The following is a 115,343-nucleotide window of genomic DNA, read 5'->3' as shown; positions in this document are numbered from 1 at the left end:
TTATTTTGTCGGCTATCTCATGGGTAAAGAATTAGGTTCTGCCTTTGCCAGCGCTGATGCTTTTATTTTTCCTTCCCGCACAGAAACATTAGGATTAGTCCTGCTAGAAGCCATGGCCTCCGGTTGTCCAGTCGTAGCAGCCCGTTCTGGAGGTATACCTGATATCGTCACAGACGGTGTAAATGGATATCTTTTTGATCCCCACGCTGATATTCAAGAGGCTATTCATGCTACTATGGGTCTGTTAAAAGAAAAACAGGAAATAAATATTATCCGTAAAAATGCCCGTGCAGAAGCGGAGAAATGGGGGTGGACATCTGCTACACAGCAACTCGAGGATTATTATCAAAAAATAATCCTCAGGCCAAATGGCAAGCTGTGAATATCTAGGCATTGATCAGTGATAGCTCTACTCATTCAGAACAAGCCTATACTAGCCAATATCACTACCAAATCCGGGTCTAAGGTTGGGAAAATGACGAAAAAACAGGCAAGAGGGCTGAATAATATAATTAATGGCTAATTTTCGCCTAATATTAATTAGCCTTCTTCAGAACCGTTACTTAGAAAAGGTTGTTCATCGATTTTCAGTTCTTTTTTTGAGTGTTTTAACTGCTTCCAGAGTGACTTAATTTCTTTGTAGGCCTCACCAGGTGGGATTTTTCCACCTGTTTCGAGGTTGCAGATATAGCTAACCTTTTGGGCAAATTCCTGTAAATTCGCATTAAATAACAAGTTTTCTGGTTTTACATGACCATAGTAGCGACCACGGGGATAGAGAAAATCTTCTTTACTCGTCATTTTCTTCTCCATTTACTCAACTTCTCTACAGAACTTAGAAAAATGCTGCCTAAACACCAGTTATGACATATTTTTGTGTAATATTCCATTCTATATATTCGATCTATTGTAACATACTTACTTATTTTATTAATAATTGATTTGGAGAAATGTTCTTTCAATAATAACAAATTACAGCGCTTTCCGATCTGATGAGGTACAAAGTTGAATGATAAAACTCTTGTGGTGCGGGCATCTTGCCCGCTAGATATGTACCTTATAACACCGGGAATGGACGTAAGTGGATTGGCGTTAAATATTGTCATTACAACATACAAAACCTGAATAGTTTCTCAATTCCCGACTTCTCTAAGAAATCGGGAATATGAAGTATTAATTATACTATGCTAATTAAACAGATGTACGAGTTGCTTCTAGTAACCTGGAAAAGTAGAAGTTTGTCCGTGTCATAGCTGTTCTTTCTATAGAAAAGCCGTTTTTTTGGAGAATTTTGATGATATCGGCTTCAGAATGTAAGTAAGCGCGAGTGGTTTTACTTGGACCTGGAAAGAAAGTACCGATTTTTTTGAGAATTGTCAGAAAAAAGGTTTTAGGTGCAAAACTGAGAATAATTCTGGATTGTGCTAAAGAACACAGGTGAGAAATCATTTCATCGGCTTTTTTTTGGGGGTAATGAATGAGAACATCTAAACAGATAACTGTGTGATAATTACCACCTAAAGATTCTAAATCCTGCACTGCAAAAGAGGGGTTTGCGGTATTTGACAAAGCCATTACAGCCCTATCCTGGGCTTCTGATACCATTTTAGCCGCAATATCACTGGCGTAGACCTTAGCACCAGCCGTAGCCAGGGGAATACTCAGACTACCCACACCACAGCCAGCATCACAAATTGATAATGATGGTAAATTGTTGTCAGCTTCTAACCAGCCAATGACATGATCTACAGTTTGCTGATGTCCAGTGCGAATATCTAGCTGGACTTTGTTGACTTCAGCATCACCATAGATGCGTCGCCACCGATCAAAACCTGTGGAGTTAAAGTATTCGCGGACTATTGTTTTATCCTCGGCTGTCTTCATTTGTGATATCAATTATATGTGAGACTGTACAGAATCATGAAATTCATGAATTTTTCTGGGCTGCGGTGATCCGGGCTCAATTATTCTGGAAATCTGATTCTATGCAGCCTCATTTTAATTTGCTAACGGTGGATTTTGGGCTACAAAAATTCTAGCTAGGATTAAATTCCTAAAAACCGAGTAGCTAAGTTAATCACGCCAGAAAGCTCCGTATCGATATTAACATTAGCATCTAAAACTTTACTGAGTAATGGATTACCACTGGATTGTAAGAAACTCAGGACTACAGGTATTAAAGTTGGTAATAATTGTTGAACGGTACTGGCATCCACATTAGCAGCTTGGGCGACATTCTCCGCTACTTTTGCTTGGATATCAGCAGAAAATAAATTATCTACGGCTTGGGAATTGGCTGAAGTTCCAGCAAATTGATTGATTAGGTCTTGTACTGCTTCGCTTCCTTCGGTAGCTTCTTTTGCTTGTAAAGATGATTGTATTTGTTTACCAACTACTGATAAAATTGATTGCATGGTGGAAGAGTCCACACCAAGGCCACTACCTAATTGTTGAACAGTGGTGGCAATATTTAGCAAGTTATCCAAGCCGGCTGGTTGATTGGAATTACCAACCGCGCCAAGAATTTGATCAAATAGTCCCATTAATTTTCTCCCTGTCTTTTAATGTCTCCTACTATTACAACATATGTTAATTCAAGGGAAGAATAAATGGGGAATTTAATAAACAGTAATTAAGGGAACATAGAACAGAAATAGGACTTACGCAGGAATTACGGAATAAAGAACACAGAGAAATGAGGGTTGAAGGAATTTTTGTCCATAATATTTAAATATCAGGTTTATTTCTGATACACAGTAAGCTTTATGAGATTTTTTTGTTCAGATTTTGCATATTATGTATTCAAGAGCTAAAAATACTATATAGGTACTAAATTTATTATTCATGCCTTTGTCTCGCATAGTCACGTTAATTGTTGGTCTAATCGTCATTTTGGCGTTAACTCTATGGCTAATTGATTCTCTTTCCCGGTTGTATTGGCAGTTGTCTTATTCGCCGTTGTTGGGTAACTTATTATTATTGCTGCTGATTTTGCTAATTGGTGGTTTGATTGCTGCGTTTATTTATTATGTATTGGTATTGCGGAAGGGAGAGGAAAAATCCCGTCGTCAGCGTCAAAGGGTGACTTTATCACAAATTCCCGCAGTTAAATCTGATGCAGCTTCTTCTACTTTGGAGGCGGTGCGTCAACAAGTGTCCCAAATTCAAGATGAAGTTACACGTCAAGCTTTGCTAAGTCGCACTCAGGAAATTGAGGCGAATTTAGCTAGAGGTGAAATTCAAGTTGTTGTCTTTGGTACAGGTAGTGCAGGTAAAACTTCTTTAGTTAATGCAATTATGGGGCGGATAGTCGGTGAAGTCAACGCGCCCATGGGGACAACCCAGGTAGGAGAAACCTATTGTTTACGTTTAAAAGGTTTAGAGCGGAAGATATTAATTACTGATACTCCGGGGATTTTAGAACCGGGGGTAGCGGGTACAGAACGGGAACAACTGGCTAGGGCTTTGGCCACGGAGGCGGATTTGTTGTTATTTGTGGTAGATAATGATTTACGACGTTCTGAATATGAACCACTACGGGGGTTAGCAGAAATTGGCAAGCGATCGCTTTTAGTATTAAATAAAACGGATTTATACACAGAAAATGATACAGAGGTGATTTTGTCCAGATTGCGGGAACGGGTACGGGGATTTATTGCTACTAATGATGTAGTAGCGATCGCTGCTAATCCGCAAATAGCCCAATTAGAAACGGGGGAAACCTTCCAACCAGAATCAGAGATTATCCCCTTATTACGGCGTATGGCTGCCATTTTACGGGCTGAGGGTGAAGATCTTGTAGCAGACAACATTCTCTTACAATCTTTGCGTTTGGGAGAAGAAGCTCGCAAACTCATAGATTCTCAGCGTCGTCGTCAAGCTGATAAAATTGTAGAACGTTATCAATGGATTGGGGCAGGTGTAGTTTCTGTCACTCCATTACCGATGGTAGACTTACTGGCAACTGCTGCTGTTAATGCCCAAATGGTAGTAGAAATTGGTAGACTTTACGGTTGTGATTTAAATATGGAACGGGGTAAAGAGTTGGCGCTATCTTTAGGAAAAACTATTGCTGGTTTAGGTATTGTTAAAGGTGCGATTGAATTATTATCAACGGCTTTGCAACTCAATGTTGCTACTTTTATTGTCGGGAGGGCAATTCAAGGAGTAACAGCCGCATATTTAACTCGGATTGCGGGGAAAAGTTTTATTGAATATTTTCGTCATGATCAAGATTGGGGTGACGGGGGAATGACAGAAGTTGTACAACAACAATTTCAAATTAATCGTCGAGATGAGTTTATGAAAATTTTTGTGCAGGAAGCGATCGCTAAAGTCGTCAAACCATTAACCGATACCTTTGGGGACAGGGAAGATCATCAGTAGTAATACTGGAAACATTATTGAATATTTCATCTACTGAATTATTCTCCAGACTTCCGGAAAATAGCAGTCATTGTCAGAAAAGATATATATCTGAGTAACTAGATCATGAGTAAGCAAATGATCGGCAAATTATTACAAGAGCGTTACCAAATTGTTCAACTACTTAGTACAGGAGTATTTAGACAAACATTTATCGCAGTGGATATGTACCACCCAGATAAACCCAGGTATGTTGTGAAACAACTAAAGGTCAACAACTATCAATCTACCTCCTATTTTGATTACCTGAAATTGCGGTTTTTAGCGGAAACTGAAACCCTAAAAGATTTAGGTCTTCATCCCCAAATTCCTGAACTAATTACCTGTTTTGAAGAAGATGAACATTTTTATTTAGTACAACAATTTATTCCTGGAGAGTCTTTAGCAATTGAATTACCTCAAAACCCTAAAAGTCGAGATAAATGGAGTCAAATTGATATTATTAAGTTTTTAGAAGATGCCTTATCTATTCTTGAATTTGTTCACTCTCAAGGGTTTATTCATTGTGATATCACTCCAGAAACCTTAATTAGAAGGGCTATAGATGGCAAATTAGTATTAATTGATTTTGGTTCAATTCAACCAATAGACTTTAGTATTGAAACGGCATTATTTATAGATCAAATTCCTGTCACGTCTTTAGGTTATATTCCTCCAGAACAATTTATTGGTCAAGCTCAACCCAGTAGTGATATTTATTCCTTGGGCATAATTGCCATTCAAGCTATAACGGGATTTTCACCTCGACAATTAAAAATTAATGCAGAAACTAATGAAATAATTTGGTGTAATGATTGTACCTCCATTAATGATTATTTAGTGGCTTTTATTAACCAAATGATCTGTTATCAACATCAAGAACGATTTCAATCTGCCAATGAAGCACTATGGGTACTCAAGCATATAGAATGGGACAAAAAACCAGGAAAAATATCAATAACAAAGTCTCAATTATCTTATCGAAATATTGAAAAAACAGATCAAAAATCACAAACACTATTAGCTGGATTGCGATTAGGTTTATTGATTAATTCTGTTATGCTTGGATTGGGAATATATTCTTTATTTAATAATTATCAAGCTTATTCAGCTACGGAAACTTTATATAAAGCTATAGCAAAATATCAATCTGGAGATTTACAAAAAGCCATTAATTTAGCTCAGTCAATACCCCTGAATAGTAATGTTTATCCAGAAGCACAAGCTGCAATTGAAAAATGGCAAAGTCAATGGGAAAAAGATTCAGAATATTATGTTTCAGCGAACAAAGCTTTCCAAGAAAGTCGGTGGACAGATGTATTAGCTTATGCTTGTAAAGTTCCAGTTAGTTCCTATTGGGAATCAAAAATTCAGCCTTTAGTTGAACAAGCAAAGATAAATATTGAAGCACAAACACAAGTTTTATTAGCTAAAGCTTATGCAAAAGCTGAAGAAAAAGATTTTTCAACAGCTTTATATTATTTACAGCAAATACCTGAAGAAAACGCTGTTGGTGCTATAGTTAAAAGGAAGTTGTCTGAATACAATCAAAAACGTCAAATTAGATCAGGATACTATTTATATCAAGCTCACAATCAAGCGTCTGTAGGTAATTTTTTTGGAGCAATTAAACTCCTAGAAAAGATTCCTAAAAATGTTGATGTTTATGACCAAGCAAGAACGAAAATACAAGAATATTCTCAAAAACTACATTTACGTAATCAACAACAAGAATTAGCTATCCAGAAGCGGGAACTGTTTTCTGCAACAAAAAAATCTACTGAGTATAAAGTATCTATTCAACCAGAAGATTATTTACAGGAGGTAAATATTCGTAATTAGGGGTTGCTGAATATAGAAATTTGGAATTTGCAGGTCTAAAACATAACAGGAGTCAAAAATCAGGGGTCAAATGCTGTTCTAGGGGGAGTTTTAGCTTTTTGGCATTTTGGCATTTTTTCGGCTTGTTCTATTGCTATTTTGAGTGTGCGAATGTCTTTGTGCGATAATTCCGACTTGCAGAATCCCTCGGTCTACTTCCGGGGGTCTTTTTTTATAGCGGTTATTCGTAGATGATATTGGCAAAATTTTAAGTAGTGTAGCTATAATCAAATATTCGTCCTATGTATTTATTATCTCTATTCAATTAGACGGAAATTAATTAAATTTGAACTTTCCTACAGATAGAGATAATTATATAAAAATAAGGTTAACTTTGAATTTCAACTAGTCCACATTCCAATGTCTTTAATCATAGCCTCCAGTTATTTTTAAACTGGGGGTGATTTTTTATCAATGTTTTTTTGTAAAGGTTTGAAAAATAAATCTCTATCTAATTATTGAAATACTCTTTCTAGATTATCTTGTTCTCTTTGCAATAAAGTAGTTATTTCCAGAAATGTTGAATGTCGTTACAAAACTTTACATATTTAAGTATAAATGTAATAATTGTTGAATTAATTGGACATATTGCATATTTATCATGTAACTTTTTGTGGACTTTATTCTGTACTAATTGATTTAGCTGAGGAAAAATAATCTTTTTTGGAGACAAAGCTAGTATCAGAATCTGGCAAGATTAGCTCTATACTACACCAAGTTTGACAGCTTGTCTTTTGACATGGACATCATAGTAAGAGATGAAAAAGGTATACTTTCCTAATGGCCGATTCCCAATTCCCATTCAGTTTCCATGGTTAATATGCTAGATTTATCACTGATCACACTTTTAGGGTTTTTGGGTAGTTTTGGACATTGCTTTGGAATGTGTGGACCCTTAACAGTAGCTTTTTCTCTTTCTAAGCAGCAAAAAAACCCAACTTGGCCACAGCAATTAAAATTTCATACTTTACTTAACTTAGGGCGAATATTGAGTTATGCTTTAGTTGGTGCTGGCATTGGCTCACTAGGTTCAGTATTAGTACAGGGTGGACAACTAGCGGGAATTGGTAGCAATTTACGACATTGGATAGCGATAATTACGGGTATAATGCTGATTTGGTTTGGTTTAGGACAAATTAAACCGGATTTTTTACCGCATATTCCCCTGTTACACCCCATACTCAAAGGTAACTTACACAACCGTCTCAGTACGGTAATGATGAAGTTATCCGCACAAACTCAATGGTGGACACCGGCACTATTAGGCATGACTTGGGGATTAATGCCCTGTGGTTTTTTATACGCGGCTCAAATTAAGGCTGCAGCTACGGGGAATTTGTGGCAAGGTGTAGCGACAATGTTAGCTTTTGGAGCCGGTACACTACCAATTATGTTGGGTATAGGTGTTTCTACGGCGTTAATTAGTAAAGATCGTCGCAGTCAATTATTGCGCTTGGGTGGTTGGGTAACTTTGATTATTGGTGCTATTACTTTGTTACGAACAGGGGACACCATGACAGACTATAGCGGCCACGCTGCTCTAATTTGTTTAATTCTCTCATTAATTGCCCGGCCTGTGAATAGTTTTTGGCGTGCACCTCTGCGTTACCGTCGAGCTTTGGGAGTTGGGGCTTTTGTGTTGTCTGGGGTACACACCATTCATCATTTTGAACACTCTCTAAACTGGAATTTCACCGCTGTTTGGTTTTTACCCCTAGAATTTCAATGGGGAATGAGTGCAGGGGCTGTAGCACTGGTATTAATGACTCCTGCGGCTTGTACAAGTTTTGATTTTTTGCAAAAGTTATTAGGTAAGCATTGGCGACAAATTCATCTTTTAAGTGTACCAGCTTTGTTATTGAGCGCTATTCATACGGTTTTGATTGGTTCTCATTACCTGGGTACTTTAAGATTAAGTTGGACAAACCAATTAGCAGTCATTTTGCTAGGGATAATTATCTTTGGTGTATTCTTAGTACGTTCGCGGCATTTTTGGTTATATTTAGGTCTAGAAAAGTTTTATGTTCCTCCCAATAAATAACGATAAATTGACCATTTCTTCTCTAAGCAAAAGCAAAGTAAAGTATATATTATTATTAGTTTTATCTAGTTTAATAGTCACTGCAAATACTCAAACTTTAGCCCATACAGTACAAATATCTGAAAATGTGGGTGCTACTATCCATTTAGAACCTAATGATAATCCCCGCGCTGGGGAAGTTACTCAAATTTGGTTTGCTCTGACTCGAAAAGGTGGTAAGGTAATTCCTTTAAAAAATTGTAATTGTCAATTGGCTATTTATTCTGAACCTCATGTAACAGGAGAACTGGCATTAATTGAACCTCGATTAAAATCTATTCAGGCTGAACGCTATCAAGATATACCAGGAGCAGAAGTAACTTTTCCCAAACCAGGGGCTTATCAGTTGCTATTAAGTGGTAAGACTGCTATTGAGGGAAAAATTAAACCTTTTGAGTTGCAGTTTGTTGTCACTGTGGCCACAGGAAAGGCTGTAGATATTCCCCAATCTGGGCAAAATATCGGCAGGGAAGAGACAATAAATAGGTTAGCACAACCTTTGATTTTGTTGGGGTTTTTGTTAACTTCAGGTTGTATTGTAGTTTTTTTAAAACCAATTAAGTAGGTTAGCGTTAAAAATTGTCATTGGGCTAAAATAGAGAGCAGAGTAAAAAGGGTTTTAGCCTTAATTAAGGATTAGGTAATTTTAAATTTAATTCTTGTAAATTAGGAGAATCTGAATTAATTATAATCTTATTTGGTTCAACAGATTTGTTATTAACTTTTAACTCATAAGTTCCTTGTCGCAACTGTTCCAAATAGAAAATACCTGAATTATTTGTAATAGATACAACTGATGATTTACTATTATCAATAGCTTCGACTCTAGCACCAGCAACAGGTTTTCCTTCAGTATCTTTCACAGTTCCCGCTAAAGTATAAGAAGCAACAAAAGGAATTGAAGTAGTTGTATAACTACCTGCAACTATTTCCACAGCATAACCAGGTTGAACAGGTTTCCAGTCTAAAGGATATCCAGCAGGATCTAAATCAAGACGGTAAATACCCGGAGGAACTTTAAATAAAACACCTTGTTTTGTAATAGTTCCCAAACTAGGATTAAATTTTTTATTATTTAGGATTAATAGTAGTTCCATATCTTGAGTATAAATCTCTTCATTATTATCTCTAATACCGTTATTATTTTTATCTAAAAAAGGTTGAATAAATATACCACCCTCACTGCGTAAACGTTCAAATTCAGAGTCTCCAAATCTTAAATTAGGACTGAAATTAACTACTGAACCAATTTCAAGCCGATAAGAGGCTGTATCTGATGTTATGGAAATTCCATCATAACGCAAACGCAGAGACAAACCGGGAATAAAAAAAGTAGAAACAGAAGCTAAAAAACCACTACCTTGAGAACTGATACCATAACCAAGATCAAAATCCCAGAGACGACGTTGATTAATATAAGGTGATTGATATTTCCATTTTAATGTTAATAAACTATTATGTTTATTACTGGAATTACTGGTTTCATAACTTAAAATTAAATTTTCCTTTTCAGGGAGTTTAAAAATACTGAAAATAGAACCTTCATAATTTAATTCTAATCCAATACCAGTAGGACTAACTCTAGCGGCTAAATTACGCCAACGCAGGTTAGAATTCCATTCTAATTGTCCTTTATTATCAATTTTCAGACTTGAATAAGTAGATATTTTACCAAAATTCTGATTTACATTTAATCCTAAATTCATAATACCATTGAGATTACTACCACTACTAGTAAAACTTAAAAATTTAGCCGGATTCCAATTAAAATTAAAACTTTGAAACTGCTCATTACTGGATAAATTCAGATTTAATTGAGAAGATGGTCTAAATTCTAGATTAGCATTATATTTGAATTTAGCTGGGACTTTTAAAGCGGATAAAGCCAATTTGAAAGGAAAATTATTAGGTTGATAAAATACCTCCCCTAATCCTAATAAACTTTGATCATAAATGATTCCTCCTCCCAATGTTAAAGAATCTGTAACTCCATGACGATAAGCAATACCTCCACGAACATTATTTAAGTCTCCAAAAAAATCATTATTTCTCGTTTCTCTATTCATACCACTGGATATAATTAGACTTGATGTTCCTTGGGTTAATTGTCCAGGTAAATTCAGAAATATCGGTTTTTTCTCTATGGGTTTACTTGCTAATTGTCCATTAGCATAAAGTAAAACTCGATAATTTTCACTATTAATGGGAACATTATCAAAGCGATAAATTTCTGAAGAATCAACTAATATTTCTCCAAAAATAAAATTATCATTTCCAGAAACTAATTGCACTAAAGTTCCCGGTTTTGCTGCTCCTTCAATAATGCGATTAATTGTAGAAATTTGTAAACCTTGAGAGGGCGTAAATGAGCTATTATTGAGATTATCGGCTTTGAATCCAAATCTTTTAATTGTCGTCAAACCCCAATAATCACCCCTAGTTTGACCCGTCCAGAAAGTAGGTTGAGAACCAATTACATAATCATGAAAATCACTGCGGTTTAGATATTGTCCTTCTTGTAGTTGCCATTTTTTACTATCTAATAAATCAGCTTGATTAATTCGAGAAAACCAACTTCCTTTTAATACTGTACCTACAATATTTAAACTACCTTGAGTAGTTAATTCTTGACTATTTTCTCTACTACTAATATTAACTTGTTCTCCCACAGTTGAGAAAGTAAAATTAGGACTTTTAACAATAGGTAAACCTTCTACAATTACCGGAGGTTCTGGTTGGTAGTTTTTTTTCCTTTAAAATTTAACCAGGGTGGTTCTAGTATAATTGAATAAGCCACAATATCAAATTTAGATCTAACTTGCAATAACTCCTCAATTTGTGCGATAGATATAGTTAAACCTAATTCTGGATCTGAGGTTAATTCACTGATTTTAATACGTTTAATTAAACCCACTCCTTTTATTTCTAATTCTCCATTCGGTAACGTACTAACAGTCAGGTTTAATGCTGTAGTTATATCTTGAAAAGGAATTAACCAATTAGGAAAATCAATAGCTTTTTCTCCGTCTTCATAACCTTTAACGGAGGCAGATTGTAAAACATTGAGTTTACCAATATTAATTCCTATTGGTAAAACAACAAATTGCGGCGATTTTGCTTCTGCTTTAGGGTCAATAGAAACATCATTAACTTGACTAATGAGAGCAGGTAAATTGTAATTTGATGCTAAATGGTAATAATTAATTGATTCCCCTCCAAACATAAGAAAATTATAATTTTCAAATTTTGCCAGTAGGGAAGAAACCGAATAGTTTGACTACTCCACTAATTAAAGCAATAATCACTGCTACTAGAACTCCACGATTAATAAACTCTTGGTTATCTAGCCTTTTGTCAATACCACTAACTTTTTCCTCTAGGGTTTTAATTTCCCCAGATAGTTCTGCTTGTCCAATTTCCAGTTTATTTAATCTACCATCAATAGTTTCTAGTTTTTTGTTGACTTCAGTAAATTTTTGATTGACTTCAGTAAACTGTCGATCCATTTTTTGGTTAACTTCAGCAAATTGCCGATCGATTTTTTGGTTAACTTCAGCAAATTGCCGATCCATTTTTTGATTAACTTCAGCAAATTGCCGATCCATTTTTTGATTAACTTCAGCAAATTGCTTTTCTATCTTTTGATCAAGACGAGATAATATTTCTTCCAGAGTATAAGTGAGAATTGGTGGGTTAGTAGTCATATTATTGTGGAGGTTTTTTCTGTGGGTTGATATCTGCTGGAGACACAGTGAAATTGAGATTAAAGGGTAAATTTTCTGCCTTTTTAGCATTCCAAGATAGTTTTCCTGACAATTGGTAATTACCAGGTGTTAGGGTTTTTCCTTGGGGGGGATAGGATATTTCAACATACCGATTACCTTTAGCAATAATAGTAGTTTCTTCTACTTTACCAGAATCAACTGTTTTGCCATCTTGACTTAAATTCCACTCATTTTTAACGCGGGCTGTGGCTTCACCTGTATTATTAACTAATAATCTAATTTGCTTTTTCTGCCCATCATAAAATACCTTTTCTACTCCTACTTTGGGAACAAAATCACCATTAATTACATATATCGTTGCTGCTATATTGACAACAACAGAAACCTGATTTGTTTCAGTAGAACTGTTATCCTGAAGTTCTTCTACAGAGAACATAGCTCTATATTCTCCCTGGGGTAAACTAGGAAGTAACCTAGCATTAAAACGAATTGAACGTTGTTGTCCTGATTCAATTACTAATTCACGGGGAGAAAATGTTAAATAGGGTGTTAAGTCATTGGGACTAGATTGTAAAACTTGCAGTCCTTCCTGATTATAAGTGAAAGGTGATAAAGAAACTCTAGCTCGATAAGGTTTATTAGAATTATTAGAAATGTTAATCACTCCCCTAGCTTGTCCTGATTCTGCTTGACGTTGAATTGTTAAAGGAGAAACAGATAATTGACCGTAGGCTATCATAGGAGTAAAACCAAGAGGAAACCAACAGAATAAAGGCAGAATTTTCGCAATTTTTCTTTTCATATTTTCAATAACTAAAACTGAGTTTTATAATAATACAGCAGTTACCGCTATTATGGAGTACAGATATTAATGATTAAACTCTTGTGGAGTCCCGATTATGTACCTGACTCAAGCTAAAAATGCTGTAATTTTCAAATTTTACCAGTGCTGGGAAACAAACCAAATAGTTTGACCACTCCACTAATTAAGGCAATAATCACTGCTACTAGAACTCCACGATTAATAAATTCTTGGTTATCTAGTCTTTTATCAATACCAATAACTTTTTCATCTAGGGTTTTAATTTCTCCAGATAGTTTTTCATCTAAGATTTTAATTTCCCCTGATAATTCCGCTTGGCCAATTTCCAGTTTATTTAGTCTACCATCAATAGTTTCTAGTTTTTTGTTAACTTCAGTAAATTGCTTCTCTATTTTTTGATTGACTTCAGTAAACTTTTGATTGACTTCAGTAAACTTTTGATTGACTTCAGTAAACTTTTGATTGACTTCAGAAAATTGCCGATCTATTTTTTGGTTGACTTCAGCAAATTGCCGATCTATTTTTTGGTTAACTTCAGTAAATTGCTTCTCTATCTTTTGATCCAAACGAGATAATATTTCTTCCAGGGTATAAGTGAGAGTTGGTGGGTTAGTTGTCATATATTTTCGTAATAATTATTTTACCGACAATAATAATAATAGCAGAGTTTGTCATTCTACTATTTTACCCAATTTTGTGGGATGGGCTTCCTGCCCGTCCTTGATGATTAGTAGGCAAGATACCCGCACCACAAGAAATTTTTGGGTATTTTTTTAATTAGAAGTCCCTTAGAGAAATCAAGTATCTAATTATTGCAATTTTACCGCTACCTAGCTTAAGCAGTCACAAAACTACCAGCAGATAAAGTACCCTTGTATCCCGTAATATCCACAATGGCATCACTAAGAGCATTAAAACCAGCAATGCTATCATTAATAGCTACATAGCTCTTTGAGCCTATGGTAAATAATGCAGCAGCATTAGCTCCAAAGTTACTAGTAGTTAATTTACTACCAATGGCAGTGGCATTGAGTCCGCTAACTACACCGACATTATTAAACACAGAGCGAGCAGCACTAACTACAAAACGGTCAGTATCCGTACTATTGTTAAAATCCTTGATGATATCAATTCCACCTAACAAGGAATCGGTTAAATTGGTATAAACAAACCTATCATTACCTAAACCTCCCGTTAAAGTATCCGCACCTATCCCACCAATTAAGGTATCATTCCCTCCAGAGGCTCTGATAATATCATTACCAGCACCACCATCGAGAATGTTATCTTTGCTATTATCTGTAATGGTATTATTCAGGATATTACCCGTACCATTAATATTGGCGGCTATTTCCTGTAAAGCCAGGTCTTCTACATTGGCTGTAAGTGTGTAACTGATACTCGTGAAAACCTTATCTGTACCTTCATTGGCATATTCTATCACACTGTCTCCAGCATCATCTACCCAGTACCAATCATTACCAATTCCCCCGGTCATGGTATCAGCACCAAGACCACCTATCAAAGTATCATCACCGGCATTACCAAAAAGGCTATCAGCACCAGCGCGGCCATCGAGAACATTATTACCACTGTTACCGAAGATGGCATTATTGAGACTGTTTCCAGTTCCGTCAATGTTTGCGGTTCCTATTAAAGCTAAATCCGTTTCGCTGGAGTTTAATGTGTAGCTGACGGAGGATTGAACAATATCATTAACGTCTGTAACGGTAATGACTACTGCTTGTGTAGCGGTTAATGAACCATCACTAGCGATAACGTTGATATCATAAACATTATTTGCACCATTATCACCAGGCACTTCAAAGTTAGGCGCGGTTTTGAAGGTGACAACGCCATTATTGATGTTAAAGAGATTAACATCCGTACCAGATAAACTGTAGGTGAGGTTTGTACTGGTAGATGTAGCGGTGACAGTATAAACTGTTCCTGTACCGTTTTCGGCAAAGGTGGCGGTAGCAGCACTGGTAATAACTGGGGCTTCGTTAACGTTTAACTTAACGACAAAGCCATCATAACTACCACTATGCACCTGTCCATTCAGGTTGGTAGCAGTATACCCAGCAACATAGATAGCACCATCGCTACCTGTGGTTAGGGAATAGGCATAATCATTAACACTGCTTCCCAGTAGTTTAGTCCAGACTTTTGTCCCATCCGTATTATACTTGGTAACAAAGGCATCAACACCACCGCTATTCACCTGTCCATCCAGGTTGCCACTAGTATACCCAGCGACATAGATAGCACCATCGCTACCTGTGGTTAGGGAATAGGCAATATCATTACCACTACCTCCCAGCAGTTTAGTCCAGGCTTTTGTCCCATCGGTATTGTATTTAGTGACAAAAGTATCGTAACTACCGCTATTCACCTGTCCATCCAGGTTGCCATAAGTATACCCAGCGACATAGATAGCACCATCGCTACCTGTGGTTAGGGAATAAGCATAATCAGCACCACTGGTTCCCAGCAGTTTAGTCCAGGCTTTTGTCCCATCGGTATTGTATTTAGTGACAAAGGAATCAACACCACCGCTATTCGTCTGTCCATCCAGGTTGCCATTAGTAGACCCAGCGACATAGATAGCACCATCGCTACCTGTGGTTAGGGAATTGGCATAATCAGCACCACTGCCTCCCAGCAGTTTAGTCCAGGCTTTTGTACCATCAGTATTGTATTTAGTGACAAAGGCATCATTATTACCGCTATTCACCTGTCCATCCAGGTTGCCATCAGTATACCCAGCGACATAGATAGCACCATCGCTACCTGTGGTTAGGGACATGGCAATATCATAACTACTGCCTCCCAGCAGTTTAGTCCAGGCTTTTGTCCCATCGGTATTGTATTTGGTGACAAAGGCATCTTCATTACCGCTATTCACCTGTCCATCCAGGTTGCCACCAGTATACCCAGCGACATAGATAGCACCATCGCTACCTGTGGTTAGGGAATTGGCATAATCATAACTACTGCCTCCCAGCAGTTTAGTCCAGGCTTTTGTCCCATCGGTATTGTATTTAGTGACAAAGCCATCATAACTACCGCTATTCACCTGTCCATCCAGGTTCCCACCAGTAACTCCAGCGACATAGATAGCACCATCGCTACCTGTGGTTAGGGAAGAAACCCAATCATAACTACTAGTTCCCAGCAGTTTAGTCCAAATAACTGAAGGTTCGGTAACGTTGGTAACGGTAATGGCTACGGCTTGTGTAGCGGTTAATGTACCATCACTAGCAATAACGTTGATATCATAAACATTATTTGCACCATTATCACCAGGCACTTCAAAGTTAGGCGCGGTTTTGAAGGTGACAACGCCATTATTGATGTTAAAGAGGTTAGCATCCGTACCAGATAAACTGTAGGTGAGAGTTGTACCCGCATCTACATCCGTAGCAGTGACGGTGTAAACTGTTCCTGTGCCATTTTCGGCAAAGGTGGCGGTAGCAGCACTGGTAATAACTGGAGCTTCGTTAACGTTGGTAACGGTAATGGCTACCGCTTTTGTTGCGGTTAATGAACCATCACTAGCGATAACGTTGATATCATAAACATTATTTGCACCATTATCACCAGGCACTTCAAAGTTAGGCGCGGTTTTGAAGGTGACAACGCCATTATTGATGTTAAAGAGATTAACATCCGTACCAGATAAACTGTAGGTGAGGTTTGTACTGGTAGATGTAGCGGTGACAGTATAAACTGTTCCTGTACCGTTTTCGGCAAAGGTGGCGGTAGCAGGACTGGTAATAACTGGGGCTTCGTTAACGTTTAACTTAATAACAAAAGCATCGTAACTACCACTATTCACCTGTCCATTCAGGTTGCCACTAGTATACCCAGCGACATAGATAGCACCATCGCTACCTGTGGTTAGGGAATAGGCATAATCATTAACACTGCTTCCCAGTAGTTTAGTCCAGACTTTTGTCCCATCCGTATTATACTTGGTAACAAAGGCATCAACACCACCGCTATTCACCTGTCCATCCAGGTTGCTATAAGTAAACCCAGCGACATAGATAGCACCATCGCTACCTGTGGTTAGGGACATGGCAATATCATCAACACTGCTTCCCAGCAGTTTAGTCCAGGCTTTTGTCCCATCGGTATTGTATTTAGTGACAAAGGTATCAGCACCACCACTATTCACCTGTCCATCCAGGTTGCCATAAGTATACCCAGCGACATAGATAGCACCATCGCTACCTGTGGTTAGGGAGTTGGCTTGATCATAACTACTACCTCCCAGCAGTTTAGTCCAGGCTTTTGTCCCATCGGTATTGTATTTAGTGACAAAGGAATCAACACCACCACTATTCACCTGTCCATCCAGGTTGCCACCAGTATACCCAGCGACATAGATAGCACCATCGCTACCTGTGGTTAGGGAAGAAGCCCAATCATAATCACTGCTTCCCAGCAGTTTAGTCCAGGCTTTTGTCCCATCGGTATTGTATTTAGTGACAAAGGCATCACTACTACCGCTATTCACCTGTCCATCCAGGTTGCCATAAGTATACCCAGCGACATAGATAGCACCATCGCTACCTGTGGTTAGGGAAGAAGCCCAATCATTACCACTAACTCCCAGCAGTTTAGTCCAGGCTTTTGTCCCATCGGTATTGTATTTAGTGACAAAAGTATCGTATCTACCGCTATTCACCTGTCCATCCAGGTTGCCATAAGTATACCCAGCAACATAGATAGCACCATCGCTACCTGTGGTTAGGGAATTGGCATAATCATTACCACTGGTTCCCAGCAGTTTAGTCCAGGCTTTTGTACCATCGGTATTGTATTTAGTGACAAAGGCATCTCTAATACCGCTATTCACCTGTCCATCCAGGTTCCCAACAGTATACCCAGCGACATAGATAGCACCATCGCTACCTGTGGTTAGGGAATAAGCTTCATCCAAACTACTAGTTCCCAGCAGTTTAGTCCAGGCTTTTGTCCCATCGGTATTGTATTTAGTGACAAAGGCATCACCATCACCGCTATTCACCTGTCCATCCAGGTTGCCATCAGTATACCCAGCGACATAGATAGCACCATCGCTACCTGTGGTTATGGACTCGGCCGAATCAGCACTACTAGTTCCCAGCAGTTTAGTCCAAATAACTTGCGGCATATTGTTTATTTCCTTTGAGTGTGATGAAAATGTAACGAGGTTGCTTGCAAAAATTTCAGCTATGCAACGGTATATAAAAAGCCCTCAATGGGAGATTCTGCTTGAGGCTGAAAAAGTAGGAAAACACAGAGGAGGCTTACTGAGGTGTGAGAGAAACTTTGACTCTAATTCTGTAAGTTCCTACGGGCAGGGTGTTGTCACCATTACCTTCTAAGGACAACTTAACTCCATAGTCGTCACCAGTGATAGGACCTGTTTGTAATACTCCAGGTGTATTTAATGATGTAGTACCAGCGCTGGGGGAAATATTACCAGTAGCGACCTGAGTATTGCTGGAGTCTTCTACTTGGGCGGTGATGACATCAATATCACCGAAGGTTTTGCTTGTGAATGTACTGCCATTATTTTCAATACCAGTAACGGCAAATTTTACCCCACTATTGCAGCTAACATTGATGTTACCCACGGTGTTAGTTTCTAATTTGAGGGGGTTTACAGTTCCATTAATGATGTTTGTTAAGGTTCCGCCTGTGATGCTGTTGACTGCACAACTTGGGGGGACAACACCGAAAAAATCAACATTAGCAGTTTGAGCTCGGACTTGAGAATTGAGGGCTATACTGCTTAAAGCGGCGATACCAGTTAATAGGGTACTACGACTTAGATTAATCATTGTTCTATGACTAAGAGTTTAAGTAATTATAACTTAACAGTAGTAAGATAACCAAGTTGTGATTTATTTTTTTTACTGAATTATTATTAAGTAATCAAGGCTACTCTAATCTCACTTTCTCTTAGTGAAGGAGGCAATTACTGGGGTGTGATCAGAATATTGACATAGATTTTATAAGTTCTTTGTGGTAATAAGCCAGAAATATTGGTAATCTTAAGGTAAATTAGATAATCTTTACCACTGCTGACTGCGGCTTGAACTGCACTTGCTACATTCAAAGGATGAACTGGGGTAGACTTACCACTAGGTGAAATTTCACTTTCAATCACGAGATTATCACCATCTTTGACTTTAGCGTTGATTAGATCAAGATCGTTATATGTTTTACTGCCAGATAAAACCGTACCCTGATTAGCAATATTGGTAATGCTCAAGACTATGCCAGTAGTGTTAGTGATATTTAGTACCACTGGTGTGGAATTATCTTGATTAGGGGTGTTCTGAATAGAACCAGGACTGGTGCTGTTAATCTTTACGACAGATGGTATCGTACCTATAAAATCTATATCAGCATTTTGGGCGGAGGCTTTCAGTGGGAAAGCAGTAGCAATGATAACAGCTAAAATTGTACTTACTGTGGTCGGGTAAATCATCATTAAGAATTGACAGGGGAAAGGAGAGCGAGAGGGAATAACCTTGGCTGCTTGTTGGGTCATACTATTAATGTATGCTTTTTGGGAAGTTGGAGTTTTAATTGTTGTGCGATAGCGAACACTTGTTTGTGATAAGAGGATACTGAGAAAGTCAAAAAAGTTACAGAAAAACTTCTCTCTTTGAAGGCTTACAGTATGCACGGAAGTTGAATTACCCTTTTTTACCCTTCGCAAAGAGGATTCTCTCGTCTTGACCAGGAGAGGGTTAGGGTAGGGTAGAATACTGGATAGTCTGATGACGCTTTCTATAGACATCAAGACAGAGATTATAAGCTAGTTGTGTTACCCAATATCTAAAGTTTTTGACTGTGTGAATACGCATTTTTTCCTCAGCTTTAAGCATGGCTTGACTCATAATATCCTTAGCATCAGGAATATTACTCATCCATATCAGACAAGCACTGTATAAATAATCTTGATGGTCAATCCACAGTGACCAAAAGTCCGGTAGTGTTGAATTTAATATATTATTCATAGGTTGAGTTCGATTTATTACTGATTACCTCTGTGATACTGTAACTCGACCAAATTTTGGCAATGTCTATATTATTAAGTCATGACTTCTGTATCGTATGTGCATATTTAACGAAGTTAAGTAAAGTTCGTCAATGAAAATTCTGGAAATCATGGTACAATTGCTTTCTAAATACTAGTTAGTAGAGAAAAATAACTTCACACTAGTGTTGTTAACTTCGTTAAATTCGTAATTTTTGGTAGACGTAATGAAGAATACTAGAAATCGGCTTACTTACATACTGACTAGTGTGGGTGAGAAGAAAATAATTGATACCCTCACGAAGAAATGTATTAATCCTCGTAATAGGATTAAGTGGATACAGATACAACTAGAAAATCATGGTATAATAATAAGTAAAGATACCATTCGCAAGATTTTAACAAAGGAGCGTGTTGAAGAGTATGCAATTCAATCCGTATTTGAGGCATTAAAACTATTTTATGAAAGTAATATAGACAGTATTCTAAGTTCAAAAGCTATAATTAATACAGATATTTGTCATCAAGACTTATTTTCTGTTGAGAATAAAGGTGTTAATTTTTTCGGTAGAGATGATGACTTAAAAAAGCTTAATACTCTCTTCAATCAACATCAAAAAATGATTGTTATTCAGGCTCCAGGAGGAATAGGTAAAACAACTTTAGCCAAGCAATATTTAGATAATCACGGCTTTGATTTAGTTTTATCCTTAGAAATGGTTCGGGAAACAGAGAATATCACTAGCATTGAAAGCATAGTTGACGAATGGTTAAAACAATATTTTCAAGAAGAACCAGGAAGGGAATTTGGGATTACACTGATCAGATTAAAAAAACACTTGCAAAATCGTCGGGTCGGAATATTAATTGATAATTTAGAACCTGTACTAGATAAACACGGTAAGTTTATTCAAAATCATAGTCGTTATTTAGAATTATTGAAGATATTAGCTGATACAACTGTGCAGTCATTTACAATAATTACGAGTAGAGAATGTTTATTTGATGACCGGATTGATGTAGTTTATCATTATTATTTAAGTAACTTGAGTAGTTCAGCATGGCAAAAATTTTTCGCATTTCACGAAGTTGAGATTGATGTTTCTTTACTAGAAGAAATGCACATAAAATATGGTGGTAATGCTAAAGCCATGCATATTCTAGTTGGGTCAATAGAAACAAATTATGAAGGAGATGCAACTGCTTATTGGCAAGAAAATTGTACTTGGGTGGAAAGAGGATTAAAAAATTTAGTTGTCAATCAATTTGAGAGATTACAAAGTTTAAATCCCAATGCTTATAAGTTACTGTGTAGGTTAGGATGTTATCGCTATCAAGATATACCGCAAGTGACTGAAGATGCTTTAATAGCTTTGTTGTGGGATATTCCTGACCAGCATATCTATATAATTAGAACTTTAAGAAGTTTGCGTTTGTTTGAATTTGCTAAGGGGAAGTATTGGCTGCATCCAGTAATTAAAGAAGAGAGCATAAAAAGGTTAAAATCAAGTCAAGAATGGGAGGAAGTTAACCGAAAAGCAGCCGAATTTTGGAGAGGTAGTGTGAAAAATATTCGCACAAGCGAGGACGCGAAGAAAGCCTTTGAAGCTTATTATCATTATGAATGTATTCATGACTTTGAAAATACTGGATATGTATTGATAGAACGAAGAAATAATTCCTTCACACCTGATGAAACTCTTGCTTTTTCTTACCATCGAGCGGTAGGATTAGTAAAAACAATATCTATATTGGATTTGATCATAAAAAACATAAAATCTCAATATATAATAGCAAGTATTGATTCTATTAAAGGTGAAATCAATATGCTCTTAGGAAATATAAACATAGCAATTAACTACCATAATAAATCACTAGCATTGGCAAATTCTCTTTTAGATGGGTTTGAAAATAATAAGATAGACACAAAATATGATGATATTATATTGTTGATATTAAAAAATAAAATATATTTATCTATCTGCTATATAAATAGCTGGGAACTGGAAGCAGGTCTAAATATTTTAGACCTAACCAAATCATGGTTAGCAACCATAATGCGAAAAGTAAGTCCAAGTTTAAAGTTAAAAATAAAAAGATATCAAATAAATATATCTCTGCAATTAGCTATTATATACTCGTACTTGAATCTAGAAAAAACATCAGTTGTTGATAAATTTTTTACAAAAAGATTATCTTATGGGTTTCTTGCTCAAGTTTTGGCTAAAAGACTATGTTATATTGTAGCTAATATCGAAACTTTGCTTATTAAGTCGGGTTTAGAAACTGAATTAGATTTTCTTGTATGGCGTAAAATCTATGTGTTAAACAGGTTAGGTATAATTTACAAAAATTTAGGGAATATTCAAAAATCTTTGATAATGTATCATGAAGTAATAAAATTGTCTCAAGAAAAAACTCGATTTTACGGGAACACGAACCCATTTATCCTTTCCTTGGAATCTTCTGAAGCAGTTAAATATAATCCTGAACATAATCTATTTGTAGCTCAGGCTTTAACTGGTTTAGCAGAACTTGCTCGCATCCAAAATAATTTTCAAGAAGCACTTTCTAAACATTCAGAATCAATAGAAATATTCAATAAAATCAATGCTAATAGATATGATTTAGCAGCAGCTTATTTCCAATTAGGTTTAACATATCAGAAAATGGGTGAATTTCAAAATAGTCAGATCAATTTTGAGCAAGCCATAATATTATTTACGGAGGCGGAAGTTCCTCTACAAGTTGAGAGAGTTCAAAAAGCAATTCAAAAACAATAACTCCCCAAGCGGAAGTCTTGTATGGGTAGAGTTTAATTTATTATCCACCCGGCGACTAGAAGTCGCGGCTACACAGACGAAACACACCTTCATGGGTTCAAAAGCGTGGACTTTGTTTGTGTGGTAGCAGTTTCTAATCGCCATAAACTTTTAAAACATCTTCTAAGGCTTTTATTTATGCCTTTGTTGATGCCATTGCCAAGCGTGAGAGACGATATCTTTAATACCTGGATATTGGGGTTGCCAATTCAAGATTTGCCGGGCTTTTTCGCTTGTACCAATTAAGGCTGGAGGATCTCCAGGACGGCGATCGCATTCCTTAACTGATATTAACATACCTGTGACATCTTCTGCCGCTGCAATTACTTCTCTGACTGAAAACCCGTTACCATTTCCTAAGTTAAAAACCTCGCTTTCACCACCATTTAATAAATATTCTAGTCCCAAAATATGGGCATCAGCTAAATCATTAACATGAATATAATCGCGGATACAAGTACCATCAGGAGTGGGATAATCAGTCCCAAAAATACTAATAGCTTCCCGTTGACCTAATGCTGTTTGTAATATTAAAGGGATTAAATGGGTTTCGGGATGATGATCTTCTCCTAATAATCCTTGGGGGTTAGCGCCAGCAGCATTAAAGTAACGGAAACGTACTGATTTAAAATTGTATGCTACATCAAAATCAGTTAATATCCTTTCTACCATTAATTTAGTTGCACCATAGGGATTAATGGGATTTTGGGGATGATCTTCTGTAATCGGAATAAAATTCGGTACACCATAGGTAGCACAGGTGGAAGAAAAGACAAATTTATGAATAGAAGCTGCTAACATTGATTCTAATAATGTTAATGTCCCTAAAACATTATTACGGTAATATTTAGCTGGATCAGTGACAGATTCACCTACATAAGCATAGGCGGAAAAGTGCATCACTGCGGCAAAATTGCGACTCTGAAAAAGATTATCTAGTAAAGTGCGATCGCTTGTATCTCCTACTATCAATTCTACTTGTAAAACCTGTTCTACTAAATCCCGATGTCCATAGACCAAATTATCAAGTATGACGACATCATAACCGGCTTGCTTGAGTGCTAAAACTGTATGAGAGCCAATATATCCTGCTCCTCCTGTTACCAAAATACTAGGTCTTTCCGCTGACATAGTTTCTCCTTGATGGTTATTTTGTTAAACTGATTTAGTGTAAGTCTAATGATTATAGAAAATAGTCAACGGATAATTATATAGTTTATATTAAGTTTAAACAAAATTGATTTGAGGGAATAACTATGACAGTATCCGTAGAATACATCCCTATTACTCCTATGGAATACCCGAAAGAGTCAACCAATAGCTGAAGGTGATCTACAATATACCCCTCTTCTGTCACTCTCCGAATTAAGCAAGTAGTAACTGAACTAAATTATCCAGAAGAATAAAAGGGTTTAAATCCATTCATCGCGCTAATGAGATGATTGAATCCAATCAATAAATCGGAATTGGGAAAAATATAGAGCCATAGATAAATTAACCAAAATAGTAAGAGTGGTTGGACAATTAAGCGGAGATTATTGAGAGCATTCTTCCATCCACTTTCATGATTCCATTGTTGATTTTTAGAAAAATCAACATAATTACTTTGTTCTACATTTGGTTCAGTTTGACCAGATTGATTTAAGGATAACAAAGCTGGAGAATTTAAACTAATCATTGTGTAAACACAAAAAATAATTTCCCACCACCTCTCAATATCCTTGAAATTAGTCAACCGATAATTTGTCCACCCTAGTTCCTGTTTGCACTGGCGAAAACCATATTCTACATAAGTTCTTAATTCATAGAGGTCACCTAAAGTTTTTTTTAGCTTTCCTTGAAGATTTGTCATAACAAAGGATGTAGAATTCTCAGGCATTTTTTCTGGATCAGTAGTGATTACCCAGTAAGTTATTGCTCTTTTTTTACCATAAATTATTTCCCTAACCCAACCTACATATCTTAATTAATGACTACTTAAAAGTGTTGGGTTTTCTTACGTCAACCCAACCTACATATCTTAATTAAGAACTAATTAAAAGTATTACGAAGCTCCTCTTTCATTTTATTTGCTGGGTTACGAGATTCGCTTTTTATATCATTAGTTTTGCCACGAGGTAGATAATTAGGGTTGACAATACTATTATCTATAGCTTTTTCAGTTTTAATTTCCATCTTTTTTATTACTGCTTTTGATTTTTGTTTCAAACTCGCATCTTTTATGTCTTCAACTGCATTGCGAATCTTGCTTTCAGCTTGCTTGGCTTTACCCATGAATTGATCTTTTTTATTTCCTGTCACATTACCCACAGCTTCTTGAACTTTACCTTCAATATTCTTATTTGTTGCGTCGACTCGATTCATACTAGCGATTTGAGTTTCAGCTAAACAATTTTCCGCAGTAAAAGCCGTAAAAGTTCCCATTAAAAAAACTAAACTCATGATCATAAAAAACTTGCGAATCTGTTGAAATAAAATCATTAGATTTTGCTCCTTTATAGATGAATAATTAATTTATAAAGCCAATATTTATTGTTTAGGACTTGATGTAGCAGTGGCAATCTTGACCAAAACCTGAACACTCTTAACACCCTTAATTTCCTTGGTAAGAGAATTAATTTTATTCAGTTGTTCTTGGGTTTGTACAGTTCCAGAAACTATAATTGCCCCATCTTTAGCAGTCACTGTTAATTGACTAGAGGGAATATTAGCCTCCAATTTAGAGCGAACTTCACTAGCTAAATCACTACTAGCGCGATTGGTGTCTCCTCCAGTGATATTATTACGTTGTTCACGAGCACGAATATCTGCATTAAGTTGATCTCTGCGGATTTGGCTAGTGGCATCCTTTTTGTTAGCTAGAATTGTTTGATCCGTGGGAACATCCCCGACTTTCTCTGTAGAATCCGGCGCGCTGCTGCTAGTTTTAGCATTATTGCCACAAGCAACCATTCCCAAAAGTAAAATGCTGCTCAAGAACAAAAGCGTAATTTTTTTCATAGTTCAACTCCTCAAAAATAGACCTTGTAGGGTCTAATTCATAACCTAATTTACACCAGTTTCCGGTATGATAAATTGCAGATATTAATGATAAAACTCTCCTGGTATCTTACCCGCAAAAAGTGTAACATACTCAATCTGAATATATATTTATACACGAGAAACAACAGAATCAGTATGACGAGTTACAATTGGGCTTTCATAAACTTCCCATTCACGGATTCCTCCCTGCTTAAAAATTGTTTCCGCCCTCGTAATTTCCGACTCTGTTCCATCTACAATTACTAAATAATCCCCATCAACCACACAATCGTGATAAACTCGGGCCCGATGTTCGGGAATTCCTAAACCTACTAACGTGCCAATTAAACCCCCAACCGCAGCCCCAATCGCCCCACCGACAAGAGTTGTAGCGATCGCCGTAGCAGCCGCCCCGGCCAACATAATCGGACCAATCCCCGGAATTGCTAGAGTCCCTAACCCAATTAGTAGCCCTGTTAGCCCGCCAACCGCCACGCCCGCCTCAATTCCAGTTTTTGCCCCATCCTCAGTACGAGTGGGTTCATGCTTGACTTCCTGGCTGATTTCATGGGCTTCTATCGGTTCTTCCACTTTTGTCTGACCAATTCGGTATCGCTGATTTAAGTCTTCATCATGTTTAGCAATCACAGATACCTGATTCATATCAAATCCATAATCTCGAAGTTGATTTAGAGCATTCTCTACCTCTTGGTGATTGGAAAACACTCCTACGGCTCGTTTATTATTAATTAAGATCATTTTTCTACCCTCTAGGGATTTTATTTTACATTTCAGATTTTAGATTTTAGATTAACTCAATTTCTGTTTACTTATAGGTAGTAAAGGCTTAAATCAAGAATTTAAAATCCAAAATTGGGTGGCAGGTGACAACAGGTAATTATGAATTAATAAGGAAGATCATAAAGTCCTAATTTACCCTTCCACCTGCCAGTTTAATCTATTCCATTACTTCCTTAACTTCCTTAACTTGATCTTTCACATCCTCAACAGCATGACGGATTTTAGCCTCTGCTTGTTTTTCCCTGCCTTCTACCTGATTTTTTGTATCTCCAGTTAAATCACCCATAGTTTCTTGAACCTTACCTTCAATATTTTTGGCGGTTGCCTTAACTCTATTTTTTGCACTCATAATCTGCTCCTAATGAAAAATTTACTACTGCGAAATATCGGTTTTATTTTCTTTCCACATTTGGACGTTCTTGGGTATTAATGTCCAATTCTTCCCGACGCAGAGTTTCTTCTGCTTCAATCGTTTCATGATCTACAACTTTATTAACTCTAACCTCTTCACGTAAGAAAGCTTCTTTATGAATGTCAGCAGTTTCCTCGTAGATATCTATATGAGTCACTTCACTAGCACCAAAACTATCCGCACCCAAAGTTACAGACTCCCCTGCTCCTGTAGGAGTTACCCGTTCAATCACAATGCGTTCTTTGTCTATGGGAACAGAAACCCGTGCCTTCTCTGTTTCTGTATGCTTCCCAACAATGACCTCTCCTGTTTTAGCGCGAATTTTGTTAGCAATTAATCGTTCTTGATATAGTTTGAAGGTTTGATGATCTTGATCATTGAGCCCGTATAGAGCAGGTTCTTGTTTATAGTCATAACCATTGCCATTACCAGACTTTATCGGCGGCGCTATCGGCGCTACCATTGTAGCTCCAGCAGTTCCAGAACCAAGCATACCCACAGGAGCAGGACCTTCTAAAAATGCTTCTGAACGATATACCCCCCTTACCTGCTCTTCATAGTTGTAATCAATTTCCTTGTGTTCGCTAAACTCAGGTAAATTCTCTGCTTGTTGTTTGGTCATTCCCACGGTATAAACCCGTTCTAAGGTATTATCAATCCGCGAACGACCAACCGGCAACAAAACCTTTTTACCAAAAATCCATAAGCCTAAATCAACAACAAAATACCGAAAATGCCCTTGATCATCTACTAAAATATCGCTAACTGTACCAATCTTCTCATCTACGCTTGCATAGACACCCATACCTTTGATATCTTTACCTGCAAAACTTTCACGATAGTTTGGATCAAATTCTTTGATTTTTAAAAGAGACATACTACTTCCATCTCCATTTTTTACAGTCTGGTAGGTAACAGGTCGACAAATTTCTTCCCGTCTCAGCCTTATCACCAGTTGACCCCATCAACTGTCGATAGATTATTTTCAACATTAGAACCTGGTAAAATTGAGTTATTATTTTTTAATGTTCTTGTTCTAATATGTATACATTAGATATTTTTATGGTTAAAACCGTCCATCAAAGGGTTGATTATGCTTGTACACCAATAGACAGAGATTTTTAATCAAGTAAATGCGTAAAAATAAATACAACATTTCCAATCACCCTTCTAGAAGTCAGGGAGCTATGTCCGTACTGATTGTTGACGAGACAGTATTAAAGGAATATAAATTTGTTTATACATGAATAACTAAAAAATACTCCTGGGAAAAATCCCGAATAATACACTAAGTGCCAAAAAATTGCACTAAAATCACTACGATAGTAATCTTTGGGTGTCAGGTATGAGATATTTTAAGTCACCTTGACGATAAAATTAATCGACCTCCAGTTGCGTCCAGGCTTACTGTGCTAAAAAATTAGAGAGTTAATTTATGTTTCAGTTGTTAAGCCGGGTTTTACTATGGCTCCTAATTGGTGTCGTAGCCTACTCCTTGTTCCGAAGATTTTACCCATCAGTAAATTTTGTCGGTAAATTTATTTCAGGTTTGGTAATCGCTGTTTTAGCTTTAGCATTTCTCAACCCCGGTGAACCAGCCATTGCTTCCCTGTGGCGATTTATATCCTTTCCGCTCAAGCCTTTAGGAGCATCGGTTTTAATGTTGTTCCTGGCTGCTCAGAAAATCAAAGCAGGTGGTATAGAGAAACCCGGAGGGTTCTTGTTAGGATGGGCACTGGCGGTTTTACTCCTATCCAGTACACCCGCTATCGCCTACTTCCTAGTTAGATCACCAATTGCGACAATTGAGGGTGTCACCATCAGTCAAGCAGCCCCCTTGTCTACCCTAGTAGCCTTGAGTCCAGCAAATCCTAACTCCACAATCTCAGATATTCAGCAGAACATCATCCCGCATCCGATAGAGATAAATTCTCCAACCTTAGCTTTTAATAGTCTAAATATGAATATCCCTTCCTATCTACTACAGGGACCTCAAGAAATCAGGACCAGAGGGCTACGGGTAGAAGACTTTGTTCCTAATGCGGAAACGCTGCAACTAATTACCCAAGTATGGGAAAGTTATCTTAACCAGATTTATGTTTTTCTCCGTGGGCGCGTGTAATCATTGGTTGTTAGTTACTGGTGAGTATTTTTAAATTTCCTTCTTTCCTCTTGCTCCTGACTCCTTTATCCTGAACTAAAAGTTACATAATTGTTGGCATGGCAAAATTTCACAGACTTGCTAAAATCGCCGATTATTTGCGCCCCCATTGGCGAGAAACTATATTAGGCATTATTGCCTTATTTATTGTCAATGGCTTGGGTGTCTATATTCCTTTGTTAATTCGCTCCAGCGTAGATAATCTTTCCCAGAGTTTTGGTTTTAATCAAGTCATTCATTATGTAATTATCATCACTCTGCTTAGTTCAGCTATGTGGATGATGCGTATGGCTTCTCGGATTTGGATATTTGGTGTGGGAAGACAGGTAGAATTTGACCTAAAACAGCGGATTTTTCAACATCTACTGCAATTAGAACCTGCCTATTTTACGGTTAATACTCCAGGGGATTTAATTAGTCGCGCTACCAATGATGTAGATAATATTAGACGGCTGTTAGGTTTTGCTGTTTTGAGTTTGGCAAATACTATATTTGCCTATATTCTTACATTACCAGTGATGTTGTCTCTAAATGTGGAACTGACATTGGCATCATTAGCAGTTTACCCATTTATGTTCCTCATGGTGCATTTGTTTAGCGATCGCTTGCGTAACGAACAATCCGCTGTCCAAGAGCAACTTTCAGAAATCAGCGAACTAGTACGAGAAGATGTTAGCGGTATGGCGCTGATTAAAATCTACGCCCAAGAAGACAATGAGCGTCAAGCCTTTAATCAGAAAAATGAACAGCTATTAACCGCTAACCTCAAATTAGCTAAAACTCGTAATATCCTCTTCCCCCTGATTGGTGGGTTAGCAAGCCTCAGTTCTTTAATCATTATTTGGTTAGGTACAGTCAGAATATCCTCTGGTTCCCTAGCAATTGGGGATTTTCTGGCCTTGCTAATTTATGTAGAACGGTTAGTTTTTCCTACAGCCTTGTTAGGATTTACTATCACTGCTTATCAACGAGGTGAAGTGAGTATTGACCGTTTAGAAACTATTCTCAGTGTGACTCCCAAAATTCAAGACGCACCAGATGCTATCCATCTGGAGGTAAACAAACTGAAAGGGGAACTAACAGCAGTAAACTTTAGTTACAGTTACTCCGGTGTAAATACCCCAGTTTTAGAACATCTTAATTTTACTATTGCCCCTGGGGAAATGGTAGCCATTGTCGGTCCAATTGGTTCAGGAAAATCAACCCTAGCTAATTCTATACCCAGATTACTGGATATTCAACCAGGACAGTTGTTTTTAGATGGCTTCGATATTACTAAAATAGCCGTGAGTGATTTACGGAGAGCGATCGCTTACGTCCCCCAAGATAGCTTTTTATTCAGTACCACAGTCAAAAATAATATCCGTTACAGTGATCCGATTACCGCAGAAGCAGATATAATTTATGCCGCAAAAATGGCGCAAATTGACGCAGAAATTCAGAATTTTCCCCAAAAATATGAAACTCTCGTCGGTGAGCGGGGAATTACCCTTTCTGGTGGCCAGCGACAACGGACAGCTTTAGCTAGAGCTATGTTAATTGATGCCCCCATTTTACTGTTAGATGATACCCTTTCCAGTGTAGATAATCAAACAGCTACACAAATCCTCGCTAATCTTTCTACAGGGGCAAAGAAAAAAACTGTAATTTTTATTACCCATCAACTTACCGCTGCTGCCATATCCGACCGAATTTTGGTAATGGATCACGGGAAAATTGTGCAAATTGGTAATCACTTAGAACTATTAGAACAGCCTGGACTTTACAAAACTTTGTGGAATCAGCATCAAGTAGAAGAACTATTACATTAAAACAAAATGGATTATTTTTTGTAATAATTAATAGTAATATTAATCACCGATGAGCATAATCTCAAGATGTTTAAAAATTCACGGTTAGCAGTTAACAAGTCCGTTAATTCCCTCCCCTCTAAACAGCAAGATCTTTTGGGAGCGATGAGTATTTTAGTTGTGATTACTTTACTGACTTCAGCAGGTGGATCACCAATTGAACACAATGTTTCCACTATCTGGGAAGGGTTTATTTGGGGTATAGCAGATCCAGTTATTAGTTTAGACCGTTTTACAGGAATTGTCGCATTAGGTTTATTATCCGCTAGATTTGCCCGTGGTAATTGGTTAAATATTACCTTTGTCCTTGCTGCTGTCTGTGGACAACTAATTAACTTGTCTCCAGTCATGTTGCCCGCACCATCAATAGTCATTGCTACTGCTACTATTGTTTTAGGTATAATGTTGGTTACACTCATTCCTATTCATTGGTTAGCAATAGCCATTTTAAGTGTCATTTTTGGTATGTTTCAAGGTTACTCCGATGCTACATCTATTATTGGTGCAGCAATACCCACTGCAATTACTTTTGTAATTAGTGTTGCTTTTAGTCAAACAGTAATTGTTATGAGTGCCAGAAAAATAGGCGTAATTTTCGGCATGAATGAAATTAACCAAATTTTACCTAAAATCATCCGCTTTGTTGGTTTAGTATTCTGTGCAATTGGTATCGTATTTTTGAGCTACTCAATAATTTAACTTAGGGGTTGGGGAATAGGTGTTGGGAGTAACATAATGATGAATCAAAAAGTCAACAGTAAAATGATTAAAAATTAAGTTATTTATTGATTAACAGTGCTGATTATGAAACTATGGGATGAATATTTAGGAATATCACTGTGATGATTTTCTCTCAAGATTGGAGCAGGCCAGAAATGATTGCAACTGGAATAGAAACAAAAATCAGTCGCTTAGAGTCTATTGTTGAACAGATTGGGGACGCTGTACTCTCGACGACTGAGACAATTGAACGTTTAGCTCAACGGATAGATGTCCTGAGTTTACAAGTAGAAGCTCAAGGTAAACAAGTACAGCAGCAAGGATATCAGATTTTTGCTTTATGTGATGCGGTTCAAAGCTTGGCTGAGTCTCAAAAAGATTCTATGGAACAAATTATCCAATTATCACAAACCCTAGATGGGCTTGTATCTTTGTTACAAAATGAGTAATTGACAAAATTTATACTCTTAGCTTTGTCACAGCAATTTGTCCAGAAAAACATATATCAACATCACTATCAGGAGTTCGTTCTCGTTTAGCATATTCTCCTATGTAGTAAAAATCATCACCTTCTATTCGATAATTAACAGGTAAAGGTTTGGTACAAGGTTGACAAAATACTACTTTTGGATCTGATTGTTGCGGTAATAGGTGCGGTAAATTGACATTCCAAAAACATCCAGGTTCGAGGGGAAGTTTCATTAAATCCTTTAATAATACAGATGTCCATCTAACAGCCGCATCCCAATCATAATCACGGTTACGTTGACGATACTGAGAAACAGCAATTCCTGGAATCCCGTGGATTGCTGCTTCTCTAACAGCCGCGACAGTTCCGGAAATATACGCATCCACGCCCAAGTTTCCACCAGCATTAATACCTGAAATTACATACTTGATATCTTGGACAATATGTGATAAGGCCACTCGAATACAATCAGCGGGAGTGCCACCAACAGCATATTCAAAATCAGAACGACGTTGTAGATGAATTGGTTGATGGGTAGTAACTTGATGTCCACAACCTGATTGATGAGATTGGGGTGCAGCAATAATTACTGACTTACTATTTACGGCTTTGAATAAAGCTGCAATCCCTGGTGCATCAATACCGTCGTCATTAGTGATAATTATGGTCATAGATATAACTCATATTTGATTTTGCAACTATCCGTCAGCGTGTTTCTGCGGTCAATTCTACCATACTGTTAAATAACTGTAACCTAATTTCAGTAATTTTCATATATTTTTTATTTCTAAGTGTGATAGGATCAAAGTGGTTGAGTGGCTTAGTGTATAAATGGTTATCATACAAAATCAATTTATAATGGTAATTTCTCCAAAATTACCACTGTTTTTGAACCAAAAATAGAAGAAGTTAGAGTCAAAAATATAAAAATTTTGGTTTTTCGGTACTTGTTATGCTAAACCGAGAAGTTAAGAGTTCCCCCCAATTTAGCATACTAACTCCGGTAGAGCCATTCAAATTGCGTTTTCCTCATGTCAACTTATTGATACGATACTCATGGCATTAAACCCAAACAGTCTAAAAACTGGTAATCAACAAACTCATGAACAACAACGAACTACCTTTATCCGTAAACAGTCTCAGAGTGGGTTTAGTAGGAACAGGCTATGCAGCTAAACTCAGATCCGAAGCATTGCAACAAGATCCCCGAACTGATTTAATAGCAATAACTGGTAATCCCGAAAGAACAGCGATTCTAGCCCAAGAATATACCATTGAAGCTATCAATTCTTGGCAAGAGTTAGTAGCACGAGAGGATTTAGATCTGGTGATCATCTGCACTATTAATCAAGATCATGGTAAAATTGCTCATGCTGCCCTATCTAGTGGCAAACACGTCATCGTTGAATATCCTCTATCTATAGACGTAAAAGAAGCCGAAGAACTAATTACTTTAGCTAAAACAGTCAACAAGCTACTTCACGTCGAACACATTGAACTTTTAGGTGGTTGGCATCAAACTTTAAAACAACACTTAGACCAAATAGGTGATTTGTTTTATGTTCGCTATAGCACCATGAATCCCCAACATCCAGCCCCCCGCAAATGGACTTACAATCATCAGATGTTTGGTTTTCCTCTCATGGGAGCTTTATCTCGCTTACATCGTCTAATTGATTTGTTTGGTAAGGTTTTTACCGTCAACTGTCATCAACGATATTGGCAAACCGAACCAGATTATTACCAAACTTGTTTATGTTCAGCCCAGTTGTGCTTTGACAATGGATTATTAGCCCAGGTAATTTATGGCAAAGGTGAAACCTTATGGCAATCAGAACGTAAATTAGAAGTTCAAGGTGAAAAAGGAGAGATTATTCTCAATGGTGATACAGGTATGTTAATCTTAGGCGAAGAAACAAAATTAATCGAAGTAGGTACGCGTCGGGGTTTATTTACCAAAGATACAACTATTGTATTAGACCATCTATTTAACGGCAGTCCCTTATATACTACCCCAGAACAAAGCTTATATAGCTTAAAAGTAGCAGAGGCTGCATATAGTTCAGCAACAACAGGATTAACTGTATTTTTAAAAGATTAGATACAAAATTGATGAAAACCCAAACCATAGTTATTTTATCCCAGCGAGAAATCGAAAAAATGCGCCGTGCTGGACGTTTGGCCGCTGAATTGTTACAATATTTAGAACCTTTGGTTCAACCAGGAGTCAGTACCCTACAATTAAATGATGAAGCAGAAAGATGGACTCTACAGCACGGAGCAAAAAGCGCCCCTTTAGGTTATAAAGGTTATCCTAAATCTATTTGTACCAGCGTGAATGAGGTGATTTGTCACGGTATTCCCAATTCTAAACAAATTCTCAAAGATGGAGATATCATTAACATAGATGTTACACCAATTCTCGAAGGTTATCATGGTGATACATCAAAAACATTTCTAGTTGGCAATCCTGCTCCTCAAGCCCAAAAACTAGTAGAAGTAACAGAAGAGTGTCTACGATTGGGAATTGCAGAGGTCAAACCAGGGGCAAAAATTGGCGATATTGGTGCAGCTATTCAAGAATATGCAGAATCTTTCGGCTTTTCTGTCGTGCGGGATTTTGTGGGACATGGAATTAGTAATATTTTCCATACCGCACCAGATATTCCTCATTATGGCATTAGGGGCAGAGGCAAGAAACTCAGAGCCGGTATGGTATTTACCATTGAACCGATGATTAATCAAGGAACTCATCAAGCAGAAATGCTTAGTGATGGTTGGACTGCGGTAACTGGCGATCGCTTACTCTCCGCTCAATTTGAGCATACCATAGCAGTGACAGAAGATGGTGTAGAAATTCTCACCCTACCCCAGAATTAATATTTTCTGTCTTTATCCCCTGCAAAATCAGGACTAGCTCATGCTCCTGGGGGCTTCCGTTGCCCCCAACTAGCTGTTAAGATAATACACACCGCCATAATATCATTTATTTAAAATTAGCACAGCGATCGCCATAAAATAACTTAACTGAAGACGCTAACTTTTAACCGTTTTAACATTGCTTGCCGTCCTTCCATTGCCAAAGTATCATCCAAAGGTGAAAGTTTAACCTCCTGTTGATATTTTAACCTGAGTGCAGTTTGAATTAACCAATCAGCAACAACAGGGTTTTTTGGCAATAATGGACCATGAGAATAGGTAGCAATCGCATTTTGATAAAAAGCTCCTTCTGTCCCATCTTCTCCATTATTCCCCAATCCATATACCACACGCCCTAAAGCCTCTACTTTCCCTAATTTTGTTCTTCCACCGTGATTTTCAAACCCCACCAAATAGGGTTTTGTTCCTGTCATGGCTTCTAGTTCCTGAGCTAACCGTGAAGCTGTAACTTCTATGACCAAATTACCAATACATCTTTTAGTATTTTCACCAGGATGAACAGAAACTAGATCTAAAATTCCTAAACCTTCAATTCTTTGTCCAAAAGCAGGTTCATAATAATTTCCCAGCAATTGGGGAGAACCACAGGTAAAAACGCCCGGAGTACCATGTTCGATTTTATCACGCATAGCCTCAGCCTTTGCACCTTGTAAATCGCGCATGACGATTTCCTGCTGACGGTCCTGTGCACCACCACCAACGATTATATCTACTGATTTTATATCTTCTGCGGTCGAGTCCTGATCCAAGGGTAACACTTTAACAGTATATCCCCGCCATTGAGCACGGCGTTCTATGGTGATCACATTTCCCCGATCTCCATAGGTACTCATTAATTTAGGATATAACCAACCAATAATAATTTCCATCGGTGCACAACTCACAAAACCCCCACTATAACATCATAACAGTAGTCATCCTCAATGCCAAACTCTCCAAGGGTTTACCGACTATCAATTGTACCCCAAAAGATTTTTTTATTGTTACAATACATTAACAAATTTCAAGTTTAGTAACCGAGCAACACAAAGGGAAAAACTCATGCTAGACTGGGATAGGTGGCACAAAAGGGTTAAAAGTAAAACCTTAAATCCCAAAATTCTTATTATTTGTGCCTCCTGCTCTAATTTCCCGGCAATCAATTTTAGATTTTAGCTTCCTGTAAAAGTGTTTTCGCCTGAATCTGACCGAAAAGACGGGACACAAGCCACGTCCTTCTAGGACGGCTTTATGTTAAAATTTGGTCATAGTCGCCTTATGGCATTGGGAGACTTTAAACGGACATGGAGGGACGATAAGACCACTTGTGGCGTGTTTCATTGAAGTGTCAAGAATCACCGCACCTTCAGGTCGGTGAGTATGTCAACAAGTTGTTATTGGAGGTGTTGAACTACCGTCCAGATGTTTGTAAGTATTAGAAACAAGGAAAGCGTAATTTAAATCAGATTTAATTGATTGCTGATCAAGTCCACCTTAGTTTAGATACCCTATTTTTTTATTGAGTTACAACCTAATCGAAAAACCGCTGTAAGCTACTGATAGTTCTTTGTAGTCTGTAGCGGTTTTTGCTATGGATGCTAAAAATAAAAAACAGGTTTTAATGAATCAAAAAAATATATTCTCCGTCAATAGCTGTATTAGCCATTTATCTGTTTTCCATAGAGGTTATATTTGTGTTATTACAATCACTTCGAGTTTTATTATTGAGTAGTCTTGGCTGTCCCTTGTTTTTTGGTAGTGGTATGGCTTTTGCTGAAGTTGTTGTTCCTACAATTCCATCAGATTCATCTATTACAGTTCCATCAGGAGGTTCATCAACCACTGTACCAAATTCCACCACAGTTGACAATAACGCCAGGTTTAGTTGTCAATCTAATAATGGACAGTTTACAGTTATGTATCAGCCCCAAAGTCAACCAGGACAATACTTTGCTTGGGCTGCACCTCAAAGTTTAGGTGGGGGTTGGGATGCTCGGAAACGTTGTCAGTCAATTGCTACCCGTTTAGAATCATATCGTCCTGATGGTTTACAAGAACTACAAATAGCTGTAGAAAATAATGAAAATATTATCTGTGTTACTACTGAAGCTAAACCTAATTGTCGAATTGTTTTGACAGTACCTCGTGGTAAAGATCCTTATACTATTCGTAATAGTGTATTTCAAAATCTAACTACTGCTGATAGTGGACAACAAACTATTGCTGTTAATACCTATACTAATCGTAACAGCGGTAATAGAGATGGCTTATATACGCTAGGACAAACTCTTTTAGGTAGTAGCAAGAATCAAGTTACTGCTAGTAAAAGTGGGGTTAACTTGAAACCATACCTTGATCCTCAAGATGGTGGTACTGGTGAAAAACTCAGAAATAAGGTAAAAATGAAAGTTAATACCAGACCTGAAAGGCCTAGTCGCCTAAATCCTGGCAAATTTCGTTAATTGAGATAATTTATGAGTTAGGAGACTGAATCAGAAGATCAATAGATCAATTTATTGTTCCTTCAATAACTCAATGACTCCTAACTCTGCTGCTGTATTTTAGTGACTATATTTACCTTTTTCGAGAAATTAAATTTACCCCTATATAATTTTTCGTCCTGTATTTGGCTATTGGGTGTTGTAATTATTTTTCAGGTTCGATTAATTTGTGAAGATTAATTAATAAATGATGCGTAGACGATAACTGAGATCAAGGCTTATCCAGTCTAGTCCGATAACTGAATAATTATGCCCTATTCCCTAGGGTGTAACTTAGCTGATAGAGAAATATTAAGAGTTCAGATTTGTAAGGCTTTACATGGGAAAAGGAAGTTTGATATAACAAATATATGAATTTATGGTATTTTGGTACAATAATATCTAAATATCAACACTCTGACCACTCAAATTCCAAAAATCAACTTTTGGCGATTGGTAAGTAACTAGTATTTAGCTACTACGCTGAAGCCAATGGAGGGTAAAGTTGTAATAAATTGTATAATTTAACCAGAATATAACTTGGTGACAATCTAGTTCTATTATCTTTTCAATGGAAGTTAACAATGATGACAAACCTGATTACAAGCAGTATGAACCGAGTCTTACAATTGGGTGATCGTATCTTCCCATCCACAGAAATTCTATCGTTATTGTCGGAATACCAGCTATTACCGCTGTTAATTAAGGAAATATTCATTGATGAAGCGATCGCAGAAATTGTCTGTACTCCAGAGGAAGAACAACTGGTCAGCGAACAATTAGCACAACAACACCAGGGATTAGAACCCCAGGGAGAAAGTTTCCAAAAATTGAAAACCATGGCGGTACGACAATTAAAACTGGAAAAGTTCAAAGAGAAAACCTGGGGAGGAGACTTAAATTCCTACTTTTTCCAACGCAAAAGCCAGTTAGATCGGGTGATTTATTCCTTAATTACCACCTCAGAAATTGGTATTGCTCAGGAAATTTACTTCCGTATTCAGGAGGGGGAAGAATCCTTTACTGAATTAGCGCGGAAATACGCCCAAGGACCTGAAGCTCAAACTGATGGCTTAATTGGTCCAATAGATTTACAATCCCTGCATCCAACATTGGTAAATATTCTTTTAAAAAGCCAACCACAACAGTTGTCACAACCAACTCAAATTGGTAATGTGATCTTAATTGTCCGATTAGAAAAAATACTACCAGCCCAACTAGATCGTTCCATGCGACAACGGTTGCTCAATGAGAGATTTAATCAGTGGTTACAAACACAAATGACAGAACAAAATTGTCAGATTAAGAGCCTATAAATTGCCAAATATGCCTCTTTTAGCCAATACAAAGTGAAATAACTAACTCGATCAATATGACTTATATTCAGAGTACCTTTGAAGATTTTATTGCCAGTATTGAAGGATTTGATCAATTATCGAAAGAGGAAATTAATAAATTCCTATCATCAGAAATTTTACAGCCGTTACGTTATCGCATAGGACAAAAGATTATTGGCAAAGAACAACTACCAGAAAGGATAGCAATTCTTTATCAAGGTAATGTCAGACTGTTAGGATATGATCCCCAAACTCATTTACCAATTACCTTAAAAAAACTACAACCAGGGGCAATAATTGGCGAGATTGCTTGGTTACGTGAGCTTCCTTGCGAAACAGCGATCGCTTCTACAGAGGTGGTCTGTTTATCTTGGAAAGCGGCGGATTATTTACAATTTCTCACGCGGAATCCAGCTTTTGGGAAAGCGCGTCAAAATCAGAGTCATTTAATTGAAATATTTGATGTTTTGAGTTCACAGGTAGCACAAAAAGCTTTAGTGAATCACAACTTAAAAGACATTAGCGAACAAGCTCAATTAGAGTCAAAAGTTCATTATTTATCACCGGGAAAAACATCATTAAAGGAATTAGATAGTAGTCGGATTTGGTTTGTGAGTGGTCGCAGTTCTCTGAATAATTTTCTACCTGGTTCTCGTTTAGAAGACGAAGTAATTGAAGTTAAAGGAAAAGCTCCTGTTCGCTTATTGGGGATTAATGCTCATGATTTATTATTGCTGGATGGTGTTCCCACAGAGTCAGAAATATTAGAAACTATATCAGATAGCAAGGTTAATTTAGAAATTCCCTACGCTCCAGATCAGGAATTTGTTCCTCCAACGACATCAAACAAGTCATTAAAAAATAAAAACTATCCATTTGTCAGGGGACAAGGAGAATTAGAAGCCCCTTTGGCTTGTTTTCAAATGTTATCCAAACATTTAGAAATACCCTTTCGGAAAGAAGTAGTTCGGCGGATTTTAAATGACCAAATTCACCGTCAAGGTAGTATATCTTTTCAAGTTTGTGCTTATTTATCTGAACTAATTGGACTGAAATCTCAGTTAGTTGATGTTCCTGCGGTTTCTATTAACCGGATTCCCACACCAGCATTAATTCGCTATCGTGATAGTTTTGCTGTTCTCTATGCAATAGATGGGAAAACAGTAGTTTTGGGTTTACCATCCCAAGGTATTATTAACTGCCAAATAAATCAATTAGTAGAGGAATTAGAAACTGATGACGCTAATCTTCAACCACAAGTTAGAGTTTTATTACTGAGCGCGACAAAGGAAACACCTAAAGAACGCTTTGGTTTAGGGTGGTTTGTTCCCTATTTATCGCGTTACCGCTGGGTGCTAATAGAAGTATTTATTGCTTCCTTCTTTGTCCAATTAGCTGCCCTTGCTAACCCTCTAGTTATTCAGCTAATTATTGATAAAGTCATCGTTCAAAACAGTATTAGTACCCTGAATATTTTGGGAGTATTACTATTAGCGGTAGGTGTGTTTGAAGCAGTGTTAACCACATTACGGACCTACTTATTTGTAGATACCACGAACCGTATTGATATGAGTTTGGGGTCACAAATTATTGACCACTTGCTGCGTCTACCACTGCGGTATTTTGATAAGCGTCCAGTGGGTGAATTATCCACCAGAATTAATGAATTAGAAAATATTCGTCAGTTTCTCACGGGTACGGCTTTAACAGTGGTGTTAGATGCTCTATTTTCCCTTGTTTATATAGTTGTTATGCTGTTTTACAGTTGGCAGCTAACCCTCGTTGGTTTGGGGACAATTCCTCTGTTTGTAGTAGTGACATTAATTGCTGCTCCTACAGTTAGTAGACAATTAAGAACCAAAGCTGAACGTAATGCCGAAACTCAGTCTTATTTGGTTGAGGTTATGTCAGGTATTCAAACAGTTAAAGCCCAAAATATTGAATTACGCTCCCGGTTTTCTTGGCAAAAGAAATATGCTAAGTTTGTCGCGGCAGGTTTTAAAACTGTTCTTACTTCTACATTAGCCAACTCAACCAGTCAATTTCTGAGTAAACTTAGTAGCTTATTAGTTCTGTGGGTGGGATCTTATTTAGTTTTAAAAGGAGAATTAACATTAGGAGAATTAATCGCTTTTCGGATTATTTCTAGTTACGTTACCACCCCCATATTGCGGCTGGCACAAATCTGGCAAAACTTCCAAGAAACTGGTTTATCTTTAGAACGATTAAGTGATATTGTTGATACACCACAAGAAGCAGAAGTAGACCGGAATAATATTCCCCTTCCTGCCGTTAGCGGTGCTGTCAAATATGAAAATGTTTCCTTCCGATTTGCTGCCAGTGGACCACTACAACTCAGCAATGTTAACGTCGAATTTACTGCGGGTAAATTTGTGGGCATTGTCGGACAAAGTGGTTCAGGGAAAAGTACAATGATGAAATTACTGCTCAGACTTTATGATACGGAATCTGGCAGAATTTTAGTGGATGGTTACGATATTGCTAAGGTTGAACTTTATTCACTGCGACGACAAATTGGTGTAGTCCCCCAAGATACACTTTTATTTGATGGTACAGTGCAAGAAAATATTGCTTTAACAAATCCTGAGGCCACAACAGAGGAGATTATTGAAGCTGCTCAAATTGCTGTAGCCCATGAATTTATTATGACCTTACCAAATGGTTATAACACACGAGTTGGGGAAAGAGGATCAGCCCTTTCTGGTGGACAAAGACAGAGAATTGCGATCGCTCGTTCTGTGTTACAAAGACCTAAAATATTAGTTCTAGATGAGGCCACCAGCGCCTTAGATTATCCTACAGAAAGGCAAATTTGTCTCAACTTAGCTCGTGCTTTTAAAGGTAATACCGTCTTCTTCATTACCCACCGTTTGAATACTGTTAGTAGTGCCGACACTATCGTCGTCATGGATAACGGCAGAATGATAGAACAAGGTAGTCATCAAGAACTTATGGCAGCTAAAGGTCATTATTTCTACCTTTATCAACAACAGGAAGTAAATTTGTAGTCAATTATTCCTAGAGGTTTAGCATTGCTAAACCCTGTCAGTTATTTAACTCAAATGCAACTGATAAGTGAATTAAAGATGAAATTACGCACCACTAAATATTCAATCTAAACTCCCAAATTCCAAATTATTATGACTCAAATTAATGGTAATCGTACCAACGGAAATGGTAATGGCAATGGTAATGGTAATGGCTCTCATAGAGACACAAAAGTATTAAAATCTCCTAAAACCATTGCTAAACAGCCTAAGAATGATTTCAAGTTCGATAAGTTCGAGCATTCTGTAGTTCTCCGTCAATCCCCAGTTTGGTCTCGAACTATTATGATTACCCTCATGGGATTAGCGTGTTTTGGGATTATTTGGGCTTGTTTAGCGAAAATTGAACAAGTAATTCCGGCAACAGGTCAATTAAAACCAGAAGGAACAGTCAAAGAGGTACAAGCTCCTGTTAATGGAGTAGTTAAATCAATTTATATAAAAGATGGAGACGAAGTAAAACCAGGACAATTGTTATTAACATTTGAGTCTATTGCGACCTTAGCAGAATTAAATTCTTTGAATAAAATTCGCATAGCTTTAATTCAAGAAAACAATATCTATCGGCGCTTAATGGGAGCAAGTATAGGTACAGATTCTGAAATAGAATTTTTACGCAGTAAACTACCAGGAGAATCAGCTTTTCTGCTCAAAAGTCGCGCTTCCTTAGTAGCAGCAAATGAATTATTACGTTCTCAATTGAGAAATTCATCGGGAACAGCAAGAATAGGAATTGACGAAGAACAACTACTAGCAGTTGCAAAAATAGAATTAGCATCTCGTTCCAAAGCTGCAGATTTAGAAGTTGAAAAAACTAGAAAACAACTTTCTCAAACTCAATTTAAACTGCAAGATACTCGCAATAGTCTAGCCATTCAAAGCGGTATTTTAGCTAAAATCAAAGTCTTAGCTGAAGAAGGGGGTATTTCCCAACTTCAATATCTGAATCAGAAACAACAGGTACAAACTCTCGCAGCAGAAATCTCACAATTGCAGGAAGAAATAAAACGTCTAGAATTTGATATTGATAAAGGAAAAGAGCAATTAACTAATACAGTGGCTAGTTCCGGTAAAGATATTTTGGAAAAAATAGGCAATAATAAACAACGCATTGCTGAAATTGATAGTCAATTCATGAAGGTAATTTTAGACAATGAACAGCGTTTAGCAGATATTAATAGCAAAATATCCCAAACAAAATTAAATGTTAAATATCAAGAACTTCGCGCTCCAGTAGGGGGAATAGTTTTTGATCTCCAAGCTAAAAATGTTGGTTTTGTTGCTAATTCCACACAAAAACTACTACAAATTGTCCCCAAAGAAAACCTAACAGCGGAAGTTTTTATTACCAATAAAGATATTGGTTTTGTCAAGAAAGATATGAACGTAGATGTAAGAATTGACTCCTTTCCCTTTAGTGAATTTGGTGATATTAAAGGTAAGGTCACTAAGATTGCTTCAGATGCTTTACCTCCAGACCAAAACCATCAATTCTATAGATTTCCGGCCACAGTTAAGTTAGATAAACAACATTTAAATCTTGCTAATCAAGATAGAAAGATATCTTTACAATCAGGGATGTCTATTACTGCTAATATTAAAGTTCGTGAAGAACGGACGGTAATGAGTTTATTTACAGAGATGTTTACCAAGCAAATTGAAAGTTTAAATGAGGTGCGTTAGGAATAAAAATAGGATTTCTGACTTCTTTTTTATCTTATCAATAAATGATAAATTAATCTAAGAGGTCGGGAATCTAAAATTTTTTGGTGTTTATCCTTCTATGATTTTTATCTCTTCTGGTGTTAAGTTGTAAAGTTGATAAACTAGTTGATCTATTTTTGTTTCTAATGCGGTTGTATCTGCTTTTGGATTTGATTTTTTAGCGGAGAGAATTTGAGCAACTAATTCACATAACAGGTTTTGTATATCCAAATTCATATCTTTAGGAATAGGTATTTTAGAAGTTGTTGTATTATCAAAGTGCATGGTTCTATTAGCTTTAGCAAAAATAAATCTATAAATATACCAATTAATTAAAGTAGAATGTAAAATACTCCAAATCAACTCAGGAGTTAAATTTTGATTTTGATTTAAAGTAATTTGATTAATAGTATCCACTAAAATATAATCATTGTTATCAGGAATAATTCCAGTTATTTTAATATGATTGTAGGGATTTTCAATATGAGCAATTATATTTTGTACTAACAATGAATTTGGATTAATAAATGCTTTTTGGTCATGAATATCTTGTAAATAAACCCTACCTTTAATCCCTGTAATCCCATATTTTTGTATTTCCGCACCACCAATAACATTTCTATCTCCTTGTTCAGAAAGCAATTCCTGGACCATAGCACCTCTTTGATTTGTAGATATATCATTTAATGTTAAACCAGTTGATAAAATTTTTATACCTATTAAGATTTCTTCCATACTTAATCCATTAGGTAAGAAATTAAATATTTTCGCTAATTTTTTATCTAAATAACCTTGAAATATCACTTGATAATCAACTAATTTAACTTTATATGAACTATAATTTTTTGTTTTAGATATTTTTGTTAAAATAAAAATACATACTTCCAGTTTTACATCTGGCCATACTTTACCGCAGTCTACTAAACTAATTAAATTATCAACCGTTAATTCTCTAATTCTCTGATAATTAGAAGCGAAAGTATATGATTTAGGAATTATATATGATTGGTATCCATGGTTGTGTAATAAATCTACTCCTTTTTTAATAAATAAAATTGCGGTTTCAGTCGTGTTAAATTCATATATTTCATTTAAAATATCTTTTTCATTTTGATTCAATTTTACTCCATAAGGAGGATTTCCAATAACTACATCAAAACCAATAAAAACACCATTATTATTTAATACTTCAGGAAATTCAAAGCGCCATTCTAAAGCATTTTCATACATTGTACCATTTTCTATATCCTCAATCTCAAGTTTTAATTTATCAATTTCATTCTGTAATTTAGCAATTTTTTTCTCCCGTTTTGTTTTCTCAGCTTTAGTTTCTGGAATCAAGAAAGTTTGACCCTCTAAATTCTCAACCTCACCCTCTAATTTTCTTAATTTAGTCTTATTTGGATCACTTCCTTGTAATGTTATTTTAAAATTACCCTTAATATCAGCAATTAATTTTTTCATTTCCCGTTTTTGCTCTTTATTTTCAGCATTGCGATAGCTTTTAACAGCATTTCTATAAGTTTCTATACTGTATTTACTTTTATTTAAAGCTTGTCGCAAATCACTATCTAAAGAAAAACGACTAATTAAAGAATTACCACATTTAATATTAATATCAATATTAGGTAAAGTCTCCAACTCTCTCATATTCCCCTCTCCTTGTAGGAGAGGGGTTAGGGGTGAGGTTTCTCCTTGTAGGAGAGGGGTTAGGGGTGAGGTTTCTCCTTGTAGGAGAGGGGTTAGGGGTGAGGTTTCTCCTTGTAGGAGAGGGGTTTTATAATAAGCATTTTTCAAAAGTTCAACCCATAACCGCAACTGACATATTTTTACAGAATTAGAGTTAATATCCACCCCAAATAAACAACCTTCAATAATCGTTTGTTTTTCATGAAATAAAGTTTCTTGAACCCGTTGACTTTCCTTGCTTTTAGGGTTATACTCGAATAATAAACCATCTTCATCTGTAATTATTAATTCATCATTAACAACTTCAATCTGATATTCCTTTAATCTTTTACCTTCCCTATCCAATAAAATCTTTAATTCGCTTTTAATTGCGATAATTTCATTCAAAGCCGAAACTAAAAAATGTCCTGAACCTACCGCAGGATCACATATTTTTAAACTATTAATAATCATATTAGCATCTTTTTTATCCTCTATTTGATCATATAAATTATCAATATTTTCACAATTCCAACCTTTAATTTCATTAAACTTTTGAACAACCGCTCTTCTAATTGTTTCCCGACACATATACATAGTAATAAAACCGGGAGTAAAGAAAGAACCGTCTTGATAACCGTTAATTTTCTCGAAAATTAAACCCAGTACAGACGCATTAATTAATCTTTTATTCTGCTCTTGAATTTCTTCCCCAGTTTCACTACTAAAATCATAAGCGTCGAGAAATTTAAATAAATATTCTAAAGCGTTAATTTCACCAAATCGTTTTTTCCCGTTATTATCTTTTAAGACAGTAGCAGAGAAAATTTGTAATTTCTCATTTCTCAAATTACTAATAAAAATCGTTGCTTGTTCCATTTCCGTAGGTTCAAATAAAGAACTATTTAAATAAGGAACATGAGCAAATTTGTTTTTAAAACCTTCGTTTCTGTCTTCTGATTTTCGTGCTAATACACTAAAAAATAGACTATTAAGATCATCATAATTTTGGATTTTATTTAAATTCAAAAATCCCCAAGCTAGATCATTTTGATGATATTTAATTAATTGTGCTTCTAATAGTTTGAGAAACAAAATTCTATTTACCCAAGTAATTGCTAATTCTAAACCAACATTAAAAAGTTGTACTTGGTAATCTTTGGCTTGAGAAATTTTGTCTAAACTATCAAGTTGGATAATAGCATTTTCAATAAGTGAACCTGTATTTCTCTCATTTGATTTTTTGCGTTGAATGAGTTTTTTACCACCTTCTTTAACTTCCGTTAAACCGATAATATGTAATAACTCATTATAAAATCCTTTATCAAGAGTATTACTGTCATTTGCGAAAGGTAACTTTAATAAATGTTCTGGAGAAAGTAATTTAAACAGCGCGATTAATTTATGATCATCAGGATTTTCTCCAGGTTGTAAATATTCTTGATATTCTCGAATATCAAAATGAGTAAAAGTGATTTTATCTCCAATTTCCATAATAGCAGGTTGAGCAATTTCTTGATAAAAGAAATCAGTTTTTTTACTTATTAATCTTCCTGCTGTAAAATCGGTAAATTGCTGAACTAGGGTTTTATTTTCGTGAAATAATTTATCAAAATCTTGAGCATCAAAAATGAACCATTCATAAATATTAGTCGCTATTAAATATTTAATTTCTAGATTTTTTTCGGTTAAACGTTCTCTGAGAAAATATAAAACTAATTCCTGAAATGCTTTAGTATTTAAATTATTAACTTTGAGCATTTCGCTTTTATTCGTTGGCTTTTTAAATTCTAAAATTACACCAACACTGGTTTTAGGGTCTTTTCCATTATGAATAACTAGATCATTTCGTCCTTTAGTATTAATAAAGTGATTAGAACTGTAATATGTATTCTTGAGAAAATCAGCAATCAAATTCTTATGAAATTCTTCTGATTCAGATTCATTGATTTTTGCAATTAGGTTTTTTAGATGTTTTTTAAAGGTTTCAATATCCTTTCTAAAAGGATTGATTTTCAGAAAGGCTTTATTTAATGATTCCCTGGGTTGTAGTTTCTGTGAGTTCATTTGTTTTAAATCTTTAATCCAGTGATATTGTAGGTTGGGTTGACTCAAAGAAACCCAACAAAATATATAATACAGCGCGTTAAGCTTGAGTGAGGTAAATATGAGGCGAAAAAGATGCCCGCACTACAAGAGTTTTATCACTAATATTTGTACCTCATCACAGCGGGAAGTGCTGTAATATGTGTTTATTCACTAGTGCAAATAAAAAACCCCCAAGGGGGGGGACTGTAGGTTATTCGAGTGGAGTGAACAACCAAGTAATAAATACCTAGAGTAAATAGAGTAACCCGAATAAAACAATCCAAATTACATCTACAAAATGCCAGTAAATTTCCGCCGCTTCAATGCCAAAATGATTTTTATTACTGTAATGTCCTGGAGTAAGCGATCGCCACAAAACTGCTACAATTGCCAAAACACCAATAGTAACGTGCAAACCGTGAAAACCAGTTAACACATAAAACGCACTAGCGAATAAATTGGTAGTCAGACCGAACTCTAAATGACTATATTCATAAACCTGACCCGCCAAAAACACAGCACCCATAAGCGCGGTAATCGCTAACCACAGCCGCATTCCCTTAGTATCATTCTTCTTAATAGCAGTATCAGCATTGTGCATAACAAAACTACTAGCTATCAAAATAGAAGTATTCACAGTGGGTAACAACAATTCCAACTCTGGAGTTCCCGCTGGTGGCCAGACAGGAATAGTAGAACGATAAGTCAGGTATGCACCAAACAAACCCATAAAAATCATCCCCTCAGCCACTAAAAACATAAACAGACCAAACAAACGATGATCTGGATGTGCTTCGTGATGAGAAACAGCCGCGTCATGATGACTTGATTCAGTATTAGTCGCGTCAATAGTTTGACCTTGCATAAATTATTAAATTGGTAATGGGTAATTGGTTAAAAGTTTTTAGCGTTGCTGAACTCAGGTAAATCAAAAGACCCTATATCCTCCGAGCCTTCGCGCCTCCGCGAGAAAATTCTTTATTCAGCAACGCCAAATTTTCTCTTTAAAGCACTGATTCAGTTTGGGGAGTTAATACAGATTCAGTCTCAACTCGTTCCTTACTCACCCCATAATCATAAGGTCCCGTAGTCAAAACCGGCAGAGTTTCAAAATTCTCGATACTAGGAGGAGAACTAGTCATCCATTCTAAAGTTAATGCTTGCCAGGGATTATTACCAGCTTTTTCCCCATAGAACCAACACCAAACAGCATTAATGATAAATGGTAAGGTGGAGACGGCCAATATATAAGATCCGTAGGTGCAGATTTCATTCAAAGCGGTGAATTTAGGATCATATTCAGCAATACGACGATTCATACCCATTAATCCCAGTTTGTGCATGGGTAAGAAAGTCATATTCAGACCAACCATGGTTAAAGCGAAATGCACTTGACCCCAAAATTCGTTTAGTTTCCGTCCCGTCATTTTTGGAAACCAGTGGTAAATAGCCGCAAAAATGCCTAACACACTACCACCAAATAAGACATAGTGGAGATGTGCCACTACGAAATAAGTATCGTGAACGTGAATATCAAAAGGAACTGCGGCCAACATCACACCGCTAATACCACCAATGACAAAGGTTGCTAAAAAGCCAATTGCAAATAACATGGCGCTAGTAAAGCGGATTTTACCACCCCAGATAGTTGCTAACCAACCGAAAATTTTAATTCCAGTAGGGACAGCGATGATCATGGTAGTGATCATAAAAAACATCCGTAGCCAACCAGGGACACCACTGGTAAACATATGGTGCGCCCAGACGATTAAACCTAAGAAACTGATAGCTAGGGACGAAAAAGCGATCGCTTTATAGCCAAAAATCGGTTTACGGGCGTGAATTGGCAGAATTTCCGAAATTGCCCCAAAGAAAGGCAAAATCATGATGTAAACTGCTGGGTGGGAATAGAACCAGAACATATGTTGATAAACAACAGGATCACCTCCACCACTGGGGTTAAAAAACGTTGTTCCGGCCAACAAATCAAAACCCAGTAAAATCAAAGCTGCCGCTAATACGGGCGTAGATATTAATACTAGTGCAGAAGTTGCCACCATTGCCCAACAAAACAAGGGCATTTGATAGATACCCATACTAGGAACTCGCATTTTCACAAGAGTGACGAGAAAATTAATCGCCCCCAAAATGGAAGAAGTTCCCAAAAGCAACACACTCATAATCCAAATACCCTCACCTACTTGGCCTGTTACCAAACTTAAAGGGGGGTAAGAAGTCCAACCGGCATCAGGGGCATCACCTACGGCTAAACTAGCAATCAGTAGGATACCTGCGGGGGGAACCATCCAAAAAGCCACAGCATTGAGGCGAGGAAATGCCATATCTCTAGCCCCAATCATCAGCGGGATTAAATAGTTAGCAAATCCCGCTCCCGTTGGCACAATCCACAGGAAAATCATGATTGTGGCATGGAGTGTAAACAGGCTGTTGTAGATTTCTGGTGTGACAAAATCTACCTCTGGCGTGCGTAATTCTGTACGCACTAAATTAGCCATTGCACCGCCAATGCAGTAAAAAATAAACGAAGTGACTAAGTATTGAATCCCAATCACCTTATGATCTGTACTAAAGCCAAAAAAATCTCGCCAATGCCTTTCTTTATGTTCTTCAGTATGATTCTGTCTGTAATCGGTTTCTTGTAATTGTGCTTGTGTCATGTTTTAAAAAAGTTGGTAGGGGCGCAAGGCCTGCGCCCATGATTTTTTAATTAGCCTTCCCAATCTCTTTTGTAACTCTTGCAACTGTTGAAATTCCGAAACTACTTAATTTGATGCAGAATTTCCGAGTGAATCCCCATATCATGAGTGTAAGGAGAGAGAAATTCATCAGCAGTCATGGCCATAGAATTCATAGCCACCGCTTGATTAGGAATATTGTTAACAGCAACTAGCTGTTCTTGCATCCAACTATCAAAAGCCTCCTGTGTCTCCACTACTACTTGGCTTTTCATTACCCCGTGGTAAGGTCCACACAGTTCAGCACAAATTAGTTGATAGTCACCCGCTTTTCTGGGCGTAAAACGGAGATTGGTTTGTCTACCAGGAATGGCATCCTGTTTCACCCGAAATTCGGGAATCCAAAAGGCGTGGATGACATCGTTAGCCGTGATATTGACTTCCACCGTTTTACCAATGGGTAAATGCAGTTCACCAGTGGTTACATCCGTCTCTGGATAGTTGAACAACCAAGCATATTGTAGCCCAGTCACATTAATGGTTAATTCTGCTGGTTTGTTGACTACTTCCGCATCGGTATCTAACTGTGATACCTGTACAGGTGCATCCTTGAAAGTAGCAGCAATTGCCGTCCCTGGCATATTCATGGACTCCTCCATCATTGGTGCACCATGAGCCGAATGGGGATCAAAGCCACCCATGTTGTTATATACATCAAAACTGTAGACAGAAATACCGACAACGATAATGGCGGGGATCGCTGTCCAGAGGATCTCTAGTGGTACATTACCCTCAATTGCCGGACCATCCTCATTATCACCAGCCCGACGACGATATCTAATAACAGCGTAAATTAAAACACATTCAACAATCAAAAATATGCCTGTAGAAACAGTCATCATCGTGTTGAATAGACCATCCACCAAAGGGGCTTCGTCAGAGGCCGCTACAGGTAACAGACCGTGATTTTGTCCGTACCAGAGACTTGCCAGGGTGAGGACAATGCCAATGAGTAATGTCCAGATTGCATTGGGAATTTTCACGGCTGATTTCTTAATGAATTAACTACTTTATCTACAGATTACTTCACTTATGAAAGTAACTCTACTTACTAAGGTAGTGCAGGCTATGGGGTTTAGTATCCGCTGGTCTGAAATCTTTATTAATTTTTTGGATCAAGATCACAATTTTGAGTACAAGAGAGATGAGTCGTATTCCCCAGGTTAGATGATAATTAGTCCAAAAATTCCCATTAATTCTCATTTAGCAATTATTCCTATCTGCAAAATAGCACGAGATATTACAGCGAAAACTAGCTAAAGTGATCCAAAGTATAAGGGAAAGCTGATTTCTATATTCTGACCTATACGTTAGGGTGAATATCAGTTGGCACTAAATCAAAATAGAAAATTTTCAATTTCCAGCACAAGTGGTCTGAAGGTATTGTTAATGAACGAATTTGTCCTAGAACAACAAAATAAAGCGGCAACAGTAGCACAACAGCCTCAGGAGATGATTCGTCGCTTGGTGTGGAAAATATGCGTAGCCACCTTAATTTTGATGGCTATAGGCAGTGCTACCCGGGTCATGAATGCTGGACTTGCTTGCCCTGACTGGCCTTTGTGCTATGGGGAATTAATTCCAGCCAAACAAATGAATCTCCAAGTGTTTTTGGAGTGGTTTCATCGCCTTGATGCGGCTTTAATTGGCTTTAGTGCGATCGCTCTCTGCGGGTTATCTTGGTGGCATCGTCTGTCTTTACCCAAGTGGCTGCCTTGGTCCTCTACATTTGCCCTGTTTTTAATTGTCTTCCAAGGGATTTTGGGAGGACTCACTGTAACTGAATTGTTGCGGTTTGATATCGTTACCGCCCATTTGGGGACAGCGTTGCTATTTTTCACTACGTTGTTAATTATCGGTACGAGTTTGACCCCCTATCAAGGCACAGGAACAGTAGGTAAGTTACCTTGGGTAGGTCTAACTGCTGCTATTTGCGTCTATTTACAAAGTTTACTGGGCGCTTTAGTGGGTTCTCGCTGGGCTTTACACCAGTGTTTGGCAGATGAACAACTTTGTGGTGTTATGTACAGCCATATTTTTGGCTTAGTACCACCAACTATAGCTACTTTGGCAGTGGTCTTGATTTCTTGGCGGACACCAGCATTACATCCGGCTTTGCGGAAACTAGCTAATATGGCGGGTGGTTTGTTGATTTTACAACTTCTATTGGGTGTAGCTACCTTCCGCTTACGTTTACAAGTTGAACCTCTTACTGTTTCTCACCAAGCTATCGGTGCAACTTTACTCGGTACTTTGGTAGTATTTACAGTTTTATCACTGCGGGATTCATTCACTCCTACTCACAGCCCAAATCTATAAAACCTCAGCTTCCTATTCCTGCCAAAAAGCGTTTTGCTGACCAGTTCTTGAAAAATAAGGAAAAAGCCCAACATGATTGAGACTAATGTCTCTCGTCGTCAGCACGACACATTTCTCCAAGTCGTTCACAGTTACTACCAGTTAACCAAACCCCGAATTATCCCCCTGCTATTAATCACTACTGCTGGAAGTATGTGGATAGCTGCTCAGGGAGAGGTAGATCCTTGGTTGTTAATTATTACCATGATTGGTGGGACTTTAGCTGCAGCCAGTGCCCAAACTATTAACTGCATCTATGACCGAGATATAGATTATGATATGGAGCGCACGCGCCACCGTCCTATGCCTTCTGGTAAGGTACAACCCCGTGATGCTTTAATTTTTGCTATCGTTCTAGCTGTACTTTCTTTTACTCTTCTTACTGTCTTTGCTAATCTCCTGTCCGCATTTTTAGCCTTCTCTGGCATCATCTTCTACATTTTAGTCTATACTCATTGGCTTAAACGCCATAGCACTCAAAATATTGTCATTGGTGGTGCAGCCGGGGCAATTCCCGCTTTAGTTGGTTGGGCTGCAGTTACGGACACTTTAAGTTGGGCAGCTTGGTTAATTTTTGCCATTGTCTTTTTGTGGACACCCCCCCATTTTTGGGCTTTGGCTTTAATGATTCGTGATGATTACGCTAAGGTTGGGATACCAATGTTACCCGTTGTAGCTGGTGATAAAGCAACTGTAAAGCAAATTTGGTTTTATACGGTAATTACTGTCACTGCAACAATTTTGTTGTTTTATCCCTTACACGCCAGTGGTATTGTCTATGCTGTTATTGCCTTAACTTTAGGCGGTGTATTTGTCCATAAGTCTTGGCGCTTGTTGCAAAATCCCGAAGATAAAACTATTGCCAGAGAGTTATTTTTATACTCTATTTCCTACATGATGCTACTGTGTTTAGGAATGGTGGTAGATAGCTTACCTGTGACTCATCATTTGCTGAGTACAGTCCTTCGTCAATTCCATTTGTAGCAGTATAGATACCCGATTTCTTTAAGAGGTCGGGTATCTTTTGATTACGGTTGCTGACTATTATTTATTTCTTGATGGTAGCCAAATCATAGGGTGGTAGTTTTTGTCTATATTTTGTCATCAAAGTTTATATTTAGGTAAATTCCCATAATTTAATCTTTTTTTTAGAACAGGTTGCTATTTGTTTATGTATCATCTTAATCAGATTGTATTTATTTCTAGTTAAGGAGGTTGAGAATATAAACCATGAAGCGCCTAGTTGTTTGCTGCGATGGAACTTGGCAAAATTTAACTAATCTTTGCCCTACCAATATAGTTAAACTAAGTCAATCTGTAAAACGAACTGCCGACAATGGAATCCCACAAATCGTTTTTATGGTGCAGGAATTGGTTCTGAGAATAAAAAGATTCTGGGTGGTACTATTGGACTGGGTATTGATCAAAGCATACAAGATGCCTATCAATTCCTCAGCCTTAATTACGTTGATGGTGATGAAATCTACCTGTTTGGCTTTAGTCGTGGTGCATACACAGTCAGAAGTTTAGCAGGAATGATCTATTGTTCAGGTCTTCTCAGCCGCCAATATATTACTGAAGTGCCTAAAGCCTAGGGGCTTTATCGCAACAGAAATGTAAAACCCAGTAGTGAGACAGCCGCTAATTACCGTAAAGACTACGGAAAAAATCAAGGAAAACCAGTTGATATTACATTACTTGGTTGTTTCGATACCGTGGGTGCATTAGGAATTCCTTTGCTACCTATATTCAAAATATTTGCTCCACTACTTCATAGACGTTACAAATTCTATGACCCTACTTTAAATAAGTATGTCCAAAATGCACTGCACGCTATGGCAATAGACGAAGTTCGGGAAATTTTTGATGTAACTCGTATGATCAAAAACCCCGATGCTCCCAACCAAAGGCTAATTGAAAAGTGGTTTCCAGGTGAGCATGGTTGCGTTGGTGGTGGTACAGAAGAACACACCCCCTTATCAGATGGTGCTTTACAGTGGATGATCGATTCCATCAAAGACTTAGGCTTGGGACTAGAATTCGATCTCAAATCAATCAGCATTGCTCCAGATCCTACCATTGATTTTAAGAACGATCCAGGCATATATAAATTAGTAGGAACTAAACTTCGTGATGTTGAAAATCGAGTTGATGATCTTCATGAAAGCACAGTTGAGCGATTGAAAAAGCGTAGAGATTACCGATCCAAAAATTTAGTACCAATTATTTCTGAACTGGAACTAGATTAATTGACCAATAAAATCAAAGCTTTTTCAGAAATATTAAATTGGGCTTGTTTTCTCCTTCAGTCCTTAAATTGAAAGGTTTAAACTACAAATCTTCCCACTAAATCCATTCACAAGGAGTTATCATTATGTCAGATAAAATCAATAAAATTGTCAGTGAAGTCAAACAAGTTTTAGGCATTAAAGTAGCCGATAGTGCTTTAGGTAAAAAGAAAGCCGAGAAAGCAGCTAAAAAAAGTATTGTTCAACTCAAAGAACAGAAGTTTGACAAACCTCTTGAGCAATTATCCAAAGTCAAAGGTAAGTTAGTTTTTAGTGATAGCAACAAGCCATTGCACAATATTCAATTAGAATTGTGGGACAGAGATATTGGTACTCCTGGAGCTTATTTAGGCACAGGAATTACCGATTACAATGGTCAGTTTACTATCTACTATGATCCAGCCAAAGCAGGATTTTTAGATGTTCCAGATTTAGAATTAAGATTGTTAGATAGTCGGATTCATTTTGATCAAGATGAGCAACCAGTTTCTACTTATCGCATTGCCTATATTATCAAAGGTTCAGATAATGTAAAGGACAAAGAATTTGACTTTGGTACTTGCACTGTTCCTTACTGGTTGTATAAACCTGATAGCCATTTTGCCCGTCTATTTTTCAGTGAATTAGAAGGAACACCCGATGATTATTCAGTTGGTCGGACTCTTCAAGGTTATGATGCTGCTAGTGGTTTAGTTCCTATTAAAGCCAAGCACGTTATTACTAATACTCTTAATCCTAATCAGCCAACTTTACCAGAAATTCAAGCGGCTTATCCTCCCAATTTAACCATTAAATTAGATCAGAAAAATCCTGGTTATACCAGAAGTGATGAATATTTTGTGTTACGGATTCTCAATGGGATGAATCCCTGTTTGCTGAAACGGAATAAGCAGAACCCAAATCTGTTTAAAACAGGATTCAATTGGGACAATTATGAAAAGGATAATGACCACGACCTCAATAATGTAGAAGCCTTTTTGGAACTCAAAGATAATAAGTTGGTGGTAACTGCAATTACTGTACAAAGTCGTTATCCTGATTCTTTAGCTCCCCATTCTCCTTTGAAAGATCCTGTTACCTATACTCCTCAAGATGGGGAAAAATGGTTACAAGCGAAACGAATTTTCCGTACTAATAGTTTCTTTGCGGCAGAAATGATTGAGCATTATATTAAGGCTCATTTACAAATGGAGCAATATACAATTGCTGCTTTCCGCAATTTACGCAAAAATCCTGTGCGCTTGATGTTATTGCCTCATGTGAAAAGTTTGGTTAATATTAATCAACGGGCTGATGAAGTATTAGTATCTCCAACTGTAGGTTTAGTTACTACTAATGGACCCTTAACTCCTGGTTCTGTGGTGCAAATCTGTAAGGAAAGAATGGCCAGTTATGATTGGAAAGGTTGGAAACCTCGTCAGCCAATTTTTGATGGTCATACTTTTGCGAAAATTGCTAATCTTTACTGGCAAGTTTTAACTGAATATATTGATAGTTTCTTCCAAAATTATCAAGAGGAAATTGTGAAGGATTGGGCAGAAATTCACCGTTTATCTGATGATATAGTGGAGCATAGTGTGGCTTATCAACCTTTGGTGGTAAGCAATGATAGTGACTACGATTTGTATGATCACAATGAGCTTGATCATCCTGAGATACCCAGAACAACGATTAATGGTACAGTCAAGGCAACTCGCCCAATTACTACTTCTGACCAACCCAGTGCTACAGATATTCAGAACTTGAAAGAGTTGTGTCGTTATGTGATTTTCCACATTACTTTTTGGCATTCTTGGGTAAATGATGCTCAAGCTGATGAAGGTGGGGAAATTTTCTATAATTCACTGGCATTACGGGGTGGTAGTTTTGGTAGTGAAAATGATCCAGCGATCGCTCCTAATATCTTAGAATCTACTAATCTGATCTATATGGTCAATGTTCTCACTGCAATTAAATACGGCTATATTCTCAAGAATGAAGATGATGATATTCCTGAAGAATTAAGAACGACATTGGCGCGTTATAAGAAAGAATTTGCTGATCTTGATTATGAAATTAGTAACATTAGAGCGTTGATTAACGTTTAAACAAAGTTCAGTAGTTCCAGCATATTTTGAGATAGGGAGTGAAAATCTTGCTCCTGATCAATAGCTAGAAATTGCTGCTCAGGACTTACATTCAGACGCTATTTATAGCTGCACGACAGTGGTTTCCGCTCTTATGGGGTACAAAGTTGAATTATCAAACTATTGTGGTGGAGGCATATTGCTCGCTAAATATGTACCTCATAACACCGGAAAGTGCTGTAGATAGAATAGACCCCCGACTTCTTCAATTGGGAATCTAATTACGTATATTTGCGGTTTGTTTTTGTTTTCATAATTTAAGTAATATATCAAGAACATTGAGAAAATTAAGGATATTTTAGCTATGGAATCAATACCACCTAATATTTTTGATGTAAAACCTGAATTTGAGTTATTTGATATTTTTCTTCAATTTGACATATAAAACAAAATTATCGAATAATACCCCAATAATACACCCTATCCACCACAATTTAACACACTGAGAAAATATGCCCCTCAACCCATTCATAAAATTTGAGGCTATGATCAAAACAGCAGCAATCCAATTTTAGCCCCTGTTTATAGTTACCAGCCTCAACACTGGATTAATTATCACATTAAGATGTATTAGTATGAAAAACCAAACGTGTCCGACTTGTCAAGGTAAGTTACAAACTAAGCAAATTGAAAAAATGTTAAAAGGAGGGAATCATACGGCTATTATCCAGGTAGAAGCAGAAGTTTGTGCAAAATGCGGCGGAAAGCTATATAAATCAGACATTCTTCACCAATTTACTCAAATCCGTGATAAACTGAAAAATCAACAAACAGAAGATTTTCAAGTTATTGGTCAATCTTTCCGTATTTCTGTTTAATTAACTTTCTCCAGTTTTAGATGATTCCAGTTGCGTCCTATTTCCGACTTCTGTTATAAGTTAATTTCTCGATACCGTTCCTGAAGATTCTGAATCGTAAATAAAGCCTCAAATTGCAACCCAGCGGACTCATATAACGCCCTACCCCCTTGTAATCTATCTATTAGGGAAATTACCCGGTCTACCGTATAACCTGCCGCTTGTAAGCGTTCCACAGCCTTGAGTGCGGATTGTCCAGTTGTCACGACATCTTCTAAAACCACAACTTTTGCACCTGGGGATAAACTAGGACCTTCAATATAAGCCATTGTCCCATGTCCCTTTGTTTCTTTACGAATAATCAAAGCTGGTATCGGTCTATTTTCATACACAGAAACTACACTTAAGGCTGATACAATCGGATCAGCACCCAAGGTTAAACCCGCTACCGCCTGAGTATCATCGGGTAGCATTGGCAGCACCAGCCTACCTATAGCTAAAGCACCTTGGGGATGAAGTGTAACTTGTTTACCATTAATATAATAAGAACTACGTTGTCCAGAGGAAAGAACAAAATCGCCTTCTTGATACGCAAGCTGGCAAAATAAATCAAGTAACTTTTGACGCAGAGTAGTTAAATCAGTGGTAGCAGCCCAAATGTCTTGGTTGCTAGGGGTTTGAGTGGAATCAGACATTACAAACAATTAAAAGTTGTGTTACACCAAAGTTGAAACTCAACAAAGTTCAACCACTTAAGCATAAATTAAGATGCACCCAAAAATTGAGGAGTTAACCATAATGGGTATAAAATTTCCAGCATTGAGTTGTTTACTGGTACTTGTTACTACTAGTTTTGTCCTTTCTTCAGTCGCTAAAGCTGAAACACCTGACTATCAAACAACAGATGATGCTTTTGAAAGAGCTTATTTTAGCTATGATTCTACTTTTTACGGAAATACCAGTTTAGAGCGTCAAGTAGGCTCGTTAATTGGCATTGGGCGTAAATTTGGTGCTGCTTTTCCTGACAATGAAATCGCTAAAGATGGAGAATCAGTAAATAAGCTTTATCATGACGCGCTTTCTCAACAAGCAACAAATGATCCGTATATTCGCACACCTGACTTACCCAATCCCTATAATTCTTCTCTGTTAATGACTCCTCGCTATAATGCTAATCAGCTAAAAGTTGGGACTGAATACCGCTTTAAAAATTTACCACCTCGGTAAAAATAATGAGTTCTGGGGTGAATTAAAACCCAAAACTCAAAACTATCAGATTCCCAAATTCTGAAAAAATTTAGGAATCTGAGTTGCTAAAAATTCTACAATTTGACATCAGGAGGAAGTAGCACTTTATCAATTAAATGAATCACGCCGTTACTGGCTTTAATATCTGTTTTGGTAACTTTAGCTTTATCTATAGTGACTCGACCTTTCTTAACTTGAATATTCACTGAAGCACCTTCAACTGTTTTGACACCACCAGCTTTGATGGTCTTAGAAGTAACTGACCCAGGAACTACATGATAAGTCAAAATTTTGACTAAGGTGGCTTTATTTTCTGGTTTGAGGAGTTTTTCTAAAGTTCCCTTTGGTAAGGCTTTAAATGCTGTGTTTGTAGGTGCAAATACAGTGAATGGTCCTGGACCAGAAAGGGTTTCGACTAAGCCGGCGGCTTTGATAGCTGTGACTAGGGTTTTCAAAGAACTGTTGGCGCTGGCAATTTCGACAATTGTACTGGCTGTCTTTGCAGTAGGGATTGTATGAGGTTTAGGCGCGTTTGCGGTTTGGGCAAAAGTAGGAACGCTGACCAGAAGGGTAGTTGCGGCTATGGCAATACCAACTGTTTTATTAATTAGGTAATTCATGGTTTCTTAGTAAAAAAGTGTTTAGGACCTGAGCATCTTTGTGAGTTTATCTTCACAATAGGAAATGTAACATAATTTAATAATTTATGTGAGTTTATAACTATTCTGCCAGCATTGCCAATAACTGCGCCTCTGTCAATTGACTAATGCCTAAATTCTGGGCTTTGTCTAATTTAGAACCGGCATCTGCTCCTACAACCAAAAAGTCTGTTTTTTTGCTAACTGATTCCGTGATTTTACCGCCGGATTTTTGAATTAAGGCCTTTGCTTCTTCTCTTTTCAAAGTTGGTAATGTGCCAGTTACTACAAAGGTTTTACCAGCAAATTTTTGATTAATTTCGCCCACTACTTGAGCTTCGGCGCTATTTGCTAATTGTAACCCTATTCCTTGGAGACGGGATATTAAGCTTTGATTGGCTGGAGTCCGCAACCATTGGTAGACTGATTGGGCGATTTCTGCACCAATACCATAAACACCCGCAATATCTGATTGTCTGGCCGCTGTTAATTCTTCAACAGTGGTAAACTTCTCTGTTAATAATTGGGCGTTGACGCTACCAACGTGACGGATGCCTAAACCATATAATACTCTAGACCAAGGTTGATTTTTTGATTGGGCGATCGCTTTAATCAATTTTTCCGCTGATTTTTCTCCCATGCGTTCTAATACACATAGTTGTTCTTTTGTCAATTCGTATAAATCAGCAACGGAATGTATTAATTTTTTATCTACTAATTGATACACTAGTTTTTCTCCAACTCCTTTAATATCCAAAGCGTCACGACTTACCCAGTGTTCAATTTCACCTTTAAGAATGGCGGGACAGGAAGCATTTACACATCTAGTAACTGCTTCTCCAGTTTCTCTAACCACTAGTTGTCCACAGACGGGACAATGGGAAGGCATGATAAAGGGGTGGGTATCAGTAGGACGCAGTTCTTTAATTACCCGGACTACTTCGGGAATGATTTCCCCTGCTTTGCGTACAATTACTGTGTCACCAATACGGATATCTAATAGTTCGATGCGATCGCTGTTATGTAAAGTAGCACGGGAAACAGTTGTTCCCGCTAATTGTACGGGCAACATTTCCGCTAAAGGTGTTAATGCGCCGGTTCTGCCGACATTGACTGTAATTTTTTCTACACGGGTTGGGGCTTCTTCGGCGGGATATTTTAAAGCTATAGCCCACCGTGGAAACTTCTGTGTAAACCCCAGTTGTTCCTGTAGTCTAAAAGTATTTAATTTAACTACAACTCCATCCGTCATATAGGGAGAGTTGAGCCGTTCTGTATCCCAATATTGGTAATATTCGGAAATTTCAGCAATAGAATGGCAGAGTTTATGATTGGTATCAACTCGAAAACCCATTTTTTGCAATAGTTCCAAAGCTTGCCATTGGGTATTGGCAATACTAGAATCATCTAAGCCAGTAATATGTAAAGTATAGGCGAAAAAATCTAACTGTCGTTGTGCAACAATACGGGAATCTAATTGTCTGAGCGTACCAGCTACGGCATTACGCGGGTTAGCAAATACCTGTTCACCTGCTTTTTGTCTTTTCTCGTTAATTTCCTTGAATACTTGTAAAGGTAAAAACACTTCTCCCCGTACTTCCACTTTAGCAATATTTTCTAAGTCGTTAAAATTCAAACGGAGGGGGATTGAGCGAATAGTTCTCACATTCTGGGTAATATCCTCACCTGTTACTCCATCTCCTCTGGTTGCACCCCTTGTTAGAACGCCATTTTCATAAGTTAATGCTAAAGCAGCACCATCAATTTTTAACTCAGATACATATTCTATTTCTCCGCTATTATACTGAGTTAATGAGTGTCGTCGCCAACGTTGATCCCAATTTTGCAATTCTTCAATATTAAAGGCATTTTCCAGACTATACAGGGGAATATTATGACGGATTGAGGTAAAGTGAGTTGCAGGACGCTCACCAATACGCTGAGTTGGACTATCATGGGTAATTAATTCTGGATTTTTCGTTTCTAGTTCTTGCAATTCCCGATACAGCCGATCATAAACTGTATCTTCCATTGTTGGCGCGTCTAGTACATAATAGGCATAACTAGCTTGTTGTAATAAGCGCCGTAATTCTTCTATGCGTTTTACTTGAGGTTGAGTTGACATCATCAGTTTTATAACAAAAAATAATAACGGTGGGATTTTAATTATAAGAAAAGTAACAAGTATCCATGATTCAAACCTTTACAAGTCAGTCTCCTATTATTATCGCTCATCGTGGTGCAAGTGGCTACCGTCCTGAACATACTTTAGCAGGTTATGAGTTAGCAATTGATTTAGGTGCTGATTATATTGAACCCGATTTAGTGATGACTAAAGATGGTATTTTAATTGCACGTCATGAAAATGAAATATCGGAAACTACGGATATTGCTAATCATCCAGAATTTGCTTATTTAAAAACCAGGAAAATCATTGATGGTGAAATTAAAATTGGTTGGTTTACAGAAGATCTTACCATAGCACAAATCAAAACTTTAACAGCAAAAGAACGTATTCCTGAACTTCGTCCTCAAAATACAGTTTATGACAATATATTTACTATTCCCACTTTTGCAGAAATCATTGATTTAGTCAAGCATAAAAGTCAAAAAATTGCTCGCAATATTGGCATTTATCCAGAAACTAAACATCCCAGTTATTTTCAGGTGCTTGGTTTACCATTAGAGGAAGCTTTATTATGGAATTTGCAGGGGATTAATTTACCTGTATTTATTCAATCATTTGAAGTTAGCAATCTCAAAGAATTATCGCAGAAAACAGATTTACCATTAGTGCAATTAATTAATGATCTTGGGAAACCCTACGATTTTATCATTAATCATGATTCTCGCACATATCAAGATTTATTAACTCAAAAAGGTTTGAGAGAAATTGCAGAATATGCTCAAGCAATAGGTGTACATAAAAACTTATTGATTCCTAGCGATAGTCATGGTAAATTATTATCACCGACATCCTTAATTATAGATGCTCATGCAGCTAATTTACAAGTTCATACTTGGACATTTAGAAATGAAGATGTTTTCCTACCTTTAGACTTACAAGGAAATCCACAAAGAGAATATGAAATATTTTTAAATTTAGGAGTAAATGGTGTATTTAGTGATTATCCAGATCTAGCTGTAAAGCAGAAATATTGCTACCTTAATAAAAAATAAATAATGAATCTATCCCTTATCAAAATCCTAAAATTCATCCATCTTTATCTGCGTTAATCTGCGTTCATCTGTGTTTAATTATTCTTAATTCTTAGTCAGAAACCATGAATAAATCATCATTAAATCGCTTAACCGAAATTGCAAAACTATTTCTCAAATTAGGTATTATTGGTTTTGGTGGACCAGTTGCACATATTGCTATGATAGAAGATGAAGTAGTTAAACGTCGTCAATGGTTGACACAAGAACATTTTTTAGATTTATTGGGTGTAACTAACTTAATTCCTGGTCCAAATTCCACAGAAATGGCCATTCATATAGGATACATTTATGCAGGGTGGTTAGGATTAATTATTGCTGGAGTTTGTTTTATTTTACCTGCGGTTTTAATTACGGGTTTATTTGCTTGGCTATATGTCAATTATGGGACTTTACCTCAAGTTTTACCTTTACTTTATGGGATTAAACCTGTTGTTTTAGCAATTATTATTAATGCGATTTGGGGTTTGGGAAAAAAAGCGGTAAAAACTAGAAAATTATTGATAATTTCTATAGTAGTTGGGTTAATAACTTGGTTTGCTAAAGTCAACGAAGTTGTAGCTTTATTACTAGGAGGAATATTAGGAATGATTTGGTTGAGCAGTAGTAATCAAACTAACTTAATTATTCTGGGTTTAACCACAGAAACATTTTTACAAACAACCACAATGAGTACAGCCATAAATAGTCATATATCTGTACCTGTGTGGAAATTGGGTTTATTCTTTTTAAAAGTTGGTAGTATTCTCTTTGGAGGTGGTTATTTACTAATAGCCTTTTTACAAAAAGGACTCGTAGAAGAATATGGTTGGTTAACACAACAACAATTATTAGATAGTATTGCTATCGGACAATTTACACCGGGTCCAGTGCTTTCTACCGCGACATTTATTGGTTATATAATTGCTGGATTTCCCGGAGCAACTGTAGCAACTATAGGAATTTTTCTCCCTTCATTTTTATTTGTAGCTGCTTTAAATCCTCTCATGAATCCTATTCGCAAATCATCTTGGACAAGACCTTTTTTAGATGCTGTAAATGTTAGTGCTTTAGCATTAATGGTGTTAACTACAATGCAATTAGGAATGGCTACTTTAATATTACCAAAAACCCATGATCTAGATTTTTTAGGTTTAGGAATTTCTGTGATTTCCGCAATTTTAGTGCTTTTCTACCGCATTAATGCCATGTACCTAATTTTAGGTGGTAGTATTATTGGTTGGGTGGCCTTAATCTTGGGTTATCTTGGTTAAAAATATAAATTATCTGCTAGAATTTCCCCATTGCGACTATTTGCTTTTGTGCATCATACTTGTAATTGTGTATTTGTCGGTCTTTTTGTACAACCTCCTAAGCAGACTATACCTATTTCCAAAGGTACTAAAGTCCAATTTTCCAAGTATTCAATGAAATCACATTCAAAATCACTAGGAAGGTTCATAAAATGGTGCTTGCTACGTTAAAAACAACACCCTAGTTCATTTTTACACAATCATTCAACATTACTCAAAAAAATCCAGCTTGGGAACTGACAAATAACTACTAACAACTAACAAATTTTATGATATTACAAGTAGAAAACAGCACTTATGAAGCGAAAACCCAGGAAATTGCTAAACAGGTTCTCGCTGCTACCCAAGAAAATCGCTCATTTTTAGGTGCTTTACGCGACCAAATGCGCTGGGATGATAAATTACTCGACTGGGCTATGAGTAACCCCGGCTTAAGAGTACAACTATTTCGGTTCATAGATACTTTACCCGCTTTACATAGTAAATCAGAAATTGCCTCCCATTTACAAGAATATTTGGGAGATGAATCAGTAGAATTACCGACGGCTTTAAAAGCGATTTTAAACTTTGCTAACCCTGATTCTATGCCCGCACAGGTAGCAGCGACAACAGTGGGAACTGCTGTGCAAACTTTAGCACATAAATATATTTCTGGGGAAAATATCAAGCAAGTCATCAAAACCGTTGAGAGACTGCGAAAAGAGAAAATGGCTTTCACTATTGACTTACTTGGTGAAGCGGTAATTACGGAAATAGAGGCACAATCTTATTTAGAAAGATACTTGGAATTGATGCAGCAATTGGTCGAAGCGTCACAAAATTGGGCGAAAATTCCAGCTATTGACGAAGCAGACGGCGAAAATATCCCTAAAGTCCAGGTTTCCGTCAAATTAACGGCGTTTTATTCCCAATTTGACCCTTTAGATGCTGAAGGTAGTGAAGCGAAAGTAAGCGAACATATTCGGACTTTACTCCGTCGTGCCAAGGAATTAGGTACAGCAGTCCATTTTGATATGGAACAATACGCCTATAAAGATATTACTTTCACCATTCTCAAAAAACTTTTACTAGAAGCGGAATTTCGTCAACGTACCGATATTGGTATGACCATTCAAGCATATCTGCGTGACAGTGAACAGGACGCTAGAGATATCATTGCTTGGTTAAAACAACGGGGTTATCCTCTTACTATTCGCTTGGTTAAAGGTGCGTATTGGGACCAGGAAACCATCAAAGCCGCTCAAAAACATTGGCCGCAACCAGTTTATAATGATAAAGTCGCCACAGATGCCAATTTTGAAGTTATTACCCAGTTATTGCTAGAAAATCATCAGTATGTCTATTCTGCCATAGGTAGTCATAATGTGCGATCGCAATCTCGCGCCATAGCTATTGCGGAAAATCTTCAAGTTCCCCGTCGTCGTTTTGAAATGCAAGTTCTGTACGGCATGGGTGATAAAATAGCCAAAGCCTTGGTAGATAAGGGTTATCGCGTCCGCGTCTATTGTCCCTACGGTGACTTATTACCGGGAATGGCTTATTTAATTCGTCGTTTGTTGGAAAATACCGCAAATAGTTCCTTTTTACGGCAAAATCTGGAAAATCGTCCGGTTGAAGAATTACTAGCACCTCCAATTATAGATATGTTTCGCGCAAAGGCGCAAAGGAGCAAAGAAGAGAAGGAAGGTTTTGTTGGTGTTGCGGATACGGATTTTGCGGAGGAGGAGAGAAGGAATAGGTCGAGTTTGGCTTTTGAAAATGTCCGTCAGCAGTTGGGTAAGACTTATTTACCTTTGCTGAATGGGGAATATGTGAATACTTCAACTTTTGTAGACTCTCTTAACCCTTCTAATTTTAATCAAGTTGTTGGTAAGGTGGGTTTACTTAGCATTGAACAAGCTGAGGAAGCAATGAAATTTGCTAAAGCTGCTTTTCCAGCTTGGAAGAAAACTCCAGTCAAACAACGTGCTGATATTTTGCGTCAAGCTGGGACGTTAATGGAACAAAGACGCGCCGAACTTTCCGCTTGGATAGTTTTGGAAGTAGGAAAACCCGTTAAGGAAGCTGACGCGGAAGTTTCGGAAGCAATTGATTTTTGTTTTTATTACGCTGAGGAAATGGAAAGGCTGGATAAAGGTATAATTTATGATGTTGTTGGTGAAACCAATCGTTATATTTATCAGCCGAAAGGTATCGCTATTGTCATTTCTCCCTGGAATTTTCCTTTGGCTATTGCTTGCGGTATGACTGTTGCAGCTTTAGTTTCAGGAAATTGTACTCTACTCAAACCTGCGGAAACTTCTTCTGTAATTACTGCAAAATTTACAGAAATATTAATAGAAGCTGGAATACCAAAGGGTGTTTTTCAATACGTCCCTGGTAAGGGTTCTCAAGTCGGTGCTTATTTGGTAAATCATCCTGATACTCATGTTATTGCTTTTACTGGTTCTCAGGAAGTAGGTTGTAGAATTTACGCAGAAGCAGCAATGTTGAAACCTGGTCAAAAGCACCTTAAAAAGGTAATTGCAGAAATGGGAGGCAAAAATGCCATCATTGTTGATGAAAGTGCTGATTTAGACCAAGCTGTTGTCGGCGTTGTCCAATCTGCTTTCGGTTATAGTGGACAAAAATGTTCTGCTTGTTCACGGGTAATTGTGCTTGAACCTATTTATGATGCTTTTGTAGAAAGGTTGGTAGAAGCAACAAAATCTTTAAATATTGGGGAAACGGAATTACCCAGTACCCAAGTTGGTCCGGTAATTGACGCTAATGCTCAAGCTCGCATTTTAGAATATATTGAAGAGGGCAAAAAAGAAGCTAAATTAGCTTTAGAGTTACCCGCACCCACCCAAGGATATTTTATTGGACCTGTGATTTTTTCAGAAGTACCCGCAAATGGAGTCATAGCACAACAGGAAATATTTGGACCTGTTTTAGCGGTAATTAGAGTTAAAGATTTTCAAGAAGCAATAGAAGTTGCCAATGGCACAAATTACGCTTTAACTGGTGGTCTTTATTCTCGCACACCTTCCCACATTGAACAAGCGCGAGCGGAATTTGAAGTAGGGAATTTATACATTAACCGGAATATAACTGGTGCAATGGTATCTCGTCAACCTTTCGGTGGATTTAAACTTTCTGGAGTCGGTTCAAAAGCAGGAGGACCAGATTATCTTTTGCAATTCCTAGAACCACGCCATATCACAGAAAACATCCAACGTCAAGGTTTTGCACCAATTGAAGGTAATGAATAATTAATTTGTAGGGGTTTATAAATATCCCCGACTTCTTTAAGAGGTTGGGGATATAAAATTAATATGATGTGAGTTTAATTATAAATTGATCAAAATATCTGCTTATCTCATTAACCAAAATATTATTATAATTCAAGTCAGAAAAATCAATATCTTGATTAGCTGGTTGAGTAGTAAGTTTAATAGTTAATTCTTTCTTATGTTGTAAAGCAATAATTAAAGATTGACGTGATATATTAAGAGAGTTACATTCTGTAAAACAACTATTTATATAATTATCATCTAAAGTTAACTTTTCAGCTAAAATTGCATATATTATATAGCGTACAATAGTGGCAATATCTCGCTTGATAACAGCAATTTTGTTTTCAGATTCTTGCTGATTTTGTATTTCAATTGATTGAGTAGAAATAGAATCTAAGAGATATTTTAATCAATAATTAACTAGAATATCTGTTTTATTAGTAATATTTTCAACAATTTCTATACGTTTTCTGTAATATTGAAACCGAATATTGTAAAATTCAAGAGAGTTGCAAAAACCATAACTCAAATGACTAGGAAAGTAAATGAACAAAAATGAGGTAGGTTTAACTACAGAAAAAAATTCTTTATAAGAATCCCCTAAGTTTTGAAGAGAAGTTGGAAGAGAAGATTTAATATATCCAACTTTTCTAGTAAGAATATAGTCTAATTTAAAAAACTTTGCACAAGCTAATTGTATAGATTGTTCAAAATCTTTAAGGTGATATGAATGAGCTATTTCTAAAATTCTATCATCAATAATGCAAACTTCCATTACAGAGCGAATTTCAGATATAGCCTCCCAAGCAATCTCAAATCCTCCGTTATCTCTACCAACATCAAAGATTTTATTGAGGGTTGTAACTGTTACATAACCCTCTACTTGTTTAGCTTCAATTAATTCCCAAATTTTTGATGAATCTTCTACAAATGGTTCTCTTTCGAGCAGAATATCTAGAAGAATATCATCATCTAATAAAACTTTTCTGATCATTAGTGTTGCTCTAAATCCTAACTTCCATGTTTAGCAACTTCGGTATTACTAGAATTATGTTGTTGATCTTTTTGTTCTTCAGACTTGAATAGTCCGCGTACCCGTTTTAGGTGTGGTAAATTTTCTGATCTTTCTTCTGTTACCTCTATAACTTCGGGGAGTAAATGTGCAACACCAAGTAACTTTCCTAGATAAGATGTTTTCAGAAAAGCTTGTCTTTGAGCATGAGTCATTATCTCTTTTGATCCTACCATTATTTCCTCACTACTCATATAACTTGGGTTTTCCCCATCTTGTTTCATGTCGTCGACAAAATTCTGCTGCTGCGGTTCGTGAAAATCTGAATACATATAAATCTTCTCCACTGGGAGTGCTACGTGAAAAACCAAGATACTCCATTTGTACCTTATCACTATAGTATGGCACAACTTTATCGAAAGCTTCCAGCCACACAAATGATTCATCAGGTGTTACTTGACAAAACTCGAAAGCAACCTTTATTGCATACCAAATCAACCATTTAGCTACAGGTTCAATTAGTCTTGTAGCAACATCTCCTCGACTTGTAGGGTGTGCTTCTAAATTATTTATTTCCAGAAATATAGGGGGACTTGGATCAGGATAAGTATATGGATAAAGACTATATTTTACCAATCCCCAGATTTGATCATTATAAACAAGTTTCACTATATTTTGACAGTAAGAGGCTGTTTCATTCCAGATATTTAACCAGTTACAAGACCAATTTTTGGGCATATCATCAATAGTTGCTGGAGAAAGAAAAGCAACTTCCTCAGTGTTGGATTCAATTAAAACTTTTACGTGATAACTTCCGATAGTAGTCAATTTGTTTTACACCCTTTTTACAATTACTTTACAATCTCAAAATTATACATTGATATCTTAGCCTTTTACAAAACAATAAGGATTTATTGAGTATTTAATATTCAATAACTCAAGATTGATCTTCTTCCCAACTAAACAAAGACTCAAATTCACCAGATTCAGCAAAAGTAATTGCAACTATTAAGAATTGATGTAAATTGATCCAGAAATGTTGAATGTCGTTACAAAACTTTACATATTTAAGTATACTAGTATTATCAAGGGTAAAAATGTCAACATTTCATAATATCTTCCATCCAATGAACATAACTGATTTGTTGACACATACAAGCTTGAAGATAGCGGAATTTATCTAACATCTTTTCACCCCATTCTTTCGGAACAGATACAAGTTGTAAAATCAGATAAGCGATAAGACTAGCATAAATTTGAATAGCAATACCATTAACATTTTTAGTGATTAATCTATCCAGTTTTAGGTGCATCTTTAAAAATTTCCATAACAGTTCAACTCCCCACCGTAAACGATAAATATCTCTGATTTCATTATCTGTAACTGCTGCCTCTCCATCGGCAGGTAAATTCGTGACTAACCTAAATTCAGTTTTCGTTTCTAAATCACAATTGCTTTTAATTCTGGAGTATCAAACGCGCGAAAAAATAGCCGATACCGTTCTGGTAAACCCATTTTTTTGACTCGACTATAGCGTTTTAATGCACCCGTTAAGACAAAATGACTAGTAAAAGGATCAGAAGTAATTTTGGTTTCAATTGCTATAGTAATTGCTGCAAAAAGTTTCACTGTTGCATGAGTTTTAAACTCTGCTTCTGGTAATTGTTCTCGCAAATTAGTAACGCGATTTGATAACGCTTGATATTGACTACCAAATAGTTGAGGATGAAAATAAATTTCCCAGTTATTACCAATAAACTTACTCATCTTCTAATTGCACACCTTCAATTAGTTTATGAGCAGCTTCAGACATTTCTGTTGTATAAGGTTGTAATGTATTATTTCTCAATGCTTCTGTGGTAGCAAAATCGAGAAACAACCGCATTAATAACGAGTCTTCTGCATCTTCATCGTCTTCGTCTAATTGAGGAACAATTCGCACAATTGCTGTATCGGGTGATAAAACCTCAATCCAACCATCTGCATTCGCAAATTGGGGATGTTCACGATAGAAATCAGCAGGAAGTCGAAACCCTGCGCTGTTACCAATTTTGGTGCTACGAATATTGTAGGGGTTGCTCATTTGTTGTGTATGTACATGATGTAATTACATTATATCAATAATCTATAGGGATTTATCAATGGTTATTGACTATAAGTACCTAAGCAAAATTAATTTTATATTCCTTTGATGGGAATATTTTCTCCTTTTTCTTGCCATCCATAAGGTACATAAGGTATTAAACAAAACCCGCTTTCGTCTAAATATCTTAAATCAATTTCTCCACGTTTTTCTTGTTCTTTTAGTTTGGTAATCTCTAACTGTTTTTCCTTGTATTCCAAGGGGTCTGGTTCTCCTGCTAATCCCCTTTTAAATCTTCTCCATGTCATTATTAAACTTCTCAATATCCTTTTTATTGTATCTTTACTAACTGTTATTCCCCATTCTTGATTAATTTGTGCCAATACTTTTTTTAAATCTTTGGGATAGAGTTTTACTCATGACTTTATTTTTTGCTTTTGTTCTTCATTAAAGGCTAGTTTTCTTCCTCTTCCTTTTTGATTATATAATCCTAATAACCTGTTATCTTCCCAATCGTTCATCCAGTTATATATAGTAACTCTAGTTACTTTAAAAATTTCTATTAATTTAGGAATTGAATTGTCACTCCTTTATAGCTTAATAAAATACAATGCGCTCTTTGTCTAACTTGAGAATGTACACTTTCTTTATATATTCTTTCTAGTAATTTGGCTGTATCAAAGTTTAAATCTCTAATAAATCGCATCTTTTTCTCTTTATTTCTATTAATAATTTATTTTATCAATTTATTATTAAAATGTATAATTAATTTTGCATGGGTACTTATTACCCATTGAAGAAATAGAAAAACGCCCATTCAAAGGATAAACTGTCTCATTTTTGATTTGACCTTTTATATCGTAAAATTAATTATCCGAACTTAATAAATATTATTCTTTATCGTCAAAATTCACATCTTGATAAATGTCAACTAAACTAATTTCAAAATCAAGATGTTGTAATTTAACAATATCATTTTCACATTTATATTCTCTAAAAATCCATTCTCCTTCATTAGTTTGGCTATAGTGCATGACTTGATATTGATTTTGTTCCACTAAAACATATTCTTTAAATTGGGGAATAGAACGATAAAAAGTAAATTTCTCACCCTGATCATAATTTTTTGTAGACTTAGATAGAACCTCAACAATTAATAAAGGATTAGTCACAGTAGTATTATTTTTACCTGTATAACTAGCTTGACCATCAGTTACAATTACATCAGAATAAGTATATTCTTTAAATTGTGGAATCCATAAACGCATATCTCCCATAAAAACTTCATATTTTTTGCGTCTCATGGCATATAGTAAAATCGCCGCAATAGCTAGTGTAATTTTATTATGATTACCAGTTCCCCCAGTCATAGGAATAATTTCTCCATCCCGATATTCGCTTTTATAAAGTGCTTTTTCTTCTAATTCTAAATATTCTTCAGGGGTGTAAATATGTTTGCAAGTTTGTATTTGCATATTATTCTCCTTGATTTTGTTTATTAATTGTAGATAGTTAATAAGTTCGCGCTTTATTTAATTAGAAATAAAATTTAATGCCTGGTTAATAATTAATTCTTGATCTACCATGTTTCTTAAGGTTAATTCATCATAAATTCCGCCAAAAGCTTCTAAAGAAGCATTATCTAAAGCTCGATTATAAGCTTCTGGTAAAATTTCTTCTATTTCTTTTTTGTTCATGTAATATCCTCCAGCTTTTCTACGTTTGTTGATCCGATCAATTGCGTCAATAGCATTCCGAATGGAAACATCCCAAGAATGAGTTGTCCTTTTTTCTGCCTGTTGTTTAATTAAATGGACTAAAAGCACTACACAATAGCTATAAATTTTATTGATTTTATCTTCTTTGCTCATTTCTTCTAATTCATCAATTAAAGATAGAGCCGCTTTTAGGTTGCCAGAAACCACTAATTCTCTGAGTTCTAGTAATTCTTCCATGATTTGCTCTCTCCTTGAAGTTTGCTATTTCTAGCATAGCGCTGATAACGCTACGCTAGAAATACACCACTAAAAATAACAGTTGTTGTGCAAGTTTTACCAATTTTTGCTAGAGTATGAGCGATCGCTGCGCCGACAGAAGGTATCGCGCAAACGCTGACTTGTCAGTTCGCTTCCGTACCCACAGAAAATTTATCTACAAATAGTAAGTTTAATATTACCCAAATTCAATATTATAAAAGTTGAATATCTGCCAAGTGTTGATAGTTATGTCCTTGATTATCAGGTTCTACATATACATTTGGGTTATTGTGTGTTTTTGGGATAAACTTAGCCAAATTATCAAGACTTCTATTAGATGTCCATTCTTCAAATTCGTGCAGAGAATACACAATTGGTGGAATATTCAAACCCATGATATCACAATAATTACTGTTCTTCATGATTATTTCTCTCAATACCAGCGATGATGCCATGCTATCATAAAAAGTTAGAATAACAGGAATTACTGGCTTATCCTTAATATCAATAGCCTTGACTGTGGCAGCTATTTGCTCAACTGCTAAGTGTGTACGACACCAAAGTTCTGCAATTCCTTCAGGATCGAAATATTTACTTGTATCAAGAGACATGAGACTATTTTTACATTCTAAAACTATGTAGAACTGAGACAATTCAATGAGAAAATCAGCACGTTTATCAGAAGGATCTTTAGAATTTTCAACTTCAGGTATTTTGTTGAAAGATTGAGCAATAAATGGAAGTAGAACTTTTTCAAGATATTCTTCAAATGAATTACTTAAAATATTGCTTCGTTTTTTTTCAGGCCAGTTTTCCAAAATTGAACTTTCAATTTGATTCCAACATGATTCAATCAAAGAAAAAGGATCTGGTAAATAAAATTGATCTTTGCTAAATTCAACAAATGGCTTTTCTAGAAAAAAATTGTAAAAGAAAGGTTTATAAAATTCAGATGTATTTTGAAGTTTTTTACTTACTTTACTGCGGAATGAATTTTCAGATTCTGAATGAAATGGTGCGCTATTTTGCTTAATAAATAACTTGAGATTTTCAATAGTAATGCCCATCTCTTGAATTACCTGATTAATACCAGGAAAATGAGAAAAATCAAAGTAACCATCCCTTCTTTTAAATAAAGCTAAACAACCCCAAAATTGTCTAAAGTATATATCTATACTTAATCCTGTGGATTTTAAAAAATTAGATTTTAAATAACTCTCTCCAAACTCTCTATTAGAGTAACTTTCTAAAAATTCTATAAATTTGATTGTTCTCAGAATGCGAGCCTTTAGGTTTCCAAAACCCTCACCCCGAAAAGCTACTTGACGTTGCATAAATAGATAGTTTGTTTCGCCGTCAATTACCTTTACATCAAAAAAATCACTAGGTTTTAATAACCAATTACTAACTTTCTTTATATTTTTAGGGTTATTTTCCCAACTTTTAATACATCTAGATATGGTTTCTGCTTCCTGACGAAGAACATTTGAATATGCAATAGTATGATTTAGCTTTTTTTCATTAAGAAAAAAATATTTAAACTCATTAAATTCTGCTTCAAGAATATTTTTTTTACGGTGAGGATTACTCATGCTTGCTAATAGCATTAGCCGAATTGCCGAATTGCGTTCAGCATTATAGAAAAACCAATCGAATTGTTGTGATTTTTGTTGAATGTAGAAATTTTCCCAACATATCCGAGTTCCTATTTCTAAAATAGACTTTGAATTGTAACTCCGAATCAAATCTTGTAATTCAGCAAAATTATTAAAACTCATTTTTTGTACCTTAAATTCAACATTTATGGAATGAATGACAAAGCTAAAACCTCATCTTTTATCTTTCAATTGCGCGGAATAAAAATATTTCCCGAACTACATGAGTTATTCTATATTACAATAAATACCGACTAAAATCAATTACTTAAAATCCAGGTTGCCAGATTGATTTTAATTCGCTCTAATCTTTTTGTGGAAATTTCACCAATTTTTCCCAATAATATCTTTTCTGATACAACTGCTAACCGTGAGACTCTAAAAACGCTTTCTGACTTTAAGCCTGTTTGTTTAAAATCCTGATCATTGGGTGTAATAATTTCGTCAATTCCAGCTACTTCTTGCCCTATTTTAGTGGAAATCATGCAAACTAGCCAATCATCATAACCGTTACTTAATGGCTTAATTAGAAGTGCTGGGCGTAACTTTCCAATTGCCAGATTCGTTTGGGGAAATTTGAATAAAACAATTTGACCAACTATTGCCATTTTTCTATGATATCTGCTTCTGTGTATTCGGGGAGATGATCATTTTCTAAACCTCTCATAGCCTGTTCAAGAGAAAATTGATTCCATTCTTGATTTTCTGTATTATTTATATATGGTAACAAGGTATGATAAAGCGTTAGTTTTTCTTGTTGTAATACTTCTTGAACTATCTCTTTAATCAAGGCTTTCAGTTCTTGGGTTTCCATAATTTTACCTTTGGCTAACTTCCTAATGCTAGTAGATAAATGCTAACAAAAAGAGTAAGGTAATGCAAAACTACACCCCTACTCAATTTGTTATCAATTAGCGGAATTTAACAGCTTACGCTTCATCCAAAGCTGCAATACCAGGTAAAACCTTACCTTCCAACAACTCCAAACTAGCACCACCACCAGTAGAAATATGGCTCATTTGATCAGCCAAACCTACTTTTTCTACAGCGGCTACAGAATCACCACCACCGATAATAGTAATTGCGCCGGTTTTGCTGATATCTGCTAGAGTATGAGCGATCGCTTCTGTACCCACAGCAAATTTATCAAACTCAAACACACCCATTGGACCATTCCAAATTACAGTCTTACAATCAGCCAAAGCCTCTTGGAAAACCTTTACAGAATCAGGACCAATATCTAAACCCATCCAACCATCAGGGATTGCATCAATGTTGACGGTTTGAGAATCCGCATCAGGAGCAAATTTATCTGCTAACACCACATCTGTAGGTAGCAACAAAGCCACACCCCGTTCTTTAGCTTTTGCTTCCAAAGATTTCGCTAATTCCAGTTTATCTTCTTCCACCAAAGACTTACCAACACTCAAACCACGGGCTTTGTAGAAGGTGAAAATCATCCCTCCACCAATGATCAACTTATCGCATTTTTCTAACAAAGTTTCAATTACACCGATTTTGCTAGAAACCTTAGAACCGCCGACAATAGCCGCTAAAGGACGTTGAGGAGCTTCAATGGCACTTTGTAAGTATTGCAATTCTTTCTCAACCAAATAACCAGCTACAGAAGGGCTTAAAAACTTAGTTACACCCTCAGTAGAAGCGTGGGCGCGGTGTGCAGTTCCAAAAGCGTCATTTACATAAAAATCAGCGTTTGCTGCCAATTTTTGAGCAAATTCCGGGTCATTCTTTTCTTCTTCCTTGTAAAAGCGGACATTTTCTAACAATAGCACTTGGCCATTGTCCAAAGCTGCAACTTTAGCAGCAACATCATCACCAATACAGTCATCAGTTTTGATAACTTCCTGTCCCAACAACGTAGAAAGACGTTTAGCAACCGGGGTTAAACGCAATTTTTCATCTACACCCTTGGGACGACCGAAATGGCTTGTTAAAATGACCTTAGCGCCCTTTTGGGTCAAATCTTGGATAGTTGGTAGCGCCGCCCGAATCCGAGTATCATCGGTAATGTTGCCTTGATCATCCACAGGCACATTAAAATCAACCCGTACTAAAGCGCGTTTTCCAGATATATCAGCCGCAGATAAACTTGCTAAACTTTTTTTAGACACAGTACAACTCTCCTGATTACTTTTTTGTTATTGTCTTGAAAATATGACCATCAAAATTTTACCGGAGTGAGGGGCGCAGAGGTGAGATATGTTTAAAACAGTTTTATTTCCCATTGATCAAAGTCGAGAAGCCAGAGAGGCCGCTGATATAGTTGCCAATATCGTGCAAAAATATAATAGCCGCTTAATTCTGCTTTCTGTTATTGAAGAACCAACCGCAGAAGCACCTACCACTAGTCCTATGGTATCTCCAGAAATAGTTGCCCAACTTCTAGAAAATGCCCGCAACCTATTTTCTGAACAAGGAATTACAGCGGAATTACTAGAAAGACAAGGTAAACCAGCTTTTACTATCTGTGATGTTGCTGATGAATTTGAGGCCAGTTTAATTATTATGGGTTGTCGAGGACTAGGTTTAACGGAGGAAGGCTCGACTGATAGCGTTACTACGCGAGTAATCAATCTTTCTCCCTGTCCTGTTTTGATTGTTCCTTAATTAACTATCGGGTGCGTTAATGTGGATTTACACAATGTAGCGCACCACCTAAAGTTCTTGCTTACACAGCATTATTAAAATCATTTAGCACCAACACACGCAATTCTGTAATTCGCTTGAAAGTGAGATCATTAGTCAGAAAAGCCTCACATTCTGCGTTTAAAGCCACAGCAATTTGCAAAGCATCAGGTAATTGTAGATTATATCTAGCGCGTATTTGAGCAGCTTCTATTGCTATAGTTTCATTAATAAATCCCACAAATTCAATATTGTCATTTTCAGTCATTAACTCTATAAACTCTTGCTGTAATTCCGTTTGTTTTAAGCGATAGGGTTGAACTAAACATTCAGCTAAAGTAATAGGTGAAACAACACCAATTAAAGGTGTGTTTTGAATCTGCTTAAATACTTCTAGGGACAGATGAAAGTATTTTGGATGTTGTTCTACGAAGTAAATAACTGGAGCAGTATCCAAAAATAAGCGTCTCACACCCTGTAAATTATTGGTAATACTCACTTCTGTTTTTCCAATTGCTGGTTCGCAAGTTCTAAATCTGGAAATTCACCACGTCTCATGCGTGTAACATATTCTTGAGCATCCATACCACCTAGTAAATTGGGTGCTATTCCGGCAAATTCCATCAAATTGCGGCTTGGTTTACGTTTAATTTCGCAATGTTGCAGTCTTTGGGTTAGGTGTGATATTAAACTTAATTGTTCATCTGGTGTAAGTGTATCCGCTAGTGTCATTAACTCAATCAATCTTTTAGACATTTAATTTTATCCTCTGGACAATTTCTGGTAGAACCTACGCAAGTTACATATTGGCAGGGTGCATCACCTAAGTATAATCTGTATTTATCTATTTGATAGCATAGCGCAAAAGTTTGAAATGACTAATAGCTAATTTAGGGGATATTTATGATACACTAGGTTGAAAAGTTCCGTAAACCCTCAACAATCCCCAAATTAAGGCATTTAACTCATGCTTTCCCAGCTTTTCCAACAAAGATTGACAGATTTACTAGATAATATCACCCAAGACCAAAAATTACTGAAAGAATTTGAGGAAGCCTTAACTGTTGAAGACAACCCTCGGACACTGAGAAGATATCAACAAGAAATCAAACGACAAAAGGAATCTATTGATAATTATAAACAAGAATATACAGAATTAGAACAACAGTTAATTGGTATATCTACACCCCAAATCCAGGTAGTAGGAAATCAACTGCAAATAATAGAAAACCAATTACAGCAAATAGACGCAAAATTAAATATTGTTCTTATTAACCAAGATTCACTTTTACTTCGTTATCAAGTTTCTGAACAAGCAATTTTGAGAGTTTTTATTGAACAGCTAAATCAGACTCAATTAGCTTTTACAGAAAATATGTTAAATGCAGTAGCAGCTAATCAAGTATCTGAGTCAGAAATGCTGCAAATGTTGGCAGTTCTAGAATCACGCATACCTTCTTTACCTTCTAGCAGTCAAGCAGAATTTGCCGAAATTATCAAATCTCCTGAATTAGATGCTAGACATAAAATTACAGTGACTTTACCAATTGTTCCTTTTTTAATTAATTATGAAGGTGAATTAGAATTGGGAACTGGTTTTAATATCAAGTCTGCTTGGGAGTTTATTATCAAAAAATTAGGGAGAAAGTAAATTGTGGATTTGCGTCAGCACCTTGAAGAAGAATTAGAAAAAGATTTTCAACTTCTTAAAGACTATGAAAATCACAAACGTAATGAAAATGATCCAGGACTTCGTAATAAGTGGGAGACTAATATTCAGTTAATCAAACAAGAAATCAAAAAACGTCAAGAAGAATTAAATCAATTACCTATCACTTCTCCAAATTCATCTTTAAATCAATCTTTTAGCCAAGATTTAGGTTTTGGTGTAAAATTGGGGATGGTTTATATTCCTGGTGGGACATTTTTAATGGGCGCACCAAAAACAGAGGAAAATAGTAAGGATTATGAACGTCCCCAACACTATGTAACGGTGAAGCCATTCTACATGGGAAAATACACTATTACTCAAGAACAATGGGAAAAAGTCGTTTATTCCTGTCCTCCAGTTGCTAGAGAATTAAATTCTCGTCCTGCTTACTTCCAAGGTGATAAACTACCTGTAGAACAAGTATCTTGGAATGATGCCGTTGAGTTTTGTGCTAGACTATCTCAGAAGACAGGACAAAAATACCGTTTACCCAGTGAAGCTGAATGGGAATATGCCTGTCGTGCCGGTTCTGCAAAACCTTTTGCTTTTGGTGATACAATCACCACAAATGTGGTAAACTATAATGGTAACTACACCTATGGTAATGCCCCCAAGGGAGAATATCGAGGAAGAACAACTCCTGTAGGAACTTTTCAGCCCAACGCCTTTGGTTTATATGATATGCACGGCAACGTCTGGGAATGGTGCGCTGATACTTGGCATGATAACTATGAGGGTGCGCCTAATGATGGAAGTGCATGGATAAGCGAAACTAATCAAAACGCTATGCCGCTGCGCGGTGGTTCGTGGAACGGCAATCCTGGATTTTGCCGTTCTGCTTTTCGCAACTACAGCCATCTCGTCAACAACTACTACTTTATTGGTTTTCGGGTTGTGTGTAGTGGTGCGGCGAGGACTTAGTAGCCCTTTACACTCTTGCTCTTTTGCCCTCTGCTCTTTTCTTCTTTACCCTTGCCAAGCGTAACGGAGTGGAGCGATCTTTTTTTATTTTGTGACTTTTGAAAAATTCGAGCTATTTAATTTAATAGAAACTTTTACAGCCTTGGTTTCATTCACGATAACACACAAATCTGAAACTGTCAACAAATTTTCCTCCCTTCCGTAAATAGCGGATAATAGGGGACTTCCAATTAAAAAAAATACCCAAAAATTTCTTGTGGTGCGGACATCTTGTCCGCAAATCATCAAGGACGGGTAGGAGGCCTATCTCACAAAATTGGGTAATTTTTTGGTGTTCCCTAAAATTACGACTCCCCAACCCTCTGGTCAATAGAGGGTGTATTTTTTGAGATTGGGAATTGATTACGAAAACCGCAAATTTGTGGGTATTTATATCGTTTTTCAGTCTAATGAAGCACAAATCAATTTATTCTCTGTTCCCTGTTCCCCCATAAAAAAAGGTGGGTTAACAGTAAGTTACCCACCAAATAAATTACCGATATTGTAGAAATTCCGAATTATCCAACATTAGTTAATAACAACTCACGAGTTTCCAACTTTCTGACCTTTACCTGACCATCATCATCTACATCTACAATAGCCTTATCTCCCTCAGCTATTTCTCCGGCTAAAATCGCTTCTACGAGAGAATCTTCTAGTAAACGTACAATGGCGCGGCGTAATGGTCTAGCACCATAACTAGGATCATAGCCTTCCTGTACAACCTTCTCTTTGAAAGCTTCCGTTACTTCTAAAGCGATATCCTTGTCTTTGAGACGACCAGCAACATCACGCAGCATAATCTCAGCAATTTGCTTAACCTCATCTTTGTTAAGTTGAGTGAAGACAATAATATCATCAACACGGTTAAGAAATTCTGGACGGAAATAGGCTTTCAGTTCCTCATTCACTAAGTTACGAATCCGATGATAACTAGCATCTGCGCGGTTATCAAACTCAAACCCCAAACTACTACCACCTTTTTCAATTACCTTAGAACCAATATTAGAAGTCAAGATAATTAATGTATTCTTGAAATCAACTTTCCGGCCTTTCGCATCCGTAAGATGACCGTCATCTAAGATTTGCAGTAGCATATTGAATACATCGGGATGTGCTTTCTCTATTTCGTCAAATAGCAACACTGTATAGGGTTTGCGTCGCACAGCTTCCGTTAATTGCCCACCCTCATTGTATCCTACATAACCTGGAGGTGAACCAATCAACTTAGAAACGTTGTGGCTTTCCATGTATTCGGACATATCTAAACGTACCATTGCATCTTCCGCACCGAAGAAATAAGCAGCTAAAGCTTTAGCTAATTCAGTTTTACCTACACCTGTGGGACCAGAAAAGATAAAACTAGCAATAGGACGATTAGGACTTTTTAAACCAACACGGGCGCGACGAATAGCACGAGAAACAGATGTAACTGCTTGTTCTTGTCCAATCAGTCTTGTATGTAAGGTATCTTCAAGGTGTAAAAGTAACTCAGATTCAGATTCAGTCAGTTTATTAACGGGAACACCTGTCCAAGAAGCGACAATTTGAGCAATATCTTCTTCATTGACTAGAGGAGCGTTAATACTTTCCTGATTTTCTTCTAAATCAAGTCTGGCTTGAAGTTGTAATTCTTGTATCCGTAACTTACCAGCTTTAGTAAAATCTTGAACTCTGATAGCTTCAGATTTGGACTTAGTTGCGGTGGTTAATTCCCGTTTCAGTTCCTTGTTACTGCTAATGCGGGAGTGACGTAAACGCACACGAGAACCAGCTTCATCAATTAAATCAATTGCTTTGTCGGGTAGAAAGCGATCGCTGATATAACGATCTGCCAATTCGGCCGCCGCAATAACCGCTTCATCAGTAATATGGACTCTATGGTGTTGTTCATAAGCACCTCGTAAACCATAGAGAATATCAATAGTTTCTGCTACCGATGGTTCACCCACCAAAATTGGCTGAAAACGTCTTTCTAAAGCTGCATCACGCTCAATATATTGACGATATTCATCTAAGGTAGTAGCACCAATACACTGGAGTTCACCCCGTGCTAAAGCTGGTTTAAGGATATTAGCTGCATCCAAACCGCCTTCCGTACCACCTGCACCTACTAAAGTATGAATTTCATCAATAACTAAGATGATATTACCTGCGGTACGAACTTCCTCCATGATTTTCTTGAGACGTTCCTCAAAATCACCCCGGAAACGAGTTCCCGCTACCACAGACCCCATATCCAAGCTAATTACTTGCTTGTTTAATAAAATTTCGGGGACATCTTGATTGATAATCCGTTGCGCCAAACCTTCAGCAATTGCTGTTTTTCCTACCCCTGGTTCACCAATCAAAACCGGGTTATTTTTGGTTCTACGACCGAGAATTTGCACCGTTCTTTCTATTTCCCGCTGACGACCAACTACCGGGTCTAATTTGCCCTCCTGAGCCAGCTTAGTGAGATTTCTGCCAAACTCCTCTATGGATAAATTTTGATTACGCTGGGAATTACTTCTACCACCCGTAACAACCGCTGTATCCTCACCCAATCGGTTCATGACGGTGGCCCGGATAACTGGTAAATCCACTCCTAGATTTTGCAATACTTTGGCGGCGACTCCTTCACCGGCCTCGGTTAAACCTAATAATAAGTGTTCAGTGTTTATGTAATTATGTCCAAGACCGTGAGCTTCTCGGAAAGATTGCTCAAACAGACTTTTTACCTTGGGAGTAAAAGGAATTTCCGGTGGGACAAACCCAGAACCCCGGCCAATTATCTTTTCTACTTCCCGACGTGCTTCTTTTAAGGTGACACCCAACTCAGCCAGCACCTTAGCAGCAACACCCGTCCCTTCTCCCATTAAACCCAGGAGAATTTGTTCTGTTCCTACAAAGTTATGTCCCAGTCGTCGTGCTTCCTCCTGAGCTAACATGATTACCCTAATGGCTTCGGAAGTGAAGTGTTCAAACATAGCGGGTTCTTTCCCTCGTGCTGCTTGGACTTTGGGTGAGATATAAGTTCACCCTCATCTAAAGTTTCTTGTATTTTCTTAAAGATAATGTATCTTTATTTAAGGCTAAATGGCAGTAGTGAGAGCCGTAAGATCGGGCGTACTTGCCGTCATTCTTTAGTTCATGGTAAATAATTAGCAACGGTCAAGATTTTTTGCTCTTGGGTTGTTGATGGATTGCTAACTTCGTACTGGCATTAACTATGATAGAATCTTCTGGTGGTAAAGACCAACAACATCCACTCTACAACCGAGATAGACCCCTTATTGATATTTTACTCGCTCAGGACGCAACCGATTATAATTTATCGGAATTGGCTAGAATGAGAGTCCGCTATCAAGGTTTTCCGGGGGCACGAGATATTCAAACTAACTTAGATCAAGTTTTGCAACGCTGGGGTTTAACAGAAGCCGAACTATTTGCAAAAACCCGTCAAATCCATAATCAGGGCGGAATTTACAAAAGTCGTGGCAAAAAAGAGGAGCAGGACTGGAATTAGTCGGTTGTCAGTGGTCAGTGGTTAGTTGTCGGTTGTGATTTTTCCCTGCTCTCGATAATCTCGGAGTTGTTGCAGGAGTTGTTCTTGGGATAAATTCGGTGTTTCTATAACTGTTTGGGGGATTTCCTCTATTTTCTCTAGTGTTTTCGGTTCAGGATTTATAACTAAGTTCGGACTTTGCTTGACTACCAATACTTGCTTTTTGGGAACTGGTGCGGTAATTACTACCTGAGGAGAATTAGCAGTAGCTTTGAGAGCATCTAAAGTTACAGCTACCTTGGTTTGTTCTTGTATTTCCTGACTAGAAGAAACTAATTTACTCAGACCATTTACCAATCTTAACATATTTTGGCGGAACTTCGGATCGCCTGTCAATTCATCCAAATCAGCGGTAATTTTTTGGGTATTTTCAAAGGTTGATTTAGCTGCATCTAAAGTTTGTTGCAGTAAAACAATGTTTTTAGGATCATTTAAAGTTTTAGAAGCGTCTTTTAAATTCGCAGAAGCTTCCGCTGCATTTGCAGACAGGGTTTCTAAGTTGTCTAACAATTTCCCTTGGGTTAAGCGATTAATCGCGGGTGATAAACTTGTAACTGTCTGACGAAGTTGGTTACTGGTTTGGGTCATACTATTCAAAGTACCAACTAAAGAAGAACGATTAGTGCTGACAAGATTATCTAGGTTTGTTAGTAAGCGGCTGGCCTGTTTAGCTGTAACACTAAAATCTTTAGCTGTTGTTCCTAATTGATCTGCTGTCTTGGTTGTAGTTGCAGTTAGCTGGGTTGTAGAACGTTGTAATGTAGCTGCTGTATCAGAGAATACATTTATTTGTCCTTTGAAGGTTTTACTCAAATCTTGCAAATCCTTGGACAAATTGGCAATATTAGCAGCCGCATTAGCCGAAGTTTCTAAGGTGCGATTAACATTTTTATAGAACTTTTCGCTACTATATTGAGCCGCAAAATTACTTGATTGACGAATAAGTTCATCCGCACTGATACCAATTACACCTTTTAAGCGAGAACCATTACAAATAATTAGGCTGGGGTTACAATCTTTATCTAGAGGTTTAGCAGATACAGTTCCCAGTAGTTCTTTTTGTGGCGTAATGTCAATAATATTTTCGCTAATTAATCCACTTTGATTAGCTTCAATTAGGGAATTACTAGGAATGATTAAATTGGAGGAGTTAATTTGGATTTCTACCTCAATTGTGTTCGTTCCAGGTTTGACAGTGGTGATACTCCCTATTTTCACACCACGAAACCGCACTGCTGAACCCTTTTGCATTCCTCCAGCATTAGTAAATTCAATAATTGCTTTATAGGAAGGTTGTCCAGGGGTGATTTTATTTAACCACAGTAAAATTACTCCAAAAGCACTTAACCCTAGTAGAAGTAACAATCCTACTGAACCCTCTCTCCATGTACGTGCAGACGTGAAACTGCTCATTAAACCTCGCATTTGCTCCTCCACCGATAGCGTCAACTCAGCAATTTTATTTGATTTGGTACTTAACCCGCTACTTGAATGGGTCCATTTACACTTCCACTCATAAATTGTCTAATTAAAGGTTCTTCTGTGTGATCTAAGGCAACTGCTGTACCTTGCCATTGTACTTTTCCTTGATAAAGAAATACTATTTGATCAGATGTGCGTCGAATAGTGCTTTCTTGGTGCGTGACAATGGCGTAAGTGCTACAGACTCCTTGTGTATGTTGTAAACTGCGGATTAGGTCTTCAATTACTGTTGAGGCAATGGGGTCTAATCCGGCTGTAGGTTCATCGTATAATAAAACTTCTGGATTGTCTGTAGGACGTTGAGGATTAGACATAATAGCACGGGCAAAACTTACTCTTTTTCGCATTCCTCCGGAAAGTTCTGACGGGTAAAGATGACTGATATCTGCTAACCCGACCATTTCTAATTTTTCGTTGACTAATTCCCGAATATGGGATCTTTTTAATCGGGAATTTTGATAAAGTAAAAATCCGATATTTTCTTCTACTGTCAAGGAGTCGAATAATGCCGCTTGTTGAAATACCATACCTATTCCCACAGGATCAGCACCATCTTCAATTAAACCTTGTCTTTTGACTCCTTGAATATAAATTTCTCCTTCGTCAGGTTTTAATAACCCGGCTATAATTCGTAAAACTGTTGATTTACCAGTTCCTGAAGGTCCAATAATCCCTAATGCTTCTCCTCGATATATTTTTAAATCTACGTTATCTAAAACCCTGTTCTTGCCAAAGGTTTTAGAAATACCTTTTAATTCAATTAATGGTTCAATGGTTTCTAATTGGTTATTGATCATTTTTTCACCTCCAATTCTTAAATCTAAAAAATCCTGACTATGACAAATATATTTATTTAAACAAACTTTTTTAATCAATCTCATCTGTGGGTGTTTCTGTTGGTATTGGTTCTTCTATTGGTGTTGGTTCCTCTGTTGGTGTTATTGGTGTTTCTGTGGGTGTTGGTTCTACTTCTGGGGGATTTTCGGCAATGATAGTGAATTGATATTCTAATGGTTCTGAGGCTTTAGAAACAACGACAAATTCATAAAATCCGGTTTCTGGTAATATTCTAGATAGAGTCCGTTTTTGAGAATCTTCTAAAAATGCGATTTTCCCAGAAGGAGAATAAATTGATAGTAAAACTTTTGGGCTTGCTTCTAGTTTAACTTCCATATTTTGTTCTTTAGTTAGTCCAACAATAAAAACCTTACCTTTTCCTGGTTGAAGATTTTCACTTACTGTTTTACCAGTAGTACCTTCAGAAAAAACTATTTTTGCAGATGCTTCTTCAGAAAGAATGGCTTTTACTTGATCATTTGCAAATCCATACCAAACTTGTCCAATGGGTTTTCTGATAAACTTTTGACCTTCTTGTTCGGGAAATTCTCGGAAAAAAGCTACATCTGTCAAATCATATAAAGAACGACTAGCAACGTTAATTTTATTAATTTCAGCTATGGAGGTTGCCAGTGTCAAGGAAGTATAATTTCCCAGTTGACGACGGGATTCAGAACTCATTTCTGATAGCTTTTTTAGGACTTGGTCGGCGATTTGATCCCATTGTTCCCGCCAAGTTTCATCTTCTGGACTATCGTTAAGAATACGCTCCTTTAAATAGGGATATTTTTCCCAGAATACTTGGTTTATTAGTGTAACATAAAATTGATAATTTATATTTAATTCTTCACGTTTATCGCTCAATTTTTGTTGGCGTTGTTTTTCCTCTGGTGAAAAATTAACTGCGGGTGTAGAATTGACACTAGATGTAATTGGGTTAATCCCATTTAGGTCGTAACCGCGCTGTTTAAATCCCCAAACAAGTAAGCCCACACTGGTAACAATAGCTAAGGTAACAATAAAGATATTTGTTCCCGTCCAAATCCCTGGAGGAGGAGTGGGAGTAATTACAGGTGGGGGGGCTGGGGTTTGAGGAGGAGAAAAAGTGACAGTTGCAGACGTGGGGGGTTGAGTTGGCTGATAGCTGGTAGATTGGGGGTTGAGGGCTTGAAGAAGTTGATGGACTGTTTGATAGCGATCGCTGGCAATAGGTGATAACATTTTATCTATGATTTGTCCCAATGCAGGACTTAGGCTAATTTCCCGCCGCCATTCCCAACTCAGATTATAAGTATCAATTAATTCTTGGGGTTGTTTACCTGTCAGTAAAACTAACATTGTCACAGCTAAAGCTAAAGCATATAAGTCGCTGTGGGTAGACACCAGACCGGTTTGCATTTGTTCTGGAGGGGCAAATCCTATTTTTCCTAATAAGGTGCCATTGGCAGGAGGGACAATTGCCCCTGTTTGATAATATTGAGAAGCGACAGTTGCAGCTACCTGTTTAACACCCCCAAAATCAATTAACACAGGTAATTGATCACTATTTCTCAACATTAAATTATCAGGGGAAATATCACGATGAATTACACCAAGAGCATGAATATATGCCAAAACTGGTAAAATTTGCTGTAATAATTGGCGAATTTCTGTTTCTGTAAATTTTAAACCCCGTTGTTGACGATTATTTAATAAGGAATTATAAGTTTCACCATTTACATAATCTTGGACTAAAAACAGACTTTCTTTACTTTGGAAATTGATACGTAATAGTTCCCGAAATCGCGGAATTTGAGGATGTTGTAATTTATAAAGAACACTTGCTTCTCGCTGAAATAGTTCTTCTGCTTTTTGGACTATATAGGGAGTTTGTACTTGGGGAAAAAATTCTTTTAAAACACAAGCTTCTCGAAAGCGGTTAATATCTTCTGCTAAATAAGTCCGGCCAAATCCTCCTTGACCAATTTGCCGAATAATAACATAACGATCACCTAAAGTTTGTCCTGGTTGAATACCCTGATTTACCGCTGTCGATATATCAGTAATTTTCTCTCCACATTGGAGACAAAACCTACTACCAGAAGGATTTTGATGCCCTTGAGAACAATAAAGATTACTCATTAGTCAGTTGTTCGTTGTCACTTTTTGCCAATTACCTATTACCAATTACTTGTTCTCTACTTTATCAGATGCGATCGCATACCAAATCTGTAGAAAAGTTTGTCGATTTAGTTTCCCACGTTTTTGACCAGGAAACAAGGGTTCAAATGTTTGATATGTATCTGCACGTAAATCCTGAAAAGATCTATATTTACCCAATTTTCCAGTTTTAGCCAATTGTTCCCAGCGTTGGGAATCTTGTTGACTATAACTACCTATTTTCTTTTTAGCTATTGTACTTAAATTAACCTTTTCTAAACTATTTAACAATTGATCAGCTAGATGATTCCATTGTTCCCGTAAAGCTGTATCTTCAGGTTTATCAGTTAACTGACGTTTATTTAATTCTGGTTTTTGGGCATAGAAAATTTCATTAACTGTATTCGTAAAAAATACCGAAGAAATTCCTAGCTGTTGTACACGACTAAAAACCTGTTGAATACTACGGTTGTTATTTTTATTACCCCCAGGATGATTAATAGATGGAATTTTGGGAACTTCGATTTGAGGAACTGTGATTGATGTTATCCCCTTCACTGCAAAATTTCCTAAAGCGAACATACCTGCACCTGTTAACAACATTCCCGTAGTCATAATAAAGCTAACAGTAAAAGGACGCAACCATACTGGCATCGGTATTTGCTGTACAAATAATGTCGTCTTGTTGTGGACACCATTCCCAAGATTACGGGCGCGTTTTATACCTGGTGCTACCACCTCTGTTCTCAACTTAGTAATATAGGGATTGGGATTATTGCTAGGGGTTTGCATAGTTTGTGGTCTACTAGGTGAAATAGATGGTCTAGGTAAATCTTTAATAATTTGTTCGGCTTTTTGATAGCGATCGCTGGGCTTATACGCTAACATTTTACGTAACACAGCCTCTAACTTGGGACTAACCTTAATTTCCTGACCCCAAAGCCAAACGCCATTGTAGCTATTATAAAGTAAATTTGGTTGTTTCCCCGTAATTAAAACTAAAGCCGTCACCGCTAAAGAATAAAAATCACTACTTTTATACACTTTACCCTGAAGTAACTGTTCTTCTGGCGCGTAGCCTTTTTTACCTAATAATGTTCCATTTCCTGCCAGTTGCGTCCGCCAAAAACCCTGATCAGCTGGTAACTGTTTAACACCCCCAAAATCAATCAACACGGGTAAATTGTCACTTTGACTTAAAATCAAATTATCTGGAGAAATATCACGGTGAACTATATCTAAACCGTGAATATAAGTCAGCACAGGGAGAATATTGTGCAGTAAATTAATAACTTCTTCCTCACTAAAAGACTTTCCCTGATTTTGACGCTGTGTTAATAATTGGTCATAATTATCACCCTCAATATAATCTTGTACCAGAAAGAAAAAATCCTTAGTACCAATTTTAGCTTGAAAAGAAGAGTGAAAATGCGGAATTTGCCGATGTTGAATTTTTTCCAGAACACTTGCTTCTCGTTGAAATAGTTCCTTGGCCTTTTGTAAATCCTGGGGTTTGACAACTTGGGGTGCAAATTCCTTTAAAACGCAGGTTTTACGGGACTTTTGCCTATCAATCGCTAAATAACTGCGTCCAAAACCACCTTGCCCCAGTATACGCGCAATTTCATAACGATGATCAATAACTTGTCCCGCAGTTAAAGGTAATGCTTCACCGCAATGAATACAAAAGTGATGATTATCATTATTGATGTGCTGTTGACTGCAATATACTTGCATAATGCTAGGAGATAAATTAGGGCTAATTAAGTTATACAATAGTTCCAAAACGATTTACGCAAATTTTTATCAATCCCAGAGAACACAGAAAAATGAAGGTTTGACGAATATTTTGCGTAAGTCCTCAATTAAATTTCTGATTCCTGTATTATTTTCTGATATACTCAGATATGTTTATATATAAAATTATGAAGCCGCAATTACAAACCCAACAAACAATTCAAGAACTTAGCAATTTTATATCTGTTCCTCTAGAGCAGAAACTCCAACACTACGACCATGATCAGATAGAAGCAACGATTATAAATTTATTTCAAAATGTTGCTGCTAATGTACCTGCATATCAAGAATTTTTAACAACTGCTGGAATCAATTCAGATACTATTCAAACTTTAGCAGATTTCCAGAAATTACCGAAAATTAATAAAGAGAATTATATATCAAAATACCCTATATCTGAATTATGTTATCATGGGAAATTAGAAAACTGTGATTTTATAGCTGCTTCCTCTGGTTCTACTGGAAAATCCACATTTTGGCCGCGTTTCTTCACTGACGAATTACAAATAGCTACCCGCTTTGAGCAAATTTTTCATGATAGTTTTCATGCAGATTCTCAACCTACTTTAGCAGTAATTTGTTTTGCCTTGGGAACTTGGGTAGGAGGAATGTTTACTGCTAATTGTTGTCGTCATTTAGCTGCTAAAGGTTATCCCATTACTGTCATTACTCCCGGTAATAATAAACTGGAAATTTTGCGAATTGTCCAGGAATTAGGAGGTAAATTTCAGCAAGTTGTATTATTAGGATATCCACCGTTTTTAAAAGATGTTATTGATACTGGTCTTGCTCAAAAAATGCCATGGAAACAATATAATATTAAATTGGTAATGGCCGGAGAAGTATTTAGTGAAGAATGGCGAAATCTAGTAGCAGAAAGAATCGGTTCTGAAAATCCCTGTGATGATTTTGCTTCTTTGTATGGAACAGCAGACGCGGGAGTTTTAGGTAACGAAACCCCTTTAAGTATTTGTATTCGGCGGTTTTTAGCAGATACTCCTGAAGCAGCTAAAGCATTATTTGGTGAGTCGCGTTTACCTACTTTAGTTCAGTATGATCCTAGCAGTCGTTTCTTTGAAGTTGAAAATGGAAATTTATTATTTTCTGGTAATAATGGTGTTCCTTTAATTAGATATAGTATTCTTGATCATGGGGGATTAATTACCTATGCAGAAATGCTAGAATTTTTAGCAGCTTGGGATTTTAATCCTTTGACCAAATTACAAAATTATCGCGGAATTCATCAATTACCTTTTGTCTATGTTTTCGGACGTTCTAACTTTACAGTTTCCTATTTTGGTGCAAATATTTATCCAGAAAATGTGACAGTAGGATTAGAACAACCAATCATTAGAGAATGGGTAACGGGTAAATTTGTATTACAGGTCAAGGAAGACCTAGACAAAAACCGCTTTTTATCTGTGGTGGTAGAATTAGCCCCAGGAATAGAAGATAAAGAGGAGAAAAGATTATCTATAACTGCTGCTATTCTCACTCAATTATTGCGTCTTAATAGTGAATTTGCTAATTATGTTTCCCCACAATATCAAACCCCTGTAGTAGAATTAAAATCTGCTGGTGATATTGAATATTTTCCTGTGGGTGTCAAGCACAGATACACGCGGAATAACATTAGCAAATAGGCAAGAATTCCCAATTTCAGAAACCTCTTACCTATCTAAAATCATGTTATTTGCTTACTTGTTATAAAGGTTGCCAACCAGTACCTTTATAACCATAGTCGAAGATGTCAGGATGCAATATTTCTGCTAAAATCTCCAAAGAATCCACCAATCGCGGACCAGGACGGTTAAAATAAGCATTACCATCAGTAATGAAAACCCTCCCAGTTTGAGCTGCATGAAGTTTTTTCCATTCTGGACGTTGAGTTAATATGTCGGCCTCTAACTGAGTCCGATTTAAATCAAAGCCACAGGGCATGAAAATAATCACATCTGGGTTACTGGCTATTAGTGCTTCCCATTTGACAAGAGTAGCAGGTCCACCCATGAGACTAAATAATGGTTGTCCCCCTGCTAAGTGGATTAATTCGGGAACCCAATTTGCAGCAGTCATCAAAGGTTCAGTCCATTCAATACAAGCCACTTTAGGCATTTCGGTCACAGGTAGCCCTTGCAGTTTGCGCTTACAAATTCTGACACGGGCTTCTAGATTTTCCAGTATTTCTACTGAATCTACCCCAAATGTGTGACTAACTCGTTCAATATCGCTCCAAAGATCTTCTAATGTGTTAGGCTGTAAGGAAATTATTTGCGGTGAACTGTGGGTAAGTTGGGCAACTGCTTTTTCTACGTCCAGTAAACTTACAGAACAGATGTTACATTGATCTTGGGTGATAATGTGGGTAGGATGGAGTTTCTCTAAAACATCAACGTTGATTTCGTGGATACTCAAGGCAGATTGTAATATATCATTGATTTCCTTGTCAATAGAACCGCTTTTAGCGTGGCCATTCAATCGCGCTTGGGTACAAACTGGGAGGTTAATTACCTCTGGAGGATAGTCACATTCATGAGACCTGCCCACTATAGCATCAGATAAACCCAGTTTAGCAACAATTTCCGTAGCGCTTGGAATTAAAGAAACAATTCTTATATCGTTACTCGTATCAATCATAGTCTCACCCCCCTGGTAGTAGGAATTCAGGAGTTAAAAATAGAAAATGGTGTTAAGTTTTTTAACAGACGCTTCTACTTTTATTGTTGCATATTTTCTGAGGGTGGGTATCTATCTTAAGGATGTTAGTATTTATGTTTTCTGCTAAGACGCAAGGCTACAAAATTTTATTCTAGACACGAATACGCAGTTACATTATGATTAAAATATAAGCGATAATCGGTGGGTCTATGAAGACAGGTCAAATTTTGAAAGTAGCTGTATTACCTATCTTAACCGTATTTACTCTTGTATCTGTACCGAAAACAGCAATAAAAGTAGATAATTAGTTTTATATCCCCGACTTGTTGAGGAGGGGATATGTTAAAATAGACTTATATATTTAAGTATCCCGTGGGTTTGCGTTCTCTGTGGAAACAAATAATATTTTGGTGTAGTAATTTGGTGATAATTAAATAAAATGGGCAAAGAAAATATTACTATTCAGAAAATCGTTTAATGGTGAGTCATGAAAATCGAAAGTATCCACTTAAAAAACTTTAAAGCTTTCAAAAATGTGGAAATTAAAAAAATTCCTAAAATGTGCGTTTTTGTCGGTGCAAATGGTACTGGTAAAACCACACTTTTTAATGTGTTCAGTTTTCTCAAAGATGCTTTAACCGATAATGTTCATGTTGCTCTCACGAGATTAGGAGGAGGTCGAGGATTTCAGGAAGTAAAAAGCCGCAATTCAACCGGACCCATAGAAATTGAATTAAAATTTCGTCTAACTGATAAATCACCCTTAATTACTTATTCTTTGAAAATCAATGAAGAAGATGGTCGTCCTATCATAGAAAGAGAGATTCTTCAATACCGAAGAGGGAGTAAAGGTCAGCCCTGGAGGTTTATTGATTTTTCCAAAGGTAAAGGACAAGCTGTTATTAATGAACCTGATCAGGTTATAGATGAAAAAGAATTAAAACGAGAAGACCACGAGTTAAAATCACCAGATATTTTAGCATTAAAAGGTTTAGCACAATTTGAAAAATTCCCTGCAAGTAAAGCAATTGGTGATTTACTTGAAAATTGGCATATTTCCGATTTTCATATTCAACAAGCGCGACCAGAACGGGAATCTAGTTATGCAGAACATCTTTCCAAAGAGGGTGAAAACTTGGCAATGGTGACGGAATTTCTCTATAAAAGACATTCTGATATTTTCCAGAAAATTATTAAAAAACTAAAACAGAGAGTTCCAGGTATTAGCGAAGTTGATTCTAAAATTACCGAGGAAGGACGGGTATTGCTGCGGTTTAAAGATGGTGATTTTCATGATCCTTTTTTAGCCCGATATGTTTCTGATGGAACTATCAAAATGTTTGCTTATTTAGTGCTTTTGTATGACCCAAAACCTCATCCTTTGCTATGTGTGGAAGAACCAGAAAATCAACTTTACCCCAAACTTCTTTACGAACTTGCAGAAGAATTTCGAGAATATGCACGTAAGGGAGGTCAAGTTTTTGTCTCCACTCATTCCCCTGATTTTTTAAATGGTTGCGAACTAGAAGAGGTATTTTGGCTACAAAAAGAAAGAGGTTATACAGTAGTTAAACGAGCGAGTGATGATGAACAAATCACAACTTACATGAATGAAGGTGATAAACTTGGTTATTTATGGAGACAGGGTTTTTTTGAGGGAGCAGACCCGCTATGATAGAGCTTGTTTTCTTGCTAGAAGAACCATCTGCAAAAGCAATGATTGAAGGTATTTTACCTAAGATTATTGTAGAAATAAAAGATATAGTTGTTCGCTATATTGTTTTTGAAGGTAAACAAGATATGGAAAAGCAGATAATACGAAAACTTCAAGGATATAACAATCCTCATGCAAAATTTATAATTTTGCGTGATCAAGATTCTGGAGATTGTCAAGTTATTAAAACAAATCTTCAACAAAAATGCGAAACAGCAAATAAATGTCAATCTATTGTGCGTATTGCTTGTCGTGAATTGGAAAGCTGGTATCTTGCTGATTTAGCAGCGGTAGAAAAAGCTTATAATAAAAACAATATTTCATCACTACAAAATAAAAATAAATTCCGAAATCCTGATCATCTTGAAAATCCATCTAAAGAATTAAAATCCCTTGTACCTGAATACCAGAAAATCAACGGTTCACCAATAATAGCACCTTATTTGAACATTGAAAATGATCGCTCCCGCAGTTTTTATCATTTTATTAATTCAATCAAAAAAATTATTCACTCTTGAAGCTTTTATATTGTACAGAACTTCCAAGTGTTATGAGATACAAACTTATCTACTATTAAGAGGGTGTTTCAAAAGTTGATAGTGATTTATAATTTCAAATTAGATCACTATTTCTTGATTGCAAATGCTTTAATATCCTCTGCAAAACTTACCCTATTCTATTGTAAGGGGAACTTCTGTAAACAGAACAAGAATTGATTTAGGGGTGGTTAATAAAAACTCTAATTCGATTTTTCGACCTTTTCGGGGTGGTTACAAAACTTGACATATTCAATTATCCTGTGGGTTTGAAAATTCCTCCTAGACAAATTTGAACTTCGGAATATTTAATAATTGAATATGTTTAATATTATGTCAGGATTTAGCACTGCTAAACCCCTATCGCTGCTTCTATTTACATTCTTTCTAATACCTTAATTCCTAATAAAGATAATCCCAACTTGAGAGTTTTTGCAGTTAAATCACATAACATTAACCGTGAAGTTCTTGCAGGTTCTTCTGATTTGAGAACAGGGCAATTTTCATAAAATTTGTTAAACTTATCGCTGAGTTGATACAAATAATCACACAAACGATTTGGTAATAAATCCTGCTCAACTTCTTTAATTACTTCATCAAGTTGCAGAAGATGTTTACCTAAAGTTAATTCTGCATCTTCTTTTAGTAAGATTTGACGATTTATTCCCAAGTTTGCAAAATCAATATTACCTTGACGACTAATACCTTGAATCCTCACATAAGCATAGAGAAGATAAGGCGCTGTATTGCCTTTTAGAGATAACATTTTATCATAACTAAAGACATAACTGCTGGTGCGATTTTGGCTCAAATCTGCATATTTAACAGCACTAATTCCCACAACTTCCGCGACATTTTGAATAAATTCTTCTGTTTCTGTGCGTCCGTCTTCTTGTAATCTCTTTTCTATGTCTGCACGAGCGCGGTTAATAGCTTCATCTAATAAATCTCGTAACCGCACAGTGTCCCCAGAACGAGTTTTGAATTTTTTTCCATCTTCTCCTAATACTAACCCAAAAGGAACATGAACTAATTCCACATCATTAGGAATCCAATTTGCTTTTTTTGCTACTTGGAAAAATTGGGAAAAATGGTTAGATTGTCCTTCGTCTGTTACATAAACAATCCGCTTGGCTTTATCTTCTTGAATCCGATAACGTAAGGCTGCTAAATCTGTGGTTGCGTAGTTATAACCACCGTCTGATTTTTGGACAATTAAGGGTAAAGGATTACCTTCTCTATTTGTAAAACCATCTAAGAAAACACATTTTGCCCCTTGACTTTCTTCTAACAATCCTGTTGCTGCTAAATCTTTAACAACTTTTGGTAATAAAGGATTATAAAAAGATTCACCTCTTTCTATTAATTTGATATTCAGTAAATCATAAATGATTTTAAATTCCTTTCGAGAAGCCTCACAAAGAAGATCCCATGCGTCTTTTGTGAATTTATCCCCGGATTGTAGGCTTACTACTGCTTTTCGGGATCTTTCTCGAAATTCTTCATCGTTATCAAATTTCTTCTTAGACTCTCTATAGAACTCAACCAAGTCTCCTATATTTACATCACCAAGTAAATAGTTGCCTAGAGGAGTTTCCATAAACATAATACCCTGTAGATCGGGATAACAATCAACAAGATGAGTAATTAACATCCCAAATTGTGTACCCCAATCACCAACATGATTTAACCGCAAAACATCATGACCACAAAATTCTAAAATCCGGGCAATAGAATCACCAATAATAGTAGAACGTAAATGTCCAACGTGCATTTCTTTAGCAATATTGGGACTGGAAAAATCCACAATTTGCTTTTGGGGAATTGTCGCTTTAGGTATTCCCAATCTAGAATCTAATTGAATGGCGTTAAGTTGTGCTTCTAAATAAGATGTTTGTAATTTGAGGTTAATAAAACCGGGTCCAGCAATTTCTGGAGGTTCACAAATATCAGATACATCTAGTTTATTGACAATTTCCCCAGCGATAATTCTGGGTGGCTTTCCTAACTTTTTACTCAAGGATAAAGCCACATTAGCTTGATAGTCACCAAATTTAGGATTACTTGCGGAAACCAAAATTGGATCTGTATTGGTATAATCAGCACCAAAAGCAGCTACTAAAGCCTGTGTTAATTTGAGTTTTAGTTGTTCTTGTGTAGCGTTCATTATGTAAGATGTTTAATCATTTGAGATATCATTAGGAAACCAGTTGTCATCTAGGGCTTGCGAGAGGCTAATCTGAGCATCTGGGGGAAGTGGACATAACTTAGAAACGGATTTAATAGCGACGGGATGAGCTTTTTCGTAGAACGTTTGTAATTGAGAATTAAGACTAGGACTATCTTCCAAACGTCCTTGAATTTGGGCGCGAAAGTTAACAATTTCCGCAGCCCAGTGATTACCGGATCTTGTGTTTTCAGATTCCCAGTAAGACAATTTGAGGAGATGTTCTAGAACACGGGTTAAAAGACTAATTAGGGCGCGTTTGTCGTTTTTACCCATAATTTCTAGTTCTTCGATTAAGCTATCCCAATCTATGCTTTCAAAATCACGGTTTTGGATTTGTTGGATAGTATCTTGTGTCCATTGGTTGTAATCGGTGTCATAAAGAGATGATGTCATAGTTTTATTCTCTAGTATTTTTTGGGAGATTTACTTATTAATCATCTAACTTGGTTAATTATAACATTGAACAGAGATAATTGAGATGGAAATAATATTTGATTTTTGCAATATTATGTAAGGTGGGTATTTCCCACCAAAAAATTTTCAACTCTGTTCACTATTCTTTACCCGCTGATATAAAACTTTTAAATCTTTATATTCTCTCTCGTTTTTCTTGCAGTTTTAACATAATTTCTGCGTGCATTTCGCGGGTAATGGGATAGAAATAGACTAAAACCAAACCTACAATTAAACAAACAGTTGGTATGGGTCCAACAACGATACGAATGGCTAAAAGTGCAGATTCTGGTTGTATGGGTAAGGAACTTTGTCCAGCAACAGTTTCTTTAAAACCATAGGCTTGTAAGGTATTACCGACCAAAAATAGCCCAAAAGCTAAACCAAATTTTTGTAATAAAACCATGAAACCATAGAAAATACCTTCCCGTCGTTGTCCAGTTTGCAATTCATCTAATTCAATCACATCAGGTATCATTGACCAAGGAATTAGATAAGCTGTAGAAACTCCCACACCTGCCATTACAGCCATAACATACATTAACCCAACTTGATTTGACTGTAAAAAAAATAATCCAATAGCAGCAATAATCCAGCAACTCATTCCTAGAAAATAGACCAGTTTTTTACCAATTTTTTGACTTAAATAACTCCAAATAAATAACATAAATAAAGCCGTTCCTTGGACCGCAATCATAACTGTGGGTATATCTCCTTCTTGCATACCCATACAATTAATGACAAAATAGGGAATAATACTGGCTGTGATTTGCACACCTAACCAAGAAAAAAGATAGATAGCAATGACAAAGAGAAAGGGTTTATTACTAAAGACGATTTTTAGCTGTTCAAAAAAGGGAATTTCTGCTTCTTTTGGTAATTGCATTCGTTTAGCTTCAAAAGCTAAAATGCGATCGCGCACACCATAAACACACCAATACAATGATAAAATTGCAATTACACTACAAACTGCGGCTAAAACTAAATAATGTTGTTGTTGATCGGTAATTTGTGAAAAAATAATTTTGGCTAAAATTAATGATAAAATACTGCCACCAATGGAAAATGTAAACCGAAAACTATTCAAACTAGTGCGTTCATCATAATCCTGACTTAATTCAGGAGTCATAGCTGTATAAGGCAAATTCACAACAGTAAAAAAAGCCTGAGATACAATCCCAATAGCTACATAATACCAAAATAAACACCAAATATTAATATTTTTATCCGCAGTAAATTGGGGAACAATCCATTGCAAGAAAAAGAAAAAACCAAAAGGAATCGCACCATATAAAAGCCAAGGTAGACGACGACCCCAACGACGGGATTGGGTTTTATCAGTCAACATTCCCACCATAGGATCATTGATACCATCCCAAATTTTACCAATCATTAAAATACTACCTGCCAAACCCGCCGGAATTCCTGCCACGTTAGTGAAGAAAAACATCATGTAAAAGGTGGCAATATTCCCAGTAATAGCAGGTCCTAAATCTCCAGCCCCATAAGCTAGTTTAGTTTTAAAATCTAATTTTTTACTTGTTACAGATTTATGAAACCCGTTATTTTCAGCATTATCTTTAACCACAAATTACGCTCATAATTAATTTATAAAAAACAAAACCATCATCAACATCAAAAAGTGGAGTTGAATATTTAACCCCACCGAATTGTATTTGATTTCCGGTTTTTCGCTGTTTCAATGTCTATATTTAGCACAATAAATTAGTGCATTTCCTCATATTCTGCCGTTTCTACCCTTCTGGGTTCTGTCCGCGAGGAAGGTAAAAACTCAGCCCGACGTACGGAATTTAGAGATTGTGTATTTCTACTATAGGGATGAATTACCTGAACGGTACGGGTAGCTCGTTGTTTTGGTGCAAATAAAGACAGAACACCAGCGGCCACAACACCTCCACCAATCGTTAATACAGCACCACCTACAGCCCAAAGCATGGGTGAAGACTTCCAATCTGGTTCAGATACTGGTAATGGCGCAGCTACTTTTTGTTGTTGACTAGCTAGTTGAGCTTGCCATTGTTGTTGAGTAGTGAGGCCTTGAAATTGTGCCTGGAATTGTTGATTTTGTAACTTTAGTTGTTGATTTTCCGCCTTCAAATCTGTTATTTGCGTATTTATTTTCTCCAAACGCTGATCAGAATTAGGAGCAGTTGGAGGCTGATTAGTATAAACAGGTTGCCCGTAATTAGTAGGATACTGCATTACTTGGGGTTGCACAAATGTTCCTGGTATTTGTGGACTAGGGGCAAAATTCGATGATATGGGGGTATTTGTCCCTTTGAGTAAGACTAAAGCCGCTAACCCAGCCACCGCGACTCCGCCAATAAATGCCATACTTTCGCTCATTGCTGTTACTCCTCTAATATTACTGAACAGTAACTTAGTTCTGACTGATGCACTATCACACGCATAATTTTTTACCTACTTTGATATTCATAATAAAGATTTGAGATCAACTAGTGTGTTAGTTAGTTTTCTATCTATCCTAAGATATGCTGTTATTATTTAAGATGATTACAGTTAAATTGTCCACTAAAAAATAACAAAAACATACACTATTTTTTAATTTCGCTCTTGGGGTTAGGAGGGATTTTTGATGGCTGTCTTGAGACTTTGAGAAAATTGAGCGATCGCTTCTAATCCCTGTTCTGGTGTGCCTTCTGCTAGTCTATTGACCACAGCACTACCGACAATTGCCGCATCCGCGCCCCATACTTTTACTTGTCGCGCTTGTTCAGGATCAGAAATTCCAAAACCGACACCGATGGGTTTATCTGTAACATGACGAATTTGTTGCAATAGCTCAGAAACCCGTCCTTGCACTTGGGTTCGCATTCCCGTGACCCCAGTAACACTCACCAAATAGATAAATCCTTGGGATGCACGAGCGATCGCCTCTATTCTTTCAGGAGAACTCGTAGGAGCTACCAATAGGGTCAAATCTATCCCCCTATCCGCCGCTGGTTTGATTAGCCCTGCTGACTCTTCCAAAGGCAAATCAGGCACAACTAAACCTGACACTCCAGCATCTTTAACTTGTTGCAGAAATTTATCAACACCACGATGTAAAATCGGATTGTAATAGGTAAATAAAATAATAGGCGATCGCAAACTCGGACCAACACCTTTAAGCATCTCTAATACCTGCTCTAAAGTTGTTCCCCTGTGCAAAGCGCGAGTAGCCGCAGCCTGAATTACCGGACCATCAGCCAAAGGATCAGAATAGGGTACACCCAATTCAATAATATCCGCCCCGGAACGATCTAGAACCTGTAAAGCTTTAGCAGTAGTTTCTAAATCTGGATCACCAGCCGTAATAAAAGGAATCAACGCGCATTCCTGATTCCGTCTCAAATTTTCAAAGCAACGAGAAATAGCAGTCATTTCACCTAATCAGTAGTCAGTGGTCAATGGTCAGTGATCAATGGTCAGTAGTCAGTGGTTACAATCAACAACTGACAACTGAACAATGATAACTCTAAACCTGAGATTCTTTGTCTTGTTCAATCTTCTCTTGCAATTTGGCTAACTCCTCAGGAGAGAGTTCATCAAGACGCTTTTGCAAAAAAGCCGTTTCATAAGCTTCTCGTTGTTGATGGTAGGTCATTTTATTCCCTATTGCTCGGAAAAGATAGGTACATAACCAGCCAATTAAGCCAGCTATCAAGAAAACTTGACTCCAGATACCAGCATTCTGACTATCTAAACCCACTAACTGTAAACCCACATAAGCCAAACCACCAGCCACAAAAACGCCGAAACCAAAACCAATCGCGTCAATACGTCGCATGAGAATTATGACCTACCAATCTTAATTTAAGCAATTTTTCGAGGACGGGGGTTCAAATTCACAAACGGGGAAAGAACCAGCAACCCCGGAAAGAAAAAGAACACTAAAAAGTACATAAACACCCGTTCCACAGACCCACAGGTATACCATCTTAAACTCAAGTAGAAAAAGACAGCAATGGGTATTACCAGCAAATAAGCGCCAGCCAAACTTAGATACAGTAGTGCTACAACCATATTCCTTACCGCAATGTGAACTATATTTGGTGCATTCACCTCCTATGATATGCTGAATGCCTGATTTGAGGAAATCCGTAACTGTGTTATTTTCCCCTCCCCAAAAATAAATTTCCCAAAAATCGAAACCTATGATATGATAGTTTTCATCCATTAAGTGCGGACAAAGTAGGTAGTTAAGGATTTTGATTGGGTGGTCAAATATTCACCTGAGCAAAAAAATTTTAAAATCTACTTGCCAAAAAAAAGCAATTAGTGGTATAGTGGACAAGGGATTAAAAACCGCACCAAAAAACTAAATAACTTTTCGGGAGTGTGGCGGAATGGTAGACGCTACGGACTTAAAGGAATTGAGCCTTGATTGAGAAATCTTTCAAGTGGCAGCTCTCAAACTCAGGGAAACCTAAATCTATTCGTAGATACGGCAATCCTGAGCCAAGCCCAGAGAAAATTTCCCTGGGAAGGTGCAGAGACTCGACGGGAGCTACCCTAACGTGAAGACGAGGGTAAAGGGAGAGTCCAATTCTCAAAACTTATGATTGCTTTAGCAACTGAGTAGTAGTGAAAACTGCAAGAGAATGAAAATCCGTTGACTTTAAACGGTCGTGGGGGTTCAAGTCCCCCCACTCCCATCTAATTGAAATTTAATTGAAAATGTGCTAGATACTAGGTTAGGTTTTTCCTGACTGTGTTTTTAGCACATTTTTATGTTTGGATGTTTTATAGGCTTTAGTATTTATTTTAACCTATCAGTACCTTGTCTAAATTGGAAAAAGCCTTGATTTGTAGGTTAGGTTTTATGATTCAACCCAACAAAGCAGGATATAAACAAGGTATTGACCTATAAAAGCTTTTAAATTATGATTAATCAAAAACTACCTAATAATTGGCAAGAAAGGGAGAAATTACGTGATAAAGGTCAATTCTGGACACCAGAATGGGTGACAAAAGCAATGGTTGCGTATATAGCACAAGACACAAATTTGATTTTTGATCCTGCTGCTGGTAAAGGAGCTTTTTTAAATGCCTTATTACAGATAAATCCCTCTATTAATTATTATGGAATTGATATAGATGAAGATATTTTAAAAGATGAAATTTATCAAAAAAATAGTTGCTTTGTAGAATTACGTGATTTCATCAAAAATCCTCCACAAAAAAAGTTTAACGCAATTATAGCTAATCCACCTTACATCAGACATCACCGAATTGATGAAAAGATGAAACAATTTCTCAAAGAGCTTTTTATAAGTATTACAGATTTTACAATTGATGGTAGAGCAGGTTATCATATTTACTTTTTTGTCCAGGCGTTAAATTTACTTAATAAAAATGGAAAACTAGCTTTTATTATGCCTGCGGATACTTGTGAAGGAATTTTTGCTCAAAAACTTTGGCAATGGATTACTAAAAATTATTGTCTTGAATGCGTTGTTACATTTGATCAAAATGCCACACCTTTTCCCAAGGTTGATACCAATGCGATTATCTTTTTTATCAAGAAATCTGAACCTGTCCAGACAATTAAATGGATCAAGACAAATGAAGCTAATGAGGAACTTTTTAATTTTGTTAAATCTGATTTTCAAGATACAAATTATATCAGCCTAGAAATTAATAATCGAGATTTACAAGAAGCATTAGCAACGGGTTTATCAAGACCAGAACAAAATAATTGTGATGTTAAATATCACCTCAATGACTTTGCAAAAGTTATGCGTGGTATTGCTACAGGAGCGAATGACTTCTTTTTTCTAACAAGACAACAGGTAAAAGAATTGGCAATTCCCCAAGAATTTCTTAAACTTGCAATTGGCCGGACAAAAGATGTAATAGGAGATAAACTAACGATTGAAGATATCAAAAAATTACAAGAAAATAATCGACCAACAATTTTACTTTCAATAAATAGTGAGAATAATATTCCTGAACCAGTTGCTAACTATCTTAAAAAAGGTGAAAAATTAGGTCTTCCTAACCGTCCCTTGTTGAAACAACGTAAATATTGGTATAGAATAGAATATAGAGAAGTGCCACCGATATTATTTGCTTATCTTGGGAGACGAAATTCCAGATTTATTAAAAATGAGGCTGGTGTTGTGCCATTAACAAGTTTTTTGTGCATTTATCCTATTTATTCTGATGAATTATATATTACTAATTTGTGTCAGGCTTTAAATGAGCCTGAGACGATTGAAAATCTTAGATTGGTAGGAAAAAGCTATGGTTCTGGAGCAATTAAAGTTGAGCCTCGTAACCTTGATAAAGTTCCCATACCAGAACATATAGTAGACAAATATAATTTAAACCGACAAAAACTTGAAAGTAAAAGTCAGCAACTTGAACTATTTTGATTATGGCTCTTCGGTATTTGTTAGAGAAGCAAATAGTAAATAGGGGAAAGTTTGTATTTAATCTTCATGTTCACAACAAGATTTTTCCTGCACATTGGGAACAGGATCATAACCTCCTGGATGAAAAGGATGACAGCGTAAAATCCGCATAATAGCTATCCAACTTCCCCGAAATACTCCAAACCGTTCAATTGCTTGAATCGCATACAGAGAACAGGTAGGTTGAAAGCGACAAGTAGGAGGAAACAAAGGAGAAATAAATAACCGATAACCTTTAATTAACCAAATCAATAATATTTTCATACCCAAATCTAATAAAGTAGGATTAAAGGGAAAAATACCTCTATTTGACATTGTTTAACACATTTCTCAGCTTGGAAACCATTTCTCCATTATCCCTGCAAATTGCCCCTGCAGCGGTTTGGGTAGGATTAATTATCTTTATTGCTTGGGTGGTATATCGTTTTACTGATAGTGAGGCGGAAATCATCCGTAAAATCGTGCATATTGGCATGGGTAATGTGATTTTAATTGCTTGGTGGTTAGATATTCCTGCTTATGTAGGAATTACGGCTTCAGTTTTTGCGAGTCTTATCACTTTATTATCCTATAAATTCCCCATTCTTCCTGGTATTAATAGTGTGGGTCGTCAGAGTCTGGGGACATTTTTCTATGCTGTGAGTATAGGGGTTTTAATGGGTATTTTTTGGTATTTACACCAACCTCAATATGCTGTTTTAGGAATTATGATTATGGCTTGGGGTGATGGATTAGCTGCTTTAATTGGTAAACGTTTTGGTAAACACAAATATATAGTTTTTGGTTCTCAAAAAAGTTGGGAAGGTTCTTTAACGGTAACTTTAAGTAGTTATTTTATTTGTGTAACTCTTTTATTTATTGTCCAGGGAAATATTTGGCAAACTTGGATAATCTCCTTAATTGTCGCTTTAATTGCTACGATTTTAGAAGCTTTTTCTTTTTTGGGAATTGATAATTTAACAGTTCCTATAGGTAGTGCTACCTGTGCTTATTTATTAACTCAAATTCTCTCTAGTTATTGAATAATTCCTAATATGGATTTTTTACTTTACCTTTAATTTTAGGTTATTACCGTAGCATCTTTTGGCTTGACTGTAACGGAAAAAAGATAAATATTGTGTAGACTCTATTGCACTGAAATTAATTCTTTAATAATATAATTTTATTAATTCAAAGCTATTTTATCTCTACTCTTAGAGGTAAATTTAGAAACTTTACTTTCTACCTGTAGGTTTATGAATTATTAGCCAACCATGCTTATAGTTAAGTTGTTAGGTGATTAAATACCTAGTTAAATAAGTGAGGCTAATAATCGTGTTAAATCAAATCAACGGATCAGATTTATTGGTTGCTTTATCAGATCAACAACAAGAGATAGTGACTGGTGGGGCTGACTTTGAACTAGCAGCTAGTAACTATGCTAACAAAGGATCTCTTTTAATGGGAACCAGTGTCTCTGGTCCTCAAGGTAGCAGCGCCACCTCCGCAGGTAAGGCTAATACTATCCTGACTGCGGGACAGGATTTCTTAGGCTTAGGTGCAGAACCTCCTGCGGGTGTAGGGGCTTTGGGTCAAGCAACTTTACCAACTGAAGGAAGTCCACGGGCAATACCTCTAGTAGCTGGAACACCTTTACCAACGGGAGCCGGCAGTGCGACAATTCTTGCGTAAACAGGGGCTAATCTGCCTATAAGTTGCTCAATTGTAAAGCGGTATTGTACTAGTTCTGCAGAGTGACACTGAAAATCAGGAATTTAAACCTAAAAAAGTAAATTACACTAGCTTTTTATGGAAGTTTAATGGTTGCTTATTTTCACTGCTCTGCCATGCTAGTCAATACCTCTTTTACATGAATTTAACCTATAATCCAATTGATTTTCATAGTGTAAATAAAGAAATTTACTTGTTTTTATTTCTGTCAATTTATTACCTAAGATAGTTATTTTTTGGTTACATAATATTGGTAATTTCCATCTTGGGTGAGACTATTTTAGTCATAACAAAAGGTATAATACAGTGAACTCGTTACAGAGTGAAGATCAGAATTATTTGTATAACTTCGATAATCCTAATTCAGAGGATTTACATATATTAGAGGCTAATGAGTTTCTCCCCCATATTGGTAAATGGATTCATATTGGTGGGGGAGTAATGATTGGTATGTTTGTGGTAGCTATAAGTCTTTCCTCTGTTCTCTATTACAATGTCACAGTCAAAGTTCCCGCAACTATCCGACCATTAGGAGAATTACGGTTAGTTGAATCTGCCATAACAGGAACTGTCAAAAAAATTGCAGCTAAAGAAAATCAGATAGTAAATAAGGGAGAAGTAATTGCCTATCTTGATGACTCTCAATTCCAATCTCAGAAAAAACAACTGCAAAATACTATTCAACAAAGTAAATTACAACTTCTTCAAATTGATGCTCAAATTAATGAAATTAATACTCAAATAATTGCTCAGACTAACTTAAATGAGCGGACAATTCTAGCTGCACGGGCTGAATTAACTGGAACGAAACGCAACTATCAAGATCAGCAAATTAAAACTGGTACGGAAATGACACAAGCTAAAATAACTATAAATTTAGCCAAGAATCAATTAGAAAGATTACAAAAAGAAAAAGTATTAATAGCCTCATTACAAGAAGCAGAAGCAGCTTTAAAATTAGCAATTTCACAGCGTGATCGCTTGCAAAATATAGTGACATCAGGAGCAATATCTCAGAATTTAATGGAGGAAAAAGAACAGGCTGTTACATCGGCTCAAGCCAAATTAGAACAAGCTAAATCTAATGCTAGAAATCTCCAAGAAGAAAAAGAACAAGCTGTTAAATTAGCACAAATTAACTTACAAAAAGCAAAAATTGGTATTAATCCTAGTAATGCCAATGTCACAGTAGCTTTAGAAAGAATTAATCAAGAAAAAGCAAGAGGTGATGGCAATTTAGCAGCTTTAAAAAAAGAACGGGAACTATTAATTCAGCAACGTCTAGAACTACAAAAACAACAGATTCGCACTGGTCAAGAACTACAACAGCTAGAAAATGAATTGAATAAAAGTGTGATTCGTTCTCCAACTAAAGGTACACTGATGCAGCTTAAACTCCGCAATTCTGGACAGGTTGTGCAAGTCAGTGAAGCTCTAGCTCAAATTGCTCCTGTGGATGCTCCTTTAATCATTAAAGCTCACGTTTCTGCTAAAGATATTGATAAAATAAAAATCGGTCAAGCAGTACAAATGCAGGTTTCATCTTGTCCCTATCCAGACTATGGAACTCTCAAAGGAACTGTGAAAACAATTGCACCAGATGTTATCGCAACTACACAAAATAATTATATTATCAGCACTCCCCAACTAGCTACTTATGAAATCAATATTGACCCACAAAATCTATTTTTAGGAAAAGGAGATCGTTTATGTTATCTCAAATCTGGTATGGAAGGACGTGCTGATATTATTTCCCAACAGGAAACTGTAATGCAGTTTATCCTCAGAAAAAGCAAATTAATTACTAACTATAATTGAATAAATTTCTCAAAATTGTAGCTTAAGTTAAGCAACAGAATCATCAAATAAAAGCTTTAATAAAATTGTGCTTATTTATGTTAAACCAACTAATCTTTCTTAATAATTACGTTTAATATGTTCAATTTTTTTAAAAATCGTCACAATTATCAGTGTACTTTACAATTAAGTGAAGAAGACTGTGGAGCAGCTTGTCTAGTTTCTATTACCAAGCACTACGGAAGATTTTTAAGTATTATTAAAAGTCGAGAATCTGTTGGTACTGGACAATTAGGAACAACATTATTAGGTTTAAAACGCGGCTCAGAAAATCTCGGTTTTAATGCTAGAGCAGTCAAAGCTTCTCCAGAAGTTATAGATAGAATCACAGAAATTACATTACCTGCAATCATCCATTGGAAGGGCTATCATTGGGTTGTTTTATATGGTAAAAAAGGGAAAAAATACGTTATTGCTGATCCTGCTATTGGACTTCGTTATCTTAGTAAACAAGAATTAACTGAGGCCTGGAATGGTGTAATGCTCCTATTAGAGCCAGATCCAGATCGCTTTTTTGAGCAACCTGAAGAAAAATCAAAAGGCGGAATAACACGCTTTTTTCGTCGTATTTTACCCTATCGTGGCTTACTAACTCAGGTTTTAATGATCAATATTGTCCTGGGTATACTAGCTTTAGGAAGTCCGGTTTTAATTCAATTATTAACAGATGATGTCCTCGTGCGTGGAGATTTACAATTACTTACAGTTGTGGTTTCTGCCGTTGTTGTTATGAGTTTATTTAGTGGAGGTTTACAAGTATTTCAAGCCTTAATGATTTCTCATTTTGGACAAAGATTACAATTAGGTTTAGTCTTAGAATTTGGTAGAAAACTTCTGCAATTACCTTTAAATTATTATGAATCTCGTCGCAGTGGTGAAATTACTAGTCGATTACGAGATATTGGCGAAATTAATCAATTAGTATCACAAATTGTCATTGTTTTACCTAGCCAATTTTTTATCGCTGTTATTTCTTTTTGCTTAATGTTATTTTATAGTTGGCAATTAACAACGGCAGTAATTTTAATCGCTGGTTTAATGACTTTATCTACTTTACCTTTTTTGCCAATTCTACAACAAAAAACCCGCAGTCTCTTAGTTTTAGGAGCAGAAAATCAAGGTATTTTAGTAGAAACATTTAAGGGCGCACAGGTAATGAAAACCACCAATGCTGCTCCTCAATTTTGGGATGAATTTCAAAGTCGTTTTGGTCGTTTAGCAAATTTGGCTTTTAGCACAGTTCAAATCGCAATTGTTAACGGGACTATTGCCAAGCTTTTATCTACAATTGGTGGGGTATTTTTATTAGGATTTGGCAGTCTTTTAGTCATTAAAGGCAATTTGAGTATTGGACAAATGTTAGCTTTTAATGCTTTACAACTTAATGTTTTAGCTTTAATTAACTCATTAGTTGGCTTTGTTGATGAATATTTTCGTTCTCAAACCGCAGTTTCTCGATTATTAGAAGTTATTGATGCCACACCAGAAGTAGTAGGAGGAAGTCAAAAACCAGTGGCACAAATTTCTAGTCATGCAGATATTAGTTGTTCCCATCTCAAGTTTCATCACCCAGGTAGAGTTGAGTTATTAGATGATTTTTCTATTCAAATTCCTGGAGGAAAAGTAATTGCTTTAATTGGTAAATCAGGTTGTGGTAAAAGCACTTTAGCTAAATTATTAGCTGGTTTATATGTACCAGATTCTGGCAATATTCGCATCGGTTTTTTAAATATTCAAGACATTGCTTTAGATTGTTACCGACAACAAGTAGTTTATGTACCCCAAGAACCTCATTTTTGGAGTCGGACAATTTTGGAAAACTTCCGTTTAGGCACACCTAATATTTCTTTTGAAGCCGTAGTTCAAGCTTGTGATATTGCTGATGCAGATGATTTTATCAGTCAATTACCTAATAAATATCAAACTGTTTTAGGGGAGTTCGGTGCGAATCTTTCCGGTGGACAAAGACAACGATTAGCCATTGCTCGTGGCATTCTCACAAATCCACCTATACTAATTTTAGATGAAGCTACCGCCGGATTAGACCCTATGAGTGAAGCTCATGTTCTAGATCGTCTTTTAGAATATCGCGCAGGTAAAACCACAATTTTAATTACCCATCGTCCCAGTGTCATTCATCGCGCTAATTGGATTGTCTTCATCGAAAAAGGTAAAATACAAGTTCAAGGAACTCCTGATACTTTTTTATCAAAACCTGGCGAGCATTTACGGTTTTTAACTGCATAAATCAATATTTTTTAAATCTTTTATTCTGCTATCACCAAAGTTTATTTGTTTGTAAAAGGAGTAATAAAATGTCGAAAAATACTCAACTCAATCATTCTCAATTATTGAGCTATCTTTCTGATGTTGAACAAGAATCTTTAGTTGGTGGGCAAATATCTCCTATGTTAGATATATTCACTGAAGGTAAGTTACTCTTCCAAAAAACTGATATCGAAACTGAAGGAAAAAATGATTTAACTCTGGCTTCAGGTGATTCTACTTCACAAACCAGTAAATATAAATTTTCCCAAGTCACTATGGCACTTTATTGCACATTTAGCCTATTAACTATTACTGCCAGTAGTGATAAATTAACTAATTCATTACCTAACTGTTTAAATAATTTTTTCTCATAAAATAGTTATGGGTGAATTATTTAATTAACTACAATTTATCTTACCATAAAGTATGAAATTATAATTCATACTTTTAGTTTTTTGATTTATAACTTCAGGAGAATTTAATTTTCTCAAAATACATTTATAAATAGAGCATAGGATTTAACACAGCTTTTGTTTCTATTTGAGCGTGTAAATCCTAACCTATTTATTCAGGTAAATAATTATGTCAAATCCAAACATCAAATCCAATTTACTTGTTGAATTATCCTCAGATGAACAACAACTTTTAGCCGGGGGATGTTGCCATTACCAACCTTGTTGTAGACCTAAAAAACGTTGCTATGAAAAAGATGATCGATATCCACGCTATGACAATGATCATATGTATGGTCAAAATGGGAATAGGGATTAATACTTTTTTCTTTCAATAAAGTCTATAAACTTGGCTATTCTCAATAGTCCTAGTTTTCAGCTTTTTATTTCTAGAGTGAGGAGAAATTTTCATAGATTTTACGTCTAAATTTTTCCTCTCTCATTTTTTAATATGACAGTTTATATCAGTAGTAAGTAGGTTAACACAACTCTTACCTTGCTATAAGAATAATTTTTAACGCCAATCTACTTATGTCAAAGGATAGAAATTATAATTATTAATTTATAACCATAGAATCATGAAATTGATCAGAAATATCTTTATAAAATGAGCATAGGTGTCATAACACCAATAAACAAATAATTGAGTTTCACATTATTATGTCAAATCAAAATATCCCATCTACATCTAATTTAGTTGTAGAGTTATCCATAGAAGAACAGCAGCTTCTATCAGGCGGTCACAATCAAAATCACAATGATCATAACAACCGTGATGACCGTCATGACCGTCATGACCGTAGACGCAGACGCAGACGCAGACATCACGGTTGGTACTGGTAATAATCAAAGATGAAATTTCAGCCAAATTAACCCTTGGATACAGTTCATTTTTCCTGATATTTCTTAACCCTCTTTCAACTTAATTGTTCACCAATCCAATCAAGTAAAATTGGATTTACTAACTCAGGAGCTTCATCTTGAGGGCAATGTCCCACACCTTCTAAAGAAATAAACTTTTGTACTTGGGGAAAATTGGCTAATTCTCTACCTAAATTAATTGGTTCCCAAGGGTCAGCCGTTCCCCATAAAATAATTACTGGACAAGATATTATAGATAATAAATCCTCCGGTAAAGGACCACTGGAATAAGCAGTAAAAGCCAAAAATACCGCCGCGGCCCCAGCATCTTTTGCCGGTGCCATCAAAATATCTACTAATTCATCTGTTACCGTTTCCCTGTTAGCATAAGCTTGTAAAAGAATCTTTTTAACAGTTTTCGGTTGAGCTAGGCTATGAAAAAAGAAATCACCTACTGGTTTAATCGCTAAAAAGTTTTGGAGAATTGGTGCACCAAACCGTTTCACCCAAGGTAACGTAACGCGTTTACGATCATGTAATAATCGCAAAGAACAGTTAAGTAAAGCAGTTCCCAAAGTCATATCCGGGTTAATTACCGCAGCTTGCATTGCCACAATACAACCAATAGAATTACCTACCAAAAACGCAGGTTCACCCACCACCTCCCGACAAAAATCTGCTACTTGTTGTCCCCAAGTTTCTAGAGTGTAATTAATTTTTTCTCCTGGTTTGGGTTTAGCTGAACCCCCAAAGCCAATTAAATCAATGGCATAAACCCGGCAATTTGCAGCTAAAGCGGGAATATTTTTGCGCCAATGTAACCATGATGCCCCAAAACCATGAATGAAGATCACAGCCGGACCGGTATTACCTTGAGTTTGATAACAAATGGGGAAATCTTGCCAAATCCAGCTTTTTGGAGAATTGATCATGGTTAATGCAATACTAAAAATAGTTTACCACTCACATTCTATTTTCTCAAATAAGAAAATTGCGTAATTAAAAGTATAAATATCCTAAAATATATCTAGGCCAAGCAATGCTTAACCTGCTATTTTAGGAAAATTGCCTAAGTTCAGGTATAAATACATATCAATTTTTTGTAAATTTAATATTAAAGTTTTGCAATGGTGGACAATCTAACCGGACATAGATGGTCACTGTACTGCTATCTTAAATTGGAGGCAATTGCAACTTTTTTCATAAAGCGGAACTTCATGGGAACGAATTACCGACGGGTTTTACTGAAACTGAGCGGTGAAGCCTTAATGGGCGACTTAGGCTACGGCATTGACCCAGAAGTGGTCGAGGAAATAGCAAAAGAAATAGGAGAGGTGATAGCCACTGGTGTACAAGTGGCCATTGTTGTTGGCGGTGGCAATATTTTTCGCGGCATTAAAGCAGCATCAGCAGGTATGGATCGGGCAACCGCTGACTATATCGGCATGATTGCCACGGTTATGAACGCCATGACCCTTCAAGATTCCCTAGAACGCATGGGAATTCAAACAAGAGTGCAAACGGCCATCGCTATGCAAGAACTAGCAGAACCATATATTCGACGACGTGCTATCCGTCATTTAGAAAAAGGGCGGGTGGTAATTTTTGGGGCTGGTTCAGGTAATCCCTTCTTTACTACAGATACCACTGCGGCTTTAAGGGCGGCAGAAATTGAAGCAGAAGTGATTTTTAAAGCTACCAAGGTAGACGGTATTTACGATGCTGACCCCAAACTTTATCCCGATGCCAAGCGTTTTACTACTCTTACTTACGCCCACGTTTTGGCTAAAGATTTGCGAGTCATGGATAGTACCGCAATTGCCCTGTGTAAAGAAAATAATCTCCCGATTTTAGTATTTGACTTAACGGTGCGAGGTAATATCCGCCGGGCAGTTATGGGAGAATCTATTGGCACCCTTGTGGGAGGTTCTTGTGAAATTAGCTGAAGCTCAAGAGACGATGCAGAAAACTGTTGAAGCAACTCAACGGTCTTTTAATACAATTCGCACTGGTCGCGCCAATGCGAGTTTGTTAGATAAGGTACAAGTCGAGTATTACGGTACACCAACATCTTTGAAATCCCTGGCAAACATTACCACGCCAGATTCTTCAATCATCCTGATTCAGCCCTACGATAAGGGCAGCTTAAACATCATTGAAAAAGCTATCTCTCTTTCGGATGTGGGCTTAACTCCTAGTAATGACGGTGTGGTGATTCGGTTGAATATTCCCCCACTAACAAGCGATCGCCGGAAGGAATTTGTCAAACTTGCGGCTAAGTATGCAGAAGAAGGTCGTGTAGCAATTCGCAATATCCGCCGAGATGCTATCGATGCCATTCGCAAACAGGAAAAAAGTGCGGAAATCTCCGAAGATGAAGCACGAGATCAACAAGACAAACTCCAAAAACTGACAAACAAGCACACAGAAAAAATTGACCACTTGTTCGCAGAAAAGGAAAAAGAGATCACTACTGTCTAAATTCAGAACTGGAAAGCGGTGACAGGTGACGGTTGACAGTTAACAGTTAACAGTTAACAGTCAACAATCACCAAATTCTATTCACCAAAAATTTATAAAAAATCATAAACCCTTATATATACTGGGAAATCTACTCAGTTAAAATCAAAAGCAAAATTAAATTTTAGCCATTATGTACGACTGTATTATTGTTGGCGCAGGTCCGGCCGGTGGAACAGCAGCATATCATCTAGCCAAAAAGGGGCGCTCTGTCTTAGTTTTAGAAAAGGAATCCTTGCCCAGATATAAGCCCTGTGGCGGTGGTGTCTCTCCAGCGATCGCTCAATGGTTCGACTTTGACTTTAGCCCTGCAATTTCCGCTAAAGTGGATTCTTTGCGCTTTACCTGGAAATTAGGCGATCCCGTAGAATCAAAAATTGACACCAAAGAACCGGTTTGGATGGTACGGCGTGATATTTTCGATCATTTTTTAGTCCAACAAGCTCAAAACCAAGGGGCTGAACTGCGAGACAACACAGAAGTTAAAGGAATTGAATTTAAAAATGATTCTTGGTATGTTACCACGGATACAGGAATAGTCACGGGTCGTTATCTGATCGCCGCCGACGGTGCAAAGGGTCCAATGGCTAAATGGCTCGGTTTTAAAGACCGTAAACGCCGTCTAGCTGGAGCATTAGAGGCTGAAATTCCCGCAACGGTTGAAAGGAAAACCACAATTCACTTTGAGTTTGGCTTGGTCAAAAACGGCTATATCTGGAATTTCCCTAAAGATGACGGTTATTCTATCGGTGTTGGTACATTTATCGGTGGTGAACCCCAAGACTTTAAGAAAATTTTAGATGAATACGCTCAATCTTTTAATGTAGATATCAAAAATAGTAAACAATACGGTCATCCTTTGTGTATTTGGGATGGTAATCAAAAGCTACACACCCAAAATGCAGTTTTAGCAGGAGAAGCAGCTTGTGTTGTTGACCCTTTTACCGCTGAAGGTATTCGTCCCTCTATTTTTAGCGGTGTTCTAGCTGCAGGATTTATTCATGATGCTTTAAGTGGTGATATCAATGCCCTAAGCAATTATACTGACGCGATTAATGAAGAATGGGGAACTGATATGGCTTGGGCGCAAAAACTAGCAGGAGCATTTTACCGCTTCCCTGGAATTGGCTACAAAGTTGGTGTCAAACGCCCCTCTGGCGCTCAGATTATGGGTAAAATCCTTTGTGGTGAATTGCGCTATGGTGATGTTGCTGGTCGTGCATTAAAGCGGTTAATTCCTGGCTTTGGTTGATGTAGTAGGGTTAGGGGAGCAGGGGAAAACAGTCAACCGTTAAGGAACTTGATATTTTTACATCACATCGTTTTCACGTTTAGCAATTTCCTGCTGAGAAAGTAATTTTTTCGCAACTCTTACAGGTAGATGTTCAGCATTATTACGATTATTAATAGGAGTTACTAAACGCAAACTATATAATTCTTCCCCTGCTGTTTCTGAAGTTTCTTTATCTATGATTAAATAAACTTGATCTGGATAACTCTGTAATAATCTTACCTGTAAACATCCTTTTAAATCTCTTGCACTTTGGGATAAAGGACTATCATCTCCAAATAATTCTACAGCCGCTTTCCAAGCATGATTTAAAGCAACAATTTCATTAACTAATGTTTCTATTGATGGGTTTTTAAAAATATCTTTCATGGTGATTTATATGGTTATAATGATGATTGTTTGGCTTCTAATTCTAATCTTTCAATTTCATTTAACCATCTTCTTTGATCTCGTTTTCTCCTTTCTAGTTGATTTTCAGAAGGTTCTGGTAAACCATATTGAAAATTATATCGCAGTTTCGTTTGTTCATAATGTCTAGTTTTATCTCTTATCAGAATAGGTTTATTTGATGTTGCTGATGATGGACTAGTATACTTGATAGAAATAACAATAAATTCTCTAGTTCCTTCATTGGGGATAATATTATATTTGACTCTTAATAATTTTTCACAAGACCATTGCCAAAAATAAGCGTGATCATGTTTTTCACTACCTAATTTTCTAATCTTTTTTACTGATAATAGTTGAGAACTAAATAAAACACTTTCTATATAATCATTTTGAGGAAATAATCTAGTTTCACTACCTTTACCTCTGAAAAATTCCACAATAAAACCATTTTCTCCTAAATCAAAAATACATATTTCTGTTTCATCGCTACCATCATCTTCTAATATTTGAATATCTTGATCTAGTCCAGAAGTGTTGAATGTTAAGAAAAGCCTGATAAAAATAGCCAAAAATATGTTAAATTTTGGGCGAAGGATTAAAATATTTTGATTAACCATGATCATAAACTCATTTCCCAAG

The 115,343-nt window shown here is 36.7% G+C and carries 100 protein-coding genes and 4 pseudogenes (1 of these 104 running past the window's edge); 41 read left to right on the top strand and 63 right to left on the bottom strand.

All coding sequences use genetic code 11. The annotated features are described in order from the left end of the window. Positions 1-382, top strand: the 3' portion of a protein-coding gene (locus H6G44_RS06165) for a glycosyltransferase family 4 protein (RefSeq protein WP_190386448.1). It extends 749 nt beyond the left edge of the window; the window shows 382 of its 1,131 coding nt (coding positions 750-1,131); its start codon lies off the left edge, out of view; it ends in the stop codon at positions 380-382. Between the two features lie 158 nt (positions 383-540). Here H6G44_RS06165 and H6G44_RS06160 read toward each other — a convergent pair whose 3' ends face one another. The 3 genes from H6G44_RS06160 to H6G44_RS06150 form a co-directional block, all read right to left on the bottom strand. Next, entirely contained in the window at positions 541-801 is a 261-nt protein-coding gene (locus H6G44_RS06160; RefSeq protein WP_375379352.1) for a DUF7219 family protein, read from the bottom strand. 390 nt (positions 802-1,191) lie between these two features. Further along, the gene (gene bchM / locus H6G44_RS06155; protein ID WP_190386446.1) at positions 1,192-1,884 is read right to left on the bottom strand and encodes a magnesium protoporphyrin IX methyltransferase; all 693 of its coding nucleotides are present in this window, start codon (positions 1,882-1,884) and stop codon (positions 1,192-1,194) included. A gap of 161 nt (positions 1,885-2,045) precedes the next feature. Continuing rightward, the gene (locus tag H6G44_RS06150; RefSeq protein ID WP_190386445.1) at positions 2,046-2,543 is read right to left on the bottom strand and encodes a DUF937 domain-containing protein; all 498 of its coding nucleotides are present in this window, start codon (positions 2,541-2,543) and stop codon (positions 2,046-2,048) included. A gap of 301 nt (positions 2,544-2,844) precedes the next feature. Here H6G44_RS06150 and H6G44_RS06145 point away from each other — a divergent pair, with 301 nt between their 5' ends. The 4 genes from H6G44_RS06145 (at position 2,845) to H6G44_RS06130 (ending at position 8,930) form a co-directional block, all read left to right on the top strand. After that, a complete protein-coding gene (locus H6G44_RS06145) occupies positions 2,845-4,386 on the top strand; it encodes a YcjF family protein (RefSeq protein WP_190386444.1) in 1,542 nt (513 codons plus the stop codon). Positions 4,387-4,491: 105 nt separating this feature from the next. Then, positions 4,492-6,246: a serine/threonine protein kinase gene (locus tag H6G44_RS06140; protein WP_190386443.1), complete on the top strand. Its 1,755-nt coding sequence runs from the start codon at positions 4,492-4,494 to the stop codon at positions 6,244-6,246. An 859-nt stretch (positions 6,247-7,105) separates the two neighbouring features. Beyond that, on the top strand, positions 7,106-8,326 hold the full coding sequence (locus H6G44_RS06135) for an urease accessory protein UreH domain-containing protein (protein WP_190386463.1): 1,221 nt from the start codon (positions 7,106-7,108) through the stop codon (positions 8,324-8,326). 7 nt (positions 8,327-8,333) lie between these two features. Then, positions 8,334-8,930, top strand: coding sequence for a hypothetical protein (locus tag H6G44_RS06130; RefSeq protein WP_242031705.1), 597 nt, complete (start codon positions 8,334-8,336; stop codon positions 8,928-8,930). Between the two features lie 64 nt (positions 8,931-8,994). Here H6G44_RS06130 and H6G44_RS20615 read toward each other — a convergent pair whose 3' ends face one another. The 9 genes from H6G44_RS20615 to H6G44_RS06085 form a co-directional block, all read right to left on the bottom strand. Continuing rightward, positions 8,995-11,034, bottom strand: a complete 2,040-nt coding sequence (locus tag H6G44_RS20615; protein ID WP_190386441.1) for a carboxypeptidase-like regulatory domain-containing protein — start codon at positions 11,032-11,034, stop codon at positions 8,995-8,997. A 50-nt stretch (positions 11,035-11,084) separates the two neighbouring features. Further along, positions 11,085-11,588 carry a hypothetical protein gene (locus H6G44_RS06120; protein WP_190386440.1) on the bottom strand — a complete coding sequence of 168 codons (504 nt, stop codon included), beginning with the start codon at positions 11,586-11,588 and terminating at the stop codon, positions 11,085-11,087. A gap of 16 nt (positions 11,589-11,604) precedes the next feature. Then, the gene (locus H6G44_RS06115; protein WP_199291781.1) at positions 11,605-12,069 is read right to left on the bottom strand and encodes a hypothetical protein; all 465 of its coding nucleotides are present in this window, start codon (positions 12,067-12,069) and stop codon (positions 11,605-11,607) included. A gap of 1 nt (position 12,070) precedes the next feature. Continuing rightward, positions 12,071-12,892, bottom strand: a complete 822-nt coding sequence (locus tag H6G44_RS06110; protein WP_190386439.1) for a P pilus assembly protein, chaperone PapD — start codon at positions 12,890-12,892, stop codon at positions 12,071-12,073. A gap of 131 nt (positions 12,893-13,023) precedes the next feature. Beyond that, the gene (locus H6G44_RS06105; RefSeq protein ID WP_199291780.1) at positions 13,024-13,533 is read right to left on the bottom strand and encodes a hypothetical protein; all 510 of its coding nucleotides are present in this window, start codon (positions 13,531-13,533) and stop codon (positions 13,024-13,026) included. Positions 13,534-13,748: 215 nt separating this feature from the next. Further along, positions 13,749-18,077 (bottom strand): beta strand repeat-containing protein, encoded by a 4,329-nt coding sequence (locus tag H6G44_RS06100; protein ID WP_190386438.1) that lies wholly within the window; start codon positions 18,075-18,077, stop codon positions 13,749-13,751. A 136-nt stretch (positions 18,078-18,213) separates the two neighbouring features. Continuing rightward, positions 18,214-18,750, bottom strand: a complete 537-nt coding sequence (locus tag H6G44_RS06095) for a hypothetical protein (protein ID WP_190386437.1) — start codon at positions 18,748-18,750, stop codon at positions 18,214-18,216. A 137-nt stretch (positions 18,751-18,887) separates the two neighbouring features. Then, positions 18,888-19,466, bottom strand: a complete 579-nt coding sequence (locus H6G44_RS06090; protein WP_190484294.1) for a hypothetical protein — start codon at positions 19,464-19,466, stop codon at positions 18,888-18,890. A gap of 202 nt (positions 19,467-19,668) precedes the next feature. Continuing rightward, positions 19,669-19,938: an RNA polymerase sigma factor gene (locus H6G44_RS06085; RefSeq protein ID WP_190386435.1), complete on the bottom strand. Its 270-nt coding sequence runs from the start codon at positions 19,936-19,938 to the stop codon at positions 19,669-19,671. Between the two features lie 247 nt (positions 19,939-20,185). Between H6G44_RS06085 and H6G44_RS06080 the strand changes: the two genes are divergently transcribed. After that, entirely contained in the window at positions 20,186-22,741 is a 2,556-nt protein-coding gene (locus H6G44_RS06080; protein ID WP_190386434.1) for a tetratricopeptide repeat protein, read from the top strand. 171 nt (positions 22,742-22,912) lie between these two features. On the opposite strand, the gene galE is transcribed toward H6G44_RS06080, so the two are convergent. The 7 genes and pseudogenes from galE to H6G44_RS06045 all read right to left on the bottom strand — a co-directional run bounded on the left by galE (position 22,913) and on the right by H6G44_RS06045 (position 27,891). Further along, the gene (gene galE / locus H6G44_RS06075) at positions 22,913-23,911 is read right to left on the bottom strand and encodes a UDP-glucose 4-epimerase GalE (protein ID WP_190386433.1); all 999 of its coding nucleotides are present in this window, start codon (positions 23,909-23,911) and stop codon (positions 22,913-22,915) included. A gap of 259 nt (positions 23,912-24,170) precedes the next feature. After that, a pseudogene (locus H6G44_RS06070) lies at positions 24,171-24,731 on the bottom strand (transposase); the annotation flags it as partial. 80 nt (positions 24,732-24,811) lie between these two features. Further along, positions 24,812-25,261, bottom strand: coding sequence for a CsbD family protein (locus H6G44_RS20715; protein ID WP_375379353.1), 450 nt, complete (start codon positions 25,259-25,261; stop codon positions 24,812-24,814). A gap of 48 nt (positions 25,262-25,309) precedes the next feature. Then, the gene (locus tag H6G44_RS06060; RefSeq protein ID WP_190386432.1) at positions 25,310-25,780 is read right to left on the bottom strand and encodes a BON domain-containing protein; all 471 of its coding nucleotides are present in this window, start codon (positions 25,778-25,780) and stop codon (positions 25,310-25,312) included. A gap of 150 nt (positions 25,781-25,930) precedes the next feature. Further along, a complete protein-coding gene (locus H6G44_RS06055) occupies positions 25,931-26,560 on the bottom strand; it encodes a signal transduction histidine kinase (STHK), LytS (RefSeq protein ID WP_190386431.1) in 630 nt (209 codons plus the stop codon). A 199-nt stretch (positions 26,561-26,759) separates the two neighbouring features. Beyond that, the gene (locus H6G44_RS06050) at positions 26,760-26,951 is read right to left on the bottom strand and encodes a CsbD family protein (protein ID WP_190386430.1); all 192 of its coding nucleotides are present in this window, start codon (positions 26,949-26,951) and stop codon (positions 26,760-26,762) included. Between the two features lie 43 nt (positions 26,952-26,994). Continuing rightward, positions 26,995-27,891, bottom strand: a complete 897-nt coding sequence (locus tag H6G44_RS06045; RefSeq protein ID WP_190386429.1) for a DUF2382 domain-containing protein — start codon at positions 27,889-27,891, stop codon at positions 26,995-26,997. A gap of 558 nt (positions 27,892-28,449) precedes the next feature. Between H6G44_RS06045 and H6G44_RS06040 the strand changes: the two genes are divergently transcribed. The 4 genes from H6G44_RS06040 (at position 28,450) to H6G44_RS06025 (ending at position 32,194) form a co-directional block, all read left to right on the top strand. Beyond that, positions 28,450-29,136 carry a hypothetical protein gene (locus H6G44_RS06040; RefSeq protein WP_190386428.1) on the top strand — a complete coding sequence of 229 codons (687 nt, stop codon included), beginning with the start codon at positions 28,450-28,452 and terminating at the stop codon, positions 29,134-29,136. A 98-nt stretch (positions 29,137-29,234) separates the two neighbouring features. Continuing rightward, positions 29,235-30,986 (top strand): ABC transporter ATP-binding protein, encoded by a 1,752-nt coding sequence (locus H6G44_RS06035; protein WP_190386427.1) that lies wholly within the window; start codon positions 29,235-29,237, stop codon positions 30,984-30,986. Positions 30,987-31,052: 66 nt separating this feature from the next. Beyond that, a complete protein-coding gene (locus H6G44_RS06030) occupies positions 31,053-31,724 on the top strand; it encodes a HupE/UreJ family protein (protein WP_190386426.1) in 672 nt (223 codons plus the stop codon). Positions 31,725-31,900: 176 nt separating this feature from the next. After that, the gene (locus H6G44_RS06025) at positions 31,901-32,194 is read left to right on the top strand and encodes a hypothetical protein (protein ID WP_190386425.1); all 294 of its coding nucleotides are present in this window, start codon (positions 31,901-31,903) and stop codon (positions 32,192-32,194) included. 10 nt (positions 32,195-32,204) lie between these two features. Here the strand turns inward: H6G44_RS06025 and surE are convergent, their stop codons facing one another. Further along, entirely contained in the window at positions 32,205-32,885 is a 681-nt protein-coding gene (gene surE / locus H6G44_RS06020) for a 5'/3'-nucleotidase SurE (RefSeq protein ID WP_190386424.1), read from the bottom strand. Between the two features lie 431 nt (positions 32,886-33,316). On the opposite strand from surE, the gene H6G44_RS06015 reads away from it, so the two are divergent. Both H6G44_RS06015 and map read left to right on the top strand, forming a co-directional pair. Continuing rightward, a complete protein-coding gene (locus H6G44_RS06015) occupies positions 33,317-34,315 on the top strand; it encodes a Gfo/Idh/MocA family protein (RefSeq protein WP_190386423.1) in 999 nt (332 codons plus the stop codon). Between the two features lie 11 nt (positions 34,316-34,326). After that, a complete protein-coding gene (map, locus tag H6G44_RS06010) occupies positions 34,327-35,094 on the top strand; it encodes a type I methionyl aminopeptidase (protein ID WP_190386422.1) in 768 nt (255 codons plus the stop codon). 143 nt (positions 35,095-35,237) lie between these two features. On the opposite strand, the gene H6G44_RS06005 is transcribed toward map, so the two are convergent. Beyond that, a complete protein-coding gene (locus H6G44_RS06005) occupies positions 35,238-36,023 on the bottom strand; it encodes a type 1 glutamine amidotransferase (protein ID WP_199291786.1) in 786 nt (261 codons plus the stop codon). Between the two features lie 804 nt (positions 36,024-36,827). Between H6G44_RS06005 and H6G44_RS06000 the strand changes: the two genes are divergently transcribed. The 4 genes from H6G44_RS06000 to H6G44_RS05985 all read left to right on the top strand — a co-directional run bounded on the left by H6G44_RS06000 (position 36,828) and on the right by H6G44_RS05985 (position 43,701). Then, positions 36,828-37,595, top strand: coding sequence for a COP23 domain-containing protein (locus H6G44_RS06000; RefSeq protein ID WP_190386420.1), 768 nt, complete (start codon positions 36,828-36,830; stop codon positions 37,593-37,595). Between the two features lie 629 nt (positions 37,596-38,224). Further along, a complete protein-coding gene (locus tag H6G44_RS05995; protein ID WP_190386459.1) occupies positions 38,225-38,929 on the top strand; it encodes a peptidylprolyl isomerase in 705 nt (234 codons plus the stop codon). 56 nt (positions 38,930-38,985) lie between these two features. Beyond that, positions 38,986-41,979, top strand: a complete 2,994-nt coding sequence (locus H6G44_RS05990; protein WP_190386419.1) for a peptidase domain-containing ABC transporter — start codon at positions 38,986-38,988, stop codon at positions 41,977-41,979. A 132-nt stretch (positions 41,980-42,111) separates the two neighbouring features. Further along, on the top strand, positions 42,112-43,701 hold the full coding sequence (locus tag H6G44_RS05985) for an HlyD family efflux transporter periplasmic adaptor subunit (RefSeq protein ID WP_190386418.1): 1,590 nt from the start codon (positions 42,112-42,114) through the stop codon (positions 43,699-43,701). A 90-nt stretch (positions 43,702-43,791) separates the two neighbouring features. On the opposite strand, the gene H6G44_RS05980 is transcribed toward H6G44_RS05985, so the two are convergent. From H6G44_RS05980 to H6G44_RS05965, 4 genes are all read right to left on the bottom strand, one after another. Further along, on the bottom strand, positions 43,792-47,457 hold the full coding sequence (locus H6G44_RS05980; protein ID WP_190386417.1) for a DUF7149 domain-containing protein: 3,666 nt from the start codon (positions 47,455-47,457) through the stop codon (positions 43,792-43,794). A 268-nt stretch (positions 47,458-47,725) separates the two neighbouring features. Next, a complete protein-coding gene (locus tag H6G44_RS05975; RefSeq protein ID WP_190386416.1) occupies positions 47,726-48,343 on the bottom strand; it encodes a cytochrome c oxidase subunit 3 in 618 nt (205 codons plus the stop codon). Between the two features lie 139 nt (positions 48,344-48,482). Next, entirely contained in the window at positions 48,483-50,156 is a 1,674-nt protein-coding gene (gene ctaD, locus H6G44_RS05970) for a cytochrome c oxidase subunit I (RefSeq protein WP_190386415.1), read from the bottom strand. 101 nt (positions 50,157-50,257) lie between these two features. Continuing rightward, positions 50,258-51,217 (bottom strand): cytochrome c oxidase subunit II, encoded by a 960-nt coding sequence (locus H6G44_RS05965; RefSeq protein ID WP_190386414.1) that lies wholly within the window; start codon positions 51,215-51,217, stop codon positions 50,258-50,260. A gap of 406 nt (positions 51,218-51,623) precedes the next feature. Between H6G44_RS05965 and H6G44_RS05960 the strand changes: the two genes are divergently transcribed. From H6G44_RS05960 to H6G44_RS05940, 5 genes and pseudogenes are all read left to right on the top strand, one after another. Next, on the top strand, positions 51,624-52,553 hold the full coding sequence (locus H6G44_RS05960) for a COX15/CtaA family protein (RefSeq protein ID WP_190386413.1): 930 nt from the start codon (positions 51,624-51,626) through the stop codon (positions 52,551-52,553). Positions 52,554-52,625: 72 nt separating this feature from the next. Then, positions 52,626-53,576: a heme o synthase gene (locus tag H6G44_RS05955; RefSeq protein WP_190386412.1), complete on the top strand. Its 951-nt coding sequence runs from the start codon at positions 52,626-52,628 to the stop codon at positions 53,574-53,576. A 246-nt stretch (positions 53,577-53,822) separates the two neighbouring features. Continuing rightward, positions 53,823-54,841: pseudogene (locus tag H6G44_RS05950) on the top strand (DUF2235 domain-containing protein). A gap of 125 nt (positions 54,842-54,966) precedes the next feature. Then, positions 54,967-56,967, top strand: coding sequence for a lipoxygenase family protein (locus H6G44_RS05945; RefSeq protein ID WP_190386411.1), 2,001 nt, complete (start codon positions 54,967-54,969; stop codon positions 56,965-56,967). Positions 56,968-57,581: 614 nt separating this feature from the next. Continuing rightward, positions 57,582-57,824 (top strand): YgiT-type zinc finger protein, encoded by a 243-nt coding sequence (locus H6G44_RS05940; protein ID WP_190386410.1) that lies wholly within the window; start codon positions 57,582-57,584, stop codon positions 57,822-57,824. 53 nt (positions 57,825-57,877) lie between these two features. Here the strand turns inward: H6G44_RS05940 and pyrE are convergent, their stop codons facing one another. Next, entirely contained in the window at positions 57,878-58,498 is a 621-nt protein-coding gene (gene pyrE, locus H6G44_RS05935) for an orotate phosphoribosyltransferase (protein ID WP_190386409.1), read from the bottom strand. Between the two features lie 103 nt (positions 58,499-58,601). Here pyrE and H6G44_RS05930 point away from each other — a divergent pair, with 103 nt between their 5' ends. Further along, entirely contained in the window at positions 58,602-59,030 is a 429-nt protein-coding gene (locus H6G44_RS05930) for a hypothetical protein (protein WP_190386408.1), read from the top strand. Positions 59,031-59,125: 95 nt separating this feature from the next. Here H6G44_RS05930 and H6G44_RS05925 read toward each other — a convergent pair whose 3' ends face one another. Next, complete coding sequence (locus H6G44_RS05925; RefSeq protein WP_190386407.1) at positions 59,126-59,671, bottom strand: fasciclin domain-containing protein; 546 nt, start codon at positions 59,669-59,671, stop codon at positions 59,126-59,128. 100 nt (positions 59,672-59,771) lie between these two features. After that, positions 59,772-61,817, bottom strand: a complete 2,046-nt coding sequence (gene ligA / locus H6G44_RS05920; protein ID WP_190386406.1) for an NAD-dependent DNA ligase LigA — start codon at positions 61,815-61,817, stop codon at positions 59,772-59,774. Between the two features lie 62 nt (positions 61,818-61,879). Here ligA and H6G44_RS05915 point away from each other — a divergent pair, with 62 nt between their 5' ends. Both H6G44_RS05915 and chrA read left to right on the top strand, forming a co-directional pair. After that, entirely contained in the window at positions 61,880-62,869 is a 990-nt protein-coding gene (locus tag H6G44_RS05915) for a glycerophosphodiester phosphodiesterase (protein WP_190386405.1), read from the top strand. 104 nt (positions 62,870-62,973) lie between these two features. After that, positions 62,974-64,161 carry a chromate efflux transporter gene (gene chrA / locus H6G44_RS05910; protein WP_190386404.1) on the top strand — a complete coding sequence of 396 codons (1,188 nt, stop codon included), beginning with the start codon at positions 62,974-62,976 and terminating at the stop codon, positions 64,159-64,161. A 53-nt stretch (positions 64,162-64,214) separates the two neighbouring features. Here the strand turns inward: chrA and H6G44_RS20505 are convergent, their stop codons facing one another. Beyond that, positions 64,215-64,349 carry a hypothetical protein gene (locus tag H6G44_RS20505; RefSeq protein ID WP_276513836.1) on the bottom strand — a complete coding sequence of 45 codons (135 nt, stop codon included), beginning with the start codon at positions 64,347-64,349 and terminating at the stop codon, positions 64,215-64,217. Positions 64,350-64,469: 120 nt separating this feature from the next. On the opposite strand from H6G44_RS20505, the gene pruA reads away from it, so the two are divergent. Continuing rightward, entirely contained in the window at positions 64,470-67,454 is a 2,985-nt protein-coding gene (gene pruA / locus H6G44_RS05905; RefSeq protein WP_190386403.1) for an L-glutamate gamma-semialdehyde dehydrogenase, read from the top strand. A gap of 58 nt (positions 67,455-67,512) precedes the next feature. Here the strand turns inward: pruA and H6G44_RS20710 are convergent, their stop codons facing one another. The 15 genes and pseudogenes from H6G44_RS20710 to H6G44_RS05830 form a co-directional block, all read right to left on the bottom strand. Then, complete coding sequence (locus tag H6G44_RS20710) at positions 67,513-67,845, bottom strand: hypothetical protein (RefSeq protein ID WP_390802820.1); 333 nt, start codon at positions 67,843-67,845, stop codon at positions 67,513-67,515. Positions 67,846-67,887: 42 nt separating this feature from the next. Next, entirely contained in the window at positions 67,888-68,472 is a 585-nt protein-coding gene (locus H6G44_RS05895; protein WP_190386402.1) for a PIN domain-containing protein, read from the bottom strand. Between the two features lie 17 nt (positions 68,473-68,489). Further along, entirely contained in the window at positions 68,490-68,726 is a 237-nt protein-coding gene (locus H6G44_RS05890) for a hypothetical protein (RefSeq protein ID WP_190386401.1), read from the bottom strand. Positions 68,727-68,736: 10 nt separating this feature from the next. Continuing rightward, on the bottom strand, positions 68,737-69,318 hold the full coding sequence (locus tag H6G44_RS05885; RefSeq protein ID WP_190386400.1) for a hypothetical protein: 582 nt from the start codon (positions 69,316-69,318) through the stop codon (positions 68,737-68,739). 272 nt (positions 69,319-69,590) lie between these two features. After that, positions 69,591-69,956, bottom strand: a pseudogene (locus H6G44_RS05880) (transposase); the annotation flags it as partial. Continuing rightward, positions 69,932-70,258: a type II toxin-antitoxin system YhaV family toxin gene (locus H6G44_RS05875; protein ID WP_242031762.1), complete on the bottom strand. Its 327-nt coding sequence runs from the start codon at positions 70,256-70,258 to the stop codon at positions 69,932-69,934. The pseudogene H6G44_RS05880 and the gene H6G44_RS05875, both read right to left, overlap by 25 nt. Next, positions 70,251-70,574: a hypothetical protein gene (locus H6G44_RS05870; protein ID WP_190387457.1), complete on the bottom strand. Its 324-nt coding sequence runs from the start codon at positions 70,572-70,574 to the stop codon at positions 70,251-70,253. Before H6G44_RS05870 ends, H6G44_RS05875 begins: the two co-directional genes overlap by 8 nt. A gap of 95 nt (positions 70,575-70,669) precedes the next feature. Next, on the bottom strand, positions 70,670-70,882 hold the full coding sequence (locus tag H6G44_RS05865) for a hypothetical protein (RefSeq protein WP_190650990.1): 213 nt from the start codon (positions 70,880-70,882) through the stop codon (positions 70,670-70,672). Between the two features lie 108 nt (positions 70,883-70,990). Further along, positions 70,991-71,107 carry a hypothetical protein gene (locus H6G44_RS20705; protein ID WP_390802819.1) on the bottom strand — a complete coding sequence of 39 codons (117 nt, stop codon included), beginning with the start codon at positions 71,105-71,107 and terminating at the stop codon, positions 70,991-70,993. 357 nt (positions 71,108-71,464) lie between these two features. Continuing rightward, on the bottom strand, positions 71,465-72,049 hold the full coding sequence (locus tag H6G44_RS05855) for a Uma2 family endonuclease (RefSeq protein ID WP_190387455.1): 585 nt from the start codon (positions 72,047-72,049) through the stop codon (positions 71,465-71,467). 57 nt (positions 72,050-72,106) lie between these two features. Further along, on the bottom strand, positions 72,107-72,529 hold the full coding sequence (locus H6G44_RS05850; RefSeq protein WP_190387454.1) for a DUF29 family protein: 423 nt from the start codon (positions 72,527-72,529) through the stop codon (positions 72,107-72,109). A 233-nt stretch (positions 72,530-72,762) separates the two neighbouring features. Next, entirely contained in the window at positions 72,763-74,328 is a 1,566-nt protein-coding gene (locus H6G44_RS05845; protein ID WP_190387453.1) for a hypothetical protein, read from the bottom strand. Positions 74,329-74,465: 137 nt separating this feature from the next. Next, complete coding sequence (locus H6G44_RS05840) at positions 74,466-74,813, bottom strand: type II toxin-antitoxin system PemK/MazF family toxin (RefSeq protein WP_190387452.1); 348 nt, start codon at positions 74,811-74,813, stop codon at positions 74,466-74,468. Next, entirely contained in the window at positions 74,804-75,019 is a 216-nt protein-coding gene (locus H6G44_RS05835; RefSeq protein ID WP_015080711.1) for a hypothetical protein, read from the bottom strand. The genes H6G44_RS05840 and H6G44_RS05835 overlap by 10 nt, the downstream gene beginning before the upstream one ends. Before the next feature lie 115 nt (positions 75,020-75,134). Continuing rightward, the gene (locus H6G44_RS05830) at positions 75,135-76,337 is read right to left on the bottom strand and encodes a phosphoglycerate kinase (RefSeq protein ID WP_190387451.1); all 1,203 of its coding nucleotides are present in this window, start codon (positions 76,335-76,337) and stop codon (positions 75,135-75,137) included. Positions 76,338-76,425: 88 nt separating this feature from the next. Between H6G44_RS05830 and H6G44_RS05825 the strand changes: the two genes are divergently transcribed. After that, positions 76,426-76,833: a universal stress protein gene (locus H6G44_RS05825; protein ID WP_190387450.1), complete on the top strand. Its 408-nt coding sequence runs from the start codon at positions 76,426-76,428 to the stop codon at positions 76,831-76,833. 61 nt (positions 76,834-76,894) lie between these two features. Here the strand turns inward: H6G44_RS05825 and H6G44_RS05820 are convergent, their stop codons facing one another. Together H6G44_RS05820 and H6G44_RS05815 are read right to left on the bottom strand one after the other, a co-directional pair. Then, entirely contained in the window at positions 76,895-77,350 is a 456-nt protein-coding gene (locus H6G44_RS05820; protein ID WP_190387449.1) for a type II toxin-antitoxin system VapC family toxin, read from the bottom strand. Beyond that, the gene (locus H6G44_RS05815) at positions 77,347-77,607 is read right to left on the bottom strand and encodes a hypothetical protein (protein ID WP_137908833.1); all 261 of its coding nucleotides are present in this window, start codon (positions 77,605-77,607) and stop codon (positions 77,347-77,349) included. Before H6G44_RS05815 ends, H6G44_RS05820 begins: the two co-directional genes overlap by 4 nt. Before the next feature lie 211 nt (positions 77,608-77,818). On the opposite strand from H6G44_RS05815, the gene H6G44_RS05810 reads away from it, so the two are divergent. Next, on the top strand, positions 77,819-78,502 hold the full coding sequence (locus H6G44_RS05810) for a hypothetical protein (protein WP_190387448.1): 684 nt from the start codon (positions 77,819-77,821) through the stop codon (positions 78,500-78,502). A gap of 3 nt (positions 78,503-78,505) precedes the next feature. Next, entirely contained in the window at positions 78,506-79,483 is a 978-nt protein-coding gene (locus H6G44_RS05805; protein WP_190387447.1) for an SUMF1/EgtB/PvdO family nonheme iron enzyme, read from the top strand. 557 nt (positions 79,484-80,040) lie between these two features. On the opposite strand, the gene H6G44_RS05800 is transcribed toward H6G44_RS05805, so the two are convergent. Then, positions 80,041-82,491 carry an ATP-dependent Clp protease ATP-binding subunit gene (locus H6G44_RS05800; RefSeq protein ID WP_190387446.1) on the bottom strand — a complete coding sequence of 817 codons (2,451 nt, stop codon included), beginning with the start codon at positions 82,489-82,491 and terminating at the stop codon, positions 80,041-80,043. Between the two features lie 242 nt (positions 82,492-82,733). Between H6G44_RS05800 and H6G44_RS05795 the strand changes: the two genes are divergently transcribed. Continuing rightward, a complete protein-coding gene (locus H6G44_RS05795; protein WP_190387445.1) occupies positions 82,734-83,030 on the top strand; it encodes a DUF3288 family protein in 297 nt (98 codons plus the stop codon). A gap of 21 nt (positions 83,031-83,051) precedes the next feature. Here the strand turns inward: H6G44_RS05795 and H6G44_RS05790 are convergent, their stop codons facing one another. The 4 genes from H6G44_RS05790 to H6G44_RS05775 form a co-directional block, all read right to left on the bottom strand. Next, positions 83,052-84,494 carry an MlaD family protein gene (locus H6G44_RS05790; RefSeq protein ID WP_190387444.1) on the bottom strand — a complete coding sequence of 481 codons (1,443 nt, stop codon included), beginning with the start codon at positions 84,492-84,494 and terminating at the stop codon, positions 83,052-83,054. A gap of 50 nt (positions 84,495-84,544) precedes the next feature. Beyond that, positions 84,545-85,348 (bottom strand): ABC transporter ATP-binding protein, encoded by an 804-nt coding sequence (locus H6G44_RS05785; RefSeq protein ID WP_190387443.1) that lies wholly within the window; start codon positions 85,346-85,348, stop codon positions 84,545-84,547. Between the two features lie 70 nt (positions 85,349-85,418). Next, a complete protein-coding gene (locus tag H6G44_RS05780) occupies positions 85,419-87,509 on the bottom strand; it encodes a serine/threonine-protein kinase (RefSeq protein WP_190387442.1) in 2,091 nt (696 codons plus the stop codon). 45 nt (positions 87,510-87,554) lie between these two features. Further along, positions 87,555-89,264, bottom strand: a complete 1,710-nt coding sequence (locus H6G44_RS05775; protein ID WP_190387441.1) for a serine/threonine-protein kinase — start codon at positions 89,262-89,264, stop codon at positions 87,555-87,557. A 188-nt stretch (positions 89,265-89,452) separates the two neighbouring features. Here H6G44_RS05775 and H6G44_RS05770 point away from each other — a divergent pair, with 188 nt between their 5' ends. After that, positions 89,453-90,967, top strand: a complete 1,515-nt coding sequence (locus tag H6G44_RS05770) for a phenylacetate--CoA ligase family protein (RefSeq protein WP_190387440.1) — start codon at positions 89,453-89,455, stop codon at positions 90,965-90,967. Between the two features lie 61 nt (positions 90,968-91,028). On the opposite strand, the gene H6G44_RS05765 is transcribed toward H6G44_RS05770, so the two are convergent. Beyond that, positions 91,029-91,961: a cobalamin-binding protein gene (locus H6G44_RS05765; RefSeq protein ID WP_190387439.1), complete on the bottom strand. Its 933-nt coding sequence runs from the start codon at positions 91,959-91,961 to the stop codon at positions 91,029-91,031. A 508-nt stretch (positions 91,962-92,469) separates the two neighbouring features. On the opposite strand from H6G44_RS05765, the gene H6G44_RS05760 reads away from it, so the two are divergent. Beyond that, the gene (locus tag H6G44_RS05760) at positions 92,470-93,657 is read left to right on the top strand and encodes an AAA family ATPase (RefSeq protein WP_190387438.1); all 1,188 of its coding nucleotides are present in this window, start codon (positions 92,470-92,472) and stop codon (positions 93,655-93,657) included. After that, entirely contained in the window at positions 93,654-94,214 is a 561-nt protein-coding gene (locus H6G44_RS05755; RefSeq protein WP_190387437.1) for a DUF4276 family protein, read from the top strand. The genes H6G44_RS05760 and H6G44_RS05755 overlap by 4 nt, the downstream gene beginning before the upstream one ends. A 394-nt stretch (positions 94,215-94,608) precedes the next feature. On the opposite strand, the gene argS is transcribed toward H6G44_RS05755, so the two are convergent. The 7 genes from argS to ndhL all read right to left on the bottom strand — a co-directional run bounded on the left by argS (position 94,609) and on the right by ndhL (position 100,962). Beyond that, the gene (gene argS, locus H6G44_RS05750) at positions 94,609-96,399 is read right to left on the bottom strand and encodes an arginine--tRNA ligase (protein ID WP_190387436.1); all 1,791 of its coding nucleotides are present in this window, start codon (positions 96,397-96,399) and stop codon (positions 94,609-94,611) included. 12 nt (positions 96,400-96,411) lie between these two features. Further along, complete coding sequence (locus H6G44_RS05745) at positions 96,412-96,855, bottom strand: DUF29 domain-containing protein (RefSeq protein WP_190387435.1); 444 nt, start codon at positions 96,853-96,855, stop codon at positions 96,412-96,414. A 196-nt stretch (positions 96,856-97,051) separates the two neighbouring features. Further along, positions 97,052-98,503 (bottom strand): MFS transporter, encoded by a 1,452-nt coding sequence (locus H6G44_RS05740; protein WP_190387434.1) that lies wholly within the window; start codon positions 98,501-98,503, stop codon positions 97,052-97,054. A 137-nt stretch (positions 98,504-98,640) separates the two neighbouring features. After that, positions 98,641-99,282, bottom strand: a complete 642-nt coding sequence (locus tag H6G44_RS05735) for a heterocyst differentiation related protein (protein ID WP_190387433.1) — start codon at positions 99,280-99,282, stop codon at positions 98,641-98,643. Between the two features lie 234 nt (positions 99,283-99,516). Beyond that, a complete protein-coding gene (gene trpA / locus H6G44_RS05730; protein WP_190387432.1) occupies positions 99,517-100,320 on the bottom strand; it encodes a tryptophan synthase subunit alpha in 804 nt (267 codons plus the stop codon). Between the two features lie 94 nt (positions 100,321-100,414). Then, positions 100,415-100,726, bottom strand: coding sequence for a DUF3007 family protein (locus H6G44_RS05725; protein WP_190387431.1), 312 nt, complete (start codon positions 100,724-100,726; stop codon positions 100,415-100,417). A 26-nt stretch (positions 100,727-100,752) separates the two neighbouring features. Continuing rightward, complete coding sequence (gene ndhL / locus H6G44_RS05720; protein ID WP_080683924.1) at positions 100,753-100,962, bottom strand: NAD(P)H-quinone oxidoreductase subunit L; 210 nt, start codon at positions 100,960-100,962, stop codon at positions 100,753-100,755. Positions 100,963-101,822: 860 nt separating this feature from the next. Between ndhL and H6G44_RS05715 the strand changes: the two genes are divergently transcribed. Then, positions 101,823-103,316, top strand: a complete 1,494-nt coding sequence (locus H6G44_RS05715; protein WP_190387430.1) for an Eco57I restriction-modification methylase domain-containing protein — start codon at positions 101,823-101,825, stop codon at positions 103,314-103,316. A gap of 57 nt (positions 103,317-103,373) precedes the next feature. Here H6G44_RS05715 and yidD read toward each other — a convergent pair whose 3' ends face one another. Then, complete coding sequence (yidD, locus tag H6G44_RS05710; RefSeq protein ID WP_190387458.1) at positions 103,374-103,619, bottom strand: membrane protein insertion efficiency factor YidD; 246 nt, start codon at positions 103,617-103,619, stop codon at positions 103,374-103,376. A 50-nt stretch (positions 103,620-103,669) separates the two neighbouring features. On the opposite strand from yidD, the gene H6G44_RS05705 reads away from it, so the two are divergent. The 5 genes from H6G44_RS05705 (at position 103,670) to H6G44_RS05685 (ending at position 109,564) form a co-directional block, all read left to right on the top strand. After that, the gene (locus H6G44_RS05705; protein WP_190387429.1) at positions 103,670-104,377 is read left to right on the top strand and encodes a diacylglycerol/polyprenol kinase family protein; all 708 of its coding nucleotides are present in this window, start codon (positions 103,670-103,672) and stop codon (positions 104,375-104,377) included. A 292-nt stretch (positions 104,378-104,669) separates the two neighbouring features. Next, positions 104,670-105,026: a CTB family bacteriocin gene (locus tag H6G44_RS05700; RefSeq protein ID WP_190387428.1), complete on the top strand. Its 357-nt coding sequence runs from the start codon at positions 104,670-104,672 to the stop codon at positions 105,024-105,026. 345 nt (positions 105,027-105,371) lie between these two features. Further along, positions 105,372-106,883, top strand: coding sequence for an HlyD family secretion protein (locus tag H6G44_RS05695; RefSeq protein WP_190387427.1), 1,512 nt, complete (start codon positions 105,372-105,374; stop codon positions 106,881-106,883). Positions 106,884-107,000: 117 nt separating this feature from the next. Continuing rightward, a complete protein-coding gene (locus tag H6G44_RS05690; RefSeq protein WP_190387426.1) occupies positions 107,001-109,169 on the top strand; it encodes a peptidase domain-containing ABC transporter in 2,169 nt (722 codons plus the stop codon). 68 nt (positions 109,170-109,237) lie between these two features. Beyond that, complete coding sequence (locus H6G44_RS05685) at positions 109,238-109,564, top strand: hypothetical protein (protein ID WP_190387425.1); 327 nt, start codon at positions 109,238-109,240, stop codon at positions 109,562-109,564. A 995-nt stretch (positions 109,565-110,559) separates the two neighbouring features. On the opposite strand, the gene H6G44_RS05680 is transcribed toward H6G44_RS05685, so the two are convergent. Beyond that, positions 110,560-111,435, bottom strand: a complete 876-nt coding sequence (locus tag H6G44_RS05680; protein WP_190387424.1) for an alpha/beta fold hydrolase — start codon at positions 111,433-111,435, stop codon at positions 110,560-110,562. A gap of 285 nt (positions 111,436-111,720) precedes the next feature. On the opposite strand from H6G44_RS05680, the gene pyrH reads away from it, so the two are divergent. From pyrH to H6G44_RS05665, 3 genes are all read left to right on the top strand, one after another. Continuing rightward, complete coding sequence (pyrH, locus tag H6G44_RS05675) at positions 111,721-112,449, top strand: UMP kinase (RefSeq protein WP_190387423.1); 729 nt, start codon at positions 111,721-111,723, stop codon at positions 112,447-112,449. Further along, entirely contained in the window at positions 112,436-112,984 is a 549-nt protein-coding gene (frr, locus tag H6G44_RS05670; RefSeq protein ID WP_190387422.1) for a ribosome recycling factor, read from the top strand. The genes pyrH and frr overlap by 14 nt, the downstream gene beginning before the upstream one ends. A gap of 172 nt (positions 112,985-113,156) precedes the next feature. After that, on the top strand, positions 113,157-114,275 hold the full coding sequence (locus H6G44_RS05665; RefSeq protein WP_190387421.1) for a geranylgeranyl reductase family protein: 1,119 nt from the start codon (positions 113,157-113,159) through the stop codon (positions 114,273-114,275). 57 nt (positions 114,276-114,332) lie between these two features. Here the strand turns inward: H6G44_RS05665 and H6G44_RS05660 are convergent, their stop codons facing one another. Beyond that, a complete protein-coding gene (locus H6G44_RS05660) occupies positions 114,333-114,683 on the bottom strand; it encodes a hypothetical protein (RefSeq protein WP_190387420.1) in 351 nt (116 codons plus the stop codon). 14 nt (positions 114,684-114,697) lie between these two features. Continuing rightward, positions 114,698-115,343: pseudogene (locus H6G44_RS05655) on the bottom strand (hypothetical protein); the annotation flags it as partial.

Source organism: Aphanizomenon flos-aquae FACHB-1287 (assembly GCF_014698755.1).
GTDB lineage: Bacteria > Cyanobacteriota > Cyanobacteriia > Cyanobacteriales > Nostocaceae > Dolichospermum > Dolichospermum flosaquae.
Note: the sequence above shows the minus strand (reverse complement) of the source record. Positions and strands in the feature narration are given on the sequence as shown.

Excerpts from the sequence above, each read along its gene's own strand:
- H6G44_RS06160 (WP_375379352.1), bottom strand. The coding sequence starts at position 801 with ATGACGAGTAAAGAAGATTTTCTCTATCCCCGTGGTCGCTACTATGGT.
- bchM (WP_190386446.1), bottom strand. The coding sequence starts at position 1,884 with ATGAAGACAGCCGAGGATAAAACAATAGTCCGCGAATACTTTAACTCC.
- H6G44_RS06150 (WP_190386445.1), bottom strand. The coding sequence starts at position 2,543 with ATGGGACTATTTGATCAAATTCTTGGCGCGGTTGGTAATTCCAATCAA.
- H6G44_RS06145 (WP_190386444.1), top strand. The coding sequence starts at position 2,845 with ATGCCTTTGTCTCGCATAGTCACGTTAATTGTTGGTCTAATCGTCATT.
- H6G44_RS06140 (WP_190386443.1), top strand. The coding sequence starts at position 4,492 with ATGAGTAAGCAAATGATCGGCAAATTATTACAAGAGCGTTACCAAATT.
- H6G44_RS06135 (WP_190386463.1), top strand. The coding sequence starts at position 7,106 with ATGCTAGATTTATCACTGATCACACTTTTAGGGTTTTTGGGTAGTTTT.
- H6G44_RS06120 (WP_190386440.1), bottom strand. The coding sequence starts at position 11,588 with ATGTTTGGAGGGGAATCAATTAATTATTACCATTTAGCATCAAATTAC.
- H6G44_RS06115 (WP_199291781.1), bottom strand. The coding sequence starts at position 12,069 with ATGACTACTAACCCACCAATTCTCACTTATACTCTGGAAGAAATATTA.
- H6G44_RS06110 (WP_190386439.1), bottom strand. The coding sequence starts at position 12,892 with ATGAAAAGAAAAATTGCGAAAATTCTGCCTTTATTCTGTTGGTTTCCT.
- H6G44_RS06105 (WP_199291780.1), bottom strand. The coding sequence starts at position 13,533 with ATGACAACTAACCCACCAACTCTCACTTATACCCTGGAAGAAATATTA.
- H6G44_RS06100 (WP_190386438.1), bottom strand. The coding sequence starts at position 18,077 with ATGCCGCAAGTTATTTGGACTAAACTGCTGGGAACTAGTAGTGCTGAT.
- H6G44_RS06095 (WP_190386437.1), bottom strand. The coding sequence starts at position 18,750 with ATGATTAATCTAAGTCGTAGTACCCTATTAACTGGTATCGCCGCTTTA.
- H6G44_RS06090 (WP_190484294.1), bottom strand. The coding sequence starts at position 19,466 with ATGACCCAACAAGCAGCCAAGGTTATTCCCTCTCGCTCTCCTTTCCCC.
- H6G44_RS06085 (WP_190386435.1), bottom strand. The coding sequence starts at position 19,938 with ATGAATAATATATTAAATTCAACACTACCGGACTTTTGGTCACTGTGG.
- H6G44_RS06080 (WP_190386434.1), top strand. The coding sequence starts at position 20,186 with ATGAAGAATACTAGAAATCGGCTTACTTACATACTGACTAGTGTGGGT.
- galE (WP_190386433.1), bottom strand. The coding sequence starts at position 23,911 with ATGTCAGCGGAAAGACCTAGTATTTTGGTAACAGGAGGAGCAGGATAT.
- H6G44_RS20715 (WP_375379353.1), bottom strand. The coding sequence starts at position 25,261 with ATGATTTTATTTCAACAGATTCGCAAGTTTTTTATGATCATGAGTTTA.
- H6G44_RS06060 (WP_190386432.1), bottom strand. The coding sequence starts at position 25,780 with ATGAAAAAAATTACGCTTTTGTTCTTGAGCAGCATTTTACTTTTGGGA.
- H6G44_RS06055 (WP_190386431.1), bottom strand. The coding sequence starts at position 26,560 with ATGATCTTAATTAATAATAAACGAGCCGTAGGAGTGTTTTCCAATCAC.
- H6G44_RS06050 (WP_190386430.1), bottom strand. The coding sequence starts at position 26,951 with ATGAGTGCAAAAAATAGAGTTAAGGCAACCGCCAAAAATATTGAAGGT.
- H6G44_RS06045 (WP_190386429.1), bottom strand. The coding sequence starts at position 27,891 with ATGTCTCTTTTAAAAATCAAAGAATTTGATCCAAACTATCGTGAAAGT.
- H6G44_RS06040 (WP_190386428.1), top strand. The coding sequence starts at position 28,450 with ATGTTTCAGTTGTTAAGCCGGGTTTTACTATGGCTCCTAATTGGTGTC.
- H6G44_RS06035 (WP_190386427.1), top strand. The coding sequence starts at position 29,235 with ATGGCAAAATTTCACAGACTTGCTAAAATCGCCGATTATTTGCGCCCC.
- H6G44_RS06030 (WP_190386426.1), top strand. The coding sequence starts at position 31,053 with ATGTTTAAAAATTCACGGTTAGCAGTTAACAAGTCCGTTAATTCCCTC.
- H6G44_RS06025 (WP_190386425.1), top strand. The coding sequence starts at position 31,901 with ATGATTGCAACTGGAATAGAAACAAAAATCAGTCGCTTAGAGTCTATT.
- surE (WP_190386424.1), bottom strand. The coding sequence starts at position 32,885 with ATGACCATAATTATCACTAATGACGACGGTATTGATGCACCAGGGATT.
- H6G44_RS06015 (WP_190386423.1), top strand. The coding sequence starts at position 33,317 with ATGAACAACAACGAACTACCTTTATCCGTAAACAGTCTCAGAGTGGGT.
- map (WP_190386422.1), top strand. The coding sequence starts at position 34,327 with ATGAAAACCCAAACCATAGTTATTTTATCCCAGCGAGAAATCGAAAAA.
- H6G44_RS06005 (WP_199291786.1), bottom strand. The coding sequence starts at position 36,023 with ATGGAAATTATTATTGGTTGGTTATATCCTAAATTAATGAGTACCTAT.
- H6G44_RS05995 (WP_190386459.1), top strand. The coding sequence starts at position 38,225 with ATGAACCGAGTCTTACAATTGGGTGATCGTATCTTCCCATCCACAGAA.
- H6G44_RS05990 (WP_190386419.1), top strand. The coding sequence starts at position 38,986 with ATGACTTATATTCAGAGTACCTTTGAAGATTTTATTGCCAGTATTGAA.
- H6G44_RS05985 (WP_190386418.1), top strand. The coding sequence starts at position 42,112 with ATGACTCAAATTAATGGTAATCGTACCAACGGAAATGGTAATGGCAAT.
- H6G44_RS05980 (WP_190386417.1), bottom strand. The coding sequence starts at position 47,457 with ATGAACTCACAGAAACTACAACCCAGGGAATCATTAAATAAAGCCTTT.
- H6G44_RS05975 (WP_190386416.1), bottom strand. The coding sequence starts at position 48,343 with ATGCAAGGTCAAACTATTGACGCGACTAATACTGAATCAAGTCATCAT.
- ctaD (WP_190386415.1), bottom strand. The coding sequence starts at position 50,156 with ATGACACAAGCACAATTACAAGAAACCGATTACAGACAGAATCATACT.
- H6G44_RS05960 (WP_190386413.1), top strand. The coding sequence starts at position 51,624 with ATGAACGAATTTGTCCTAGAACAACAAAATAAAGCGGCAACAGTAGCA.
- H6G44_RS05955 (WP_190386412.1), top strand. The coding sequence starts at position 52,626 with ATGATTGAGACTAATGTCTCTCGTCGTCAGCACGACACATTTCTCCAA.
- H6G44_RS05945 (WP_190386411.1), top strand. The coding sequence starts at position 54,967 with ATGTCAGATAAAATCAATAAAATTGTCAGTGAAGTCAAACAAGTTTTA.
- H6G44_RS05940 (WP_190386410.1), top strand. The coding sequence starts at position 57,582 with ATGAAAAACCAAACGTGTCCGACTTGTCAAGGTAAGTTACAAACTAAG.
- pyrE (WP_190386409.1), bottom strand. The coding sequence starts at position 58,498 with ATGTCTGATTCCACTCAAACCCCTAGCAACCAAGACATTTGGGCTGCT.
- H6G44_RS05930 (WP_190386408.1), top strand. The coding sequence starts at position 58,602 with ATGGGTATAAAATTTCCAGCATTGAGTTGTTTACTGGTACTTGTTACT.
- H6G44_RS05925 (WP_190386407.1), bottom strand. The coding sequence starts at position 59,671 with ATGAATTACCTAATTAATAAAACAGTTGGTATTGCCATAGCCGCAACT.
- ligA (WP_190386406.1), bottom strand. The coding sequence starts at position 61,817 with ATGATGTCAACTCAACCTCAAGTAAAACGCATAGAAGAATTACGGCGC.
- H6G44_RS05915 (WP_190386405.1), top strand. The coding sequence starts at position 61,880 with ATGATTCAAACCTTTACAAGTCAGTCTCCTATTATTATCGCTCATCGT.
- chrA (WP_190386404.1), top strand. The coding sequence starts at position 62,974 with ATGAATAAATCATCATTAAATCGCTTAACCGAAATTGCAAAACTATTT.
- H6G44_RS20505 (WP_276513836.1), bottom strand. The coding sequence starts at position 64,349 with ATGAACCTTCCTAGTGATTTTGAATGTGATTTCATTGAATACTTGGAA.
- pruA (WP_190386403.1), top strand. The coding sequence starts at position 64,470 with ATGATATTACAAGTAGAAAACAGCACTTATGAAGCGAAAACCCAGGAA.
- H6G44_RS05895 (WP_190386402.1), bottom strand. The coding sequence starts at position 68,472 with ATGATCAGAAAAGTTTTATTAGATGATGATATTCTTCTAGATATTCTG.
- H6G44_RS05890 (WP_190386401.1), bottom strand. The coding sequence starts at position 68,726 with ATGGTAGGATCAAAAGAGATAATGACTCATGCTCAAAGACAAGCTTTT.
- H6G44_RS05875 (WP_242031762.1), bottom strand. The coding sequence starts at position 70,258 with ATGAGTAAGTTTATTGGTAATAACTGGGAAATTTATTTTCATCCTCAA.
- H6G44_RS05870 (WP_190387457.1), bottom strand. The coding sequence starts at position 70,574 with ATGAGCAACCCCTACAATATTCGTAGCACCAAAATTGGTAACAGCGCA.
- H6G44_RS05865 (WP_190650990.1), bottom strand. The coding sequence starts at position 70,882 with ATGACATGGAGAAGATTTAAAAGGGGATTAGCAGGAGAACCAGACCCC.
- H6G44_RS05855 (WP_190387455.1), bottom strand. The coding sequence starts at position 72,049 with ATGCAAATACAAACTTGCAAACATATTTACACCCCTGAAGAATATTTA.
- H6G44_RS05850 (WP_190387454.1), bottom strand. The coding sequence starts at position 72,529 with ATGGAAGAATTACTAGAACTCAGAGAATTAGTGGTTTCTGGCAACCTA.
- H6G44_RS05845 (WP_190387453.1), bottom strand. The coding sequence starts at position 74,328 with ATGAGTTTTAATAATTTTGCTGAATTACAAGATTTGATTCGGAGTTAC.
- H6G44_RS05840 (WP_190387452.1), bottom strand. The coding sequence starts at position 74,813 with ATGGCAATAGTTGGTCAAATTGTTTTATTCAAATTTCCCCAAACGAAT.
- H6G44_RS05835 (WP_015080711.1), bottom strand. The coding sequence starts at position 75,019 with ATGGAAACCCAAGAACTGAAAGCCTTGATTAAAGAGATAGTTCAAGAA.
- H6G44_RS05825 (WP_190387450.1), top strand. The coding sequence starts at position 76,426 with ATGTTTAAAACAGTTTTATTTCCCATTGATCAAAGTCGAGAAGCCAGA.
- H6G44_RS05815 (WP_137908833.1), bottom strand. The coding sequence starts at position 77,607 with ATGTCTAAAAGATTGATTGAGTTAATGACACTAGCGGATACACTTACA.
- H6G44_RS05810 (WP_190387448.1), top strand. The coding sequence starts at position 77,819 with ATGCTTTCCCAGCTTTTCCAACAAAGATTGACAGATTTACTAGATAAT.
- H6G44_RS05800 (WP_190387446.1), bottom strand. The coding sequence starts at position 82,491 with ATGTTTGAACACTTCACTTCCGAAGCCATTAGGGTAATCATGTTAGCT.
- H6G44_RS05795 (WP_190387445.1), top strand. The coding sequence starts at position 82,734 with ATGATAGAATCTTCTGGTGGTAAAGACCAACAACATCCACTCTACAAC.
- H6G44_RS05790 (WP_190387444.1), bottom strand. The coding sequence starts at position 84,494 with ATGCGAGGTTTAATGAGCAGTTTCACGTCTGCACGTACATGGAGAGAG.
- H6G44_RS05785 (WP_190387443.1), bottom strand. The coding sequence starts at position 85,348 with ATGATCAATAACCAATTAGAAACCATTGAACCATTAATTGAATTAAAA.
- H6G44_RS05780 (WP_190387442.1), bottom strand. The coding sequence starts at position 87,509 with ATGAGTAATCTTTATTGTTCTCAAGGGCATCAAAATCCTTCTGGTAGT.
- H6G44_RS05775 (WP_190387441.1), bottom strand. The coding sequence starts at position 89,264 with ATGCAAGTATATTGCAGTCAACAGCACATCAATAATGATAATCATCAC.
- H6G44_RS05770 (WP_190387440.1), top strand. The coding sequence starts at position 89,453 with ATGAAGCCGCAATTACAAACCCAACAAACAATTCAAGAACTTAGCAAT.
- H6G44_RS05765 (WP_190387439.1), bottom strand. The coding sequence starts at position 91,961 with ATGATTGATACGAGTAACGATATAAGAATTGTTTCTTTAATTCCAAGC.
- H6G44_RS05760 (WP_190387438.1), top strand. The coding sequence starts at position 92,470 with ATGAAAATCGAAAGTATCCACTTAAAAAACTTTAAAGCTTTCAAAAAT.
- H6G44_RS05755 (WP_190387437.1), top strand. The coding sequence starts at position 93,654 with ATGATAGAGCTTGTTTTCTTGCTAGAAGAACCATCTGCAAAAGCAATG.
- argS (WP_190387436.1), bottom strand. The coding sequence starts at position 96,399 with ATGAACGCTACACAAGAACAACTAAAACTCAAATTAACACAGGCTTTA.
- H6G44_RS05745 (WP_190387435.1), bottom strand. The coding sequence starts at position 96,855 with ATGACATCATCTCTTTATGACACCGATTACAACCAATGGACACAAGAT.
- H6G44_RS05735 (WP_190387433.1), bottom strand. The coding sequence starts at position 99,282 with ATGAGCGAAAGTATGGCATTTATTGGCGGAGTCGCGGTGGCTGGGTTA.
- trpA (WP_190387432.1), bottom strand. The coding sequence starts at position 100,320 with ATGACTGCTATTTCTCGTTGCTTTGAAAATTTGAGACGGAATCAGGAA.
- H6G44_RS05725 (WP_190387431.1), bottom strand. The coding sequence starts at position 100,726 with ATGCGACGTATTGACGCGATTGGTTTTGGTTTCGGCGTTTTTGTGGCT.
- ndhL (WP_080683924.1), bottom strand. The coding sequence starts at position 100,962 with ATGGTTGTAGCACTACTGTATCTAAGTTTGGCTGGCGCTTATTTGCTG.
- H6G44_RS05715 (WP_190387430.1), top strand. The coding sequence starts at position 101,823 with ATGATTAATCAAAAACTACCTAATAATTGGCAAGAAAGGGAGAAATTA.
- yidD (WP_190387458.1), bottom strand. The coding sequence starts at position 103,619 with ATGAAAATATTATTGATTTGGTTAATTAAAGGTTATCGGTTATTTATT.
- H6G44_RS05690 (WP_190387426.1), top strand. The coding sequence starts at position 107,001 with ATGTTCAATTTTTTTAAAAATCGTCACAATTATCAGTGTACTTTACAA.
- H6G44_RS05685 (WP_190387425.1), top strand. The coding sequence starts at position 109,238 with ATGTCGAAAAATACTCAACTCAATCATTCTCAATTATTGAGCTATCTT.
- H6G44_RS05680 (WP_190387424.1), bottom strand. The coding sequence starts at position 111,435 with ATGATCAATTCTCCAAAAAGCTGGATTTGGCAAGATTTCCCCATTTGT.
- pyrH (WP_190387423.1), top strand. The coding sequence starts at position 111,721 with ATGGGAACGAATTACCGACGGGTTTTACTGAAACTGAGCGGTGAAGCC.
- H6G44_RS05665 (WP_190387421.1), top strand. The coding sequence starts at position 113,157 with ATGTACGACTGTATTATTGTTGGCGCAGGTCCGGCCGGTGGAACAGCA.
- H6G44_RS05660 (WP_190387420.1), bottom strand. The coding sequence starts at position 114,683 with ATGAAAGATATTTTTAAAAACCCATCAATAGAAACATTAGTTAATGAA.